This is a genomic window from Allobaileyella intestinalis (assembly GCF_009695865.1).
Lineage (GTDB): Bacteria > Bacillota > Clostridia > Peptostreptococcales > Anaerovoracaceae > Allobaileyella > Allobaileyella intestinalis.
In genome coordinates this window covers 1-115343 of record NZ_VUNB01000002.1, presented here as the reverse complement: position 1 = coordinate 115343, position 115343 = coordinate 1, and the positions used below count along the sequence as shown (strand labels likewise).

Genomic DNA, 115343 nt, shown 5'->3' with positions numbered 1-115343 from the left:
TTCCTGCGGATCTCCTCCACAGTCACGTGCCTGCCGGCATTTTCCTTGAGGTACTCCTGTACCCCCTCTCCCTGTCCGGTCTTGTAACTTGCCTTTCTGTGCTTATGTTCCATGGCCCGCTCCTTTGAATCTTAGGATAAATTGATAATCGTTCTCATATTATAAAGGACGGGAAGCGGAAAGTAAATATGAAAATCATTCTCAAAATGCGAATTCATCATCATCTTCGTCTGGATCGTTGAACCTGGCGCATTCCTCCAGCCACTGATCCATGGTCTCCTTTATTTCAAGACAGAGGTGGTCGTAGTCTCTCTTTTCAACAAAGCCATGTTTTTCCATGGACTTGTAAAACTTCTTGATGCTGGCGGCAGTGCTTTTTATTGTGGCCGGGGTGGACCACATGCACTTCCGTATGAAAAAGTCGCCCAGAAAGCCATCAATACTACTGGTACCCTGTTCCATGGTTAGAGGTTCATTCCTCAGAAGATATTCATTGATGTAAAACGACACATTGTCCACATGCCTGCTAATTGTCTTTGGAGATAGATTTCTATTATCCTCCTTAAAGATCTGGAGGTATTTCTCATTCTCCTCCCGAATCTCATCACATCTCTTTTCGAAGTTTTCCAAGTTCATACGGTACACCTCATAACTAACTGCAAGAACTTATCATCAAGAGCTCAGTTGTTGCAAGAACAGCAAGCGACTGTCTTAGGTCTTGCCACCCCAGGAAACCGTGACATCGAACCTCGCAAAATCAGGATGGCCTACTCCTTCCTCAAGCATATCACAAATCCTAAATAAACAGGTTGCTGCTGGCGTCTTCTGCGGCGCCCAGATAGGTCCCCACGCCTGCCAGCTCAACACCGTCGATCAGCTCTTCCTTTTTTATCCCCATGACGTCCATGCTCATGGTGCACGCCATCAGGGTAACTCCCTGTCTGACAGCCTCCTGAACGAGATGATCCAGAGAGTTTACGTTTTTCTCCGCCATGATCTTCTTCATCATTTTGCCGCCCATGCCGGCCATGTTCATCCTGGACAGTCCCAGCTCATCCACGCCCCTTGGAAGCATAGCGCCGAACATCTTCTCCATGCCGGATTTTTTCACAGTATTCTCAGGCTTCAGCAGAGCAGTCAGTCCCCAGAAGGTGAAAAACATTGTGACTTTCTTGCCCATGGCTGCGGCGCCGTTGGCGATGATGAAGGCTGCCATCACCTTGTCAAAGTCCCCTGAAAAAACTATTATGGTCTGGCCGTCTTTTGCGGCCGGCGCAGGGGCTGTTTCTGCAGCCGGCGCCGCGATGCCTGTGGACCTGAGGTTGGCGATGCCTTCGGCCTGAACGGCTGGAGCGCCGGGGGCGGGCGCTCCAGCACCAGCTCCTTCCAGTCCCTTCTGGATCACTGCATAGTATCCCTCATCGTTTTCTCCACTGGATATCACAGTGTTTCCAGTCTTTCTGGCCCAGGCCCTTATGTCCCTCACAAAACCGGGATCCGAGGCTGTCACAGCCAGCTTTTTGCCATTTTCCATGGTCTTCATCATGTCGTTGACCTTCATGAGGGGTCCCGGACACTGCATGCCGCAGCAGTTCAACTTAACTGCAGGAACGGGATCGCCGCTTCCACCGCCATCCTTTTTTCCCTGGAAAACCCCTGTCATCTCCGCCTCCGGAACGCAGCTGTCCCCAGATTCCCGGCTCCATCTGCTCTCAAGCGCCCTGTAGAGATTGGTGCCTCCCGGGAACACTTCCACATTGGAAAAGCCATTTTCCATGAGGATCCTGGCGGCGGTATATGAACGGACTCCCACTGAACACACGGCGACGTAATGCTGTTTCTCGTCCAGCTCTCCAATTCTGTTTCTGAGCTGGGTTAGAGGGATGTGACAGGCTCCCGGGATTGAATAAGCCAGCAGCTCCGGGTCCTCACGGACATCAAGTACCACTGCGCCCTCAGGTATCTCATAGCCGCTGAATTTCACCAGCCCCGTAAGGAAGTTTTCGGCCACGAAGCCTGCCATGTTCACCGGATCCTTGGCAGAGGAGTATGGCGGAGCATAGGCCAGCTCCAGGTTTTTCAGGTCCTCTACCGTGCCGCCGAACCGGATGACAGTAGAAATAACGTCGATACGTTTATCTGCTCCATGGGCTCCAACGATCTGGGCGCCCAGCACCTTTCCTGAAGGCAGGCGGAAAATCAGCTTGATCAGCATTGGCGACGCTCCCGGGTAAAATCCCACGTGGGAGTTCTGGGTCAGCACCACGGTCTCGTAGTCTTTGCCTTTTGCCTCTCCTCTTTTTTTCAGCTCCTTCTCGTTCAGACCGGTGGAAGCTGCCGCCATGTGAAAAACCTTGGCGATGGAAGTGCCGTTGAAGCCGGCGTAGCGCGAATCTCTTCCAGCGATCCTGTCGGCGATGATCCTGCCTTCCTTTGCCGCAGGGCTGGCAAGGGGTGCAGGCTGCCTGTCTCCGGTGATGATGCTGTATGTCTCAACTATGTCTCCAGCGGCGTAAATGTCCGGGTCCGAGGTCTCCATGTATTCGTTGACCTTCACGTAGCCTCTTTCGTTTAACTCAAGGCCGGCATCTCTGGCAAGCTGGCTGTTTGGCTTCACGCCGATGGAGAGAACCACCGTCTCTGCCCCCACGATCCTGCCGCTCTTGAGGACGATATCCAGATGATCCTCTTTTTCATCGAAATGATCCACGCCGTCTGACAGGACCAGCTCTGCTCCGCTGTTTCGTATTTCCTGATGGATCATCTCAGCCATTTCAGGATCAAGAGGGGCCATAACCTGGTCCGCAGTTTCGATGAGCGTGACTTTGAGACCAGCTTTTTTCAGGTTTTCCACTACCTCCAGGCCCACAAAGCCTCCGCCGATAACTGCTGCGGTCCGACTCTCCCTTAGGGTCTCATAGACCTGGTCTGCATCGGGAATGTTCCACAGGGTGTGGATTCTGGCGGAATCTATGCCCGGGATCGGCGGCTTCACAGGTGATGAGCCTGTGGACATGACCAGCTTGTCATAAGTCTCGGTATACGTGGAGCCGTCCTTCGTCTGCACCGTCACGGTCCTGGTGTTTTTGTCGATCTTCGTGGCAGTGCTGTTAATGCGTACGTCTATGTTGAATTTGCTCTTCATCATTTCCGGGCTCTGGACCAGAAGGGCCTCTCTGCTGGCCACGGTGCCGCTGAGGTAATAGGGCAGGCCGCAGTTTGCGAATGAAATATAAGGGCCTTTTTCCAGGAGAACGATCTCCGCCTTCTCGTCCAGGCGCCTCAGCCTTGCGGCACATGCCGCTCCGCCGGCAACTCCGCCTATGATAACGACTTTTTTACTAGTGCTGTTCATGGTGTACCTCCAATCTCTGTGGCACTATGATAATAAAAAAACGGGGCCTGGTTCTGTGACCAAGTCCCATAAGGAGTTGTTTTATATTTGATTTCCATGATATGGGCGTTTCTGCGTTTACCGCGGAAGTCTCCCCATGACCAGCTGCCTCACCGCACGCATTCAACAAAACTCACCTGGTCTGGTTTTCTGCCAGCTCCTGCAGCCCGTGAGGATCCAGTATCCTGATCCGGCCCCTGCCTGTGGAAACCAGCCCGTCCCTGGCAAACTGCCTTACAGACCTGGCAACAACTTCCCTTGCGGAATTGATTTCACCCGCAATCTCCTCCTGGGTCATGACAATCTCCGGCGAGCCTGACTCTTCGTATTGTTCCAGAAGGAACCCTGCCAGCCGCTGATCAAGCCCGGCAAAAATCATCTGCTGCATCACATGCATGACCGCGGAAAACCTCCGTGTCGCCGTCTCATAGGCGAACTCTCTGACGTAAACATTTTCCCGGAAAAGCTTGTCAAACACTGCTGTAGGCACGATGCGAAGGCGTGCGTCTTCAGCAGCCATGATCTGTGTCTCGAACCGTATCTCCGAAAGCACGCAGGCCACCGATAGAACGCAGCTCTCACCCTGGCCAAGCTTGAACAGAGTGATCTCCCTGCCTTCCGGCGAAACGATGTAGGTGCGGATGACACCAGACTCAACCACGATCATGCCCAGGCATTCATCACTGCTGTCATAGAGCTGCTGGCCCTTTCTGTATTCACGGAAACCTGCAGAACGGACAAGGTACTGCTGCTGGTCAACAGTGAGATGAGGCCAGAAGGGAAGATTTTCAAGCATAGCAGGCTCTCCTTTCAGGGAATGCAATTGTGGGGTGAGGTTACGTGGGAGATGACACATGAGATGCAATTTCAGCATATTCCCCGGCGCAATTCTCTATGTATTTTTACACCTTTTCATGCCTTTACCGCAAGATTTAAAAAACAGCTTCGTGTACTTGTAACAATTTACCATACCGCTTTCAACATACCAGAAAATCCAATCTTCCGAAGTGCTTTTGCGTCAGTAAGTTCGTTGCAAGTGCCCCAGCATCCGATCTGCTTTTTTCATCGCCTTTTCGATTACCTCATCCATGTCGTAGTACCTGTATTCTCCCAGCCTGCCCCCGAATATCACCTCCGACTCATTATCGGCCAGCTTCTTGTACTCATTGTAAAGGTCATTGTTCCTCTTGTCATTTACCGGGTAATACGGCTCAGATCCAGGCCTCCATTCGTATGAATACTCATGGCTTATCACAGTTTTCGGAATGTCATTCCCGCTATCATCTTTGCCGAACTGGAACCATTTATGTTCTATTATTCTAGTCCAAGGTGTCTCTCTGTCAGTGTAATTCACCACAGCATTGCCCTGAAAATTAGGAATGTCCAGCACTTCTGTCTCGAACCTGACTGATCGGTACTGGAGATGCCCTAATCTGTAATCAAAATACGCATCTATCGGCCCAGTGTATACTATCCTGTCCGCGATGATATCATATTCTTTTTTGTTCTCAAGATAATCCGTGTCGAGCTTAACTTCGATACCATCCAGCATATTGGCCACCATCTGTGTATATCCTCCCACAGGAATGCCCTGATACAGATCATCGAAGTAGTTGTTGTCGAAGGTAAACCTCACAGGCAGTCTCTTGATAATGAAAGCCGGCAGCTCGGCGCATGGCCTTCCCCACTGCTTTTCCGTGTATCCCTGTATCAGCTTTTCATAGATGTCCGTTCCTGCGAGGCTGATGGCCTGCTCTTCCAGATTCTTCGGCTCTTTTATCTCAGCGGCATGTTTCTGCTCTCGGATCTTAGCCTTCGCTTCCTGTGGCGTCACGACGCCCCACATTTTATTAAATGTGTACATATTGATAGGAAGTGAATATAGTTCCCCGTGATAGTTGGCTACAGGAGAATTTGTAAATCTGTTGAATGTGGCGAATCTGTTCACGAAGTCCCACACGGTTTTATTATTGGTATGGAAAATGTGTGCGCCGTATTTGTGCACGTTTATTCCGTCTATTTTCTCGGTATATACATTGCCCCCGATATTTGGTCTCTTGTCTACGACCAGGACTGTTTTTCCTGCCTCTTTCATCCTGCGGGCAAAGGTTGCTCCATATAGCCCTGCTCCTACGACCAGATAATCGTACCTCTTGCCGTTCATCGTCCATTCCTTCCTGCCCTGAGCTTTCTCAAAACAAAAGCGCTCCCCTTTTTCAGCCGGTTCTGATCCTCCATGAACACACAGGGAAGTTCCTTGTATTTTATGTCGTTGGTCTCTATCCACACGTCCAGTAATCTCTCTCCGACGAATCCAAAGACCCTGGCGTCGTTCTTGCTGTACTGACTGATATCCAGCCTTTTTTCCAGCTCGAAGAGTATATCGAACAGCCAAGTGCACCAGGCATCCGCCAGATCCCGCCTCATTATGAACATGTTGAAGCGATGGCCCTTAGTCCTCTTCATGGAGGCGTCATAGGCCTTCCGGTACTCCGGATACATCTCGGAAATGATCTCTCTCGTCGTGTCCAGATCCTCGGCATGATGGGCGTGAACGTACTGGCTGTAATTCGTTTCGATGAAGTAATTCCTCGGCTTCGGCAGCACCACATCAGCGTCCACAAGTATCGCCTCCAGCTGCTCCCCGGTGAGGACGCATCCCTTTTTATCGTTGTTGTTTTTCTTTATTGAAAAATGTCTGCGGTAGTGAGCGAGGCCCAGGTAATCCGCGTCCAGGTTTTTCCAGGCCCAGTAGAGTCCCGTGAGTTCGCAGAAATTGGGATTCTTCCCGCTGATGTTATCTCCTGTGTTGTCTCTCACGAAACCCTCCGGCATGTCCGGAGCCGGCCCTACGAACACCGGCAGATAGATTTTATCATCCGGCATCCAGTAATTCTTGTGAGACACGACTATTATTTTTTTACCCATGAAAAAATCTGCCCCTTCTCTCTTGATCAGTAACATCCCCAATGATGTGATGTCATGCTACTTCAAGGTATCACAAGTTCCGACCATTATCCATATTCCGTCTGAGGTTGACACAAAAAGCAGCAAAGATTTAAAAACAACTCGTATTTCCCGTTTGACAGCCCTCTTCCCCGGTGCTATATTTTCCTTAAAATTCAGCACTTTATTGTGGTATATCGAATGCCTGACCGTCCGGCATCCCGATGTCCTATTTTCTTATTTCTGGAGGTGTGCAATGACAGAAACAAGATTTCTTCCCTCACAGTTCGTTTACGACCGGCTTGAGGAGCAGTTCAAGCCGGACAGAGTAACTGACATTTTTCCAAAAAAGGGGCTGCAGTTCGACTTCAACACGGAGATCCGCAAGGTCTACACTGCGACGTTCGCTAACCCTAGCGTTATCAGGGAGATCCTGCGCCGCGGTGAGACGGACATCATGCTTTTCACCCATCATCCGAGGCCACCGATGCCGAGCCTTCAGGCGAATTACGCGGAGATACCCGAGGATCTGATCGAGCAGATGAAGGAAAGACGCATAAGTCTCTTTTCTTATCATATCCCGATGGATGCAGGATGCTTCTATTCACCGGCCTACACGCTGGGAGAGGCTCTCGGCGGCAACATCTACGATTTCTGGTACCCGCAGAACAACGGCCTGATCGGTGTCCTCTGTTCCAGCGGATTTGATACGATAACAGAGCTCCGCAACAAATTCATCAAAGTATTGGGTCACAAAGTATCCTGCACTCAATATGGCGGCGAGAAGCTGATCGACGGAAAATTCGCCGTGATGCCGGGTTGCTCTAAGAGTCTTGAGGCGTACAAGTATCTCAAGGAAAACGGCGTGAACGTTTTGGTGACCGGCGTTACCTCCCCGGTCGTGGATTGGTCAAAAGAGGTCCATGAAGCGGCAAAAGCAAACGGCATCACTCTCCTTGCAGGCACACATTGCTCGACCGAGCAGTTCGCACCTCGCAAGATGTGCGGATACTTCCAGAACCTGGGGCTCGAATCCGAGTTCATACCAGAGGCACCGAATTTCGACGAGCTCGATGCCGAAAACATCTATGAGGACGGTGCGAAGTAATGGGCATTCCTTCAGATGGATGGATGAAACTCTCCTCGAGATACAAACGTGGCGCCCGGGATCTCATAACTGACGTCCCGGGCATACTGGTCGGGCACCGCACGGTAGACGACCCGTCCCGGGATATACACACAGGAGTGACCGCGATCGTACCTGCAGATGGTGATGTTTTTCAGGAAAAGATACCGGCTGGCGTGGCGGTCATCAACGGCTTCGGGAAAAGCGCCGGGCTTTTGCAGGTCGAAGAGCTCGGTACGATAGAGACGCCTATCATGCTGACAAACACATTCGGAGTCGGTACGGGGATCAACGCCTTGACAAAATATATGCTCGAACGGCATCCCGAGATCGGCGTTTCTGTGGGTACAGTGAACTGCGTTGTCACAGAGTGCAACGACGGCAAACTCAACGACATCCGCGGAATGCATCTGACCGAGGACGACTTTATTCAGGCTCTGGATTCGGCAGATGTCACGTTCGATGAAGGGGCCGTCGGTGGCGGCCGTGGAATGGTCTGCATGGGATTGAAAGGCGGCATCGGTTCGGCTTCGCGCATCGTCGATGTCGGCCAGCAGGGATTCACGGTCGGGACTCTCGTGATGACAAACTTCGGATCGGCAGGGAGGCTGCGCATCAACGGAGAAAAAACAAGTGACGGAAAGCCTTTTTACGAAATAATGAAGGGCCTGAGATCCAGCTCGCCGTACGAAAAGGATTCAGGCTCCTGCATACTGATAATCGGAACCGATCTTCCACTGGACAGCCGGCAGCTCACAAGGATCGCAAAACGCGCGGCCGCAGCCCTCGGCAAGACCGGATCGTTCATAGGGACCGGGAGCGGAGACATTGCTATCGCTTTTTCCAACGGGAACAGGATCCCTTACGATGAAAAAGGACTGTTCTCCATGCGGACTGCCGGCGAAAGTGCCATGGACGAGATTTTCGAAGCCACAGTCGAGTGCCTCGAAGAGGCAATAATCAGTTCGCTATATCACGGCGAAAGCATGACCGGCATCCGTGGAAACAGAGTCAGAAGCCTTGCGGAGCTGGCCGCAGAGGGGAGATAAAATGCTTGGCATAGTCGGTGGAATGGGTCCGCTTGCATCTGCGCTTTTCTACGAGATGCTCATCAGGAAGACACCGGCCGGGAAGGATCAGGATCACATAGATCTGATCCTCCTCAGCCACTCTTCTATGCCCGACAGGACCGCAACGATACTTCACGGGAGCGAGGAGGACAAACAGCTCGTACGATCCCTGCTGGAAAAAGATGTGGAACGATTAGTCGCAGCTGGCTGCGATGAGGTCGTGATCACCTGTAATACAGCACACTATTTTGTTGCCAGAATGCCGGAGAAACTCAGAAAAAAAGTGATCAATCTGATCGACGTGACGGCGGAGAAGATCGCCTGTTCCGGAAAAAAGAGGATCGCGATCCTTGCCACTGACGGGACGATCAGGACGGGTCTTTACCAGAAAGCACTTGAACAAGCGGGCATCGATTCGGAGATCCCTGATCCGGATATTCAGAATATTGTGATGCGAATCATATATGATCACGTGAAGAGCGGGAAAAAAGTGCCTGGCCAGCTGTGGCACGAAACGATGTCCAGGGTCCGGGCGAGCGGCTGCGACGGAGCGATCCTGGGATGCACAGAACTATCGGTAGCATTCGACGAATTCAAAGGGGATGAGACCTTCGACGGAGACGGGCTCAGCTTCTTCGACCCGCTGGAGATCACGGCAGAAAAGTGCATAGCGTTGGAGAAAATGTAAGGCAAGCGTGTACGCCTTGTTTTGTTCAAAAAACCTCGGGAGTATGGGCCTTTTAATGATTTTTCCATGTCAAGACATGCCCTTGTCAATGAGGGCATGTCTTGTACATATGATCTTGTGATCTCTGCTATTCAGGCAAGCGCTCAGGGTACATGATTGCCAATTCGCTTCGCACTTTTCCCCAGTTGCGAATTGGCATTGGTTGTATAGAAGGCTGTTCTGACATCCCTGGAAAACTTTAAAATCGGTGATATGGCATCCCAATTGTCGCTCCAGCGTTTCATAGCATATGGATACTGCGGACTCCATTTATCTTTAACGTGATCAAGTCCTGCCAATCTTCAATCTGCGGCAGGATTTTATCTGTTACGTCTGAAATGAAACTTTCTGAAGTCTCAAAGCCATATATATCTTCGATTGTTTCAGATATCTGCTTTGTGGTCATTCCCTTTGCGTACTTTGCGTACATCGATATGATCTTCCGGTCTATATCCGAAATATCCTTCTGACGCTTTTTTACGATCTTAGGTTCAGATTCTTGAGAGCATCATGTATATCTTGAGCGCTCTCTATATCGTACTCTTCAAGCAGCACGCGGATGATCTCGCGTTTTCCTGCAGTAATTTCAACATGGTGCACTGGTTTTCTTGGTTTTCTGATCATAGTAAAAGGCCCTCCATGAATTAATGATTGCTGTCACGAAAGGCCTTGTCAAATTCTTTTACAGACTTTTTCTATTTTCCCTAAACACACACATTAGTTACCATGCCGCGTTAATGACAATAGTTCTTCCCCCATAAGTTGTATCAATCATTCCCATTCTGCCAGATTTTCAAACTGTACCAGCCTTCTTTCCATTTCTTTCTATTTCTCCAAAAACTATCGTAAACAATGGAGACTAGTAGAGACAGGATGAATGTTAAAACCACTATCACAATTATTTGAAGGAGTTCGTGCTTTGTTCCGAACATCGGCCATGCTCTTCTCACCAATACTGTATAGATAACAGAATGGAACATGTAAATATAAAAGGTTTTATTGGACAGCCATGATAAGTCTCTATTGACCTTAATATTCTTTACACCGGCGAAAACACATATACTTGCCACTACAATGAAAGGTGAAAAGAAAGCTGTATATGCATTGTCCATATAGTACGTTGAACCGCGGTACCTTGCAATGAACGTAAGTGCGAACATCAATACGGCAATGCAGAAATACCAGGCTGTACCATGCTTCAAATCCACAAAGTTCAAAATAACATCCCCAATGAGATAGTAACTTAAAAATGAAATGATTACACCAATCTCATAGGCAGCAAGCTGTCCTGACAGCGATTGCGAAATAACTGCCCACACCAGCATGCCGACAGAAAACCTAATATATACCTTCTCAGACACTGTGTTCCTCAATTTTATGATAAACGGTGTAAAAAGGTATAATCCTACAAGCATATACATGAACCAGAGATTATAATAGTTTCCCACTCTTATCCCATTCCAGGAAGTTTTTGCTGCCGCAAGCATCCAGGTTCCGTTAAGTTTTGCTTTCAAAACATCGAATGCGAACAGCAGCAGAACCACTCCGATAAACGGAATGACCACCTTCCAGGAAGTTTTCTTATAAAAGTTTGCAAACTCCTCGTTCCTTTTGTTTTTTAGATTAAAGGCTCCAGAAATCATAACAAACGCAGGAACAGAAAATCTTGCAATAATATTTATTGAACTTTCGACAATGTAATTCACACTCATGGATGGCGTTGCCGCTTTTGTCCAGAAGAACTGCCAGTTTACATGTATGAAAATCACTGCTACTGTCGAAATAATTCTCAGTGCATCATAGTTATTTAATCTGTTTGAATTTGAAGAAGTTAATTTTTGATTCAATGGAACTGCCCCTCAAAACTATATCTTAATGATTCATTTAAATATTCAATTTACAGCCTGTCTTGTAACTCTCTTGTATATGCTTTCAAGTCTTTAAACAAACTCATAACTATTATAATCATAACGATTCCCAATGGAAATGCGGAAATGATCGATACTCCCTGGATGTTGCTCATCGTGCTCTCGCTGAATAACAGCGCTATTGGCAGGATTATCAGCAGAACACACCACATTAGTTCTATTCTCTTATCAGGTTGTTCTCCATCTTCAAGCCGGTGATAACTATAGCAACTGCCGATCAGGGCGATGCTGTCAAAGCTTGTTGCGTAGAAAGCCACCATAGTGCAAATAAGCCAGATCAGGATTACAGGAACTGCAGGCATGGTTTTCATTATGCTGATTATCAGATCATATGTGTTTGTTCCGCTTTTATACATTGAAATAAAATCGGTCATTCCTTTTACCTGCCTGGACATGCTGTAATTCCCCAGCACGATAAAGCTGATACATGTACTGCCTACTCCGAAAATATATCCTCCAAGAACAGTCTGCTTAATGGTCCTTCCTTTACTAATTTGTCCGATGAAAAACGGCGCTGCGATAGACCATACCATCCAGTATGCCCAGTAATATATAGTCCATGATTGTGGAAATCCTGACGTCCTTTCCGGATCAGTAAAAGTGCTCAAATCAACAAAATGATTGACCATTCGTCCAAAGGACTGTAAACCGTTTTCAAAAATAAATTTAGATTGTCCTCCTGCCACAAGCACAAAAGCAAGGAATCCGAAGAAAAGATACATGCAGGCATTGGCCAGGTGACTTATCCCCTTTATTCCATGAAGAAGGCTGTATGTGTATATTACGCACGTTATCATTAAAATGATGATTGTAACAACAGTTCTGTTTACGTGTATTCCCGTCAGGGCTTCAATTGCTGCTGCCATAAGTGGTGTTGCCACACTAAATGTAGTTGCTGTCCCCGCAAGAAGTGCGAACACTGCCAGCAAGTCAATTATCCTTCCGATCCATCCGTCAGTGTGTTTTCCCAGAATTGGCCTGCAGGCTTCAGAAAATTTCTGCCTGTTTCTTTTCCGCACATGAAGCATAAAACCGAAAGCGACTGCCAGGACAAGGTAAAACGCCCATGGGATAAAGCTCCAGTGAAAGAGAGGAAAAACGCCGGCCCATTCTTTCCATCCGCCTTCCAGCTCCTTCATATGCGGATCAGCAGCATACATGATCCATTCAGAGAAACTGTAGAACAGAATATCTGCAGCAAGTCCGCAGGTAAACATCATAGAGCCCCAGACCCAGAACGAATATTTTGGCTTCTCATTCTGTCCACCCAGCACCACATTTCTGTATTTTCCAAGGGCCAGATACAGAGAAACGATAAAGAACCCCAGGCCGAGGATCAGATAATATACCCCGAAAGTATCGCCAAAGAATCCTCTCACCTGACCGATAACTTCATTTGATCTGATGGGGAATCTGAAAAACAATCCTGCAAGACTCAGAATTATCACCAATGGCACTAACGTTATAACCCAGTCAATATCAGATTTCTTCATTCTTTCTTTCATTTCACCTATTACCTCCAACAAGCGCCATCAAAACGATCAGTTTGCAGCTGTTTCTCCCACTTTCTCAAGGTTTCCATTTTTGTAAAAGAATCTGTACATTTCTGTCCCACAGCGAAATGAAAAACCAATTGCTTCTGCATCGCCGCCTTTTATGCAACGAAAGTTATTCATTTTCTCTTCGCTGCAGTCCAACTCAATGGCCAGTTTTTTTAGTATTTCAGAATGTGTGTCTTTTATGTAGCTTTTATCAAACAGCCTAAGTTCATCAAGTGTGTCGAATTCAAAAATAGAGTGGTCAGGATATTTCTGGATTTTCATGCGCAATTGATCCAAATGCTCAAGAAAAATCGTTTCCCATAACTTATCTGCAGTTTCCGGTTTGTCATATTCGTTATTGAGAATGCTTATGAACGCCCGGCTGAATTCCCTGTCCCAGAAGGTGTGTCCCAGCATATACCAGGCATTTTCACCGCCAACAGTCACCCCTGTAATGTATCCATTTTCATCTGTATCTATACACCATTCATCGGTAGGCCCGTGAGAATATACAGCAGAATAGAAGGCTGTTCCAGGTTTTTCAAGGAATGGGTTTTGTGAAAAATAATTATCGGCTGAGCAAACGTATGTGTCCCCTATAACCGCTTCTGCAGCCATAATGCTTGAATTGTTGTTTCTCTCTCTATATTCTCTGTTCTCTATCAGCTTTACTCCGAATTTATCTCCAAGATATTCGAATGCACCAGCTTTGTAACCGGTCACTACAAATATGTCACTAATTCCTGCTTCTATCAGCTGTTTGATTTGTCTTTCAATAAGCACTTCTCCCCGAACTGTGATGAGTCCCTTTGGCCTTTCATATGATAGTGGTGCAAACCTTGAACTGGCACCAGCCGCCATTATCACAGCGTTTATTCCACCCATTATTTCATCCTTTCCTTTGCATACTTATAGAAATCTTTAGCATACCTGTATTGGCGGAGTGAATATTCTCCAAATTCCACACCAAGCTGGCTCTTGTATTCACACCAGTTTGACCAGATCATGCCGCACACAGCAATGTAGCAATATATTTTCGTCCTTACAGATTCAGGGCAGTCATTTTCGAAATATATATCTATCAGATGATCGCACTGTTCTTTGTTGTAGAGGCTGTATATGCAGAACATCGCAATATCCACATGAGGATCCTGCATTCCTGCATATTCCCAATCAGTGAGCTGCAGCTTCTCATCTCCACACTCGTCTGTATAGAAAAGGAAGTTATCTGGAACCGCATCAATGTGGGTAAGACAGCAATCTTTTTTCTGAGAGTCGATATATTCTTTCAAAGAAAAAATGTTTTTCATCGTTCTGCTGTGATCCGAATAAAGGGACTCCTGCTCTGGCCACAGAGATTTATAGAATTTCACCTTTTCGAAAAGATCAAATCTGTGATTAACCTGCAGATTCATTTCATGAAAACGTTTTAACATGTACATGCAGCATTTTAGATCATTTTCATTTTGCGGATCACAGCTGCGTACCCCTTCAAGATACTTTGTGATTTTGTATCCATTTGCCGGATTTATATATACAGGGTCATCACATAATCCACGTCCATGTATCTGATGATAAACTTCTGCTTCTTCTTTCCTGTTAATAAGCTGATCTGTTCCTTCACCAGGAATCCTCATGATATATTTTCCACCTGAAATATGATCATCCCTCTCATCTTTGTCTACAGAAAAGAGGAAGCTCCTGTTTGTCATTCCCTTTTTAAGAACCTGAATGTTTCTGATACTTCCTTCCGGTACACCGAAAACTTCTGCAATTGTAGAAATCGCCCCGGATCTTAAATCTTCATTTTCACCGTCCATATCCCTGAGCTGCTCATATGTATTTATCTCCACAACCTTATCTGCCTGAACAACTCTGGCCTCGACCTTCATTTTCGCAGGTTTATTCTTATTATCGTATAGCGCCTCTTCCCAGAACTTTTCATTATATGAAGGGTCTCTGCTGATTGCCTTAATTCTCTCAGATACTTCTTTAGCCACATCGCCACAAAGATAGCTTATACCAATCATTCTGTTTCCAGCACAACTTCTGCCTACTCTGACAAGTTCATTTTTCCTGTTTACCCGCACATCCGACTCTTCATCTATCTCACTGCTGACCATGTACCAAGAGTACAGTTCTCTGGCGTTGAACGGATTCTTCTCGCACCATACATCAGATGGAATAATATATGTGTTATTTATATATTTTGATGCTTTCAAAAGAGAAGAAATATTGTTTTTCTCTGCATACTCAGGATTTACAATCAAATCAACATTATATTTGTCCATGAGGAACTCAAACTTTTCCTTCATGAATCCAACAACAACATGTATGTCATAAATTCCGGCTTCATTCAGCTGCTTTATCATCCTCTCAATGAGCGTTTCTCCATCTATTGATAACAGCGCCTTTGGTTTCTCTAAATTAATTGGCACCATTCGCATACCAAATCCTGCAGCCAGAATAATAGCATTTGCAGGCTTATTGAATTCAATCAGGGCGTTTCCTTTCTCTGTGACTTTAAAACACTCTGAATCTACAAATCCCTGCTCCTGAAGGTTTTTCAAAGTTTTGTTTATTACCCCCAGCGCATGGTCTGTGTAATTAGCCAACTCTCTCTGATTCGTAAATGGCCTCGATGCTAAGGCCAGCAAAACATCTGCTTCCTGTTTATTCATAGCCGCCTCCCGTATGTTCGTGAACATTATATACTTATGTTTTCACGAACACAATAGTCAAAATATTACCTCTCCATACGAGTTCGTTCATGGAGAGGTAATCAATTAATGCAAAACTAAATGTTGTACCAGTAATCGTTATCCACGTTGCCCTGAATGCCATTTACATGGGCAGAGCTTGTGTTCTGCCAGCACGTATAACTTCCGCCATAAGTTACCCGATGATAATACTGTGCGACCCAGACTTTATATTGTGCAAGCTGACTCATAATCAGTTGGTTATTGAGCCAGGAAGTACTTCCATAAATCATCGGTGTATATCCACTATTGGCGATCGTCTGACAAAATGCCTTAATAACATTTGTTCGCTGCTGGGCAGTCAGGTTATTATGACGACCGTTTGCAAGATACTCTGTATCGATCACTAAAGGCATAGAAACGTTATACGGCCTTACATGAGAGATCAGATAATTTGCTTCCTCGACTGCTTCCTGTTCGTTTACCGCCTGAGTAAAGAAATATGCTCCAGCAGAAATCCCATTCGATGTCGCACCTCTCATGTTCTCATCAAATCGTGAATCATCATATATGGTTCCGGAAACACCAAAACGTCCTCCTGCACGAATGAATGCAAATTTTACGTTATCTTGTGCAACAGCTGCCCAGTCTATCCAGCCCTGGAAGACGGATACATCTATACCTCGAACAATATTGCTAATTGCACCTGATTCCGATGCCAGATAATGTCTTCCATTCCATGTAAAATCGCCGCTGAGCATCTTTCCTGAAGAATCAAAACAGTAGTACGCACCATTTATATAGGCCAAAGCATCCTGATAAATATCACCAGCTGGCTTAGCGTAATACCATTTGCCTTCATCAAGTATCCATCTGTTCTGGAATATATCTCCTCCTGAATTTGCATAATACTTGTAACCATTCACTTCGAATATACAGTTCTGATATATCGAGCAATCTTCCTTCGCATAGTACCAGAGACCATAAACAAAGATCCATCCGTTACGCACCAGGTCCCCATCAGAATTTGCATAATACCATTTGCTATCTTCAAGTATCCACCTGTTCTGGAATATATCTCCTCCTGAATTTGCGTAGTACTTGTAACCATTCACTTCGAATATACAGTTCTGATATATCGAGCAATCTTCCTTCGCATAGTACCAGAGGCCATAAACAAAGATCCATCCGTTACGCACCAGGTCTCCACCAGAATTTGCATAATACCATTTACCATCATTCAAAATCCATCCGTTCTGGCGTATATCACCACCTGACATGGCGTAGTACTTGCATCCGTTCACTTCAAACAGGCAATTTTGGTATATATATCCATCATCTTTTGCATAATACCAGTGCCCTGCGTAATATATCCACTGATCTGTCAGGATCTGTCCTTCCGAACCTGAATATTTCCAGCCTTTTTCATCCAAAGCCCATCGATTCGATATCAATGCCCCCGAGTCGTCAGCCAGATATTCTTTTCCTCCTACGTAAAATACACCTGTCTGCATTATTCCGGCATCATTAAATCCGTAAGTCTTACCATTGATAACTAAAACCGTATTTCTATACAGTTTTCCATCGGTCCCTGCGTACATCCACTTTCCATCTAAAAGTATCCAACGATTATTCTGCAGAACGTCATTTTTGTAGTAATATTTTTCTCCATTCTCAACGATGATCCCATCTTTTGTCTCTTCAAGTGAGTCCGCCTGTGGTGAATCATCTCTACTAACACTATCGTTTTGTATTGTTTCCTGATCTTGGCTTAAACTATCCTGTCCATCCTGAAGAGCCTGACTATCTTCCTGTCGTGCTTCACTGTAAGCTATTTCCTGTGTATTTGATTCATCCAAATAACCGTCTGAAATTTGTTGATTGGAAATATCTCCCCCAGTAGATGAATCATCTCCATATGTTAATGCATTTCCTGCTATAAAACACCAGCACAAAGTAAAAGCAATAATGAAAAATGCTGATATCAATTTATTCCTGTTGTTTCCTGCCATATGCACATCTCCTCAGATTACATAATGCGTCCATACCCTATAGTATACACATTTCCAACCTGCCTCACTCTGCGAAGGACTTCTCCGAAGTATGATGATCCAGTATTTCCTTCAATAGTATATACAAAGCCATCTTTTACTTTTTCAACGATTCCCACATGGAACCCTTGTCTCTTCCCATCATATGGCTTCCAATCATACACTACAACGTCTCCAGGATTTGGAGCTGAATCCCATCTGCCTGTACGATCGAAATAATTTAGCCAATAGGGAACAGAAGCCATATTTCCTACATGTATCGCCCTGATGATACCTGCCTGCTGCAAACACCAAGCGATAAAGCATCCACACCATGGAGTAACTTGCCCGTTTACAAATGGAGTTCCTTCATAAAATCGCCAATACTTTTCACCTGTGTTAATTCCTAGCTGGGATTTTGCTATATCTACGATAGATCCCGTCCACTTTATTGTTGGATTATATTTCCCATCCTCATCAAAATACAAATACGTTCCATTCTCGCAAGCAAACATATCTATTCCCATTGAACCTCTTTGAGTGAAATAATATTTGGTATTTCCTATTGTAACAAAGCAGTTCTGGCAGATATCTCCCCCTGAATTTGCGTAGTATTTTTCCCCACTAACTTCAAAAAGGCAATTTTGATATATTGAGCAATCATCTTTCGCATAGTACCAGAGGCCATTCGAAAATATCCACTGATTTTTTGCGAAGTTCCCTCCAGAATTTGCATAGCACCATTTGTCATCATCAAGTATCCATCTGTTCTGGAATATATCTCCACCCGAACTTGCACAATACTTGTAGCCATCCACTTCGAATATACAGTTCTGATATATCGAGCAATCATCCTTAGCATAATACCAGAGGCCATAAACACAGATCCATCCGTTGCGTACCAGGTCCCCACCAGAATTTGCATAGTACCATTTGCCATCATCAAGAATCCACCTGTTCTGGAAGATAGCTCCATCTGAACTTGCATAATACTTGTAACCATTCACTTCGAATATACAGTTCTGATATATCGAGCAATCATCCTTAGCATAATACCAGAGGCCATAAACACAGATCCATCCGTTGCGTACCAGGTCTCCACCAGGATTTGCATAATACCAACTGCCATCATTCAGGATCCACCCGTTCTGGCGTATATCACCACCTGTCATGGCAAAATATTTATATCCGTTTACCTCAAACAGACAATCCTGATATATCGAACAATCGTCCTTCGCATAATACCAGTGGCCATTGACAAAAATCCATCCGTTATGCACCAGGTCTCCACCAGAATTTGCAAAATACCATCTGCCATCACTCAAGATCCATCCGTTCTGACGTATATCACCACCTGACATGGCGTAGTACTTGCATCCGTTCACTTCAAACAGGCAATTTTGGTATATATATCCATCATCTTTTGCATAATACCAGTGCCCTGAATAATATATCCAATGGTCTGTCAGGATCTGTCCTTCCGATCCCGAATATTTCCAGCCTTTTTCATCCAACGCCCATCGATTCGATATCAATGCCCCCGAGTCATCAGCCAGATATTCTTTTCCACCTATGGAAAATACACCTGCCTGCATTATCCCGGTGTCATTAAATCCGTATGTTTTACCATTGATCTCTACTAAAGTATTCTTGTATAGTTTGCCATCTGCACCTGCATACATCCACAGGCCCTCTGAGAGCACCCAACGATTTTTTTGCGGAACACCATTTTCTAAATAGTATATGTCTCCGTCACTGTTAACTACTCCATCTTTTCTGATTTCCGAAGTATCTGTTCCCTGCCAATCTGCGTTTTCCCTTCCAGTTCCATCAGCATATGCCTGATCTATGGCCGAATTTTCAGCACAACCAGTAAACCCATCCTCGTTTTCCTGTGTTCCAGTTTGAACCTCATTCTCATCAGCGGCACTTACGACTTCATTGTTTTCAGTTGAATCTGAAGCAGATGTAAAATCAGCTCCAAATACAATCGATGAAGATAATAACAACAGAAAACATACTCCAATCAGTATTGTGCAAAAATAACCAAATTCTTTTCTAAACGACTCTTCCATTGATGTTGCCCACGAACTCTCTTCTGAAAAAAACATACCAACAATGATAAGGTAACGCAAAAATCAAATGATGTCAAAGTTTGTTAAGCATTTTTATTCTGTAGTCGCACAAGTCCTAATCATTAACTGATTAGAATATTCATATCAAAACATCGACAATAATATTTTCAATCGGTCTCTATAAAGAAGGATAATATCCGCAAGAATAATGATAGAAGCCACTACAAAAGAAATAAATGCATTTTTAATCCATAAAGCAACGCAAATACCATCCCATGAAATGATGTGTGTTGAGATACAGTAAATTAGGAAGACCATTATTGCTGAGTTCAGCATTCCGAAAAGCCATTTTCTAAATGATCTATTTAGAATATTATTCTTGTTGTATATAGCTAGACAAACTATTCGATATAATACAGATGCAGTTGTGCCAATTGCAACTCCAATCACTCCCCACTTCCATACGAGGATGATTGAAATTACTATATTTATTATTACCTCAACATAAGAGTATTTTGCTGTTTCCTTAAATTTATTCGCAATGTATGATAACTGTAAATTGGGCTCCTGATAGCATTCAAGCGCATACGCAAACGATAATATCACACCAAATAAAGGCTGGTAATAATCAGCGTCATCAATTCCTGTTGTGTATATTTGTACAAATGGAACTAACAGGACGATTACACATCCGTATAATAACGATGTAATAGAAAACATGATCAATTCATACGCATCAAACGCTTCATTTGTGCGGTCGTCATCGCCGCTTGCGTATATATGTCCTACAGTTGGAAAAATCGCCTGTGAAATTGTAGTAATTACAGTTTTTATTGAGTTTATCACCATGACATAAACGGTATACACAGATACCAATTGAAGACTAGACAAAAAAGTCAGTATTACAACATCAGTATTATTATGAATAAACAGAGCAAAATTCTGTCCGAACCCATCCCATCGTTGTTTTAATGCTGTAGGATCCGCGGCCACCGATTTATCTATCGAATAGTATTTTTTTACAAAGTGACTGTATAAGAGAGGCTGAATTGCAAATGCTGCGGCACTTAGTAATTTTAGCAGATGAACTTCCGGGTATATTTTTATCACGGCGACAGATATCAGCAGGTTTATAACGCAGAATACGCTCTGAGAAAAATATACGACATACCCCATCTTATCTGCGATGAGCAATGTCCTGTATGTAATTGAAAACATATATTGAATAAATAAGGTAATTCCAAGAATAACACTTAGACTTGCCACATAAGCCCAACTAAATTTAGTGTGAACAAATATGGGATATATCATTGAAAGCATACCTGCATATACAACATATGCACGTCCAATTTTCTTAAAAAAAGAATCGGCTGCAACAATAATAGCGCTGATTCTTTCACTGTCATTTTCGCTCAAAGGTTTGTATAGCGCCGTCATGATCACTATGCTAACGCCTCCATCGAAAAGGCCAATATAATTTAAGAATTGCTGTAGCGAGGAAATGAGTCCGTTGATTTCAGAGCCAAAAGACGAAAGAATCAGCCTAGGCAGAATAAACCCCGCCACTATTGACAGTCCTTGCTGAATAACTCCCGCACTTACATTTAAGATAGCCGTGTTTCTTTTCTCCATTAACTACACCTTTTTAAAAAAAACGAGATACATCAACAGCCCCGGTATTTTCGCAAGGCAGTACCCTACCTTCGTAGGTGAAAGTTTATAACCATTATGATCAGCACACATATGGTCTGCACAGCAATATTTCACCATTTCAAGATACTTATTCATTTTTCCATTCAAATGACTGAAACAAAGTCCTTTTAGATATCTGTATCCCTGTGGATTTTTCTTCAGTAACGAATATACATTCTTTGAATACCCATCATTAAGATATTTACATATTACCGTGATTGTATTCATCAAAAGCATTTCATATGACTGATCGATCTGCAAGTACTGAACCGATTCGCCGATGAATTTTTCTCCAGGGAAAAGTTTATACGGATATCTACGGATTATTTCCGTACGGTAAACAATATTCGTATCTCCTGAAAAGTGATATTTCTCATAAAGTTCCATGAAATGACAATGAGACACATCCGCAGGCAAAGACTTTCCCATTATAGGGTCGTTTTCATTTTTCCCACGAAGGGATATCATTCCCGCTATTTTTTCACTACTATTTTCTTCCCAGAAGCGCAACATTGACTCAACCGCATCAGGCAATAGATAATCATCTGAATCAACACAATCGAATAATTCTGTTATGCATTTTTCAGCACCCAGATTCATTGCAACTTGTTTTCCTGAATTTTTCTGATAGTAGTATCTAATTTTTATTTTGCCCTCTTCAATCCAATCCGATACTAGTTTCTCCGTATTATCTGTTGAGCCGTCATCTACTATCAACCATTCAAAGTCCTTTGACGTCTGAACCAATAGACTATTGTAAAGTTTCTCGAGCGTATATGCTCGGTTAAATGCAGGAGTAAAAATCGTAAGTAATTTTTTTCCCTCAGTCATCAAAATCACCCTTCTTTGGAAGCCAGCTCAAATTTGACGTTTCACTTACAGGTGAATATAGTTCGTCAAGGTGAGAAATAACCATCTCATCATTAAATTTACTGAAGTCGATTTTTATAAGTTCATTCCGAATTTCTTCTGAAAATCTATATTTTATCAATTTTGCAGGAACACCTCCTACTATTGCATACGGTGGTACGTCTTTTGTTACAACGGCTCCAGATGCAACGACTGCCCCCTGTCCAATTTTGACCCCAGACATAATGAGTGCAGACTCACCGATCCAGACATCATCTTCAATTATGATATCTCCTTTAGAAAGTGCTTCACCTTGGTCACTTTTAGCGACTTGCACCTTAAAAGGATAAGTCGAAATGTTATCTAGAGGATGTTCTCCTTGAACCATAAACCTTACACCTGCAGCAATAGAACAATAATTTCCTATTATCAATCTGGACTCATTGCCTGTGGTTATAGCAAAAATTCCCCCATAGGTTCCCTTTCCAACAGATACCATAGATTGATTGAACAAATTGTCCATATGTGTATCATTTTGTGGATTTTTTTTCCGCCATTGATGGTTTCTCACCGTCAGCGCAAGAATATCTATTAATGTAGCCATTTTTCTCCTTATTCATCCAATGCTCTTCTAAGTTGATAGATAAATTCCTTCCCGTATTTCGTATCCGGCTCCATATATGAACCTTCACCCCATTCATTCCAAGAATTCAGGAAGATGATTCTGTGTTCTTTATTCTTTTTTTCGACGAGTTCTATCGCCTTCTTAGCACCTTTATAGAAGTTTTCTGGAGTAGCGTTGTAATAGATGATTGCTTTTCTTCCTGCCCGTGGTGAACGGTCATTTCCAACGAGTATTTCTGGAAAAATATTTTCCTGCTGCGCACAACCTATTTGATAATTGTTAACTATCTTTCCATAATCATACTTCTCCAAAAATAATCCGTTTAATTTGCCCCTGCTCGCCGCTCCACATACCTTATATAACAGTCCTTTAGTTTTTAATTCAGCATACTGCAAATTAAGAGTTTCGACAGCATCTGCGCCCTTTTCAAATGCCAATTTCACAGCATTTTCCGCCAACATATCCGGATGTAGTAACTCTTTTCTATTTTTACGATTAATGATTGGGATAGTGCTCGTATGTGAAACAAAATAGAATCCCGGCAATCCATTTTCTTCTGCCAGGTTATTCCATACATTTTTGAAATTAATGAAATCATTGAATCCATTTAAATCAAAAATTAGAAACAATGGTTTTCCATCAACAGTAATGTATCTGTTATCTTTGAATGCTGGTAACAGTCTATAAAAATGATCCATATAATCCTTTTCGCCAGGATATTCCTGTTTAAAGATATAACTGTCCTCAGCATTAGATTTGATCTTAGTCCACGTTCTTGTAGTCCAAGAATGATTTGCCCAACCAAGACAAAACGGAAAATCTGGGTCACCTGATCGAACGACCTCATCAAAAGGCCTTTCTAATACTTCCTTTCCATTGCCAAACCAGTAATGCCAATAGCAAAATCCTTCTATACCTGCTTCTTTAGCAAGTGCTGCCTGCTGTTCTCTAATTTCAGGCATCCTTAGATCGTAATACCCCAAATCGGCAGGTATCCTTGGTTCATTATGCCCTCTAAATAGGGGTCTTGCCTTGGCAACATTCCTCCACTCTGTAAAGCCTTTTCCCCAGTATTTATCATTAACTTCTACGGGATGAAATTGTGGAAGATAAAATGCAATAACACGTGCTTTCATATTTTCCTTTCAAAATTATTAGTCAGCTATATCATTATATGGCCCAAAGTCTAATTCATCAGGCACATGATTATGTCTCTTTTCTTCAGGAGGTAATGTCATATAATCTCCATATGTTTCTGTCAAATATTTTTCAATTTTATTTGGAGCATTTACCGCTATTCCCTCAAAGTCCACCCTTGTTGGCGGAAAAATATCTTCTTTATTAAATAGTTCCATATAAAGAGTTGTATCAAAAAAATAAGCTGTTCTTTTCGTTTTGCTGTTATTATATACATTCCTGTAATAATTTGCTTTTTGGTAACAATAATCAGATGATGGCCCAATCACCTTTATTAAATCATGAGCCACAAGCAAAATTACTTTAAATATTGATGCCTTAATACCTGTCACCATAATAACTGGATCTTTGACTTCAGAGAGTGTCATCATCTTCCCCCAGAACCAGGCACGTCTCCACTGTCTCTTCATAGCATCATCATCGTCAGGTACATTATCAAAACAAAAAATATCCAGAAAGATTCCACTATCTTTGATCTTTTTCTGATCATGTGTTTTGAAAACTGTATCTCTAAGGCAAAGATGTGTATTCATTACCGGGACATTACGATCCGTTTCCCTATTAAGAATATAATATCTATGGTTCAACTCTTTCTCTGCAATCAGAAGGAATTTGTCGTAATCTGGCTTTTCCATCATAACATCAATATCGTCGTCCCATGGAATAAAGCCTCCGTGTCTTACTGCTCCCAGCGCAGTTCCACCAATTACAACATAGTTTATCTCATGAGCATTACAAAACTCGTCAAACTCTTTTAATATCATCAGCTCAATTTTTTGCAGCTGTTTTAATGTTTTTTCTTCATAGTATTTCAATTTCAAGTCTAGCCTTTCGAAGATTTCTCAATGTAATAATTCTGAAGTTTCTGGGCGACTTCTTTTATATCATACCCAGCATTTATTGCGTACTGCGAAGTATCTTTCCTGGTTTTTTTTAGCATTGTCTCCGCTACCGATACCCAATATGACACATCTGCTGATAACGATATTCTTTTAATCAACCCCGCTCCAATATCTGCCTCATCGACGATTGCATCTGAAGTAAGGCATGGTAGTCCAGACGTCTGTGCCTCAACTACAGATATCCCCAAGCCCTCGTATATTGATGGAAATATAAAAATGTCCATAGCTTGCAAATAATAGTTTATCCTGTTTGATAAACCCATAAACTTAACAGAATCAGCAATCGCAAGGCTCTTAGCAAATTCCCTCATTTTTTCTTTCTCAGGACCCTCTCCAAACAACAGCAGCACAGAATTGCAATTGATCTTTTTGTAGTTCGCAAAGATTTTTAAGATTTCTGAGTGGTTCTTCGATGGCACGAACCTACCCACATGACCCCAAACGATTGTTTCCTTACCAATTCCAAGCTCATCTCTACAAATAAACCTAACGCTAGGAGAATACTTAAATTTGTCCACATCAATTCCATTTTTTAATACACTAAATCTACTTGAGTGGGCGACTCTCATTCCATATCTATCTATTCCTGCCTTGACAGAACATCCGATAAAATAATCTGCAATATTCCTAGTAGGGTAGCTCATTATCCTAAACAGCAATTCATTAAGGCTAATATTTCCTTTTGTTGCGTGACTATGAGCAATTGTAATTCTCCCCGCATTATTTGCTATTTTCAAGTATATTGGAGCAACACTTCCTATGTGGCCATGAACAATTACATATTCCATATGTTGTTTGAAAAAATTTTTCCACCATGTCTTATATTCGTTAATGTTTAATCCTGTAAACGAAGGGGCACAAAAAACTATCCCCCCCATATTATTAATCTCATCGCTATAATACATCTTTTTATCTGTATGAACGACAAAATCGAATTGCAGCTTTGATCTATCAATATTTCTATATAGATTCATTATCAAAGTTTCTGCACCACCAAGATTCATTGATCCAATAACGTGCAGCACACGCAAGCAATCATTCTCATTTACCATTTTGCTTGTTCTGCCTCCTCGTTTTTAACGCATCATAATTTGGAAAAACATTTAACAAAAATGCTCAGAGATAATTATTGTCCCGTAATCATTTCCTATATTCTATTTTCATCACATGATAACATTTCGAATGCATCCGAAGTCTGTCTCCATGTAAACTTGTTGCACAATCTTGTATAACATGCCTCTGCTGCTTCTCTGCACTCTTCAGGGCGATCAATAGTCCAAATCAATGTTTCCGAAACATTTTCCAAACTGTTATCCGGGATAATCATTCGTATTCTGGTGAGGTCACAAGCTCTTTGGATCCACCTCTGTAAGTTGTAACAATATAAGACTTGCAGGCTTCCGCCTCCAAAATTTCTGTGGAGAGGCCTCCTGAAAAGACGGTAAACAGAATAAATCGGACTCATTGAACAATGTCACAATGTGTCCCGAATCGATTCATCACCTGGTAAATGAATCGATTGTTATCTGCACTCCCCCGCTCTTCATACCTCAGCAAGCTTCCATCTCTCGTCAAAAAAGATTATATTCTCTTATTTTGCTTTATAATAATCTGAGATACCTTCAGCAACTTCATGACTATTGTAGGACTGCTTATGCCTATGCAACACAAAGGCAATAAACGGTATAAATAAACATGTATGACATGAACGCAATTGGTATGATGGCAGTTTCTGACTTATCCCGATTAAGTCTGTTTCCTGGTGTACCCATGAAATAAAATGCAGGGAGTATAAACGGTAGCAGATATCTCTGTTGTACCCCTGCGACATCCTTTGAACCTACAGAAGTGAACGAAACGTAAAGTGCTGCAACAATCAAGATAATTGTTATTATCAATCCAAGGAACCCCATTATCCGCAATCCCCAATTACACGACGACACCTCTTCTCTGTCCATCATACCGACAGCAAATAGTACCATTATTACCCATACCCAGCCTTTTCCAGTTCCCAGATAGGCCATATACGTAAAAGCATTCATTGCCGAACTATTTGTATCTAAAAAGAAATAATCTCGAATAAAGTTCCAGAAGATATTAAGTGTCTCCAGTGGATGAGATAGGATAAACTGTACCTGCATCGTAGAATTTACGGCAGCACCTCCTCTCGTATCTCCAACTCCAAATCCACCGGCATGAACTATTGGTAGCACAAACGATGCCACCAAAGCAAGACATACTGCTATAAGTGCCGTTCTAATAGCAAATGCTTGCTTTGAATTTTTGAATCTACTACTAGGAATAAAAAGTGCCGGGAGTATCATAGGGAAATATACTGCCTTTGGCATGCAACCTACTGCAAAGAAAAGCAGCATCAAAAGGTATTCTCTCATCTCTATTTTTTTCTCGGGTGTTTGAAGAAGTGAAACGAGATATGCTAATCCAAGGCCAGTCCATGCAGTTACCCATGGATCGTAACTATAAGAACAAGCCATAAACAAATTTGTAGGGATTAGACCAATTAGTGCAATAAATAATTTTCCATATCTGACCTTTCTAATTGCAAGTGTAAATATAAAAACATAAACAAAAAGATTAAATATTTTTCCCATGTTGAAAACATGAGCCCAACTCAACCCTAGACTTCTTCCGAAGAGTATCCCAATTGAAGCCGGTATGTATGATATGGTGCTAATACCAATTCCACTTGTATCTTTTTGAGCCAATTCTCTACTCTGGTATTTTGACTCAAGCATTTCAACGTAGCTTTCCCACTTTTCCTTATGTAATCCCTTTTTCGCGTGTCCGATCTCATATGCTGAGTTAACCATGGTTTCATCAGCACTTGACTTAAATCCATCAATTTTTTGCGTAAGTGAAAGCGTATTCCAATAATGGATCTGATCATCCCATGACACTCCAGTAAGAGGAGTAACGACATAAGTAAAATACATTCCGCAGATAAGTGCTATCACCGCAAACGACACAGCTATATGCTTCCATATTACTTTGCGTCCAATAAAAAGAGTCATCGCGACATACATTACAGAAAGAACCGTTGCAAGGCCACCACTTCCGGCTTCAAAGTGAAATACTGGAATCAGTACTCTATGTAAAACTACCCCAGCAATGGTCGCTAAAATGTAATCTGCAATCAATTTTGCAATATTTCTTTTGTTCGTTTTTAATGAACTAACATAGACATGAACTGCGTTAAAGCATGTTTTCCTGACTTTTCTAGAAACAGAATAAATGACCGGAATAACTCCAACTAATATGATTTCAATCGCAACAATGCGGAGCTTATGCATGTTTGTTGTCCATGGGCCAATTATTGTTGAACGATAGAACAAAAAGCCTACTATTATTCCAATGAACAGGAAAACTAAATAAGCCTTACCTATCGACTTTTTATACTTTACGTCATTCATCTACTCACTCCCATATTTCTAACATAGAAAACATAAGCTTAATTCCTTTAAGTTTATGTTTTTGCCGCAATAATCACTTCTTCCAATTTGTCCCCACATTTCTTCCACACAAATTGGTTTATGACTCTTCTGTATACGTTCTCACCTGTTGACTTAATGTATTTTGAATTAGTAACAGTCATTTTGAGAGCATTTTCAACACACTCAGTTGAATTTCCATCAATAATTAAGCCTAATTCTCTACTTGAAATCAACTCGGCTGATCCGCCATTTTTTGTTGTTACGATACAGCACTTCGCAAGTGCAGCTTCCAAAACTGATGTAGAAAAACCCTCTGATCGCGAAGGCAAACAAAAGATATCCGACATTCTTAAAACGTTAACCACATCAATGCTGTTCTGCTGCCCCAGAAAAATGATATCCGGGTAATCTGACTCAGTAATCTTTTTTTCTAACGGTCCAGTTCCCATTATTATCAAACAGACGTTATATTTCTCTCTGACAATATTATAGGCTTGTAGTAGAGAATTTACGCCCTTTTCCTCAATTAATCTTCCAGCAAAAGCTATTTTTACAGCACCTTCAAACGGTTTTATTTTTTCTGCAATTGATGGCGGAACAGGTCGCTCTGGATAATCATCTGGATCTATAGAATTGTAAAGTACCCCTTTTCCTTCTATCCCGAATTCTCTAAGCCACTTTAATGAAAACTCGGAAACAGCATAATAATCATCACAATATCTCTTACCAACTGCGGTAATCGTCTTTTCGTAGACCCTTTCAGCAACATCTAAAATTACGTTATTAAAAGTTAAATAGCTTGAACCATGTTCAATTGTAATCAATGGAATATTGTTTTTTCTTGCATAGCGCATTCCAAATACCGATAGCAGGTAAAACCGTGTGTTGACTATGCAAAACTCTATTCTATGTTTCTGAAATTCATTTGTTATTATTTGAGATAATTCCCGGGAACACTTCATGACAGGCATTCGTTCATTCATCATTTGATACGATGAAACACGCACTACTGATATCCCCTTCTCAAAGTTCTCCGTATAGGTTTTCCCCCTATCTCCAGATGTGACGATTACAACATCATATCCCTTGCGAACCATCTCTACTGAAAGTTTATATGTATATCGCTCTACCCCTCCCATGTGAGGGTAAAACTGCGCACTAAAAATTGCGATGCCTTTTGTCTCTGCCATAATTAGTTCTCATTCTTTTCTTGTGACATGTCCTGTTTTTTCTTCATTTCTAGATAATCTTCATAATCACGAATGCTTAGTTTCTGGACTAAATCCTTGTTTTTTTCCTTCAGGGCAGATATCTTAACATTCTGAGCAAACAGCATGAGATAAAGGAAAAAAATAAACATCGTAAGAACAAAGTTACTCGCACTCATAAAACCCAGTCTGGAAGAAATATATGTAGGAATTCTAGGAAAAACGCTAAAAACCAACAATAAAAGAGCCCATAATATCCATGAGATTGAGTCTTCAATATTCAAGTTGTTCTTCCTGATCCTTCTAAGGACAAACCAGAATGTGCCAATACTAGCAACAACAAACACCATTTGAAGTCTCATACTATTATCTTACCTTTCTAAACGGTTGTATCAGCAGGATAGAAATAATCATCCTGCTCATATATTTAATAATATTCGGCAAATTAAGATATGACTCACCGAACTCACGTTCATTCATTTGAACCTGTATTTCTTTTATTTTCTTGCCATTTTTCAGCATGCAAACAAGTGTGTCTGGCTCAGGTGGATTATTCATATCTTTTGCATAAGCTGCTATGCAATCCTTTCCATAGGCCCTGAACCCGCTTGTTGGATCTTTGATCGTTTTGCCTGTGACAAGTTTAATTGCAAATGACAATAATCTGCTTCCTATCATTCTAGAAGTCCATGGTTTCTTTTCATCAACAAATCTTGAACCGATAACTATATCGTTACCATCTTCTATAGCAGATACCATATCGTTAATATATTTTGCGGAGTGTTGTCCATCCCCATCAAATTGAATTGCAACATCGTAGTTATTAAGCAACGCCCACTTAAAACCAGTCTGAACTGCCCCGAAAAGGCCCTGGTTCTGAAATCCATTTATATAATTGTAATTGAACTGATTAAGTACCTCGAACGTGTTATCAGTGGATCCATCATTTACTACAATATAGTCAACATCTGGCGAATTCCTTTTTATATCCTCCACAGTTTTTCTAATATTAAGGGATTCGTTATATGCAGGTATTATTATCAGAGTTTTCAGCATTACCAGAACATCCTCTCAATTAGATACTTAAAATTCAAATTGCTCTTTATAGTTTGATCCACCTATCATCTATCAGTGGTGATTTAAACTCGTTGTTATACCACCTTCTCGGCGATATGACGATTTTATCATCGTATTCTCCCAGATACTGGGCCCACCAGCTGAAGGTGCTGTTTGAAATAATGAAATGTCTGCAGGCTTTCATTATCTCCAGCTTATTATGAGCAAGCTCATCTGATTTCTCATATATCACTTCAGATCCGCTGAAATCGATATTGTTTTTCACCCAGTTCTGGTCATTTGAACTTACATAGAATACCGGATCTGCCACTTTTTCTTTTATTATTTTAATCGCCTGTGCATAGTATTCAGGCGTGCAGACATTAAAGATGTTCTCTCTTGCGGCATCGCTCAGCTGGAAGTGCCGTATGCTGACGCAGACCGAATTGCAGCGTTTCAGCTTTTTCCTGACCTCTTCCTGCTGAATGCTTAAAGGTTCCTTGATGGTAAGCTCCCTAAGCAGAACATCTCTTATGTCGTCGAAATATCCCGGTGCTTCGAATCCGCCATTCAGGAGATAGTTGCCTTTGTAATCGGCAGTAAATGGATAAAATCCCTGCCTCAGCCAGTGAACTCCTGCCTTGTCCAGCCTCGGTGCCCATTTCGTCTGCTTTTCGTACAGACCGGCGAAATCGTATGGATTCTTCATCAGAAAAGGCTTATAGTCTGCATAAAATGCCAGCGTCAATGCGATCTGCCGCGGAGAACTGTGGTAGAACAGGAGATTCTTTTTGCTGTAGGTTCTGTATTGCGCGATGTTGAAATATTTCAGTGCGTCTTCCCAGCCAGATCCCCCCTCCTGATCCGCTTCGTTTATTACCTCCCGGAAACTGAACAACAGCTCCTGTCCGGTCTTCAGCTGAAGAGATCTTGCAGCCGCATACTGGAACAGCTGGTTTCCCAGCCTTCCATGAGTCTCTACCTTGATCATTATTGTAAACAACGCCTTTCCTTAGTCTGAGATGAGAACCTTCTTGATAGACTCCATCATTTCCTGCCAGTCCATCTTTGCAAGAGAATCAGGATCCGGAACATAGCGTCCCCTGCCGGCTGCCTCAAGCAGTGCTCTCGACCATTCCTCATCGCTCATATCAAGAGCCATCACTTTCACTCTGCCTGGTATAATCACTGCTTCCGCGGGGAATTTATCTGAAATGACTACAGGCAGCCCGTTTGCTTGCGCTTCCGCAGCTACCAGCCCGAACCCTTCGTAAAGGCTTGGCATCAGCATCACGTCCATTGCTGAGATATACGCCTCTGGTCTGTCTGTATAGTCGATAAAGGTAACAGCATCCGATAATCCCCTGTCCTGGACTTTATTGAAGATTCGCTCCTTGTCCTGCCCGCTTCCTATCAGCAGCAGGTGACTGTTTTCATTTGCCTGATGGAACTCACTGAACACTGATACCACCTTATCGTGGTTCTTCTGTTCTATGAACCTGCCTATGTGGCCCACCAGCACTTTACCTTCCACCCCCAGCTCAAGCCTTTTTTCTGATCTTGCTGCAGGGTCGAAAGCCATGCGCTTTGTATCAATACCGTTTGGTATCACCAGTATATTTCTACCACTGTACGCCCACTCTGCAGCCATGGCCGAGCAGCCGATTTTCAGATCCAGGGTCCGGTTGAAGAATGGTTTAAAGGCTTTATGAAAAAATGGATGTTTTGTACTGGTGTTGTGGCAATGGGCGATAACCCTGCCTGCTCCGCCTCTGCTGGACGGTCTGGCCTCTACATACATCATGGCACTGTTACCGTGTATGTACACCGTATCATAACTGTTATTTCTGACTAGTGTCTCAATGCTTCTCATGTACTTCAGTACATGAGCCTTTGGCTCCAGCTCGTGAAGCCTGACTCCAAGGGACTGTAGTTCTCTGCCGTATTTATTGTCAAAGCTGAAGCCCAAGGCAAATTCCAGATCCAAGTCATTGTGGAACTGCCGGCATATGTCCATCTCGATCTTTGTGATCCCGTCATTGGACAGGGGGCAGGTGCCCAGTATCAGCACTTTCTTCTTCATATATTTTCCCTTTATCAGGATAATGTCATCAACAGCCTGTAGCAATACATTCTGAAGATATTTTTAATGCTTCTTCAATGACCTTATCCATGTCGTAATACTTATATTCTCCCAATCGTCCGCCGAAAATCACTTTATTTTCCTGGTCGGCCAGTTTTCTGTATTCCTGGTAAAGATCACTGTTCTTCTTGTCATTTACCGGGTAATATGGTTCATCGCCAGGTTTCCATTCAGAAGAATACTCACGGCTTATAACCGTTTTCTGGATATCTTTTCCGTTTTCATCTTTTCCAAATTCGAACCACTTGTGTTCGATAATCCTGGTCCAAGGTGTTTCGCTGTCGGTGTAATTAACCGCTGCGTTGCCCTGGAAATTAGGAATGTCCAGCACCTCTGTTTCGAACCTTACGGAACGGTACTGAAGGTATCCCAGCTTGTAGCCGAAATATGCGTCTACAGGACCGGTATACACCACATGATCTGCCATAGAATCATACTCAGCTTTGTTCTTCAAATAGTCTGCATTTACCTTGACTTCAATGCCTTCCAGCATGTTGCGGACCATTTTTGTGTATCCGCCAACAGGAATCCCCTGATACAGAGCGTTGAAGTAATTATTATCGAAGGTAAATCTTACCGGCAGCCTTTTGATAATAAATGACGGCAGTTCGGTACATGGCCGTCCCCACTGCTTTTCCGTATAGCCTTTTATCAGCTTCTCATAGATATCTGTTCCGACCAGGCTGATTGCCTGTTCTTCCAGGTTCTCCGGTTCTTTTATTCCTGCCGCCTTCCGCTGCTCTTCTATCTTAGCTGCAGCCTCCCGGGGCGTAACCACACCCCACATCTTATTGAAAGTGTACATATTAAATGGCAGCGAATACAGTTCCCCATGAAAGTTTGCCACTGGAGAATTTGTGAATCGGTTGAAGGTGGCGAACCTGTTCACGAAATCCCACACTTTCTTATTGTTGGTGTGGAAAATATGTGCGCCATATTTATGCACATTGATTCCTTCTACATTTTCGGTATATACATTACCTCCAATAGTCGGTCTCTTATCTATGACAAGAACTTTTTTCCCAGACTCCTTCATCTGACGGGCAAAGGTGGCTCCATAAAGGCCGGCTCCAACTATCAGATAATCATACTTCTCGCCGTTCATTTCTAAATCCTTCCTGTTAAGGGTAACCTCTTAATGATAACACGTTTGGCGGTTTAATGCTAAACTAACGCTGCTGCAATACGTATTCCCAGTGACCGCTGCCAGCAGAATGTGTAGGGCATTACCTCATTTTTGTTCATGATAAAGACAGCCACCACTGTTTCCAGGACAAATAACAAGATAAGTCCCCATTTAAGGAGATTCCTCTTCTTCTCATTTTCTTCTGCATTAATGAGAAGAGGCAGCAGCATAAACAGGGGTGCTGAGAAATAATAATTAATACGCTTCATGAACGGCACCTGTCCCGAAAAGGCCAGCGCCATCATCCCAAGAACATTCATGTAATACCAGATCTTGAAATATGGCATATTTTTACATTTCTCGAAATAATATGATCCAACAATCAGAGTGAACAGTCCTATTGCAAAATAAACAGTCTCAAATTCCGGCTGATCACTGAAGTACCTGGCGTATTTAGGAGCTGCTGTCTTGACAACAGCCTCTATCAGCCTGAAAAGCACCGGAGATCCGGCCATACAGGCGGCAACAAGTCCGAAACACCACAATGGCCTTATGTTTATTTTTTTCAGGAAATATACGGGCAGAAAAACGAATGCCGAAGTGTGGAATCCTATGGCAACAGCAACCAGCAGGAAAAACTTAGCCGGCTTTCTCTTCTCTGCATACTCGCATGCAAACAGGCACAACCCTATGGCAATATACTGCGCAATGATATTAAGAGATAGAAAATAATTGCTTGTTGTAACAAAAAAGAATATTGCCAGAGGCACATTAACGCTCTGGCGGTAAATAGATGCAAAAATCAACCCGAGTATTATGGCTGAGGTGATTATATACAACCACTGCACGTCCATATTAAAACGGACAAGGGGATATTCCAGCAGACGGAAAAGGAACGATGTGTGACTGCTTTCACTTACATAATATTGCAAAATATTGTGAAAGCCGTGAATGTTGTCAGGTCTCTCTATCAAATGGTTCCAGCTGTCGTTTATCCAGGATTTCTGCGCACTGGAAAGATGACCTGTATTACTCCATATCATCCCATAGTACTGAGGAGTGTACGTGTGGTATGTGTCAGTTCCCGTGTTCCATCTTAACGCAGATAGCAGAAACAGAGGCAGAAATGAAAGTATTCCTGTCTCTGTTTTTTTTATTTCTCTATTTTTACCACTGCCTGGTATTGTATCAACAGCTCTGGTGTATAGATGTCCAAAATATACAGCCAATGCAGTTGCGATGGTATAAATAAAAATAGAATTTAACATTTTCATCTATCTTTCTTCTGCAGATTGCGTGAGCGGTTCATCCTTTATCAGATTGAAGAATGAGAAATACAGATTCTGACTATTTTCCGCCTCTGATTTTCCTTTTCAGAAAGTCTCCGCCTTTCTTCAGCCAGTTCTGGTCTTCCATGAACACACAAGGAAGCTCTTTATACTCAATGTGATTGGTATTTATCCACACATCCATCAGTCTTTCACTGACGAACCCGAACACTCTGGCGTCGTTCTTGCTGTACTGACTGATGTCCAGCCGGTTCTCCAGTTCAAATAGAATATCGAACAGCCACTGACAGTAAGCATCCGACAGTTCTCTTTTCATGATGAACATGTTGAAACGATGACCTGTGGTCTTCTTCATGGATTCATCAAAGGCAGCAAGATATTCAGGACACTTTTCCTGTATTATTTCCCTTGTCGTATCCAGATCTATTGCGTGATGGGCATGGGCATACTGGCTGTAATTAGTCTCAATAAAGTAGTTTCTCGGCTTTGGAAGAATTACATCTGTTTCCTCAAGGACTTTCCCCAGCTGCTGCCCTGTGAGCACACAATTCCGCTTGTTGCTGTTGTCTTTTTTTATGGAAAAGTGTCTCCTGTAGTGGGCAATTCCCAGATAATCTGCATCCAGGTTTTTCCATGCCCAGTACAGGCCTGTCAGTTCGCAGAAATTAGGATTCTTTTCGCTAATATTGTCGCCGGTATTATCTCTCACAAATCCTTCTGGCATGTGGGGATTGGGCCCTACGAAAACAGGCTGATAAATACCATCCTCCGGCATCCAGTAATCCTTGTGTGATACTACAATTATTTTTGAACTCATGAGAATTCTACTTTGCTCCTTCTCTCTTCAGCACTGATCCCACTGTTTTAAACAAAATCTTTATATCCAGTCCTGCTCCGCAGTGGTCAACATAATACATCTCCATCTGCTGTCTCTCTCCGCTTTCGTAGGTAGCGTTGTTTCTGGCATAGGCCTGCCAGTAACCGGTCAATCCCGGCTTTACGCTCAGCAGTTTTCCAATCTGATCCCCGTATATCAGCGTCTCCTTCTCAACTATTGGACGAGGGCCAACGAAAGAAAGTGAACCTCCCAGAATATTGAAAAGCTGCGGCAATTCATCAAGACTGGTTTTTCGGAGAACATTACCCACTTTTGTTATTCTCGGATCATCGTCGATCTTGAACTCTTTTCTGTACTGCTCCAGTTGCTCCGGCGTCAGAAGTTTCTTCAGGTCACCTGCATCCTGGCGCATGCTTCTGAATTTATAGACCCTTATTCTTTCTCCATTCTTTCCTATTCTCTTGTGGGCGTAGAATGGATTTCCTCCGTCTTCAAGAAATACTAACAGCATCAATACAAGAAGGACCGGAGAAATCAGCACTATTACTATCAGGGAAAACAGAATATCTGCCAGTCTCTTTACAAAGAGATATGCCATGTTCGGGGACTTGCTGTAAAGGGAATGATCGTATTCAAGGGGTTTCCTCTGTTCGAAATATTCAGCAAGAACCCGGGATTCCTCGGAAAATTCTTCTTCAGTGAATATCCTTTTGGAATGAAAGGTAATGAACTGCAGGATCATTTTTCCGGTAATGACCAGATCCTTAAGGAAACTCCAGTTCTCTATGTAATCTCTTTCCAGTTTTATGATCTTGTCTTCGTCATCTTCACAGGCCCACCTGCCTATAATTCCAGGCTTGATACTGAGATTCTGTTTTCTCGCTGGAATGTCATTGATAAAGTCCGGAAGGGAAGGCGCCTTAGGCCCTACGAAGGACATATCCCCGCCTATTACATTGAGTATCAGCGGGAAGCCGTCAAGATGAGTCTTGTGAAGGAATGATCCCCATACAGTATATGGACTCAAGCCCTCTTTCTTCCGCTGCTCTCCATCATCCCTGAGTATGCGGAACCTGTGAAAATAGAATCTTCTTCCATTCCGTCCTACCCTTACTCTGTTTATCAGAACCGGTCCCCGGCACTGAACCTTCGTAAAGGCTGTTGTCAAAATAAGCAGCACCAGGTAAAGCGGAAGTAATAATAGTGAAAGCACTATATCTACAGTGCGCTTGATTATCATATTCCTCTTAGGAATACGAAGCACAGGGTAATAACTGACTACTGGATAATCCCCTATTTCATCCATAAAGCGGTTATATGATCTGAGGTTGCTGTAATCCTGAATTCCTATGTGTACAGTCTTGCCCAGATCTCCAAAGGCTTTAACAAGATTCTCTATCCTGCTGTCTCTGTCTGTATCGATAAGCATCAGAGAATCTGCAGATGCATTCTGCACATCTTCCAGCATGTTCTCAGAATCTGATATTACCTCCACATCATCTATATATTCACCCTTAAGTTCTCTGTCCGTTACAACCAGTCCGATTACCTGAAACCTCCAGTCCCGGCTTTTCTTCAGGCCTTCCATTTTTGATCTGATGTTTTCATATGGGCCCACCAGTATAAGCCGCTCTGCTCCCTTTCCTTCTTTGAACATTGGAAGGAGTTTCTTCCTGGTAACGACCCTGAAGATAAAGCTGAGGGCACCGAACATACATGAATATACTATTACGAACCCTCTGGAATAGAGGATGTTGGACTTTGTAATGAAAACATAAAGAGCGAACAGGATCATCACTCCAGCTACTGTTCTGGCCACATTTGACACTTCCTCAGTAGTCGTCCTGGTAATGAAATCGTTCTTGTGAAGAAACATAAAGGCGATTATCAGATAAAATATCACATTCAGCAGTATAAACCGCTGATATACAATGTGATAGAACTCATCTAAGTAGAACCCTGTAAAATGGACCTTCCACCACATGGTAACAAAGAACGACAGAACCATTGCCATCAGATCCAGCGCCGATTGCAGGTAAAAATTGTATCTGTTTAAGTTATACATACCCCATCCAATTCGAAATAATCAGTTAACTCTATATTCGTTGTATCTGAATTTACATCATCAATTTCTCTTCAGCCTTGATCTTATAATGCCTGCACATTCCAAAGCCATGGATTCCCGGGTTAACATCAGCACAATGCTGTAAACCCCGAAGAACAGAACTGCAGAAATTGCAAGAATCACAAAGCTGTTCATTGCCACTGTGCTGCTTACCTGAAGCTTCAATGTCCATAAAGATGATATTGCGGCAGCAAAGAGAGCTGCAGCAGCCTTCCAGTAAGGAAGTTTCCTGATCACTGGTTTTATCATCTCTCTCAGGAAGAATATCTGAATCAGCATCACTATTCCCTCAGCTACTGCTGTTCCAATAGCTGCTCCCGTTGAAGCAATCCTCGGAATCAGAAGGAAATTAATAATCAGATCCGATACCGCACCACCGATAAATGAGTATAAAGTATATTTTTCTTTTCCCAGAGGGATCAGCATCTCTACGCCCGTAATATGGGTTATTCCAATGAAAAGCAGTGTAGGCATAATACACTTCATGGGCATTATGGCCCCTCTGAAAGAAGGGCCTGACAGAAGCAGAATGCTCGGCCCTGCAAAAAGGGTGAAATAGAGAGCAAGAGGAAGGGCAAATACGAAAACAAAGCTGATGCCTTTAGCGCAGATCCGCTGGAACTCCTCGTTCATCCCCTGTTTAATGTAATACGACGCCCTTGGCAGCAGCACCGCTCCCAGAGAGGTTACGACACTGACAAGAGCCACCTTCACCTTCACCGATGCGTTGTAATATCCCACATCCACGTCGGTCTTCATTATGCCCAGCATTACTGTATCCAGATTTGTATATATAGTTGAAATACAGTTCATGGCAAACAGGATTCCTATGGGCCTGAAGTGGCGCCTGAAATTATAGTTGCCAAGATTCCTGAACTCTATAAAATGTCTTGAATAAAAAAGATTTACTATGTTTGATGCTGATCCTGCAATTACGGTTATGCCGCCGTAAATAACATAATCTGATCTGCTGTGTATCAGCAGGAACATGGCAGCCAGGCCTATAACCTTGAAGATCAGAGATCTTATGGTAATAAAGCTGTACATTTCCAGCCCCTGGAAAAGCCAGTTCATTCCGATGGTGTTCAGCAATATAGTAGTGCCAACTATGAGATAGAGAGGCTTTTCTGAAGCCATCTTGGGAACTGTCCCTACCATCACAAAGAAGGCAGCATAAACTACCGCACACATTACCAGATTTATGATCATCAGCTCATGCACTACCTTGCTCAGTTCTTCCTTGTTATCCCTTACTCCTGCTGTTGCCCTGACACCATATATAGGGATTCCCAGCTGAGCGACCATGGCGAAATATGCCACCACAGATGTTGCAAAGCTGACCTTTCCCATTCCAGTAGGGAGCAGTATCCTTGAAACATAAGGGAATGTTATCAGAGGAAAGATTATGGACGACATGGAAAGCAGTGCGTTCATTATGAAGTTTTTCTTCAGAGATATGTTTTTATTTTCCAAAAATCCTCCGTGCAATCAGGTCTTTTATTTGTCCTTCACCTTGTTTAAACAGATGGTTTTCCCGATGAACCTCAGCCATCCTCCAAGGCGGCGGTCTGTTCTGTCTATCAGAGAAGAACCTTCCTCTCTCTCGTTCATGCCGATAAAGTATCCAAGGAGATACATAAATGTAATATTATATACCTTTGTTGAATAAATAAGTATATTTTCGAACATGGCAATGGTGCCCACTGCGCATATTGCCATGAATAATGCACTTCTCATCCTGCTTCTTTCATCTCTTCCAGGTTTTTTCAAATCAGAAACAGCTGAATGAATAAACATAAGCACCAGGAGAATCAAGGGGATAAAACCTATGAGCCCGCTATTGTATATCACCTGAGTAAACAGGTTGTGCATATTTCCTGATATTTTATCGTCTTTTCTTGTAAATTCGTATTTCTTGTCTGAAATCAGATTCTCGTGGTCTGTGACAAAGGCCTTCCACGCCGGCCTGCCATCACCTGATGAAACACCGTAGGCAAGCTGATGGTTATATCTTAGCAGCTTAAATCCAATTTCATTTATTATTCCCCGTCCGTTACTTATATCTCCTGACTGGAACTGCTTAACAACCCGGTTTCCGGAATTGGCCTGCTCTACAGCCTGGGAAGGTTTCTGGGCAGTTTCTTCTTTCTGATCCCCGGATCTCTGATCATCCATCTTCTGCTCATGACTTGCGTACCACCTGGCAGTTGTCCTCCCATTAATCCTGGCAGACACATTTGTAGAACCATAGGCCAGTCCGCCGATAATGATAACTACAGCAAGGATCTCCACAATTATCCTGATAATTCCCTTGCCGTCCCTGCGAGAGATGATTCTGTACCAAAAGTAACAGATAAATCCAGCAGTCACTGCAAGCAATGAGCCTCTGGAAAATGACAATCCAATGGAGACTGCGCTGGCGGCAATAGCTACTGCACTGATGACCTTAGTCAGGGTTTTCTTAGGCTTACCGGTGCTGAGCCACAGAATTCCCCATACGATAGCACATACACTGGTCCAGCCCAGCGCATTAGGGACTCCCTGGAGACCTGTGAACCTGTCCTGGAATCCATAACTTACTCCTATGTATGATGGATATCCGCCCTGGGGTTCAAAGAACTGAATGGAAACTCCGAATACATATGTTATCAGGCTTATTACGCTGTTTAATCCCAGGAAAAGAAAAGCAGCACCGCTGATAAACCATAAGTCTTCTGTATTGCCATCTGCTCCGTCAGAACTGCCTCCACCAAATACCAGAAAACCGGTCATTGTAATTATTATCAGGTCGATAATATTTCCCCTTACAGACGGGAAGCCGTTGGCGGCAAAGGAGATAATAAAGGCAATCACAAAGAGCCCCCATATTCCCGCTCCCCGGAATGACAGAAATTCCGGATCCCTCAATGCCCTGTATGCCATTACAACTATGGCAAAAAACAGCGGAATCTGATGCATGTGAGGCACATTACAGTAGACCAGCACCTGATCCTGGGCAAAGCCTGCAAGAAGCAGCAGGGTCAATACATATTTATCTTTCAGAAAAAATCCATCTAGTTTTTTTATCATCACCGCTCCTGTTTCGGATGCTCTTTCCTGTATTTTTTATAGTCGGAAACGCCCCGCCTCATGGCACTTATTTTTTTCTTCTTATTCTCCCCGTAGAACAGTATCAGGAAGAATTCCACCAGAATATGATAGCGCTCTTTCAGCATGCTGTATTCCTGCGGATAATTGTAGGCCACATACAGCCTGTTTCTGGCGATATAATACTGTCTGAATGCAGAGTGATTATGGAAAATATGCTCCCGTATCAGTCTTACATTCCGGCCATGGCCGATTTCATGGATCATTCCCACGAAATTAACTCTGTATATCTTGAAGCCCTTCGACCTGAGCCGGGCACAGTATTCAAAATCCACCCAGTCAATGAACATCCATTGGTCAAAAGGCCCCACAGCCTTATATGCCTTTACCGAGCAGAAGGATGCAGATGTTATACATCTCTTTATCTCCCGGCAATCCTCTTCCTGCTCCTCGCCTATCTCGTCTCCCGTAGTGTTTCTGTCGAGAATGCGGCATGTGATTATTCCAGCGTCATCGATATTGGAAAACTTCTTATATTCATCTACCAGTCCCGGATTACATACAGAGTCCTGGTCAAGGGTGACCACCCATTGAAATCCATTATCTGCTCCGTAGTCCATCATTTTATTCAGGGCGGTGGCAATTCCAAGATTTTCTCCGTTCTCGATATAGCTTACCTGGTCTCTGAATTCTGTTTTCACCTGATCCAGGTTATCTGAACCGTTGTCCACCAGGACTACTTCATCCACCTGATTTCTGATGGCGTTGATATTGTCCCTCAGTCTGCTGATGTCCGGATTGAACAAAACTATTCCGGCCAGTACCTTCATCTATCTCTGTCCTTTCATATAGCTGAATAATCTTTCTGTCATTTCCTTCATCTGGTACTCTGATCTCCAGCCCAGTTCCTCAAGTTTTCTGGTATCCAGTTCAATTTTCATCACAGGATTGTAGCCCATAGTGCTGGTAACGTCATCCTTGATGATAACATTGGTACCTTCTCCTGCCATGGAACTGAAAAGATCAGCCATCTCCTTAATGGAAAATGTGGTGTTTCTGCTGGCACAGTTATAGGCCTGGCCCCCGGCCCCCTTCTCCAGGACCGTGAGGACTGCTGTGGCTGCATCTACTGTATAACAATAGTTTCTTACAGTCTCGCCTTTCGTGTGCAAAATAATATCTCTTCCTTCTGCCCCGCATCTTGCGAATTCCGCAAAGACCCGTCCGTCGTCGTAACTGACTCCCGGGCCGAAGGTTTGAGTCAGCCTTAAAATTTTTACTGGAACGCCGTACTCAGATGCATATGCAGCGCACAGGGTCTCGGCCATTCTCTTCCCTTCTGAATAGCTGCTCCTCACGTCCATGGTGTCTATATATCCAGAATCTTTTTCGCTAACCAGAGCAACTGAAGAGCCATCTCCTGCAGGCTTTCCGTAGACTTCCAGCGACGAGAGGAAAACCACACCTGATGTTTTCTTTCTCCTGGCCAGATCCAGAACATTTCTTGTTCCTGTGATAATTCCATCTATGGTTTCTGCCGGATGTTCAACAAAATACCTGGAACCTGTTGGGCTGGCGCCGTGAATTATATAGTCCACCGGTTCTTCTACATCCACCGGGTCTGTAATATCCTGACAGATGATTTTCAGGTTCTCATTCTCCAGGCACCCTGCAAAAACGGCCCTGGCCTTCTCTTCTCTGCGGGCCATTGCAATCACCCGGATGTTTGTTTCATTATTTTCCCCGTACCTGAGCAGGCTCTTAACCAGAAGAGATCCGATTAGTCCGCTGGCCCCTGTTATCAGTACAGTCTTATTGCAAAAAGGCCTGAACAAGCTGTCTTTATCTGCCAATCTGTTTATGTCTTCCTGAAGCAAATCAGTCATTGGTTCTGTCCTTCTTCTTCGATTCATATAGGGCTCTGAAAGTGTAGAAATCGTTAGGTGTGGTTATTTTAATGTTCTCAGAGCTGCACTCAGTTGTAAAAAGCTGATGTCCATACCAGCTCATCAGTGTTGCTGAATCTATAAAGTCTGTTCTGCCATCCCTGAGGGCAGCATTATGAGCCTTCCAGATTTCATTCAGCCTGAAACACTGTGGTGCTTTAGCATACCTGCACTTGGACCGGTCAATGGACTCTTCCATTATTCCCTGCTCATTTACCTTGATTATTGTCTCGATGGCTGGAGCTGCAGCTATGCTGTTTCCGTTTTTTCTGACGCATTCTATGCTTCTGTCAATAAGGTCAGAATCGATTACAGGTCTTACGCCATCGTGGATAAGCACCATGTCTTCGTCTGAAACAGACTTCTCGTCTTCGAAATACTTGAGGCCATTGTATATTGACTCTTGTCCGCTGCGGCCCCCTGCTATTACATTCTCGACCTTTTCCAGCTTCCAGCGTGATATCAGATCCCTGCAAAAGTCGATATAATCTCCTATGCAGACTACCACAATGGCGTCAATATTGCTGTCATAGTTGAACTTTTCAATTGTATGTATGATTATTTCTTTGCCATCTACTTTAAGGAACTGCTTGGGAGTATCGCTTCCCATTCTTGCTCCTCTTCCCCCGGCAAATATCACAACATAATTCATTTTTTCCTCTTCTTCTGTGCCGGCAATCTAAAACAATCCGAAAAGCACTTTTCCTGCAAATCCGGAAAATGTCTCACTTGTCCATCCAGATATTTCCCCGTAGCGCCTGATCAGCTTTATTCTGTTGACCATGCTCTTCTGATCTGCACAAAGCATGAGCAGCTGGTCATTCTGAGCCTGTTCTGGATAGAGCTTCACAAGTTCACTGGCAAGACGGCTGCGTCCATTTCGCTGTTCGCTGTTTACTGCCTTACTCAGCTTGGTCTTCAGATCTGATTTAAAGGTATCTTCCTTCACCCCGACCACATTATCCTGGTGCTGCCTGTACTCCATGTGGGACTCCTGGTCGTAGAAAATTCCTCCGTTCATGGATGCAGCAGCGGCTACACATACGTCGTGGATTCTAACTTTCAGGAGCTCTGGTGAGAAAGGTTTTGATTTCAGCTTTTCTGCCAGTTCACTTGTAAAAATAAAAGTGCATCCCGCGATAGTGTTGCGAAACACGATCTCCATAGTGGTGAGATGAATATGATCGTTCCCGGTGTATCTCAAGCCCCGGGATCTTCCATCTGAGTCTACACATTCCTGGTTTGAACTGTACAAAGCTTTTCCGGTTCTTTTTAATGCGCTGATACCTGCAATACACTTATCCTGAAGCCAGATGTCGTCCTGATCGGCAAAGCCGTAATACTGGTATTCTCCTGGTACTGAGTACAGACAGTTCATGAAGCTGTTTCCCACTCCTGCATTGGCGGCCAGTTCCACGTGTACCTGTGGATATCTTTTACTGTATTGATTCAGAATTTCTGCTGTTCCGTCAACGGAACCATCGTCCCGTACATACAGGTCCAGATTCACATCTTTCTGGTTCAAAATACTGTCAAGCTGTTCTCTCAGGTATTTTTCACCGTTGTATGTGCTCATAATCACCGCTATTGAAGGTTTTGTAGTATTTGTATTCATTCTTCCTTTTATTGCATTATCTGTCCGTCCTTCTTCTAGTCAAGAAGATATGCTTTATAAGTGTGATGGGTTACTCTCTTGTCTTCTGGAGGAAGTTCCATGTAGTTTCCGTATATAGCAGTCAGAAATTCATCGTAATGTTCCGGTGCCATAAACTGCTCTCCCTGGAATTGAAGCTGGCAGTAATCGCTGTATATGCGCTTTTCCATTATTTCTTTTGTCCGGTATGCACCGGCTATGCAGGCACTGTATTCCTGGCTGTCAAAGGATTTCCTGCGGCTGAATGCCTCGATTTTTTTCATAAGGCTTGAAGGGCTGCATACCCTGCTGAGAAGAAACATTGCCAGTCTTATTGGTTCATAGGCCAGACCGTGAGTCTTGCTTCTTGAGAATCTCTTCCAGTTCCTCGCATCCAGAATATCCCTCTTGAGCTCCGTCTTCATGAAAGTCCGCCGGGCCTCATCCAAGGTCATTCCCAGGCCGTCTATGGGGAAAATATCTATTGAAACTCCTGCATCGTGATCCTGTCCATCGATGACCGAATCTATTATCTTCGTCCGGGGATCGCTTACTTTCGAAAAAAGATTCCAGTAATTTTCTGTATTCCTGTTGGACAGGAGCCTGAACTCCGTCTGGTTTGTCATGCAATACTGGATAAATGCTTCGTAGTCAGGTCTGGGCATGGATATATCAATGTCGTCATCCCATGGAATAAAGCCCTGATGTCTCACCGCTCCGATCAGGGTGCCGCCAACCATAAAGTACCTGAATCCCTGATCCCGGCAGATCCGGTCCACTTCTTTAAGCAGATTCAGTTCAATTTTCTGTATCTCTTGTAAGTTCAGTTCCTTCATGGGCATCTTTCTTGTCACTTCAAGTAATATCTTTTTATGCTGTTAAATGCATAGCATGTAAAATAATATGCTCTCCTGAAAAAAGGGATCTTCAACTGATCCCTGTATAAATTCCACAGTCTTACTGCAGACCTCTTCTTATTTCTTGAAAATGAATTAGTCACTATTCTGTAGTGAGCCAGCACCTTGTCATATCCATATGCTGTTACGCCTTCTCTTGCTATCTGCAGCCACATCATTGAATCATTCAAATGAACTTCCGGAATCTCTGCCACATCCACAAGAGACCGGTCGATAACAACAGTAAGTGCACCGATGGCCGTATTCTTCAGCATGTCTTTGTAGCTCTGGCTTTCCGGAACATCTATTATCTTTCCTGCAGATCCGGAGTTTTCATCGATCCAGTCATACATTGTATATGTAAAACCGTAATTGTTTTCCTCCATGAAGGCCAGCTGCTCTTCAAGCTTATTCTCTTCCCACAGGTCATCTGCATCAAGAAAAGCCAGATATCTGCCTTTTGCTGCAGCTATGGCGATGTTCCACGCCCGGGCCTGACCGCCGTTTTCCAGGCACTTAATAACCCTGATCCTGGAATCTTTCCCGGACCAGCTTTCAGCCAGGCTGTATGTGGAATCTGTGGATCCATCATCAACAATTATCATTTCCCACTGATCATAGGTCTGGCTTAGGACAGATTGAATTGTCTCCTGCAGAAACCTTTCTGCATTGTAGGCTGGTGTAATGACGGAAACAAGCTGGTCATCCAGCCAGGGGCTGCTGATATTATTTTTCATCATCTGTCTTTACATGCTTCTTTACGGTTATCTCACCTTCAACAGGCTTCTTGTTCTTATTGTTGTATCCGTCTCTCATTACGGTTTTGATATTTGCTTTTGCCGTGGACAGGCTGGATTCGTCGTGGGCCATAACGTAGAGCTCTGTATCCCCCCCTGAGTAAGTAGTCTGAAATGAGTCAACACCAGTAACATCGTACTTTTCAATGGTCCACTCCGGCATGCCGTCATCAATCTGCTTCCGTACAATAGATGTTATTTCATCTGATGACATATCAGTTGTCATGTAATCACCTACTGAGGACAGAATTTTATTGTATTTAGTAAGCAGGGTCGGACTTCCTGTCAGTTTCTTAAGTACTGCCTGGAATACAGCCTGCTGGTTCTTGATTCTCTGGTTGTCTCCGCCTTCGAATGCATATCTCTCTCTTGCGAAAGCCAGAGCAGTCTGGCCGTCCAGCTTGTTTTCACCCTTTACAAAGTGATGTCTTCCTACTACGCTGTCATCGTTATCTTCCGTAGCCCATACTTCAGCAGTGAAATCTACATCTGAGTTCACTGTTACGCCGCCAATGGCATCAATGAACTTCTGAATTGTTGTAAAGTTGACCTTAAAATAGTAATTCATCTGAATGTCCAGAAGGTCAGTGAGAGCTGCTTCACCTTCTTCAACACCGTAAATTCCTGTGTGTGTAAGCTTATCTGTGGCATAGCCGTGATCAGTGAGCCTTATCTCATAATCTCTAGGGAAGGAAGTAATGAGAACTCTGTGGGTCTTCGGATTTACAGTTACGATCATATTTACATCAGAACGTCCCTTTACACTGTCGATTGGCCCTCTGTAGTCCATTCCGGAAATATAGACGTTAAATGGTTTTTCTGTAACAGAGACTGCATACTTACTGTGGCTGTCTGAAATATTGTTCAGGAAGCCTACAGTTCCCATGGCATATGCTGATCCCAGTCCATATACAAAAATAAGTGCTACTCCAAGAATGGTGGCAATAATGCGTGGCGTCTTCTTGATGGAGTCGAAAAACAGAAAGGAAAAAACGATTACACTAATTACTCCCAGTATGACAAAGGTCAGAAGCATGATTCTGGCCGGAAGCACATTAAGAGCGATCAGAGCGATCTCAAAGAACACCAGTGCAACCAGATATATGATTGCAAGAATCTTCGTTATGGTTTTAAACCTGCGGTTTTTTCTATTCGCTTTTATCTTCGCGGATTTTTTCATTTGATCTCCCTGATACTGCTTATCTGGCAACTGCAATAACGGTTTTGAACAGAAGTCCGAATTCCCTTCTCAAGCTGAAATATCGCACTCCATCAAGATTGAAAGCCATTTTTTCCGGCAAAACTTCTTCTATATAAGCCTTGTCTACATCTTCTGCTTCAGCAAGAATCTTGTCCTCATCCTTGAAGGCTATGCTTGCTTCTGATGTAACTCCTGCTGGCAGCAGAAGTGTGGCCATCATTTCATCTGTGTATTCATCCACATATTTTCTTACTTCTGGTCTTGTTCCCACAAGGGACATTTCCCCCTTGAACACGTTAAATAACTGGGGGAATTCATCCAGGCGGTATTTTCTCAGCTTGCTTCCAACTCTCGTGATCCTGGAATCATTGCTGGTTGTGACAAGGGCTCCCTTCTCATCAGCGTTCACAATCATGGTTCTGAACTTGAAAATCCTGAAGTCCTTATTGTATCTGGTTACCCTCACCTGTCTGTAGAATACAGGTCCCGGGCTGTCGATTTTTATCAGAACGGCGATCACCAGCAGCACCGGAGACAGCACAACAATCAAAACCGAAGAAAGCAGAATATCTGCTATTCTTTTTACAATCAATCCGGCTCTGTGTCTCCTCAATGCTTCATAATATGGTAATACAGCGTCCGTTTTCATGTTTTCCGGCAGCTTATCCCAACTTTTCCACATATTCTATATCAGCTCCCTGCCCTTCAGAACATCTATGAAATTCTGGATGACATATTTGTTCTGTTCGTCGGTCATAATTGAATATGTAGGAATTGAAACAAGGTTGGCATATTGATTATATGCATTAGGAAAATCTTTAATATCAAATCCCATGTTTTTATATGCAGTCATCATAGGCAGAGGTTTGTAATGCACATTGCATGCGATTTCCCTGGCAGCCATGTCCGATATAACTCCATTGCGATCTTCCACAGAAGCACCCGGAATTCTTACCAGGAAAAGATGGCCCGTGGATTTCATTCCATTGGAATAATGATCAAGCATCTTAAGGCCATATGGGGAAAATGCTTTTCTGTAGTTTTCGTTCAGTTCTTTTCTCCTGCTAAGCATGCTGTCATATCTTTCCAGCTGAGCCATTCCTATTGCTGCATTTATATTAGTCATGTTGCACTTGTAGCCCGGCCACAGAATGTCGTACTCCCAGGAGCCGGCTTTATTCTTGGACAATGCATCTTTTGACTGTCCATGAAGGGAATAGAGCTGCATGAATCTGTAAACATCTTCATCTTCTATGCCATCAATATTCCTCCATGTTACCGCACCACCTTCTGCGGTGGTCAGGTTCTTTACTGCATGAAATGAAAATGCCGAGAAATCTGCAATCTGTCCTGCTTTCCGTCCATTCAGGGATGATCCGAAAGAATGGGCGCAGTCTGCAACTATGGCTATTCTTCCAATGGTTTCCTGTACTGGATTTCCAGGAACAAATTTATTCCTGGCCTCTTCTGCAATCTGGAACAGCCTGTCATAATCTGCAATCATGCCTCCCAGATCCACCGGGATAATTGCCTTTGTATGCTCATTGATCAGCCCCGGCAATCTGTCATAGTCCATTTCAAATTGTTCACAGGCGCTGTCTGCCATGACCACCTTGGCTCCAACATGGACAACCACACTTGCAGTAGCCGTATATGTGTATGCCGGTACAATTACTTCATCTCCTGGACCCACTCCAAGGTACCGGAGTATTCCTTCCATAGATGCGGAGGCAGACCCCAGAGCAACAGCTCCGCTGGCACCTACAAATTCTTTTATTTTCTTCTCAAAGTCCTTTACTACCGGGCCGGTGGTTATCCATCCGGATTTAAGAACGTCTGTAACATAGTCTATTTCCAGCTGACTGATGTCAGGAGGTGAAAATGGAACTTTCATTTGCACTGCCTTTCTCTTTTATCAATACTTCGGAGTATATGTAGGCACAATGTGCTTAACATATCTCTTTATATCATCAGGTTCGTTCTGGACATATTCACTTAATTCTTCCAGTTCTTCCATGAACCTGTCTTCATCCAGTTCAATAGGATGTCCTACGTGAATCATTTTATTTGCAGTATCTTTCAGACCTTCCTCTGCCATTAACGGCTCTTCGTATAATTTTTCTCCAGGTCTCAGACCTACATATTTAATTTGAATGTCCACATCCGGCTTCAACCCGGAAAGGAGTATAAGGTTCCTTGCCAAGTCTGCAATTTTAACAGGTTCTCCCATCTCCAGCACGAAGATTTCTCCGCCCTTTGCATAGGCACCTGCCTGCAGCACAAGGGAAACGGCTTCTGAAATAGTCATGAAGTATCTCGTGATTTCCGGATGTGTTACTGTTACAGGTCCACCTTCTTCTATCTGTTTCTTGAACAGTGGAATCACGCTTCCATGGCTGCCCAGTACATTGCCGAATCTGACTGCAACAAATTCTGTTTCTGACCTGCCGTTGTATGTCTGGACGATCATTTCGCAGATCCTCTTTGACGCACCCATTATGTTCGTAGGGTTTACCGCCTTATCTGTAGAGATGAGAACGAATTTTTCCACCTTCCACTTGTCTGAAGCCTTAACCACCTTCCAGGTTCCAAGAACGTTGTTCTTGATGGCTTCGTTAGGATTAAGTTCCATAAGAGGAACGTGTTTGTGGGCTGCTGCGTGGTAGACAATGTCCGGTCTGTACTGCTCGAAAATCTGATCGATTCTCTTTGTATTGCGCACTGATGCAATGAGCACCACCAGGTTCAATTCTGGAAAATCATGCTTCAGCTCGTTCTGGACTTCATATGTTGTATTCTCGTAAATATCCAGCATTATAAGCTGTTTAGGATGATGGCCGGCCACCTGCCTGCAAAGCTCACTTCCTATGGATCCTCCTGCACCGGTGACCATTACCACCTTATTTCTCACATATCCCATGATGGAATCGATATCAACTTCTACTGGTTCTCTTCCCAGGAGGTCGTTAACATCAACCTTTCTGAGCTGGGATATATTCACATCTCCATGGATTATCTGGTAAATGCCAGGGAGCATCATAAGCTCGCAGCCAGTTTCCTTGCAGATGTTCAGTATTCGCTTTCTTTCCTTGGCAGGAGCTGAAGGAAGGGCTATATAAATATGATCAATTCCGTATTTTTTTACTATCTCAGGGATGTTTTCAGTATTGCCGGCAACGTGGACGCCGAACATGTACTTACCTATCTTTCCCTTGTCGTCATCTGCCAGACATACGATTTTACACCCCAGGCTTGGGTTTCTGTTGATCTCACGAATCAACTCCGCTCCAGCTTCTCCAGCGCCGACAATGAGAACCCGCTTCTTGATGTCGTGGTTTCCGGTGCGGAACTCAATAATGGCTCTGTAAAGGAATCTGGCCATAAACAGCATGACGAACAGGAATCCGCCGGACAATATATAAAAGCTCCTTGGCATTCCCACCACTTCCGGCTCCATTATCACAAATACCGTTGTGACAAAGAGAACATATATCAGTGATGCCAGAACGATGTTCATCATTTCCCTGATGCTGGCATACTTCCAGATGCTGGAATAGAGGTGACAGGTGGCAAAAATTATCAGGGCTCCTGCCAGGACCATCAGCTGGTGACTTCTGAACACGCCAAAATAGTAAACCATCTCATCGCCCATTCTGAAATCAAATCTGATGAACAGGGCAACAAAAGATGTGAGTTCAACGGCAATCATGTCGTAGAGAACAAGTATGGCGGTTCTTATAATCGTCCGTAAATCATATATTTCTTTTCCCGGCTTTTTATCTTTGTTCATTCACGCCTCTGATGCTAAATACTATGGTTAATCTTTAATTCACTGGTTATCGCCGGAAATATCCGGCTCTTTCAAAAGGCTGTCTATCAGCCTGTATACCTTTGCGCTCAATGCTTCGGCTTCTTCTTCAGGGGATTGTTCGTCTCCGTAGAGTCCCACGTAAATCTTTATTTTCGGCTCTGTTCCTGATGGTCTGACGGCCATCCAGCCGCCGCCTTCCAGGTTGTAGTAGAGCATGTCTGTTTCAGGCTGATAGTCTTTAAGCTCAACAATTTCTGTCTGTGGCCCCAGATCTATGTCTCTGCCCATGGAGCGGAGACGGTCCATGGCTCTGTTCATTTTCTCCCTGTAGCCGCTGCCTTCCACCTTGATGGAAAAGTTTTTTTCCGCAGGATATTTATACAGGGAATAGATTCCTCTCAGCTGATCGTAGAGCCTCTGACCTACGGATTTGGACATGGCTGCCATCTGGGCGAAAACTATTGCCGCTGCCACTCCGTCCTTGTCCAGGATACCGGTGCTGAACATGTACCCGTTGCCTTCCTCAAAGCCGAAGACAAAGTCCTGGCCAGCCTCACTGCCTTCTCTGATGGCCTGAGCGGTGAACCGGGAACCGGTGAGGGTTTCCTTCAGCTCCAGCCCGTAACGCCTGCAAATGTACCTTGGCATTTTCGTGGAAACAATGGAAGCGATGCAGAAGCTGTTTTCTTTCATCACCCCTCTCATGGTTCTGGAACCCAGGATGTATTCCATCAGCAAGGTACCGATCTGGTTTCCTGTAAGCACGCAGTATTCTCCGTCCTGGTCAGGCACAGCCACCCCCAGCCGGTCTGAATCCGGATCTGTGGCGATAATAAGATCTGCCATGGTGACCTTTGCCAGCTCGATGGCCTTGTCAAAAGTGTCCTCGTACTCGGGATTCGGAACTCTGAGACTTGGAAAATCTCCGTCAGGCAGCTCCTGTTCCGGCACCACCGCAACTGTTTCGAATCCCAGTTTTCCAAGAAGCCTCCGCACATGGTGGTTTCCCGCACCGTTAAGGGGCGTATAAACAATGCGCAGGTTCTTCTTCGCCTCTTCCGGCACCTGATCCGATCTGAGTTTTTCCAGAATCAGATTGTCGTACCTGTAGTCAAGATTGGCCCCTGCGTATTCTATCATTCCGTTGTGGCGCAGCTGTCTGAAGGTAAGGGAATCGTTTATTACTGAAAAAATATCCCCCACCTGCTCTATGGCTGTGCTAACTTCTGCGGCAGCCTCGGGCATGAGCTGAGCGCCGTCATCTCCGTAGGCTTTAAAACCGTTGTATTCTGCAGGATTGTGAGATGCTGTGATCATCACTCCTCCTGCTGCATCATAAAGATTTATTGCATATGACAGCATGGGAACAGGTCTCAAGGTGTCTGACAAGTACACCTGAACCCCTTCGTCTGCAGCCATTCTGGCGGTCATTTCGGCAAAGGCTTCTGACTGGTTCCTCGAATCATAGGAAATCACAATTCCTTTGTCAGCGCCGCCCCGCGCCTTGATCCACCGGGCAAAACCTCTTGCTGCGGCAGCTACAGTATAGAGATTCATTCTGTTGGTGCCTGCTCCCAGGGGAGCCCTGAGGCCGGCCGTGCCAAAAGACAGCCTGGAGCTGAACCGTTCGTAGATCATATCCATGTTCGTGATCATGGACTGAATCTCTCTCCTGGTATCAGGGTCCATGCTCTTGACCCGCATCCATCTGCAATATTCATTAAATGCTTCGCTTTTCAGATCCGCACCTGAATACATTTGTCCTTCTCTTTCCTGTAACTGTACTTGTCTGTACTTGTGATTTCTTGCTCTTGACCCGGTCTTTCACTTGTGCCGTAAAATGACGGGGAGCGACATGTTTTTTTACAAAATACGGTCCGACGCCTATTCTACTGTAACGCTCTTGGCCAGGTTTCTCGGCTTGTCGATGTCGTATCCTTTGTCTTTAGCTACGTAGTATGCGTAGAGCTGAAGAGGTACTACGCTGAGGAGCGGTGTAAGCTCATCAAGGCATTCAGGCAGGTAGATCACCTTGTTGGAGTGCTTCTCGATGGCTGTGTTGCCTTCCTTGGCAATGGAAATTACCTGAGCGTTTCTGGCCTTCACTTCCTGGATGTTTGAGACCATCTTGTCGAAAAGCCTGTCCTGGGTAGCCAGGGCGAAAACTATGGTTCTCGGCTCCATCAGGGCTATGGTTCCGTGCTTCAGTTCTCCTGCTGCTATGGCGAAGGAGTTAATGTAGGAAATTTCCTTGAGTTTAAGGGATCCCTCGTATGCAACGCTGGAGTCCACTCCTCTTCCGATGAAGAACACCTGGTCTCTGTCGTAATAGTCAGCTGCCAGAGCTTCCATGTCCTTCTCTGACTCCAGAACCTTTTCCTGTTTCTCAGGAATTGCTCTCAGCTCCTCTATGAATTTGTCGTAATATTCTTTGTCTACTGTGCCTCTCAGGTCTGCAAAATACAGGGCCAGAATGTACAGGCAGAGGAGCTGTGTGGTGTATGCCTTTGTGGAGGCAACGGCGATCTCCGGGCCAGCCCAGGTGTAGAACACGTCGTCAGATTCTCTTGCTACTGAAGATCCTACAACGTTGACGATTGACAGGATTCTTGCGCCATTTCTTCCTGCCAGCCTCAGGGCCTCCAGTGTGTCGGCAGTTTCCCCTGACTGGCTTATGGCGATGAACAATGTCTTGTCGTCTACAAAAGGATCTCTGTATCTGAACTCAGAGGCGATGTCTACTTCTACTGGAATCTGTGCCAGTTTCTCAATTACGTATCTTCCTACCAGACCAGCGTGATAAGCTGTGCCGCAGGCAACGATGTAGATCTTGTTGAATTTTGCCAGATCTTCAGCCGTAAAATCTATGCCGTAAAGGCTGATTCTGCCTTTCTCGTCTATGTTCCTGTTCAGAGTCTCTCTGATTCCCTGCGGCTGCTCGTGGATCTCCTTCATCATGAAGAACTCGTAGTCGCCCTTCTCGGCTGCGTCCACGTTCCACTTGATGTGAAGAGTTTCCCTCTCCACCTGCTGGTCTTTCTCGTCGTATATCTTTACATCATCTGCTGTCAGAACTACAGTGTCGCCGTTTTCCAGCAGGTATACGTCCTTGGTGTACTCCAGCAGAGGTGCAAAATCCGATGCGATCATGTTGAAGCCTTTACCGATGCCAACTACCAGGGGGGCGTTTTTTCTGTATGCAACCAGCATATCCGGCTGATCTTCTGCAACCAGGCCCAGGGCAAAAGCTCCTTCCATCTGGCTAACTGCCTTGTCCAGAGCTTCCTTCAGATCGTGGCACTCTTCGTAGTACTTGCCGATAAGCTGAGCAGCTACCTCTGTGTCTGTTTCGCTTTTGAAGTGAACTCCTTCTTCAAGGAGTTTACCCTTCAATTCCAGGTAGTTCTCGATCAGTCCGTTGTGGACCAGGGCTATGCGGCCTGCCTCGTCCTGATGAGGATGGGCATTCAGGGTAGATGGTGCACCGTGGGTTGCCCATCTGGTGTGGCCGATGCCCACGTGTCCTCCCAGCTTCTCGCTGCCGATCAGAGCTTCCAGGTTTTTTATTTCTCCTACATGCTTTCTTACAGCAATGCCATCCTGGTTTACTACTGCGATGCCGGCAGAATCATATCCCCTGTACTCCAGTTTTTTCAATCCTTCGATAATAATGTTCTGTGGTTCTGTACTTCCTACGAAGCCTACGATACCGCACATAATGATTCCTCCTGTTTACCAGAGACCTTATTTATGGTCTCCATATTTTGATAGGATAAGCTGGGCTATTTCGTTAGCAAAAGATGCTATTTCAGCCTCGTCTTCTCCTTCGATCATCACTCTCATGAGAGGTTCTGTTCCGGAAGGACGGATAAGCACTCTTCCTGTGTCTCCCAGTTTTTCCTCTACTTCTGCTATCTTGTTCTGAACTTCCTGATCCTTCAGTGCAGATGCCTTGCCCGCTGGTGTTACCCTTGCGTTGACCAGGGCCTGAGGATAGATTGTAACTCCGTCTCTCAGTTCACTGACCTTCTTACCTGAAGCCTTCCATGCCTTAACAAACTGGAGAGAAGACAAAACTCCATCTCCTGTTGTAGTGTAGTTCAGGAAAATCATGTGGCCTGACTGCTCTCCGCCCAGGACAGATCCTGTCTTGAGCATGGACTCCAGAACGTAGCGGTCTCCCACCTTTGTTACCTCAGCCTTCATGCCATTGTCTTCCAGATATCTGTGGAAGCCGATGTTGCTCATTACTGTAGCTGTAACCAGATCACCGTAAAGTGTTCCTTCATCTTTCAGCATCTTGCCGCAAATGCACATAACCCGGTCTCCGTCCAGGAGCCGGCCCTTCTCATCTGCGATCACCAGCCGGTCAGCGTCTCCGTCATAGGCCATGCCTATGTCTGCTCCCTGTTTTACTACTTCCTTAAGCAGGTTCTCCGGATGGGTGGAGCCGCAGTTGTCGTTGATGTTAATGCCGTCAGGGTCATTGGCGATAGTGTGAACCTCTGCACCCAGGGCTTCGTAGACCATTCTGGCTGTCTTGTATGAGGCGCCGTTGGCTGTATCGATGACTACCTTTACTCCATCCAGAGAAATGTCGATTGTGCTCAGCAGGAATTTTGTATAGATGCTGAGGGCATCTTCTTCCGCTTCTACACACTTGCCCAGCTTGTCTCCTACAAATTCAGGATGGACGAATTCTCTTGCCAGAATTATGTCTTCGATTTCTTCTTCAATAGAGTCGTCCAGCTTGAACCCATCTCCGTTGAAAAGCTTAATGCCGTTGTATTCAAAGGAATTGTGCGATGCGGAAATAACAACTCCTGCATCTGCGTCGTAATGTCTTACCAGATAGGCTACTGCTGGTGTTGGAATGACACCCAGTTTCATTACATTGCCGCCTACAGAAAGGATTCCTGCTGTAAGTGCGTTTTCCAGCATATCACCGGATACCCTCGTATCCCTTCCTACTACGAAAAGGGGACGTCCCGTCCCTTTTCCCAGTACAAATGCTGCGGCTCTTCCTATGTCGAAGGCCAGAGATGCAGTAAGCTCCTTGTTAGCTACGCCTCTTACTCCGTCTGTTCCAAATAGTCTTCCCATTAATATCCTTCTCCTGACTAATTTGTATTGTTGTTATCGGTGTTGTTATTGGTATTGCTGTTATCGCTTTCGCTGCTTCCTCCAGAAATCACCAGTGTGACGCTGGTGGCTGAAGCTGACAGCCCCTCAGGTCCGTTCACCTTTATGGATGGTGTCAGGGTGTAGCTGCCGCTGTTCAGTCCCGCTGCACTGACGGAAAGAACGAAACTGGAGGTGGACAGGTTGTTCAGCAGGTCATTGGCGCCTGTTACTGTTACCGTAGCGCCGTTCTGCACAGTTCCTGTCAGGCCGCTGGCCAGTCCTGATACTGTTATGCTTGAGGGTGCAATGCTGAATGTCCTGGAGCCCATTCCCGTTACTTTTATGGTAATCTTCTGGCCGGCTGAAGCGTTGGCAATGGCTATTCCATCAGGCAGATCGTACTTGATGTTCATAGTCTTGTTGCTGGTTATCTGGCTCAGGTCTATTACTTCCGTGTCCACTGAGTTTATCTTGCTTATGGCCGATGACTTTCCCTTTATTGTTACCTGATCAGGTGCTTCCACCTTTCTCTGGTACTGATCATCGTCGGCATTTTCAGTCTTCACGTTCAGCTTTACCGTCTTAAGTTTTCCTCTTATTGCTGTGACCTTTACTTTTCCAGGAGAAGTTTTGATGTACGGCACTTTATCGCCGCTGCTGTTAACTCCGTAGGTTTTTACCCTGAAGGTCTTCTCCTGGTCTGTGACTCTGTCGTTGTCCAGAACCACCTCTGCATTTGTAACCGACTTAATCAGGCTTTCTGCTCCGGAGATCTCGATCTCTTCTTTGCCCCCTGAAGTGATTACCGGTTCCTCGTCCTTGGCTGCTCCCTTGCCGTATACGGCTATAAGCTTCACGGTCTTGGTATCTCTTCTCTCTACTGTTACCTCTGTCTGTGAAACAGACTGGCTGGTCAGCTTCACACTGTCAGGCACTACGACGTTGACCGTTACAGTATTTGTTCCCGGCTTGAGCTGCGACACGTCCACCGAGGCCTCAATATCTTTTGCAGAAATATCGTCCAGAACTGAACGTCTCGCCCTCAGCTTTACGTCTACCTTTCCATCTGCCACTGAGCTCACTGCATCTCCGTTATTGGTCAGCTCGCTCTGACCTGCCACATTAACATTGATGCCCTTGTATGTTCTGGTCATAGTAGGATTTACGTTATATACAACATAGACCCAGGCTGCGAAGGCGATGACTATGGAAAGGATCAGGTTCATCTTGTTTATTTCTTTACCTTTCATCTGATCTGCCTCCTCTCCTTGCAATGGAACGGACTTTGCTCTGGAATGAAACTTCCGGCGGCAGGTAGATGTTAAGCAGCATCTTCTCAATGGACTTCAGATCCATAAACCGTCTGAGTTTTCCGTTTTCTGCCACGGAAATAACTCCTGATTCTTCTGAAACTATGATGACCAGTGCATCTGAAACCTCGCTGAGTCCTACACCGGCTCTGTGTCTGGTTCCCAGGTTCCGTCCAAGGTTCTTGTTCTCTGTGAGAGGAAGAACGCAGCTGGCTGCATGAATTCTGTCTCCTCTGATGATTACCGCACCGTCGTGTAACGGGGACCCTTCGTAAAAAAGATTTTCTATAAGTCTCACGGACATCTTTGCATCAACTACTGCACCGGTTTCGATGATGTCGTTGAGCATGGTGTCTCTTTCGATTGCAATAAGTGCGCCTGTTCTTGTGGCCGAAAAATCATCTATGGCTGTAACCATGGCACTTACGAATTCCATGGCATGTTCCTTGTCCACACTTTTGAACTGCTGGCTCACCAGGCCCCGGCGGCCCATTTGCTCAAGGCCTCTTCTGATCTCAGGCTGGAACAGAACAACCAGGGCAAAAAGGCCCATGGTTGCAAAACCTTTAAGGAGCCAGTTCAGCAGGTACAGGTCAAAAAGATCTGAAAGGAAGAATACCAGCAGAAGGATGGCTATTCCTCTTACCAGCTGCTGAGCCCTTGTTTCCTTTATGAAATTTAATATTTTGTATACGACAAAGGATACGATAGCTATGTCTACCGCATCTGCCAATCGGAAGTTCCTCAATATCCCCAGGATCACTTCATACATCTTGACTGAAATCCTTTCTACGGCTGTTGTCGAAACAAAGTCTGTAAATACTTGTTCATAAATGTTGGTTCAAGAGTACTGGTTCAAGACGGACAAAATGCCCACACTGTTCTGAACACAACACGGCAATATATCTTACAGATTATACAGTTTGCAAGCGATTTTTTCAATTTTTTGGAGAATTGTTCACATAATAAGCATAAAAGCAGGAGGTTTTTTCACACAAACGGTACATTTCCTCGCGGAATCTTACGGTTGTGTATCTGGGAGCCGGGGCAGTTGGCGGCCGGGGGGGATGGGATTTGAGGATAGACTTGCGGCGGCAGTTGGCGGACGGGGCAGTAGGCCGCCGGGGCAGTTGGCGGACGAGGGTAGTACGCGGGCGAAGGTAGTAGGCGGACGGGCGGCAGTTGGCAGGCGGGGGCAACTGGCGGCCGGGCGGCAGTAGTAGCTCTGTTTATCGCGGTTACTACTGCTTCTACGAGGCTGATGGAGCAGTAGTAATTCTGTTTATTGATGTTACTACTGCTCTCTGGTGCAGGAAAAAGCAGTTCTACTTGCAGAATCGGCTCTCAGTACTGCTCTCGAGAAGCTGGAAGAGCAGTAGTAATCCTGTTTATCGCGGTTACTACTGCTTTTACGAGGATGGGAAAGCAGTACTACTTGCAGAAATCGTACTTAGTACTGCTCTCGGGAAGCTGTAGGAGCAGTAGTAATCCTGTTTATCGCGGTTACTACTGCTTTTGCGAGGCTGATGGAGCAGTATTACCTGCAGAAATCGCACTTAGTACTGCTCTCAAGTAGCTGGAAGAGCAGTACTAATCCTGTTTATCGCGGTTACTACTGCTTTTACGAGGATGGGAAAGCAGTACTACTTGCAGGAATTGTACTTAGTACTGCTCTCGAGAAGCTGGAAGAGCAGTACTAATCCTGTTTATCGCGGTTACTACTGCTTTTACGAGGCTGATGGAGCAGTAGTACCTGTAGAAATCGTACTTAGTACTGCTCCCGGATTAAGGGACTGGCAGGCTGCCACATCCGTCCACATTTCAAATGTCCACATTTTAAACATAGTACTTAGCCCAAAAAGACGAACTGTGGCATTTCTTTTCAAAATGCCACAGTTCGGTTATCCAGATTCTATTAATATTTACCTCAAGTCTTTTCTTATTTAAGGCCTTTTATTTTACGCCTGTCATTTCTTTCAGGTCTACCCAGCGTTCATATTCTTCATCTGTGCAGATGTTCAGCTGAACTGCTGCTTCTTTCAGAGTGGTGCCGTTTTTGTGGGCCCACTTGGCTGCCTTTGCTCCTGCTTCATATCCTACGTGAGTATTCAGGGCGGCAGCTACCATCAGGGATTTACGAGCGTTTTCTTCCATCTTTTCTTCTATAGGCTCTATTCCTCTTACGCAGTTAAGTTCCAGGCTGGTCAGGGACTGAGCCAGCAGTTCTGCTGACTGGATGAATGCATCAGCTATTACAGGCATGAATACATTAAGCTGGAAATTTCCCTGGGATGCAGCCATTCCCACAACAGTATCATTTCCCATGACTCTCACTGCAACCATTGTTGCCGATTCTGTCTGGGTTGGATTAACTTTTCCAGGCATAATCGAGCTTCCAGGCTCATTGGACGGGATGGTAATTTCTCCCAGGCCGCAGCGGGGACCGCTGGAAAGCCAGCGAATGTCGTTGGCCATCTTCATCAGGTCTGCTGCCATAGCTTTGAGAGCACCGTGGGCGTATACGAAAGCGTCCTTAGAAGAAAGGGCGTGGAACTTGTTTGGCGCTGTTACGAAGTCGTGGCCTGTAAGTCTGGAGATAATTTCAGCCGAAGCCTTGTCAAACCCTTCCGGCGCGTTGAGTCCTGTTCCCACAGCTGTTCCTCCAAGAGCTATTTCTCTAAGCGGTTTCAGAGAGGCCTTGATATTGTCTGTGCTGTGCTCAATCATGGATCTCCACCCGCTGATCTCCTGTCCGAAGGTCATTGGAACGGCGTCCTGAAGATGGGTCCGTCCGGTCTTGACCACATGCATGTATTTGTCTTCAAGGGTTCTCAGGGTTTCGGTCATCTGTTCTGCAGCTGGCAAAAGCTTTTCTTCTACAGTTACGACTGCGGCTATGCTCATGGCTGTGGGGAAGGTGTCGTTGGAGCTCTGGGAACGGTTCACATCATCATTTGGATGGAGCAACTTCTCTCCAGCCAGCTCATTTCCCCTGTTGGCGATTACCTCATTTACATTCATGTTTGACTGAGTTCCGCTTCCTGTCTGGTAAACAACCAGAGGGAAATTGCCATCCAGAGAACCATCCAGAATCTCGTCGCATACCTTTGAGATCATCTCTGCCTTCGGGCTTTCAAGGTTTCCCAGTCTTTCGTTGGCCAGTGCAGCCCCTTTCTTCAGATACGCAAAAGCTCGGATTATCTGGTCAGGCATTTTGTTTCCCACTCTGAAATTCTGATGACTTCTCTGGGTCTGAGCGCCCCAGTACTTGTCAGCAGGAACCTTCACTTCACCCATGGTATCTCTTTCGATTCTGAAATCTTCCATCTATGCGCCCCTTCCCTGAGTTCATGTATGAGTTTATATGTGTCAATTTGTATCTATCGGTTTATGTTTATGCATAAAAAATATGATGCATCTGCTCGACCTGGTCTTTGACCCCACACTTGCCTTTGCCCGGATTTTCCGGAGGACTTACATCTAAACTGTGCCATGATCACCGCGGCTCCCTGCTCACGGCTTACGTGGATCCCTTTGCCCACAGCTGGCCTGGACTTTCAACCACGAACACAGAAGCATCATACAGGTTATGATTTTACTACATCTGCGCCCCCTGCGAAAGTACAGAATATAACTCTTGCTGCTCCCTTTTCAAAAAGCACGGAGGCAATGGCATCTGCTGTTGACCCTGTGGTATATATGTCGTCCACCACCATAACCGTGAGGCCGGTCACATTTCCATCCACACGGAAAGCGCCTCTAATATTCTTCCGTCTCTCATCAGGTGTCAGGCTCCTCATGGCTGTTGTGTGCCTGGTTCTTACCAGGATGTCCCTGTTATAATCTGCCCCCATAAGCCGGGCCAGGCCCTCTCCAATAAGATCCGCCTGATTAAATCCCCGTTCCAAAAGTCTCTCCCTGCTCAGGGGAACGGGAACAACCACGTCCACTCCTCCCCGGAAAATCTGGTACTGCTCTCCGGGCTCCAGGCTCTGGAGCCGGTCCCACATGATTTCCGAAAGAATGGGGGCGATGTAAGTCCTTCCTTTGTATTTGAGATTGAAAATCAGATCTCTCTCCAGGGCGCCGTACTGGGCGCAGGTTACGGCCCGTGAGAAAACATGGGGATGTTCTCTGCAGCTGAAGCAGATGGTCCGGGAATCGTTTCCTGCCAATGGTTTGCCGCATTTGATGCAGGTCCGGTCACCAGCCTCTATCCATCTGATTCCGTTCATGCAGTTGTTGCAGAGGCTGTATGGACGGCTCTTGTCAATGACAGCTCCGCAGCAGATGCATTTAATTCCCGGCGGATAAATCAGATCTAGAATCTCCTCTGTTTCCCTTCTCGCAAAAGCTGCTATTGCGCGAAAGATTTTTTCCATAAGACAGACAGTCTCTCCCTTCTTCTGAACCCTCCGGGCCATTGCCAGCCCTTGCAGTCTCATGATACTACTGTGAAAATTCCCCTGCAGTACCGTCACACAGAACTCACCGATTTTGATGTATGTTTATCCAACTTGTGTTATAATTCAGTTATCAAAATGCAAGGAGGTCGGAACTATGAAGGTATCCATAACCGCTAAGAATTACAAGCCTAGTGAGAGGCTTCAGGAAAACATTGAGAAGAAGTTCGCACGGCTTGGCAAATACTTTCAGGACGATGTAACTGCAAATGTTCTTGTTTCTAAGTTCAAGGACAAGACTAAGATTGAGGCTACAATCAATGCCAAACAGACGATTTTCCGGGCAGAGGAGGCTGCTGAGAACGTATACGAAGCCCTGGATCTGATTATCGACAGGCTGTCCAGCCAGATGTCCAAGTACAAGGGAAAGCTGGAGGCCAGATACAAGGAGAACAAGGCTCTCAAGTTCGAGTTCATTCCTGATGTTGAGGAAGAAGAGGATGAGGGCGAAATAAAGATTGCACGTACGAAGAAGTTCGAGCTTCAGCCTATGACTGCTGAGGAGGCAGTTCTCCAGATGGAGCTGCTGGGACATAATTTCTTTGTTTTCCTCGATATGGACACAAACGGTGCCAGCATCGTATACAAGAGGAAGAACGGAGATTACGGTCTTATTGAGACTGACAGGTAATTTCCTGTGTATTCTGAATTCAGAAGCCTGTGAAGAGGCTTGTTAAAGTAAATACTGGTAAGTAAAAAGGCTCCGGGTTCTGCCCGAAGCTTTTTTTACTGAATGAACGGCTGTTGGAAAGGGTTTTCTTCTTTCCCCATCATACCTATTTCCTTCAGTCTGTATTCCAGTCCTGAGTTTCTGAAATGAACCCGGTCGTTGTCCACCATTCTGCGGACGCCCCACTCCATTCCCGCAAGGACTACAAGTTTTTTTCCACGGGTCACTGCAGTATAGAGGAGATCCCTGGTCATGAGCATAGGCGCGAACTTCGCAACGGGCATGACCACTGCGGGAAACTCACTGCCCTGGGCTTTGTGTACGGTTATGGCGTAGGCCAGGTCCAGCTCCTCCACATCGACGGAATCATATACTACAAACTTGTCGTCAAACTGGACTGTAACTGCGTCTTCCTCTTTGTTGATGGAGATGATTTTTCCCATATCTCCGTTGAAAACACCTTTTCCTGTCTGGAAGTCCACATTGCTCCGCCACTCCAGGCTGTAGTTGTTCTTTGTCTGCATTACCTTGTCCCCTTCACGGAGGATGATCCTGCCAATCTGGCGCTGGGCTTTTTCATCTGAGGGCGGGTTTAAAACGGCCTGGAGCTGGTTGTTCAGGGATTCTGTTCCCAGAAGTCTCTGTTTTGTAGGGCTGATGACCTGAATGTCCTCCCAGGAGCCGATGAAATCGTAATATGATTCCAGCCTTCCCGTTACCAGCTCAAGGATGGTGCTCAGAGTTTCTTCTTCGGTCTGGCGGCGCATCATGAAAAAATCTTTTCCCTTCTCGTTGGAATGGGGGTATTCTCCGTTGTTTATGCGGTGGGCGTTTACGACGATCAGACTTTCGTGGGCCTGGCGGAAAATTTCCTTCAGCCTTACGGTTGGAATGTACTCACTTTGAATCATGTCCCGGAGGACATTTCCTGCGCCTACCGGCGGAAGCTGGTCCACGTCTCCTACTATTACAAGGCGGGAGCCGCTGCTTATTGCATTGAGCAGGCCGTCCATCAGAAGGAGGTCAATCATGGATGCCTCGTCAATGATTATGGCTTTTTCCTCCAGAGGGTTGTCCCGGTCTCTGCCGAATTCCATTTCATCTTCGTCTTCGGAGTACATGTATTCCAGAAGGCGGTGGATGGTCTTGGCGGGAGCTCCTGATGTTTCAGTTATCCGCTTGGCTGCCCTGCCTGTAGGAGCTGCAATGGCAGTTTTTATTCCCAGTTCGTCAAAAATCTTGATTATGGTGTTTATTATTGTGGTCTTTCCTGTGCCCGGGCCTCCTGTGATAATGGAAATGTTGTTCTCAAGAGCCAGGCGCACGCCGCTGCGCTGCTCAGAAGAAAGCTTGATTTTTTCTCCTGTTTCTGCCCAGTTAATGAGATTGTCCAGGTCAGCCGGTATCGGCGGCACATCAGCCTCCATAAGGCGTTTCAGATTGTGGGCTGTCTCCTGCTCTGCCAGGTAGTAATTATACAGATAGACCGCAGGAACTCCTTCTATGAGATCTGTCTGGAGAATTCCTTCGAAGGCCATGGCCGTCAGGCATTCGTCAATCTGGTCTCCCGTAACTTCCAGAAGGTCCATTGTAGCCAGCTTCAGATCTTCTTTTGGAACAAAGGTGCTGCCGCTGCCTGCCCATTTTCCCAGCTGGTATTTAATGCCGCTCCGGATCCGGAAAGGGCTGTCCGGCTGAATTCCCAGGCGGACACCGATCCGGTCTGCCCTGGCAAAGGTTATGCCGTAAATGTCGTCTGCCAGCTGATATGGGTTTTCCTTGATAATGTTTATGGCATCGGGGCCGTAAAGTTTGTAGATTTTTACTGCCGACGGAAGGTCTATGTCCAGGTCTGAAAGTTCCTTGTAGACCTTGGCAAATTCCCGGTTTTCGTTGTACGACTCTATTATTGAAGCCAGGGTTTTCTTGCCGATGCCCTTGATCTGCAGCAGTTTCTCCGGTTCCTCGCCTATGACTCTAAGTGAGTCTTCTCCGAAAGCGTCCACAATGAGACCGGCTGTTTTCCTGCCGATTCCCCGGATGCTCTCGGAAGCCAGGAAGGCTCTGATGCCCTCTTCCCCCTTGGGAACCATTTCCTCGTAAGAAGTGACGACGAACTGTTCGCCATATTTCTTGTGGATTTTGAACTCCCCGGTGATCTTGTATCTGGCGCTGGTGTTTACAGCATGAAAACTGCCTGTGAGGGTGAACATCTCACTGGCAGTTTCGAACTGGGCTACGGTATAACCGTTGGCCGGATTATTATATACAACTCTGGTGATTTTTCCTTCTTTGGTTTCCGCCATCCCCCTGATACTCCTAAGCCTCCCTGTTTCCTTCCACAGAGTTTTTCATCAGTTGTCAGAAAGTTCTCTTGTATATTCTCCTGTTGTCCAGGGTCCATACCTTAGGGCCGAACTCGCCCGGCTCAACGCCTCTGAGAGAGTCTTCCATGTCGTACATTTTGGCATCGATCATATCCAGGTAGTGGAGCATTTCAGCTTCTGGAAAAAGAGGTTTCTTCGGGCTGCCAAATTCCGGCTCATAGTGGTGGGACAGTATCATGTGCTCCAGCATTATGGTTTTCTCTGCACCGATGCCCAGCTCTGCACATCTGTCATGAATGAGGCTGACTCCCTGAACTATGTGGCCCAGCATGTTACCTTCCATGGAGTATCCCGGTGAAACTCCGTTCTCATCGGAGATGATTTCTGTCAGCTTCTCGATGTCGTGGATGGCAACGCCGGCCAGCAAAAGGTCCTTTGACAGGTTGGTATAAACCTGGCAGGCTCTTTCGCCCATCATCATCATTCTCTTAACGTGGTACAGGAGGCCGCCGTATTCTGCATGATGGTTGCTGGCTGCAGCTGGATAGTACATGAGTTTTTCCTTATTTTCCTCGTACAAGCCAAGGCAGAGCTTCTTCAGCTCTTCATCCTGGAAATTTCTGATGGTCCCTGTGATGTAATCATACATTTCTTCTGAAGGTTCAGGGGCAGCTTTAACCAGGTCCCGCAGGTCAAAAACATCTCCTACGTTTGTCTCCCTGATCTTCATTATTCTCAGCTGGTTGGAACCCTTCCACTCCTTTACATCTGCCTTCACTGCAACGGTTATGCCGCCGTGAATGGCTTCCAGCTTAGGGAGTTCTCCGTCGTCGATGTCCCACTTCTTGCCGCTGATCTCCGCAGATGCATCGGCCAGAGTTATGTCCAGGTACTTCTTTCCGTTGCCTCCCACGCGAATGTCCGATGATTTTACAAGAAAATAATCGGCGAATTCGTCGCCGGGTTTCAGGTCTGCAACATAGTGTTTCTTCATTTGCTGTATTGGTCCTTTCAAAAAATCTGTTGTTTCCTGCTTTCTTTTATCAGGCTAAAAAACTGGCAGGAAGGCTGAGACGAGAACTCCGATGGCGATTCCTGCTATCAGCTCCGGCAAAGTGTGTCCGGTCTTCTCGTTCAGCGTTATTGTCTTTTCTACATGTGAATGCTTGCCTTCACCAGTTGTTTTCCCTGTCTCCTGGCTTTCGAACAGTTCAGGATGGTTCTTCATAAGTCCGTTTAGAATTTCCGACTGCCTTCCTGTTTCAGCTCTTACTCCCACTGCATCGTACATGACGATCATGGCCAGGAAAAATGTAACGGCGAAAATCTCTGAATCTCCTCCATACAGTCTGAAGGACATGGCTACCAGAGCCGACACCGTTGCAGAATGGGAACTGGGAAAGCCTCCTGAGCTGGTCAGCAGCTGGCGGCTGAATCCACCGTTCCTGATGGAAGCTGTCACCACCTTCATCACCTGGGCAATTAGCCAGGATATGGCTGCAGCCATGAAGAGACTGTTGTATATTATTCTGGTAATGCTAAAAATCATATAGTATATAGTTTCCTTATCTGTATATCTGTTGTATATCTGTAATTACCTGTTCTCTGGTTCCTGCTTGTATACGAAGCTGTCCATGTAGCGAAGCTTGAACTGATTGATCTTGTGAAGCCTGTCAATCCTGGCTTTGACTTCATCGTCATGGATTTCTCCGGTGCGGATATATCTGTCCAGAACGTCGTAAGTGAAGCCCAGTTTCTCCTCGTCGCTGAGGCCGCTGAGACCGTCTGTAGGAACTTTTTTTACAAGAACTTCAGGCAGGCCCAGGTAAGCGCCCATGGCTCTTATCTCCGCAGTGGTGAAAGAACTGCAAGGGCTGAAGTCTCCTGCAGAGTCTCCGTATCTGGTAGAATATCCCACCCAGTCTTCTGAAAGGTTGCAGGTGTTGGCAACTCTTCCGTTATTGGACTGGGCAACTGCGTAAAGAGTGGACATTCTGATTCTCGCCGGGAGATTAATAAGGGTATCTTTTCCCACTTCTGGCAAAACTCTCTTCAGCTCTTCCGTAAGGCCATCGAAGCCTTCTTTGATGTTTATTGTGTAATTTCTGATTCCGAGATGATCTACCAGGAGCCGGGCCATGTCTATGTCGCTCTGAGCGCCGTTTGGCATGAGAACTCCGATCACCCTTTCTTTTCCAAGAGCCTCTTTCAGCAGTGCTGCTACTACGGAGCTGTCCTTTCCTCCGCTGATTCCTATTACTGCATTGCATCCTGCACCGTTTTCACTGAACCAGTTTCTGATCCATTCAACAGTTGCTTTTACTGCTTTTGACGGGTCAAACTCTTCGTATTCGATTGGACTTTTCATTTCGTCTGACATCTCCATCTCCTTTATATTATCTCTTGTATTATCTCGCTTGTATTATCTTGCTATATCTCTATTAAATCATAAAATCTAAATCCGGATTCCAAAAGGTGCCACGGCTCTCTTCAAAATGCCTGTGCAGAATGCGATGGTCAGTCCGTAGTTTGTAACGGGAACTCCTTCCTTCTCAGCCAGTTCTATTCTGTACTGGACTTCAGGGCGGTTCAGCATGCAGGCACCGCAGTGGATCACCAGTTTGTATTCTCTGATGTCATCGGGAAAAGATGCTCCTGAATGCCAGTGTATGTCAACTTCCGGCTCCAGTTTTCTCAGCATCTTAGGGATCTTGACCGTTCCGATATCGTCTTTCTGGCGGTGGTGGGTGCAGGCTTCTGCTATGAGAACCTTATCTCCCGGCTTCAGGTCTCCCAGCACTGCTGCCGCTTCTGTCATCTTCTTCAAATCACCTTTTTGCCGGGCATATAGAATGGAAAATGACGTAAGGTCTATTTCCGGCGGCACTATGGAATCTACCAAGCGGAAGGCCTGGGAGTCTGTAATTACTACTTTCGGCGGGCGGCCCAGGGCATTCAGGGCCTGATCCAGTTCTCCTTCTCTTGTGACAATGGTGTATGCACCTTTATCGAGAATGTCCCGGAGGACCTGCTGCTGAGGGAGGATCATTCTTCCCTTTGGAGCTGCGGTGTCTATGGGTGTTACCAAAACGGCCAGGTCACCGGCTTCTATCAGGCCGTCAGTGAGGCCTGCTTCTTTTTCTGTTTCGCCGGAATTCCTGATGATGGCCTTCTTCAGCTGGTCTATCCCCAGTTTCAGCGCCGCATCTGTAAAGACTTGTGTGTCTGTTCCATAATTCTTGTTCAGGAAGTCTGTGTCTTCTCCTGACTGGTTTACGGCGATTACGTAGGGAATCTTTCTGGTTTCCAGCTGGTGAATGAATTCTGACTCTTCTTTTTCCAGGAAGTTTCTTGCGTCCCAATTGCCGGCAGAGGGCTGACTGTCCGGATTTCCGGGGGTCTTTTTCTCTCCTGGGTCTGATATGTCAACGGGCTGCGGCTGGTGTGTTTGTTGTGGCTGCAGTGACTGCGGCTGCTGGTATGCGAGCTGCGGTTGCTGCTGTGCGAGCTGCGGGCGCTGCGGGCGAGCCCCGACTTCTGGATCTGCCACATAGATAACCAGATGGCACTTTCTGAGAGCCTCCATTGATTTCTCTACTCTCTGGCTGCCCAGCTCTCCCTGGTCGTCCAATCCTGCAGTGTCTATAAGCATTACCGGTCCCACAGGAAGCAGCTCCATGGCCTTGTAAACAGGGTCAGTAGTTGTGCCAGGCACTCTTGATGCCAGGGCTATGCTCTGACCTGTGAGACTGTTGATAAGCGATGATTTTCCTGCATTTCTCTTGCCGAAAATTCCAATGGTGAAACGGCTTCCTCCCGGTGTATCGTTAAGTCCCATAATTACCCCCTTGGCCTCAGCAGGCCGATAAAAACTGTTGAAATTTTACCACATTAAGAAGAACTGCTCAACGGCAGCACCGGTCCCGGGGTGGAGCTGCCGCTCATCAGGGGTAGTACGGCATGTGTAAATGAGAAAATAAAAATGTACAAAAAGTGAGTGCAGAGAAAAACCTGGACTACCTTAGGACTCTGAAAGGAGGAGGTGGCAGTGTGATTGGGAAGTAGCAAGAGCAGATGGCAGTGTGAGCGGGGAGTAGCAGAGATTTGATGATTACTACTGCTCTTGCGGGCTTCGGCGAGCAGTACTAATCCGGGTTTGATCCATTACTACTGCTCTTGCGGAGTTCGGCCAGCAGTACTAAGCCGGGTTTGGTCCATTACTACTGCTCTTGCGGGTCTCGGAGAGCAGTACTAATCCGGGTTTGGTCGTTCACTACTGCTCCTACGGGTCTCGGGGAGCAGTACTAATCCAGGTTTTGTCGTTTACTACTGCTCCTGTGGGTCTCGGGGAGCAGTACTGATCCGGGTTTGGTCGTTTACTACTGCTCCTGTGGGTCTCGGAGAGCAGTACTAATCCGGGTTTGGTCGTTCACTACTGCTCCTGTGGGTCTCGGGGAGCAGTACTAATCCGGGTTTGGTCGTTCACTACTGCTCTTGCGGGTCTCGGGGAGCAGTACTAATCCGGGTTTTGCCCATTACTACTGCTCCTGTGGGTTTCGGCCAGCAGTACTAATCCGGGTTTGGTCGTTTACTACTGCTCTTGCGGGTTTCGGCCAGCAGTACTAATCCGGGTTTGGTCGTTTACTACTGCTCCTGCGGGTCTCGGGGAGCAGTACTAATCCGGGTTTGGTCCATTACTACTGCTCCTGCAGGATTCGGCCAGCAGGAACAGCACATTCATCTTTAGAATCTGTGCTCACTGGGCGCACCATATATCCATATAAAGAAGACTGCTGCATTTCATGGAATGCGGCAGTCTTTCATCATCTTCTTATTATTCCAGATATTCCGTACAGTCCAAGGGGCTGCCGGTCTTATTTATTAGCTGTAGTTCTTGGAGGCCTCTTTATCTGATACTGGCGTTGTGGTCTCCGGTGTGGATGGTGTTGTGTTTGAAGCTGCCGGCTGGCTCGGGGTAGGTGCCTGTGCAGCGGCTTCCTCCTGTTTTGGAGCTGCCGGTGCTCCTGTGGCGCTGGTTACGCCGTAAGGGCTTCCGCCGTACTTAACGATTACAGGTGTTCCTATTTTCAGCATGCTGTAGAGCTGTGCTGCTGATCCTGTAGGCATGTTGATGCATCCGTGGGATCCGTTGTTCTTGTAAATAGTGCCACCGAAGCTGCTTCTCCAGGAAGCGTCGTGGAATCCTACCTGACCGCCGATAAAGGACATCCAGTAGCTTACATAGCTTTCATAATCATCGCCCTTCAGCTTCTGATTTCTGGTCTTGTTGTTTACGGCAAAGACTCCTGTTGGTGTTCCATGGCCTGCAGAAAGGTTTCCGCTTACGATAGGTGACTGGAACACTACCTTGCCGTCTTCAAAGTAGAAAAGTCTCTGGGCTGTCAGGTCAACATATACATAGGTGCCAGCAGCTCCGTATTCAGCCTTCTGGACGTGGACAACAGCCTTGGCCTTTGCCTTGTTTCCGGACTTGTCCACAGCAGTGGCCTTTACTTCATAGTCTCCAGGAGTGCTGAGATTCACTGCCTTTGAGTCTATCTTGATTTCCGGCTGGTCAATATTATCCTTAGCCTCAAACATGGACTTGTAGTCCACATCCTTCTCTCCCACGAACACTGATTTATCCTCAGTCTTGGTGAATTCCGGCGGAACCTTGTCCAGAACCTTTACCTTCAAAGTCTTGAACTTCTTGTCCTCGAAGTAGATAGTCAGATTATATTCTCCAACCTTATCGTAATCGGTTCCCTCTACCTTGTCTCCGTCGTACTTGATTTTTGTGTTCTTGAGAATGTACTTCTTGTCTTTATCGCTGGCCCTGCTGAAATCCACGTAAGTCTTCACGTCGGTGGAGACCGGTGTTCCGTAGTCAACCTTTACGATTCCCTTTTCGTACTTGCTCTTCAGAGTCAAATCCGGATTTCCAAAGCTGAATCCCACGGCTGTTGCCACCAGGATCAGCGCCAGCACCCCGATTTTTGCTGCCCTTCCAAACTTTTTCTTCTTCATTCCGTCAATCCCCTCTGCCTGCGGCAGTAATTTAATGGTAAGTATTTAATATTAAATGCAGTAAATTTATTTTAATTATTAACCTTGTACACTATGCCGGGAAGCCAGATTGCCTAAGATTGCCTAAGTATAAATCGCTCCCGTGGCCTTTAATTATATGCTTTTTTCAGCCAAATGTTACAGTAATATAGCAAAAAATCTGACTATATACAAGACTTCATTAGTAATGCATGAAGAAAAAAGTGACAAATAAAAATAATCCGGCCTCAGGATGAAACTTCCTGAGGATTCCGGATTAAAATACTGCATTGGCCGCCTGCATTAGCCGCCCCACCAGCAGCCCCTCTGTTAAATTAAATAAAGATTTTCCAGGGACTCTTCTCTCATTCCGTTTTTTTCAAGAACCCAGTGGGTGCTGAAACCTGCTTCCCGGGCCAGCCGGACGGCTTCTGCAAAGCCATAACGCAAAGTGTCCTTCTCGTGAGAGTCGCTGGAGAAAACAATTTTTCCACCTCTCCTGGCGATTTCTTTCAGGATGTCCATTGATGGATATGGAGATGTTCTGTATCCTCTGGAAATTGCCCCCGTATTGATTTCGAAGGGCACACCGTATGGAATGAGCTGGTCCAGGGCTGACTGCCAGGCTGCAATGTAGCGAGGGTGGCTTTCGTCAAAAAGTTTTTTCCTCTCCTGGAATTTGGTGAGAAGGTCGAAGTGGCCGATGAAGGCGCATCCGGTTTTTCTCACCACATCTCCTTCCTGCCTGAAATAATCCTCCACCAGTCCGTAAGGGTCACCGCCATAGGCCCTTTCGATAGCCTTCTCTGTTATCTCCGGAGCCTCATCTACCGGGCAGTATTCTCCATTTTTGCAAAAAACATAGTGTACAGATCCTATGGTGTAGTCGAATTGTGAGGTGTCCTGCTCTGAGAAATAGTCCATTTCAAGGCCACAGAGTATGTTGATTCTGTGGCTGTATTCAGACTGAAGCCGGCGTATTTCCTGCCTGTACTTTTCTGCAGTCTCCCTGGTCATGGCATAGCTCAGGTCACAGGGCGTATATGCATGACCGGAAAATCCCAGGTCGGTCATGCCCCCTTCAATGGCCTGAAGGACAATGGTCTCAGGCCGGTCCTTTCCATCACAGAAATCAGTATGGGTGTGGAAATTGGAAGTGATCACTTTCATTTTGTCATCTTCTCCTGCTTCACCTTGTGGTCGATTACGTGGCGGGAAGCCAGTTCCTTTCTGATGTCTTCCAGAGAAATGCCCATCTGGATCATCAGAACCATCACATGGTACACCAGATCGGAAATCTCATAGATGGTTTCCGCCTTGTCATCGGTGGCTGCGGCGATTATGACCTCAGTTGATTCCTCTCCCACCTTCTTCAATATCTTCTCTCTTCCCTTCTGGAAAAGATATGTAGTGTATGAGCCTTCTTTCGGCTCCGTCCTGCGGCCGTCGATAAGTGTCATCAGGTCTTCCAGGGTGAAATCCTCTCCCTCCGGGGCCTTCCACAGAAGATTGTGGAAACAGGAATACTCCCCGGTGTGGCACGCAGGTCCGTCAGCAACAATCGTAAGCTGGAGAGAATCCAGATCACAGTCAGCAGTAATAGACACTACGTGCTGGTAATTCCCGCTGGTCTCCCCTTTGCACCACAGCTCCTGGCGGGAGCGGCTCCAGTAAGTGGCCAGCCCCGTCTCCATGGTTTTCTCCAGGCTCTCCCTGTTCATGAAGGCCTGCATCAGCAGCTTGTGAGTTCCTGCCTCTATGGTCACAGCAGGAATCAGCCCCTGCTCATTGAATTTCAGCTTGTCTATATCGAAAAAAGTTTCCATCTTCCAGTCCCTCCCGGCTGTCGTCACAATAAATTTTCAGTATTACTCAGTAACAGGATCTGTGATTCTCACGTTGATTCCCTGTTTTTTCAGTTCCTTCTTGAGTTCCGGTATCTCCACATCGCCGAAGTGGAAGATAGAGGCCGCAAGACCTGCATCCACCGCCGGAATTTTTTCAAAAAGTTCCACAAAATCTTCTATGGACCCGGCTCCGCCGCTGGCGATTACCGGCACATTAACGGCCTGGCAGACTTTTTCCAGAAGGGGCAGATCGAAGCCATTTCTCACACCATCTGTGTCTATGGAATTGACCACCACTTCTCCGGCACCCAGCTCAACGCCTTTGCGGATCCACTCAATGGCCTCCAGGCCCGTATCGTCTCTTCCTCCACGGCCGAAAACTCTGTACTCTCCGTTTACAAGAGAAACATCAACGGAAAGGACTACACACTGGTCACCGTATTTCTCTGCTGCCTCTTTAATGAGCTGAGGATTCCTGATGGCACCGGAATTTACGCTGACCTTGTCAGCACCGCATTTCAGCACCCGGTCGAAATCCTCAATGCTGTTTATTCCTCCTCCTACTGTAAGAGGGATGAATATCTGTGATGCCACCTGAGTAAGAATCTCAGTAAAAAGCTTTCTTCCCTCTGCGGAGGCAGTGATGTCGTAAAAAACCAGTTCATCTGCTCCCATTTTGCTGTAATAGCGGCCCAGCTCCACAGGAGATGAAACGTCGGAAAGGCCCTTGAACTTTACGCCCTTCACAACCCGGCCGTCTTTTACATCCAGACACGGAATAATCCTTTTTGTAATCATTTTTCCTCCAAAACCCCGATCTGCTATTACATAATTCTGCAAATCCCGATTATTTTACAATATCAGTCATTCTCTTTGTGAGCTGCGGCAATGGCTTCTTTCAGATCCACTGCTCCTGTATAGTAAGCTTTTCCGATGATCGCACCGTACATTCCCATGTCTTTCAGGGCATTCACATCCTCCAGGCTGGACACGCCGCCGCTGGCAATGAAGTTGATTGAGGAAAATTTTTCCGAAAGCTCCCTGTACATTTCCCGGTTGGTGCCTTTCATAGCTCCATCCCTTGAAATATCAGTGCAGATAATAGTGGAGACACCATCCTCTTCCATCATCCCGCAAAACTCCTGAAGAGTGTAATCTGATTTTTCCAGCCACCCCTTGATGGCAACGAAGCCGTCCCTTACATCGGCCCCCACAGCAACAGCAGGCCCGTACCTTCGGACCGCTTCTCTCACCAGCCCCCGGTCGGTGACCGCCGCCGTCCCGAGAATCACCCGGCTGAAGCCCCCATCAATATACCTCTCAATAACATCAAGAGAACGGATCCCCCCGCCAATCTCGGCCTTCAGCCCCGTCTCCCTCATAATCCCGGCGGCCATCTCCATATTCGGAGTTCCTCCGTCCCGTGCCCCCTGAAGATCCACCATGTGAATCCACCGGGCACCGGACTCCCGGAACTTTCTAGCGGTGTTCACCGGATTATCATCATAAACAGTCATCTGACTGTAGTCTCCTTTATACAGCCTGACAGCCTTGCCGTCAAAAAAATCTATTGCTGGCAGAATTATCATTGTTTTCTCCTACATCTCTGCAAAATTTCTGAGGATTTTCATGCCTACCTGGCCGCTTTTCTCTGGATGGAACTGGCAGCCCGTTACATTTCCTCTGGCAACAGCTGCAGTAAGCTCAGCACCGTATTCTGTGGCGGCTATGATGTTCTCCTCTGGTGTGACGGCCGAATAGGAATGAACGAAGTAGACAAAATCTCCGTCCTTGAGGCCTTTCATCAGGGGATGGTTATTATCCTTAAGGATCAGCTCATTCCAGCCGATGTGGGGAACTTTCAGGTTTTCTGGTATCCGCTCTCTGATGTCTCTCACCTCTCCGGGAATGAGGCCCAGTCCCTCATATTCTCCATATTCGAATCCCTTCTGGAAGAGGAGCTGCATTCCCAGGCAGATTCCCATGAGAGGTTTTCCCTCAGCGGCCTGGCTCTTCACAAGTTCTCCTATACCGTCCTTTTTCAGGAGGCGCACTGCATCTCTGTATGCTCCAACTCCCGGAAGGATCAGCCGGTCTGCAGCTTTAATCTCACCGGGATCTCTGGTCACCATAACATCACAGCCAATCTCCTTTAATGAAGACTGGAGGGAAAAGAGATTTCCAAGTCCGTAATCTATTATTGCAATCATATTGTTCTCCCATATTCTCCCGGCAGGGGGTTTACGATTTAATCATGTCAGATCATTCCCTTTGTGGAAGGAATTTCGTCTTCCCTGCCCTTTTCTATCTTTACAGCCTTTGCCATGGATCTTCCAAGGCTCTTGAACATGCCCTCCAGAATGTGGTGGGTGTTCTCACCTGCCAGCTGTCTCACGTGAAGGGTGAATCCGCCATTTCTAACCATTGCCACAACGAACTCCCGGGCCAGCTCCGTATCGAAATCACCGACTTTTTCCTTCAGGCCTTCCAGCCTGTAGTCCAGGAATGCCCGGCCGCTGATATCCACAGAAGTCAGAATAAGAGCCTCATCCATTGGCAGTATCTTAGTTCCGTACCGGGTGATTCCTCTCTTGTCTCCCAGGGCTTCGTCAAAGGCCTGGCCCATGCAGATTCCCAGGTCCTCTGTCAGGTGGTGATAATCTACGTAAGTGTCTCCCGAAGCGTTGATCATAAGGTCAAATCTGCCGTGAGCTGCAAAAAGGGTGAGCATGTGGTCCATAAAGCCGCATCCCGTTGCAATGTCCGTCTTTCCCGTGCCGTCCAGGTCCAGCCAGAGGCTTATCTTTGTCTCAGCCGTTTCCCTGTTGATTTCTGCATTTCTCATTTCAGCATCTCCTTCATGGCCTCTGCCAGCTTTTCCATCTGCTGGTCAGTTCCGATGGTTATTCTCACCCAGTTCTCGATACGAGGCTGGTTCCAGTGGCGAATTAAGATTCCCCTCTTCTTCAGTCCAGAGTAAAGGTCCTGACCACTCATGGCCGGAACACTGGCAAAAACGAAATTTGCTTTTGACGGAAGAACCTTAGCTCCCAGAGATTCCAGAGCAGAAGCGGTCCACTGGCGGGTCTTCTGGATTTTCATGGAGTTTTCTTTGTAGTAATCATCTGCGTCCAGGGAGGCCTCAGCCAGGATCATGGACAGCCTGTTTACGTTGTATGGATTGGTGGAGTACTGGATCAGCTCCAGGTCTTTTATCAGGCTTTCATTTCCCATGGCGAAGCCCAGGCGTCCCCCTGCAAAGCTTCTGGATTTGGAAAAGGTCTGGGAAACCAGGATGTTGTCATACTCTTTAGTAAGAGGAACCGCCGATGTGCCTCCGAAATCAACATATGCCTCGTCTACCAGCACCAGCCTGTCTCTTCCTGCTTCTGCTATCCTCCTGATTGAATCCAGGCCCAGCTCTATGCCAGTAGGAGCATTAGGATTTGGAATCACCACATTTGACCTGGTGTCGCTGCAGAACCCATCTACATCTATGGTGAAATCTTCTTTCAACGGCACTTCCCTGTAGCTGACGTCGTGGAGGCCTGCGATGACTTTGTAGAAGCTGTATGTGATGTCTGGGAAAATCAGATTGTCATCTGCGTCATTGAAGGCCATAAACGAAAAATTCAGGATGTCGTCAGATCCGTTGCTTAGAAAAACATTTTCCGGTTTCACATCGTAAAGAGCGGCGATCTTCTCCTTCAGCTTTCTGCCTGTTGGATCGGGATAGAGGCGGAGTTTCTCCAGGTCTGTTTCATTCAGGGCCCTTATTACTTCCGGTGCCGGAGGATAAGGTGATTCATTGGTATTCAGTTTTATGTACTCCTGATCCTGGGGCTGTTCTCCCGGTGTATAAGACTGAAAAGACTTGTATCTATCTTTCAGAAATCTGCTCATTGTCCCGCTCCTTCTTTTCGTATGTATCCGTATGTTTTCGTATATTGTTTATTGTATTTTTCCGTAAAAACAACCTGTTTCCCGCCGAAGCAATGGGCTGCCTCGTGGCAGCTACCTGTTTTCCGACCGGATAACCGCACTTCTGCCGTGGGCCTGAAGCCCTTCTTTTTCAGCAAAAGTACGGATTTTGTAAGCCGCCTTGTCAAGTTCTTCCGGCGTATAGTAGGAAAACTGCATTCTTTTTACAAAATCATCTACTCCCAGAGGACTTGCAAATTTTGCGGTACCGCTGGTAGGAAGGGTGTGGTTAGGGCCTGCGAAGTAGTCTCCCAGAGCCTCAGGACAGTCTCTTCCCAGGAACACAGATCCTGCGTTTGTTATCTTCTCCAGCCATTCAAAAGGATCTGCCACACAGAGCTCCAGGTGCTCCGGAGCGATTTCGTTAGAAACCTCTACTGCCTTTTCCAGGCTGTCTGTAACTATTATCTTGCCGTTATTCTCTATAGAAGCTCTGGCGATCTCTTCTCTTGGCAGGTCCGGCAGCTGTTTTTCTATTTCAAGGGCCACTTTCTCTGCCAGCTTCTCTGAATCCGTAATCAGAACTGCGCTGGCGAACTTATCGTGTTCCGCCTGAGAAAGCATGTCTGCCGCCAGGAAGTCAGGTCTCATCTCACCGTCTGAAATAATCAGGATCTCAGATGGTCCGGCAATCATGTCGATGGCCACCTGACCGAAAACCTGCTTCTTGGCCTCTGCAACGAAGGCATTTCCCGGACCGGTAATCTTGTAGACCCGGGGAACTGTTTCTGTTCCATAGGCGAGAGCGGCGATGGCCTGGGCTCCTCCTACCTTGAAAATCTTAGTTGCTCCTGCAATGTGGGCAGCTGCAAGAATGTTAGGGTTAACCTTTCCTCCTGTGGCAGGGGTTGTTATTACTATCTCTTTGCATCCCGCAAGGCTGGCAGGTATGACGTTCATCAAAACAGTAGAAGGATATACAGCCGTTCCCCCCGGCACATAGATTCCCACTTTTTCCACAGGGAGAACCTTCTGTCCCAGGACGATACCCCCTTCCTTCCGGATGCTGAAGCCCTCTCTCACCTGATTCTTGTGGAAGTCTCTGATGTTCTCTGCAGCTTCCTCCATGACCTTCAGGAATTCAGGATCCACGGACTCCATGGCCTCCCGGATTTCATCAGGGCTGACTTGAAAGTCCTCTTCCCCGTAGCCGTCAAATTTCTCGTTGTATTTTCTTATGCTGGCATCTCCGCCTTCCCTGATGTCTCTGATGATTGAAGCTACAATCTCCTGTACATTTGAAGGCATTTCCGTTCTGGCGAAAATGGAGCTGTTCATGTCTTTTCCGTATTTCAGTATTTTTATCATCCCGCACCCCTTTTTTTATTGAAAAAAACTATGTGGTTCTTGTCAGGTTCCGGCCTGCCCCTCAGTCTTCCGGCTTCTGCTTTCTCAGAGCTTCTTCGATGATGCCGATTTCCTCTGATTTGAAGTTGTATATTGCCTTGTTGGCTATGAACCTGGCGCTGATATCCACAATCTTCTCCTTTGGCTCAAGATCGTTGGCCTTAAGCGTGTTTCCTGTCTCTACAATGTCCACGATCACGTCGCTTAGTCCCAGGACAGGGGCTATCTCTATTGAACCGTTCAGCTTGATTATATCAATATCCCGGCCCTTTCCGTTATAGTATCTGGATGCTATTCTAGGAAATTTTGTGGCCACCTTCAGAGTTTTATCTGTATCGTCTTCAAAGTCCTTTGGACCGGCCACCATCATCCGGCACTTTCCTATGTTCAGGTCCAGCAGCTCGAAAACATCGCTGCCTTCTTCCAGGAGGATGTCCTTACCTACTACTCCAATGTCGGCGGCCCCTCTTTCCACATAGACCGAAACGTCTGAAGGCTTTACCCAGAAGAAGCTCACTCCCTTTTCTTCATTTGTAAAGATCAGCTTTCTTCCCGGGTTCAGGAGCTCCGGTGCCTCGTAGCCTGCTGCGGCAAACATGCTGTAGACTTTTTCTCCCAGGCGTCCCTTAGGAAGAGCTACGTTGATCATCCTTCTGCCGGTTTTCTCACCGGTTTCTGCCGGTGCCGGGGATTTCTGATCAAGAGCGGAAATGTCCACGGAAAAGCCGATGGCTCCGCCCTTCCGTCCCATTTTTTCCATAAGCTTATCGTAGCGGCCTCCTGAAAGGACTGCGTAGGGCACTCCAGTTACGAATCCCTGGAAAATCACTCCGTTATAGTAACCCATGTCGTTGACTACCGAGAAATCGAAGCGCAGGCGGGCTGATGTTTCTACTCCCTTGTCAGTGAGGAACTGGCGGATCTGGTCCAGCTCCCTGACGGCCTCGTCCATCTCCCGGTTCATGGCCATTCCCTTCACTGCTTCCAGAACCTGGTCTATGGATCCGCTGGTGCTCATCAGCTCCTGGAGTTTCGAGATCATGAAGGTGCTTACTCCCTGTTCTCTGCAGATGGCTGCGGCCTTGTGGAAGTTCTTGTTGCCCATGGCTTTCAGCACTGCTTCTTCTGCCTCGGCCGGGAGGCCCAGAATGGAGGTGAAGCCTCTTACGATGCCCATGTGAGATACAGTAAGAATGTAGTCTTCCGCAATGGTGCCCAGGCTTTTCACTGCCAGGTCTATAACCTCCAGCACGTGGTCTTCGCTGATGTCTCCGATGCACTCAATTCCTGTTTGGTTTATTTCCCGGAACTCACCGCTTCCCCTTGCCATGCGGTATACCTGATCGTCGTAGCAGTATCTCTCAACCTGTCCGGGAACGCACTCGCTGTTTCTTGCTACTGACAGGGTCACATCTGGCTTCAGAGCCATGAGCCGTCCCCTGTTATCTGTAAATGTAAGGATTCCGTCCTTTCCAAGGAAGTCCCTGTTCTGGCTGTACAGCTGGTACTCCTCGAATTTTCCTGTGCGGAAAAGCTTGTATCCGCTGGTCCTGTACAGGTCTCTCAGATCGTATATGGCTTTCTCGCTTCTGCTCAGCAGTTCTCCGTAATCTTTCAACTTGATATCTCCCTGTTTCTCTATTTGCTGGTCTTCTTTGTCTTCTTGTTCTTCTCATCTTCCTGCTGCTCTCCGGCAGTGCGAACCCCTGACTGTTCAAGACGTTCAAGGACCATGGCATATCCTCCCGGTCCGTAGTTCAGGGCCTTGTTGACCCGGCTTATGGTTGTGGAGCTCATGCCCGTTTCCTTGCTGATGTCGTTGAACACCACCCCTTCGGATAACATTTTTGCCACCTCAAGCCTGCGGATAAGATCACTGAGTTCTTTTATAGTGCATACATCCTGGAAAAAGGCATCACATTCTTCCATTGTCTCCAGTGCCAGTATGGCCTTGTAGAAATTGTCCCTGTATACCTTCTCCTTCTTCTCTCTCTCCTGTCTTTCCTCTCTGAGATTAGAAGTGCCCTTATGTTCCATGTTATCTCCGTCCTTCCAATATTCTCCACGGGGATTTATAATATCCCCGTTAACCATTTATTCGGGTAACTGGTGGAATGTTATCACTCTACCGTGCTAAAGTCAATGAAATTTTTATGAAAGAAAGTCAGCATATGGTGACTCAATTGCATTTTGCCTGCCATTGAGTCATTTTTTTGCGTCATTTTTGTGCACTTATTTCCATGCAAGTGATATAATTGTCATGTACATTTAAACAGGTAATTCAATTCTGAATCATAATATGGACAATCATCATGGGAAAGAAAAAGAATGACGTTTACTGCAGTGATGAATTATCCCCAGAACTGCACAAGAAGAATGCACAGAAGGTCAAACTGGTAAGACTGCTGGAAATACTGAAGCAGGAAACAGACGAGGATCATCCCCGCACCACCTTCCAGTTCTGCGAAGATCTTCTGGAGCTGGGGATAACCTGTGACAGGAGGACCCTGAAGAAGGACATGGACACCTTGTCCGACAACGGCTACGATATTTGCCACACCTTCGTGGGCCATGAGAAGGCTTACTACTACAAGGACAGAAGCCTGTCCAATCCGGAGATCAAGATACTGATGGATGCTGTCAGGGCGGCCACCTTTATTACAGAGAAGGAATCCTCGGAACTTATTCAGAGGCTGGCGGAAATGGCAGGAAGCCACAAGGCCATTATTCTTCAGGAGAGCATGACCTGCTCCAACACCAAGAAGCACTCTAACGAGGAGGTTCTCTACAGCATCGACTGCCTCCAGGAAGCCATCTCCCGCAGGAAGAGAGTAACTTTTTACTACTTCAGCCTGGATCTGGATGGGAATCGCCAGTTCCACCACGATCACGCCCTTTATATAGTAGATCCCCTGGCCCTCATTCTTGATCATGAGAATTACTACCTCATGGGGTATTCACTGAACAAGAACGAACTGAGGAATTACAGGATCGACCGGATGGTGGATGTACGGCTTATGAGAGATGAAGAGGGCCGGAGAGTTTCCATCTGCCCTGACGCAGAGGCAGCTCTCTCCTACATTTCTACTTACAGGGAGCAGGTTTTCAGCATGTTCATGGGCAAGGCCGAAAGGGTTACCCTTGAATTTCAGAATTCCCTGAAGATGCTGGGCGTAGTGTACGACCGCTTCGGCGAGAACATACGGATAGAGAAGACGGTTAGGGACACTCTCACTGTTACTGTTGACGTTCAGATCAGTCCCGCCTTCTTCGGATGGCTGTTCCAATTCAGCGACCAGATGAAGGTTCTCTCTCCTGCCAAGGTTGTGGAGGAGTACGAGTACCGTGCCGCTCTGGTCTGCGGTATAGAGCCTCGGGTTCTCAGGCGCCTTAAGGCTGAGAAGTAACAGGGACTACAATATTTGTATAAAATTCCCGGCCTTTGTGGGAGAATTCTGCGTGGCCTCCGTAGTACTCTGCGGTGGAGCGAATGGAATCCAGCCCCAGGCCGGTTCCTTTTCTTCTTACAGAACGGTATTTTCCGCCAGACATTATGACCTTGCCGTCAAAACTGTTTGTTTCTACTATGTACAGCCACCGGTTGTTCCTGTTCGTTATGGTCAGCTGAATGAAGGCCTCTCCTTCCGGAACGTTTCCGCAGGCCCGGACTGCATTTTCCAGCACATTGCCAAGCATACCGCAAAGATCTACATCGTCAATCCTGCCCGTATCTTCCAGGCTGATGTTCCAGTTGATCTCGATTCCCGATTTCTCTGCAACTCCTGCATAATAGTTTAGGAGAGCATTGACGGCGCTGTTACTGCAATATAGTTCTATTTTATTTACAGGAATGTGTTCCATGTAAGAATCCATGTATTTTTTCAGGGCTTCCAGGTCCCCTGCATCAGCCATGTTCCTGATGGTTCTCATGATCTGCCGAAGGTCATGTCTGGATCTGGAAGATTCAGCAATGTATCTTGTCAGGGCGTCGTACTGGCTGGCCTGGATTTCCAGGATCTTCCTTTTCTCCTCTGTCTCGGCAGCGTCAAGAATATCCGTTACAATCATGTAGAAAATAACGGCCATGACTATCCACATAACCATCATTACTGACAGAGAGATTATTGCCACTGACCCCACCCTGTTGTAGTGAAGGGTTTCGTATTTTACTGGCTGGACCATTATGCAGAAAAACAGGATGCACAGGGCGAAGGGAATGGTCATGTACCAGACTCTCGGAAGGTCCAGTTTGTCCACAAGCATGCTCAGGTATCTGGAAAAAGGCCTTGCTGAAATGAGAACGGCCGCAAGAGTGCCGGCCAGCTGAAAAGCCGTGTAACTGTCAGTTGCCTCGCCGATTCCCAGGTCAGGATGTTTAAAGGCGTCGTATACGGCTGCCCCGTCTGAAATAATTGCAAGGACTGCGCAAACGTGGATGAATATGGCGGCAGCTTTGCTGAAATGAGCTTTTACAGAGTGTACGTAGAAAATAAAACAGCCTGCGGTTGCTGTCATGAAAATAAGATTGGATCGTGACAGGAAGAGAGATGTAAGCCAGGCTGCTGGGATGGCCAGGCACAAGAATGCAGCGCCGGCCTGTAATGCCAAAGTCTTCCAGGGCTTAACCAGCTGGTTTTTCATAGGCAGATAGCAGAGAATGGCTGCAGGAAAGAAAACCACATAGGAATACAGCTGATCAATTGGAAATTTAGAAATCATTGCCGCCTTCCTTTCTCCATCGCTTCTCTTCTCAGTCCACTGATAATATAATTCTGCCAGATTTCCTCCAGCTGCTTCCTCTTCCGCTTGGTGAATGGAAAACTCATTCCGTTGTCCAACATGCAAACCTGGTTTTCAAAACCCTGGACATATTCCATGTTCACCAGAACCCCTCTGGTTATCATGAGGAACCTTCCGTCTTTTTCCAGCTTTTCCCTGGCCGATGAAAAAGCCATGAGGGTCCTGTAGGTGTTGCCTTCCCTGTCGCTTATATCCACGTAGTGAATGGCGGCAGCAACGGCCACTATTTCCGAATAGGGGATCTCCATTTTTTTCCTGTCACAGGTAAAAGAAAAAGTGGGAATCACGTCAGTAGTCCTGCGGCATACATCGTCCATGATCATGTATACTTTTTCTTCCGTCGCAGGTTTCTCCAGGTAATCGAAGGCATGGAAACGGAAGGCATCTGCCATGTGATCGCTGCTGCTGGTGCTGAACACAATGAATGTGTCAGGATCATTTCTCCTTATGGAATCCGCCACCTGGATTCCGGTCATTCCACTCATGTAAATATCCAGGAAGACTACTGTGTACTTGTATGGGTGATAATCCTCCAGCAGTTCTTCACCCCTGGAAAAAGACTGAACGTTCACCTCCAGGTTTCTGTCTTCTCCGAATTTCCTTATGAGTCCGGAAAGGTTTTCCAGCTCCCCGGTGTTATCATCAACAACTGCAATATTCATTTTCATTATCGTCACTTCCCTGACTGGCCAGAAAATCTCCCCTGGTCATTCATTTCCCTGATAAAAGCAGCAAACTCCTTTACTATCACAGGAGCGTTTCTTGGAATCATTATTCCAAGTATTCTGATTTCACGGGGACGAACGGTCATTACCCTTGTATTCTCAGGAAGATTTTTTATGCAAAGGGCCGGCTCCATGGTCACACCCATGCCGTGGGATACGATAGACGCTATTGATGCATCATCATCGCTGGCCACAGACATTACTTTCTTCGGTTTTACTTCCAGATGATTGTGGATAGTGTCGAAAGGGGCCACAATAAAAGTCTCTTCCATAAGGCGCTCTTGAGATACTTCATCTGTGTTTTCAGGGAAAAGGCCTTTTGGAACTACTGCAAAGTATTCATCCTCCATCATGGGATACCAGGCGTATTTCTTAGGATCAAGACCGGAAACCAGATCGCTGTCGCACATGATCAGGTCAGCCTGATTCTCCACCAGGTCTTTCAGCAGGTTGTGGGTTCCCACCTTTACCATGAACTCAACCTGGGGATTCTTCTCCTTAAAGCCCATTACTGCAGCCGGTATCCAGGATGTGGCGATGCTGTTGTATGCACCTATTCTGATAGGCAGGGAGTTTCCACCGGCGATCTCTCTTGCTTCAATGGCAATTCTGGCCAGGGCTCTGTCAGCATCCTTAATATATGGAAGGATTCTCTCCCCTGCAGGGGTCAGCTTGATGCCATTGTGAGTTCTGTTCAGCACCCTGAAGCCCAGTTCATCTTCAAAGTGATTCATGGACTGGGTCACTGCAGACTGGGTCATATGAAGCTCTTCTGCCGCCTTGTTAAAACTTCCAAGCCTTATTGTGGCCAGGAAAACCTGAATCTTTCTGTTATCCATTGTCCAAACCCTTTCACTTATTACCTCTTGAGTTATTAGTTTATCTTAATTCAGGTTATCATTCAAGCTTATAAGCATCTGTATTTCCTTGTATTTTCCGGCATTTCCTGGTTTTCCCTTATCTGATTCCTTCTGCGAATTTCTCTGCCGCCTTCTGGATATCCGGAATTTCCAAAATGCTTCCCGGGTCGTTGGCTGTTTCTATCATGGCAAAGGAAGGTGGCAGGATGAAACCTTTGTTGAAGCACATTGCCCCCAGCACCTGTTCTGCCAGAATATCTCCTCCGCTGTAACCGGAAACGATCAATGCATAGATTCTTTTTTCTCCTAAGCTCCTGGTGTTGACCACTGCTGTAAGCCTGTTGATGAAGGCCGTCAGGTTGGCTCCAAGAGCGTCGTTGTAGTTAGGACAGATCATGATCAGCACGTCGCATTCAACAATGGCAGGGTAGACCTGATCCACCATTATGCCTCCGTAGAAGCAGCTGCCTTTTTCTCCGAAATGCTTGCAGGTCTCGTACTTGCAGCCCCGGCAGTCTGTCATCTGGCCGTTTCTCAGGGAAATCTCCTTAACCCGGGCCCGGGAACCCAGTTCTTTTTTTACCATATCCCACAGCAAAAGGGTGTTGGAGGATTTTCTGGTGCTGGCGTGAACAGCCAGTACTTTCAAAGGCTCTGGTTCACCAGCTGCAGTTTCCCGGAAATCCCGGGTTTCTTCTTCATTCTTAACGGGCCATTTTTCTACAGGAAATTCCAGTATTCTCTGGACCAGCTTTCTGCTCTGGCTGCTATAAACTTCCTCTGGCTCCTTTCCAGTAACCCGGCTGAGGACCCTGTAATTTTCCAGAGATCCTGTTGCTTCCACCAGAGACCTTCCGGGAAATAGACAGCCTGCCCTGTTTGCGCTGAAGGCCATTCTTCTGGCAATGCCCTTGGTGAACATTTCACCGCCTCCATCTACCAGAATGCCGCCTACGCTGCCTTCAAGGCAGTTTTCATTGGCCCGCAGGTACTCCAAAAGCCGGTAAAACTCCAGATTAACTCCTGCACTGCTCAGGTTTATGGCGAAGATAACTCTCCTGTTCTTAAGATCCCCTTCTTCTATTTCCTCTACCTGATTGATCTGCTTGTAGTCCACATTTTCCAGGGCCTGCTCCAGAATGTTCATCATCCGCCGGCTCCGCCTCTCGCCGCCTATGCCCCTGGCTTCAGCGCTTACAGGACTGAGGACGAGAAGTTCTCTCTGGTCCGGCTCTTCATTTTCTCTGTTTTCCCTGTTGTTCATTTACTTGCCTGACTTTCTGTTTTATCGGATATCTCTTCAATCTCTCAATGCTGCCAGATCCATGTAGGATTCCAGTATTCTGCTGTACAGCTGGGGATCAAGATCCAGGTCCTCCAGCTCCGTTCCATCTGGGGTAAGCCGGTTTCTCATTCCAAGATATGCCTTTCCCATGAAAACAGAGCTGTAGTGCCACCTTCCCTGAAGAAGGCTTATGACAGACAGGGCTGCAGAGGAAAGGGCCGGAGCAATAAAAGGCTTAAAGCCCAGGTCTCTTACCTTAAGGTTGGCTGCTGTTGTCAGCTCTGTAAGTTCCCGGGAAATCTGGTCATCGTAATCTGATATGGAGTTGGCTGCAACCAGGCCGCTGCCGTGGGGTCCGAAAACCCGGCCGTCTTTAAGATAAGGGGAAAATCTCTCCTCCCGTTCTGCCAAGTAAGCGGCTCTCATGTTCATTACTCCCAGTCCGAAGCCTCTGATCTGGTAAGGTTCCAGACCTGAAGCGTCCAGGAAGGCACCGCACAGTGGATCTACAGGATCTGACACTACGCAGAAAAGGCCTTTGAATTCCTGTGCTCTGGCCAGTTCTCCATAATGGCTGATTATCTTTCTGTTGGCCTCCAGCTGTACCATGCGCACGTCTGTAACCGGTGTGCCCGGTTCTACTGGGGGCACTCCTCTGCTGGCGCAGAAGATAACCAGATCCGAATGGAAAATCTCATCTTCATCAATGGTCTTCACTGGGGGCATAGGCCGCTGCTCTCGGTCTGGCCATCCGATCTGGTTTATTTCCATCTCCAGCCTGTCCATGTTGGCCCGGCTGATGTCGAAAATTCCAATCTCCTCAATAACCGGCTCTCCCAGCAGGCGGAGTCCAATGACCATGGTTGTTCCCACATCGCCGAGAGCAACTACGGACACCTTCTGTTTCCTTCCCATATCCAGAGGACAGGGAGCCCTGAAGGGCTCCCCGGTGCATCCGCTGTCTTTGACTATGTCAGTTATCTTCTTCATTCTGAACCTCCTGCTTTCATTACAACTGCCGGATTCCGGTATTTTTATTAATTCACCTTGGTCATGTGCATTCTTCTGGCTTCTACAATGTTGTTCTCCACAAAAACTGAAGGGGCAGTGTTGAGATCGCAGATCACTCCTCTTCCCGTTTCCGGACATCCCGGGGAAACTATAGTCTCTCCCAGCCGGTCCAGGGTCAGCTTCTTGCCGTATTTTTCCTGGTAGTCAGCCTCAAGGGCCCTCAATATCTCCACAGCGTTTTCAAGACAAGTCATGGAATACTTATAGGTAGCTTCCCTGTTGGTCCTTCCCACAAAACTATAGGAGGTAAAAGGCATAATGAAGTTTATGGTCTCCTTCCACTTCTGCTTCTCTCCTTCACTTCCTTCTGCAGGGTCCACGCTGTCTCCTCCGATAAACGGATAACAGTCTTTTTCATTTGACCAGATGCTGATTCCCGGAATGAAATATGCCGCCTCTACGGACCTGCCCTGAAGTTCCATCTGATCCCTGGCGTTGCCTGTAAGGACTCCAACTACAATCTTCCTGATGTTCACATCCTGCCTTTCAAAAATAGGCCAGAGACTTTTCATTCTGTATCCTTTGTGAAGCAGGTCATCGATGAGGATCACATCCCGGCCGAAGGACTTGATGGTCTTCACCTGATTCTCAATGCGGCTGTAGTTCCGGGCTTCTCTGACCTGGAACTTGTTTAGTCCGGTGTTAAAATATTTCTCTGTATGAAGAGCCTTCGTCACTGTGTTAGGCACAATCACGTCTGACAGGGCTTTTCCAAAAGGCACCGACATATATGGTCCTCTGTCCCTGACTGTTCCTGGTATTACGGACACACCGTTCTCCCGGGCCACCAGTTCGGTGATCCTGCTGTAAACAGCGCTTGTGTTGAAGCTCATTATCAGCTTTCCAGGAAAAAGCTCGTTGTAAGTATGGAGCAGCCTGAGATGGGCCTGATCCAGAGCTTTCTGTACCCGCGGGCTCTTGTTGAACGGGCTCTTGATAACCGTCTCCACATCCCTGAAAAGCACAATAGGCGATTTCATGTCCACTGCCAGAAGAGGCCGTTCATGATCCTCGGAAATATTCACAAAGCCCTGTCTTCTGAAGGTCTCCATCACAGCCGGGTTCATGCCCGCCTTGTCCACTGGTGCGTAAATACAATACGTATAATCTTTTTCCAGCAGCCGGGCCAGAATCTCTGTCAAAAGTATCTGGGACAGGTTATTGACCCCTCTCTTGTTGCCAGAATAGAAAAGGCCGATGGCAGCAATCCTGCCCAGTCCCTCTTTCCTGATCCTGGCTGCAGTCTCAGGATCTCCTGTTACCTGAAGGAGCTGACTGGTAGCCACCCGGTGAGCCGCTGCCACTCCCAGGGCACCGCCGTTTTTCCCCGAATCTTCCACGAAAACCGACCTGGTTCTCTCGTTTTCCAGGTAAGCCTCATCTCTGGCAGGATCATAACCCTTCCTTGCCATCTCGCCTTTAACCAGCCGCTCCACATCAGTATACAAGCCCGGCTTGTAATCACTGATCTTAATGGACTTTGCCTGGAGCACATGCTTAAATGTAGGCTCTCTTGAGTAAAGGCTGTTCTCGTAGATGAAGCTCTGGGCCATAGGGTCCACCAGGGAGGAAACGTCTCTGTCCAGGTCGATGTTCTCCCGGATTCTGGTTGAGCTTATGTCCTCGTAGTACTTGGTGAGAGACAGGTTTATAACCTCTCCCTGAATCGGATAGGTCTGGAGGCTTTTCTGGCCTGCCATGTTTGCCCTCTCCGTAGGCCGCTGAACCTCCCTGGCAAAAATTATGTGGTTCAGGCTGTGGATTGTGTTCTCTCCCGGCACCATTCTGTAGCTGGAAGCGTTCTTCACAACGTCGGAGCCTACTGCTATGTACAGGTCGCTTTCGGAAAAAAGTTCCTTTAGCTTTGCGATGTCTGCCGGGTTTGCGATGTTAACCGGTATGTCCTCAGGGAACAGATATATGTTCTCCTGATCTGCTGTGGACATGCGGACTATCTGCCTTCTAAGCATGTGAGGCTGGGTGTTCTTTGACCAGCTGAACTCGTCCAGTGCCAGATATACGTCAAAGCCCATATCTCTGATTGTCTTGGCAATGGCCTTGTGGCCAAGGCTGAATGGATCGAAGGTGCCAGGGAAAAAGGCCGACTTCCTTCTTCCACCTACCCGGAAACCTCCTCCCTCAGACTGGAACTGGTTGATGAATCTGTAAATCTGGTTCAGTGCGGCAGCGTCGTTGTAGAAATCCAGCTCTGATTCTTCTCTTTCGTCAATGAGGAGCATGAGTTTTTTGGCGCTATGGCGGAAAAGCCTGTTTTTCTGTGTCAGTGTAAGCTGGTGGCTGCCGTATATATCTCCCAGGGTGTTGAAGGCCTCTCTGGACATTACGTCTCTGTATCCACCGAAGCCCCTGATTATCTGGTACAGGATTCTGAGCCTTCTGTTTTTTATATCCGGATCTTCTTCCTTCCCTTCTGGAATGTATTTGTCCATGTTCTGGAGCATTACGCCAAAGGTCCTCTGAATGGCTATGGAAGTGCTTTCTCCTCTTACGAGCATCCGCTCCTCCATTTCGTCCAGTGTTTCGTCCAGCTCCTCTGGCATGAGATAAAACAGAATTTCCCCCAGAAATTCCGGAATGTATTTAGTAAACTGATAATCTCCCAGATCCAGGGCGTTGATCAGCTCCACGGCTATTTCGTTTCTGGCACCGTACGGCAGGTTCTCCATCATTCCGACCAGGGCCTGGCCTGCCCTTCTGCGGACTGCCACAGTCTCGCTTACCTTCATGAGGTTGGCCAGGTGGGTGGCTATCTGGATGCAGTGATCCTGGCTCAGCTGATCCAGGCAGAGAATCATGAAATCGATATTGGCTTTTTTGACTGCCCACGGAGTGTTGGTCTTCAGATTGTCCAGGAACATAGATGAAAGGCGGGGACTGAGATCCTCCGGCCTTCCCGAAACCTCCAGAAGACGGAGAAATTCTTTTTTCCTGTCTTTAATATCAAGGCCCCGGCCCAGTCCCTCTATCTTCTCCATAAGTTCCAGAGTCACAAGGTCTACGCTCTTGGAGAGATTTCCGTAGGTATCTGTTATGGCTTTGTCCAGGGATTCCTTCAGCTCATCTGTAAAGCTTTCCTGATCTACGGATTCCATGGCGCTGAGAAGAGCCATAACCAGAGATTCTTTTCTGGAGACCTTCTCTTCGGCTGCCACTTTGTCCAGAGCCTCTGTGAGGACCTTAATAAATCTGGGGCGCCGCTGATCACCGCAGATTGCAAGAGTATTTTTGATGTAAGGGCCTGCTGCGCCCATTATCCACTTTCTGTGCTGTTCAGTGTATTTATAACCAGGGTCAAGTATGCCTGCCAGGGTTTCTTTGAACACTTTCACGTTTGTTTCTGCAATTGCCGGCCTCAGGGCATCTGCTGGAAGCTCCTTGTTGTACTCGGTGCTGTATCTTCCTGTAATGCTGCCCATTATGGATGCTGCCTGGTACCTTATGTCGCTTTCTCTGTTTGAAAGTGTTTCGTAAAGAAATTGAAGTGTCATGGACTTCTGGTCTTCTGTCATATAGGTACAGTATTCTCCCAGTATTGACAGGTATGTCCTCAGCTCGTTCCAGGATCTGGCACTTCTGGCATTTTCCAGGAGGCTGGCAAACTGCTCCCTGCTGTTGAAACGGCTCATGAGCTTAATGTTGTGTTCAACGGCATCGTACTTCAGCTGATCTATTACCCGGAAACCTCCCAGAAGAGCCATTTCTCTTTTTTTCCTGGTAATCTTCTGGAAGGTGGCTATATGAAGGTCTTCCGGCAGCTCCGGACTGGCGCCCAGCTCCATCATATAGTCTTCGAAGTCCTTCAGTTTTGCATAGACCTTTCTGTATCTGTTTTCTTTTGCCTGGTCCACGTTGTCCAGCTTGTTCAGGATTACCTGGAAAGCGTCTTTAAGGGAATAGAAGTGGATTATTTCTCTTCCTTCCTGGTCCCGGCTGCTCTTGGTTCTGAAATCGGCGTAAATCAGGAGAAGAGATTCTGCTGAGAGGTTTTCCAGCTCCAGGTCCCAGGTGGAATGGTTGGCTGCTATGTGCTCGATTTTGTTGAGGCCGAAGGATCTCAGGCATTCACTGGAGTAATAGTAATGAAGATAAGGGACTCTCTTGGCTTCCCAGCTTCTGCATCCGTATTTTCCGATGTCGTGGCTGGCGGCGGCCCCTGACATGAGGGCCAGGTCCACCGGGGCTCCCGCTTCATAAAGCTGCCTTGCCATGTGCATGGCAACGTAGTGGACGCCGCTTATGTGTCCAAGGGTGTTGAAAGGTGTGATGTCGATGCCGATGCGCATGAATTCGTTGATGTAACGGCTGCGAATCAGTTTGTGCATGTGTATGTATTCGCCGGTGAAGCCTCCGGCAGTTACCTGCTGGTCTGTAAGGAGCTCCATCTCCCTGGTGGGGTCAAAAGGCAGGGTTTTTCTTTCCCAGCTGAAGGCGGCCCTCATTATCTGAAGGATGATGAAGCGGCCTGTGGATTTTTCTTCCCAGTCTTCGGGCTGTTCCATGTGAGGAAAAAGCTGGTGGAGTATTCCCTTGTAACAGTGGAGAAGCCACCCTTCAGCCGGTTCCTGGCGAAGAAGAGGAATGTATTTTTCCCCTAAATCAACAATGTCCCGGGTATGAAAACGCTTCATGGTTCTCACTGGATCCTCATCATTACCAGCCCCCATTACCGGAGCTGGAAAATCTTTCAGCGAAGCGCACATTTCCCGGGACAGAGGGCCCAGGCTCTGGTCAATTAGAGACAGCATCTCCTTTCTTTCCACCTTTGCCGCCCGGAGAAAACTCCTGTCCAGCAGATGGGTTCTGAGTTCCTGATACATAAGATCTCTTTTGTCCATAGTCTGACCCCCGATCATAATATTCTGTTGTTATTTTAAGCAGTTAACCCTGTTTCTTTCAAGTAAAACTGCTTCTTTTCTGTCATCCTGTCTACACCAGTTCTCCCTGGTCTGCCTTTGCCTGCTCTTCCGGTGTCATGTATGCAACAGTTACGCCGAAGAAGGCCATAACCAAGGTGACGATAGGCATTATATAGTTGAATACTGCCCATGGGCCGTAAACGCTGGCCGATACTCCCAGGGTTGCGGCTATAAACATTCCGCAGGTGTTCCATGGAACCAGAGCTGAAGTAACGGTTCCTGCAGATTCCAGGGCGTTGGACAGAGTCTTCGGGTGAAGGCCTTTCTTCCTGTAAGCTGATGCGTACATCCTTCCTGGCACCAGGATGGAAATGTACTGTTCAGGCATTACTACGTTGGAAAGAATGCAGGTAAGCTCTGTAGCAGCAATCATTCCCGTTGCAGACTTTACGAACTTGGTTATTGCGTTGATTATTACTTCCAGCTGGCCGGATCCTTCCATTACACCTCCGAACATCATGGCTATGATTGTCATGAGAATAGAGGAGCTCATGTTCATAAGGCCTCCTGTTGACAGCAGGGAATTAAGAGCTTTTACATCGGTATTGCAAAAGAAGCCGTTTCTTGCTGCTGTAAGAATATCTCCAAAGGTAACGCCTGTGTGAAGGAGAGTGAGGTCCTCTCCGTATACTGGCATTCCACTCTGGAAAATAGGGGCAAGTACTGCTGCTGAAACGAGGCCCAGGGTTATTCCCGGTATGGCCGGCATCTTCAGGGCTATTGCCAGTATTACCACCAGAGGTGGAATGAGTAACAGCGGACTGATGTGGAAGGTGTCTTTAAGTCCGTCCATCAGCTCTGTAACCTGGCTGGTATCCACATTTCCGGCTGATGAGTGGCGGATGCCATAGGTGCCGAAGAAGACCAGCGTGATTACGTATGCCACAATTGTGGATTTCAGCATGAATTTAACATGGGTAAAAACATCTGTTCCTGCCATGGCCGGCGCCAGATTGGTTGTATCTGACAGCGGAGACATCTTGTCGCCGAAATAGGCTCCTGCCAGTATTGCACCTGCAGTTGGTCCTACAGGCATTCCCAGGCCGTGTCCGATTCCCATCAGCGCCAGTCCCATTGTTCCCATTGTTCCCCAGGAGGTTCCTGTGGCCAGAGACGTGATAGAACAGATCAGTACTGTTGCCGGCAGGAATACAGCCGGCGAAAGAAGCTTCAGGCCGAAATAGATCATTGTAGGGATTGTGCCGGACAAAAGCCACACGCCGATCATCATTCCTACGATGGCCAGTATCAATATTGACTGCATGGCTTTTGTTATTCCGGAGATCATCATCTGCTCTATGGAATTCCAGCTGTTGCCCAGCCACAACGCCATACAGCAGGCGAAAATCACCCCGATGAACATTGGAATGTGGGGATCAACTTTGAATACTGCGATTCCCACGCTCATTACAACTATCAATGCAGCAAAGGAAAAAAGTGCCTGCCACAGTGCGGGCTTCCTGGGCTGCGTGTTTCCGGATTTAGTCATGATTTTTCCTTTCCAGTATTATCAGAATATTGTTGAATATTCTATCACAGAAATGTGTTTATTCTAGGGCTTTCATTGAATTTTTCTTGTATTTTTATTCATAATTTAGTTTATTTATTGAGATTGGGTAAGGTTTTGGCCCGGGTTCACCGGGGGTCTTTGGGAATATTGCCGGCATTCTTAATGGCACCGGCGCTATATGGCCGGTGCCTCCCGTGAGACTTCCCACGGCCTTCTTATTTTTTTCTGCTGGAAGAGCCCCTGTCCTGACTATAGACCCCATCTTCTTTTTCCCAGCTCTTGAGGACGAACTCAAGGAAGGCCTTTCCTGCTGGTGACAGATCACCCAGGCAGGCTATTCCCGCTTCGATTATCTGAGGCGGGTCCAGGGGCAAAAGTGTCACTCCTTCTACTGTTTCGCTGGAGTCAGTCTTGTTGCACATTCCTATTCCCAGGCCGGCAGATACCATGGCCATATTGGCTCTGATGTCGTAGGTGGTGTAGGTGGTGTTAGGTGTTATTCCGTAGTGCTCGAAAACTCTGTTGTTGTCGATGTCGGCTCCCGGATAGATCTCTATGAAGGGCTGGGTTTCGTACATGGTGACTGGTATTCTCTTCATGGAGGCAAGGCTGCTGCCTGACTGGACCAGGGCGCTTACCTCATCTTTGAAGAGGGGGATCCACCGGTGGGAGCCTTCTCTCTTGCTGATGAGACAGAAGTCCAGTTTATGGTCGTTCAGTTCTCTCAGGAGAGCTGAGCTGTAATTGCCTTTCATCCTTATGGTTACGCCGGGGTGAAGTTTGCCGAAGCGGGCTACGTATTCCGAAAGGCGCCAGTAGCTGGAGGGAAAAGATGTGCCTATGGTAATCTGGCCTACCACGGCGCCGCTGATGCTGGCGGACATCTGGAGTATCTGGTCTTCATCGTGAAGTAGCTGGCGCAGGGCCGGCAGAAGGATCTGGCAGGAATCGGAGGGAATCACTCCGTTGTGGTGTCTCACCAGCAGGGGATAGCCGGTCTGACTTTCCAGCTGGCTTATCATCCTGCTGATGCCTGAAGGGGAATATCCCAGTTTTGAGGCTGCAGCTGACAGGCTTCCTGTATCTGCTGCAGCTACCAGTGCTCTGATTTTTTCTGTTTCCATGGTCTTCCTTCTTTATCCTGACTGTCTCTTGTCCTTGTTCTTCTGGTGTTAACTTCTGCTGTGAATCAGCTCCTGGGAAATAATCCCGGGGAGCGTGTCTGAATCAAGATGCTTTGAGTGATTGTCAAAGCATCTTTGTTATTCTTTCACTTTACACAAAGCAATTATAGTTGTATTCTCTCCTCAGATAAAGATGATTATTGATTTTCTCAGAAGGATCTGAGGGAGGTGCAGAATGAAAAAGTTCAGTGAGTTCTGTCATTTTATCCAGGCAGCATTCGGCGGAGCCGTTTTCGACTATTACCTGAATAAGTAGATATATCCGGGATGACTTCCCGCATAATAAGTTTACATAATCAAAACCAACATACCAAAATCAAAACCGCTCGGATTGTCCGGGCGGTTTTGATTTACCGATGATTTATTTATTGTTTGCTTATGGTTCGCTTATATCATGGAACTTCCGCCTGGTCTGCCAGGCTCCACCTGATCTCCAGAGCTTGTCTATATCTAGTCTGCCTGTATATTGTCCAGTTTTCCGAAGTACTTGTCGTAGTATGTCTGGAATCTTTCCAGGTATTTCTCGTCGTTGCTGTGGTGAAGGTCGTGGAGATACTTGTGTTCATTGCCTACGATATCAGGGTTATGGCGTCCCAGCAGGTATACTGCCAAGTCGGAGCACTGGTCTGAAATTCTCTCCAGGTTCAGCATTATATTCTGGAACTGGATGCCGTTGAATACATCGCAGATTCCCTTGGTCATTCTGTCCATGTGGCGGCCCTGAATGCTCTCAATCAGCTCGTCGATTGCTTCCTCCAGAGGCTCTACGTCCCAGGCCAGTTCCGGATCGTTGTCTCTGGACGCCTTTGCGCCCATGTCCAGAATGGTGTGGACTGCCTCCATGGCTACCTCCAGCTCCTTTTCTGCATAAGGGGTGAATTTTTTGCCTGCCTCGTTAAGGTTGGCAATGTAATCGGTAATATTCACAGAAAGATCTCCGATGCGCTCGAAGCACACCAGTGCTCTCAGCTGATAATTCTGGGCTCTCTTGTCTGTTTCCAGGGTAACATGAGGAGATACTGCAACAATATACTGGTTGGCGGCGTCAGCCATGGTGTCCAGCATGTTTTCCCTTTCGGCGATTCTCTCCTGGCGCTTCATGTCAAAATTGTTCATCTGCTGGATGCAGGCCTGGTAATTGTGAAGTGCCACCTGGGCCATGTTATCGATAAGCTTGTTGCACTCGCCAAGGGCCATTGTCGGGTTGTTCACCAGACGCATGTCCAGTTTTCTAAGGTTTGCCTTTATCTCCATGTCTTCAGGATCTTCAGGCTTGTCCTTGACGATTTTTTCTGCTGCCTTTCCAAAGAGGTTTGCTGAAGGAAGAAGGATCAAAGCAGGAATGAGTTTGAAGAGACCGTGGACGTTGGCAACTCCTCCTGCGTGTAAGGTCATGTACCAGATGTGGTCATCCAGAACGCCGGTGGCTCTCAGTATTCCCACTGTAACGAAAAGCATGGTGGATGCCACAACGTTATACAGGATGTGGACAAGAGCAGTCCTGATCTGCTCAGGCTTTGCTCCAATACGGCACACCAGATAGGTGGTGATGCAGTCTCCGATATCAACACCGATGATAACCGGAAAAACAGCACAGAATTTTATTCCCACTGTGCTGGCAATGGACTGAAGAATACCTACTACTGCTGAAGAGCTCTGAATAATTCCTGTAACCAGAACACCTGCGCCGAATCCCAGAGCCGGGTTTCCCTCAAATGACACCAGCATATGGCTGAGGCCGTCTCCCATCTTCGCCACAGATGCACTCATGTTCATCAGACCTACAAACAAGATACCAAAGCCCATCAGGATGGTGCCTGCCGTCTTCGCAGATCTCTTGTTCACGAACATTATCATTATGATGCCGGCGATCAGTGCCATTGGCGCCAGGTTGTCCGATTTAAAGAAAAAAAGAATGCTGCCGGAAGCCGCTTTTACGTCCATGAGCCTTATGATCTGGGCTGTAATAGTTGTTCCTACGTTAGCTCCCAGAACAATTCCTATGGACTGTCTGAATGTGAGAAAACCAGCTCCCACAAGTCCTACTGTCAGAACAATAGCCGCCGTTGAACTCTGAATCATACAGGTCACTATCAGTCCCAGTATGAACCCCTTGAAAGGCCTGTCTGTAACCTTTGCCAGGGCTGCCTTCATAGCCGTTCCTGAGCCGGATTTAAGACCGTCTCCCATAACCCGCATTCCATAAAGGAACAGGGCCAGTCCTCCAAGCAGGCTTACGATTCTGTAAAATAGATCCATTACTCGTCACTCTTTCTATAGGTTTTACGTATTTATTACTTAAATTTTACAATTTGGACAGAATTAAGGGACTCTAAACACCGGCAATATCTCTGATAACCTGGCCGGCTATAATCAGCCCCGCAACTGAAGGGACGAAGGCGATGCTCCCCGGCGTAGTTCTCTTTCCTGGTGCCAGCTCCTCCTCCGACTTTCCCGGAGTAAGAGGCTTTTCCGGTGAATAGACTACCTTCAGGCTTTTGACGCCTCTCTTACGCAGTTCTTTCCGCAGCACCTTGGCCAGAGGATCCATGGATGTCTTGTAGATATCCGAAACTCTGAACTCAGTGGGGTCAAGCTTGTTCCCTGCTCCCATGCTGCTTATTACAGGCACTCCCGTTTTCGTGGCTCTGACGATGATCTCAATTTTTGCCTTAACTGTGTCCACCGCATCTATGATGTAGTCGTAGCTGGAAAAATCAAACTGATCTGCTGTGTCAGGCAGGTAGAAACATTTGCGGCCGGTTACCCGGATTGACGGATCGATAGACCGGACTCTTTCTGCGGCCACATCTACCTTATCTCTGCCGATGGTGTCTCTGGTGGCTATGATCTGCCTGTTCAGGTTGGAAAGGCTTACTGTGTCTTTGTCGATCAGTTCCAGGGCGCCGATTCCCGATCTGGCAAGAGCTTCCACGGCGAAACCGCCTACTCCGCCTACTCCGAAAACTGCCACCCTGGCGTTCCTTAATTTTTCCAGGCCCTCCTGACCGATGAGCATTTCTGTTCGCTGGAGCTGCTCCCTCTCAGTGTCTGTCATGTTGTTTTCTGTCATCTCCTTTGTATGGTGACCTTTCGTAAAATTAGTTTTATATTTATCCGGTGCTTTCGGCCTCCGTTTTGTATGTACTGGCACTGATCAGCGGGCGTCTTCCCTGATATATTTGCCTCTCAGGGTTCCCGGGCTGTATTTCACCTTGTCTCCGTAAGGATCAAGGATGTCCTGAACATCGTATTTGTCGTAGGGCATCAGGGCATACAAACAGTCCAGCTCTTCTTCAACTGCGCTGTTCTTCCGGATTCTTACCTGCTGAGCTTTTCCACGTATATATAATACATGGGCTTCCTCGTCGAAAATCATTTCTTCAATGTTTTCATCGGCGATGAAATAGGAGTTCAGGTGCATTCCTATCTGGTAAATATAATGGAATCCGTCGTCAGACATCTGCACTCTCACGTTGTGGATGCTCTTAAAAGGAGGCTTGCAGATGTTGTATATAAAACGTGTTACAAGGTAGATGATGGCTGCAGATACCCAGATTGACAGGTGAAGGGGGAACTGCCCTTTCCAGCCAGGTTCCGTGCCCGTGTGCTGCAGCCCCTGCCATATAAGGATTGCAGAAACGCCGAATGAAAGAAATATCATAATTCTCATCTTCTTCCATGCGGGGTGGGACTCTGTCCAGTTAACAGAATATTCTTTCATATAAGGCAGGTTGCAGTAATATACATCCTGGTCTTCAGGAGGCTCCATGGCCAGTTCCATAAGTTCTTCTTTAGTTTTCTTCATAGTATTCTCTTGTTTTTATCAAAAAGCCCTTCATAACAGCATAAATTCTACCATATAAACCTGCAATTATTAAGAATTATTCTCTTCATTTGTACAGAAACATCATAAATCTGATACTCAAAACACACAAGAAAAGCCCATCCCTGTCTGAAGGATGAGCTTTTCTGGAATCAATAGTTATTCTCAACTATTTTTCGGATGTCCTCTTCCTAAGAACCATAACTGCTGCCAGTCCTGCAGCTGCTGCGGCCATAAGGATTACCAGTGGAACTGCGTTGAATTCATCACCTGTCTGAACTGCAGATGAAACAGTGATCACCTTGTCAGGTTCAGTCTTTGTGAGCTCTCTGCTCTTTTTGATGGTCTTCTTGTTCACAACCCACTTTGTTGCAGTAAGCTTAGCGTCGTAAATATTCAGTTCAGCTACATCTGCATCTCCGGTCTGTGTTTTTCCTGTAGTTACCTTTCCTCCTGAGGTGGCTTTGGATTCAACCTTGATGTTGCCATAATCGTCAATGGTGAAGATCACATCGTCAATTTTGCTGTAGCCTTCAGGAGCGGCTGTTTCCCTGAGGCGGTACTGTGTATTTACGTTCAGTGTTTTGTGAATTTCTTCATTACCGTCTTTTCCGGTAGTCCAGGTTCCTATTACATCTCCGGTCTTTACATCACAGATATCAAACTGGGCGCCCTCTAGAGGACTGCCATCAGCAGCCATCTTATTGACCTTAAGGTCGGTAGTACGGTCAGCTACTCCCTGAGCAGTCACATTATAGCCGTCAGTTTCTGCTGCGTTCATATTCTTGACGCCCACTATGCCGAAGGTGGAGAAGGTGCTGCTGGTGAAGCTTGTCTCTACCAGTCTGCCGTTCTGGCTTGATACAGTACCGCTGATAAAATCAGCCTTGTTTCCATTGATGTGAACCAGTTTCACTGAATCTGCCTCAAGCTTTGAACCAGATGTGCCCTCTTTGTACTGAATTGTCACATCTACAGTTCCTGCTTCTGGCTCGATCTTCTTTCCGTCTTTGTTATAGAAAGATACGTCGAAGAGTACAGGTTCACCTGTCTCTGTTCCGTTTTTGCTGATGGCCTTCTCTGCGTCAGCGTATTCCTTGCTGCCCTTGTCCAGAGGCGTTACTTTCATTTCAGCATCCTCAGGAAGAGCTCCCTGAACAGAGGTGTTTGCAACTGCAACCAGGTCTCCGCCATCCCATGAATACTGGTAATCATCTGTATCAATGGTGGATCTGTCGTCTCTTACAAGCACTGTACCTTCGTCTTTGCTGACATCGTAAGCCTTTGCATCTTCGCCCGTAGGATTGCCGTTCTTGTCACATGGAATTATTGCCACTGATTTCTCCGGATGTTCCGGATCAATGTTTCCATTCCACTCCACCTTGAAGTATTTGGAATCCAGAGGATCTACTGTGTGGCCTCCTGGTGCTGCCACCTCTTTGAAGTAGTAAATGTATCCCGGCTGGATGTTGCCGAAGTACATATATCCGTTCTTGTCTGAGTTCTGAATACCTGCTACTACATCAGCTCCATTTTTATCTATCCTGTGGAGTGCATAGGTTGCATTATACAGGCCCTCAACTCCATTGCTGGTGTCCTTTGAAGTCTTGCGGACTTTCAGGGTAACAGGATGATATACGTTGGTTATCTCAGGGTAATCCAGCTGCTTTCCTGATGCATCAATGTGAATGACCTTGTTGCTGGTGTCGTAGCTGGTCTGTTCATCCTTGCCCTGTCTCTCCTTAAGGACGTATCCCTCGCTGTTAAACGGAACCTCAGTGAAAACAATATTTCCGTTTTCGCCGTTCTTTGCAGTAGCTACCGGCTTCCCTGAAGGATTTCCGTTTTCGTCTGCCCTGTACAGGTCAAAGGCAAACTCATCGGCCTTGAGGGTACCGTTTCTTAATACCTTTACTGCCTTGATGTTCACCGGACCAGGCTTATAGGTGTTGGTAACGGTGAATGATTTGCCTGCAGCAGTGCTCTGATCTTCTGTTACGGAACTCTTGTAAAGGGACTGCTGACTGCTGTTTCCTTTTTCTTCCTTAACGGAATATACAATGTTTCCGTGGCTGTCGTTAACCGGCAGGTTTGTGAACTGTCCCTGCCATCCGTTCTCGCTGCTCAGAACTACTGCGGCTTCCTTCTTTCCGTCAGCCATCAGGTCTACAGTTACTGAATCTGGTCTTACGCCGGCTGCATTGTTGTTATCGTCCCAGACCTTCTTCACACTTACGCTGGTCATCTGCTGGTTGGTGAAGTTCAGGCTGTCTCCGCCGCTTACAGTGGCGCTGTACTTGCTCTTGTCTTTCGTAACAACAATGGTGACCATTCTGTCTTCACTGTCGTATTTAACTCCGCCAACGTTCAGGCCCTTGTTTTCCTCAGAAACAGTGTATTTGTATGTTCCTTCCTTGTCGAAATACAGGTTGCCGAAATAGAACTTGCCCTGGCTGTTATTCTTTGCTGTATCTATGACCCTTCCGTTGCTGTCCTTAAGGAAGAATCTGAACTTACCTGTTGCTCCGCCAAGATCACCGTTCTTAAGGGCCTTGGTTCCGCTGAGACGAACTGCAACAGCCTTCATGTTGTTGAATACAGGTTTGTCTGCAGGATCAGTGCATCTCTCATCCTTGAAGTATTCAGGAGCAGATGCCTTGAGTGCTGTGAGTTTTACCTTCTTATCATCGTCCTTTGTGACGGTCTTTGTTACTACAACTTTTGCGTAGTATTTAGACTGATCGGCTACGTACTTGTTTCCGTTCTCGTCTGTGCTTCCCTTTGTCTCGCTGATCTGGTAGATGTGAGTCTGGGTATTTCCACCCTCTTTATCAGGGGTGAATTTACTGTTCTTGTACTCCAGGGCCGGGAACTTGATCTCCCAGTCCTTATTCTCGCTGGTGCTTACATCCTTCCACTGATCTCCAGATTTTTCCTTAAGAGCAAACTGGAATCCGCTTTCTGATGAAGCCTTGCCATCAATGGTCTTCTCGGCTTTCAGCACTGCAGAAGCATCCTCTTCTTGATTTGTGTACTCCACAGTCTTGTTGTTGAACACAACCTTGTCTTCGTCCAACTTCTTTGTGCAGTCTTTATCACTGAAATATTCAGGCTTTCCTGCAGTGAATGCTGTTGTCTTCTTGTGATGCTCCTCATCCTTTATGGATGTCTTCTTTACAACTACCTTTGCATAGTAATTGCCGGAATCAGCCTTGTACTTGTTTCCGTCAAAATCTCTTTCGCCCTGAGCCTCGGAAATCTTGTATATGTGAGTCTGAACGTCTCCGCCCTCTTTGTCTGCCTTGAAATTCTTGTCATTGTAGACGATTTCAGGGAATGTTACGCTGGAACCTTTGTTCTCTGCAGTGCTCACATCATTCCAGCTGCTGCCGGATTTTTCTTTAAGTGAAAAAGTAAATCCGTCCTGTGTAGAAGGTTTGCCGTCAATAGTTTTGCCCGCCTTCAGAGTAACAGATGCTGGAGTGATTTCTTCTGTTTCCTCTTCACTTGGCTTTGATGGAATATCAGGTTTTTTTACCTCCTGGTATACGTTGTGCCACTCTCCGCTGTTTATTACCACCTTCTGTGATACGATCCATCCGGAACCTGTGGCATTTGTAGATACTGTGCCAACTGGTGCCAGTATCAGGCCTGTTACAGAACCGTTCAATGCGACTGATGACGCATTTCTGAAGTTCCAGACAATAGTGCAAGGCACTTTCTGATCATCTTCAGACAGGTTTCTGACGTTCAGGTAGGAGTCTGAGCCCTTGCCATTTACGGAGTACTTCTGAATTCCCAGATCTCCCTCTGCATTAACGTTGAACACCAGAGTCTGGTCTGCGTCCTTGTAAATATGAAGCTTGTCAGGCTCGCCTGCAATCCTCTGATAAGTTTCCTTGTCCAGATTCACATAATACGTACCTGCCCCTCTGCCTTTCAGATCGACTTTGTACTTCTGGGTGTATGGGCCATCCTCTTCTATGGATGCATTGGACTGTTTACCGGCAAGCAAAGCAGACTGCCTGTTTGTATAGTCCAGCATGGCCTGGACTGTCTGGTTCAGCTGATCTCTTGTGAGACTGGTGTCAATATCAACCTTCTCACTGCCTGTTGCCTGGATCTTGTCTTTGTCTTCTTCAGTTGTCCAGACCTTTGTTCCATCTCCCTGGCCTTTGATCTTGAATACATCGTTTACCTGCCCGATAATGAAGGTCTGCTGCACCTTGTTGGTCAGGTCGTTTCCTGTCTGAGTAGCGCACTTTGCTGTTTTTGCAGCCACATTGGTTTCTGCATCGCCCCAGGACTGGTCAAAATCTCCTGTTACGATACCAAAGTCAACTGCATCCCCCAGAATTGAGGAGAAGGTTTCTGAACCGGCAGGTCCATTTGTTTCTCCTGTGCTGCCATTACCTGTTTCTGCCTTCAGGCCGCCTCCCAGGGCCGCAACGGACCCTGTAACTACCATCGCAACAGAAACGAAGAGGGCAAACCATTTTTTCATAACAACTTTGTTCTTAAAGCCCTTCATCAGTCCTTCTCACTTCCCTTCCTGTTACGCCTTCTCATCATCATAAATACGAATGCTCCAATTGCCGCAATTACCAGTACTGCAGCTCCGGCAATTGCCGCTGTGGACATGCCGCTGTTTTTCTTCAGATCAATATTTCCCTTTGGGGTCTTGATTTCATCAGCCTTTACTCCGTCCATGGCCTGATCGTTCTTTCCGGCCCCTGAACTGCTGCCCCGGTCTGTTACCCCCAGGCTCCGTCCCGTGCTGTCTGTTGCTCCCAGATTTCTGGATGTGCCTGTGCTTCTGCTGACAGCCACGTATCTGACCGTTCCCGGAATCATGGTTACTTTGTCAGGGCCCTGAACAACGGTTATTTCATTTCTTTCCTGAGTGATGACTTCCACTGCAAGATTCGTGTCCTCAACATCCCTGTAGTAAACCGTATAGTTGGTTACCGGGCTGTAATAGCTGTGATCAATGGTGGATGACTGCCCGCCGGCCAGTTCATAGTCGCGGCCGTTTTTAGACAGCTTGTCAGGCAGGCTTATTGAAAGCTTCTGATCCGGCTTGCATGTCATGGATCTGGTTTCGATGACGCTGTCGTCTTTCAGATTTCTGTACGTTACAGTAATGGTTGTCGGGTGCTTCTCAGGATTCCATCCTTCCGGCTCATAGTAAACATAGGTTACTCTGTCTCTTTCACCATATACGTGCTTCAGTTCTTTATCAGAGGCGCTGCTGAGGTTGAACTTCTTGCCATCGATCGTAAGATTTTCCTCTGGCTTGAAGGTTGCTGTCTCTCCCGGCTTTACGCCTACTTCCTTCTAACCGATGGTGGTGTTGGTGGAGCCGTCGTAAAGCAGTATGTACCAGGTGTATCCAGACTTGTTGTCAAAAGCTTTGTACTTCAGATTGTATTCTCTTACATCAGAACCTGCCTTGTGGTGTATGATGTTGGACTGGTCAGAATCGCCGGCAAACTCATAGTAAGTCTTGTTGCCATTCTCATCTGTCTGGCTGAAAATACTTGGGGCTGCAAAATAATAGTCCGTTCTGTCCACGTTGAAACCTGTAGACTGAACTACCTTGGAGCCAGCAACATAGTTAACCCGTACAAAATAACTGTTATCTGAAGAGGCCTCCACATAAGGAATGTTGTATTCTGTCTTCTCAAGGTTCTTATAGTCGACGCTTATCTTTCTCTGGCCGGCCGCCTTGTAGATTTTACCGTTTTCTTTAATCGTTTCAGGAGCTGTGTACTCCCCTTTCTTCTCTGGAGAAACCTTCTTCGATTCTGATTTGAGAACCTTCATGTTGTCTTTTGTGACGCAGTTGAATGTGATTTCAACGGCCTTCTGAGCATGCTTCGTATAGTGATATGTAAAAACATTTTTATCTTTATCCGAAGATATGCGGGTTTCCAGAGGGCTGTTTTCTGCACTGGTGTCCAGATCATAGTCGGTGCCAGAAGATTTATCGTAATATGTATCTCTTACCTGAATCTCCTGATCAGGCCCGATCTTATCTCCTGGCTTAGCCGATCCCTCTTTCGTTGCAATGGTCCTTCCTGTCTGGCTGTCTATGAAAACCAGCTTATAGCCCACAGAATCACCGGCAAAGGAATAGCCGCTGTTTCCCTGGCCCCAGAATGGCAAAACCATGGTCAGAATCAGAGCTGCTACCATGGTCCTCAATATTCCGTTAAACTTCCATCTTGTCTCAGATTTCATATCTCTCGTACCTCGGCAAAATCACGAATTGGTCAGAACACCTTCTACTGTATTCTGCTATATTATCTCGGTTATCTGCTTCATCAGTTGTAACATATGTCACATTTAACATCAGATACCGGAAAAAATTTATTTATGCAGAGTAATAATATACCCATTTCATCCTGTATTAGCCTTAAAATTTTTCTACCGGGGAAATTCTTGTACTAATATTTAACCAAGGCTGAAATACTGTCCAACAGTCATTCTTTTGTTACTCTTTTATCACTCTTTTATCGTTCTTTCAATTTTCCTTTTCCAGTACAATTTCCACTAAAAAAGGAGGTCCGGTCAGGCCAGAGTCTCCTTTTCATTTTCTGTAATTCAGTTTATTCCAGTGATTTCACAAGCTGATTTTTAGCCTGGTGGCCAGGTCATTTTTCTCTTGCCGAGAATGTGAATATGCAGATGTTTTACGGTCTGCTGTCCGTCTTCACCGCAGTTTATCACCGCCCTGTAGCCGTTCTCCAGGCCTTCACCGGCTGCAATGTCCTTGATCTTGATCATCATATAACCCAGCAGATCACTGTCTTCCTCCGTAAGGTCATCCAGTGACGGAATATGCCTCTTTGGAACCATGAGAACATGGACCGGAGCCTGAGGGTCAGCGTCCCTGAAGCAGGCAATCCGATCGTCTTCATAGACCATATCTGTAGGAATTTCTCCATTGGCCAGTTTGCAGAAAATGCAGTCTTCCATGTTACCTCCCTTCTTCGGTAGCCTCTCCCAGGCATCCCTCATTATATATTTCCACAAGTCTGACTGAACGGAACTCACCTTGCTTCGTCTGTTCATCAGCCTTGAAACGGACTTTGATGTAATTAGCTGAATATCCCTGGGCTATTCCATCCTCAATTGATTCAACCAGAACTCTTGCCACAGTACCCAGGTTCTTCTCATGGAATCTGCGGGCAGCCTCTTCACCTGCTTTCCCCAGCTCCCGGGCTCTCCGGTTCTTAACCTCTCCCGTAACTGTGTCTCCCATGGAAAAAGCTTTTGTCCCCTTCCTCGGAGAGTAGCGGAAGGGGTGAACTTTGCCGAATTCAGCCCTCCTGACCATATCCAGCGTGTCTTCAAAATCTTCCTCTGTCTCTCCAGGAAATCCGGCAATTATATCTGTGGTAATTCCGAACAGCGGATCCTTAGCCCTCAGAGCTCTCACAATGTCCAGGAATTCCTCTCTCGTATAGTCTCTATGCATCAAATCCAGAACGTGATCACTTCCACTCTGAAGTGCCAGATGAAGGTGGTGGCAGAGCTTATTGTATTTCAGCAGTCTTTCCACATGTTCAACATCTACCACGTTTGGCTCAAGAGAGCTGAGTCTTATTCTGAAATCTCCCGGCAGCTCATTTACTCTCTTGATAGCCACCTCTATTCCCCTGAGGCCAGCTTCATCATCTCTGGCCTCAAATTCGAAATCATCTTCCATTCCGTAGAGAGCCGTGTTGATTCCCGTGAGAATAAGTTCCCTGTACCCTCTGCTGATCAACTGGGAGGCTTCCTCTACGATGGCATCAACAGAACGGCTTCTGATCTGCCCTCTGGCATATGGAATCAGGCAGTATGAACAGAACTTGTTGCAGCCCTCCTGTATCTTTATGTAAGCCCTGGACATCTCCGATTCTCCTGAAGTCACCAGGCCCATATCCTCATATGTATCCAGGTTACTGTAGTCTAATATTTCTTCAATTTTGCTGTTTTCATTATGTACAAAACCATTATTTGAAACAATACCAGCCGCAGATTCTTTATTATCTTCTGGATTTACACCAGTCAGTCTTCTGTCCAGTTCATCAAATACCATCTGGCAGATAGATGATTTCAGGTTGTTGCCTACAATCATGTCCACATCGGACATCTTCTCAAGTTCCTCTGCCCCCACCTGAGCGTAGCATCCTGTAACAACCATGAGGCTGTCCGGATTAAGCTTCTTCATTCTTCTGATATACTGTCTGGACTTTCTGTCAGCAATATTCGTTACGGTGCATGTGTTGATTACATACACGTCAGCCCAGTCTTCTTCTCCGACTATCTCTGTTCCTCGGGCTGCAAAATTCTCCTTTATAGCTTCTGTTTCATACTGGTTTACCTTACATCCCAGAGTGTGGAACGCTGCCTTCATTAATACCTCTTATCTTTCTTTAATCTTTCTGTAATCTTTTTCGTGATTATCTGGCGGATTCTGGACGGATCCTGGAGGTATCCGGCTGTTAACATGGCCTGCTCACCGCCCTTATGCAAATACTCCTCCACCAATAAACTCTCTGAGAATAGATGTATTTGCAATAAGCTGATCATCCTCCAGAGATTCCACGAACTCAAAAAGTTTCAACAATCTTTCTGCTTCCGGATATTCCGTATCATCTTCAGGGATCTCCTTAAGCAGGGGAACTGCGTATTTTTTCAGGACCGCCAGCTCATATACATGAACACTGTTGAAAAGCATATCCGCCTCTCCGGAATGAGGAAAGATATTCTTGTTCTCTCCTGCATGGACCTTCTTCCATATCTTCAGTGTCTCTGCGGCATTTGCGCCTCTGGTCCTGCTGTCCCGTATTATTCTCCTTACAATTCTGGTGTCAGTTGTAGGAATACGGTTATGTGCGTTCAGATTGATGTGAGTGAGGGGACTTATATATATTCTGAATTTCTCAGATTCATCAATTTCCTGGGTCAGCACACTGTCGAAGGAATGAATTCCTTCAATGATGATAGGCTGATCACCGCTTATCCGGGTTATTCGCTTACCGTATTCTTTGTGGCCTGTAATGAAGTCAAAAACAGGCATATCTACCTCTTCTCCTGCCAGAAGCCCCTTCATCTGGCGGTTGAACAGATCCAGATCAAGAGCATCGATTCCTTCAAAGTCGTACTCTCCATTTTCATCCCGGGGACAGTTCTCCCTCTCTTTGAAATAATCATCTGTTCCCACGTAAAGGGGATCAAGTCCTCTTACCTTAAGATGTACAATCAGTCTCCGGGCAAAGGTGGTCTTTCCCGATGAAGATGGCCCCAGAACCAGCACCACTCTCTTCTTCTGAGCCGTTATTGCATCTGCAATCTCCACAATCTTCTTGTCGTGGAGGGCCTCGCTCATCTGAATCAAGTCAAAGGACTTTCCCGCCCTTATTTTCTCATTCAGATCTGCCACATATTTAACGCCCAGAAGGTGGTTCCACTGGCTTTGTTCCTTAAAGGCTCTGTACATAATATACTCGTCGGCATAAAGAGGAATCCTGTCCGGGTTTTCAGGCTGGGCAAATCTAAGGAGAATGCCGTCCCTGTATTTCATCAGCTCGAAATATTTCAGGTAGCCTGTAGATGGCACAAGATCAGTAAAAAAGAAATCACTGTAGCCGTTCAGCTTATATATTCTGACCTCATCGGATTCCCGGAGCTTGTCAAATACCCTGGAACTTTCATCAAGGCCTTCTTCCAGCATTAGTTTTCTTCCTGTCCTCTTGGTAAAATGACCGGTTTCAAAAGGCAGATCCATGTCGATCAGCTGGTTCATCCTCATTCCGATCTTCGCAACCTGGTCTTCGTTCACATCACAGGAAGTCACTTCTATGTACAGGCCCTGGTTCAGGGTCATTCTTACTTCTACGTGCTGATCTCCGATAATGTCCTTGGCGGCTGCCAGCAAAAGCATTACCAAGCTGTTCTGATACATGAGAAAAGCCTGTTTTGACCTGATATCCAGGAATCTCAGACTGACACCATCAGTAAGTCTGGTGTTGAGAGCCATTACCTTATTGTCAATAAGCGCTGCGTACACTGAATACTTAATTCTGTCCTTTACGGAGTTCAGAACATCCTCTGCAGTAACGTTACCGCCTGTTTCAAACTCTTCGTATGGTATGTCCTGTCCGGGGCTGAGATGTATCTTCATCATGCTGTCCTTTCAAACACCGGACCGCACGGCAGGATCAGCTGCCGTGCGGTAATAGGCTGATATCAATCATCAGTTCCTTTTCTGTTTATGGACATTATACCTTTTATGCATTACTGCCGCAATCAGCGTAAGGACTCCTGCAGTTCCCATAAGAATGTACAGCCGCATCATCTCCTGACTATCTCCTGTAGCCGGTCCTGCCGTTCTGTTTCCAACTCTGAATATCACAAGATCCCGGAGCTTCCCATCTCTCGTTATCTTAAATGTTCTGGTCTGGTCATCCAGTGAATATCCATTAGGTGCTTTTACTTCCTTCAGGGTGTACTCTCCATCTGGAAGTTCTCTTACTACGGCATATCCCGTTCCGTCTGTGGTCACATCGAAGCTATTTCCTTTGCTGTCAGTTATCCGGAAAACTGCTTCTGCCAGAGGCCTTGCCGTTAAAGAATCGTATTTATAAATTCTGAGCACCCGTTCCTGAATGTCGTTATAAATGTCCACATTTTCTGTTATCTCATCTTCTCCATCAGGAACCTCTGCGTCTATTATCCTTGCATAAGATGACTTTACATAGCCTTTAGGAGTTTCAACTTCCACGATTTTGTACTTTCCTTCAGGAAGCTTAGGCGATACAGCTCTTCCATGGGTATCCGTAGTTACTTCAGCTGCCACATCTCCCTTTTTCAAAGGTCCATCTTCCCGGCCCTGACCAATACCATCTTCCTGGGCAATTATCTGAAATTTCCCTCCTTCCAGTCCTTTATCTGCCAGGTGGAGTTTGCCTCCTGAAATCCATGAGACCTTTCCTTTCTTGTTAAGCCTGAAAGTTACATATTGAGCGCTGTTGTGGAAAACCGCCACTTCTTCAGCCTTGTCTCCCCTTATCTTCAAGTCGGCAACTCTTTTATTAAGCATGTATCCATCAGGAGGATCTGTCTCTGTAACCCTGTAATTTTTTCCCGGAATCATCACATCCTTGATTACAACCTTGCCATCTGGTCCCGATGTATATTTCACTGAGTTCGCCGGGACCTTCCGGCCATCTGACAGATTGTGGACTGTGAACCTGGCTCCCTCAAGCATCACATCGGTGTCCATATCTCTTTTCTCGATGACCAGGTCGATAAGTCCTACCCACTGCACTTCCAGGCGGCTGGTCTCCGGCTCTACAGAAACAGGTCTCAGGTTTGAAAGGTTCTGAAGGGTCTGATTGCCAGTTACAAACACCACCGGCTGATACCTTACGTTCTTCCCCCGGACTGTCATTTTGTCTTCTTTTCTTCCTGGCGGGGCCTTAAGGTAAAAAGAGTCCCCGGGCTTCAGTGTAACTTCTCCGGCAGCATCGGTTCCGGTCAGGTTATTGTGAAGAGTCACTCCTTCAGGAAGAGTAAAGGAGATACTTCCTTTATTTCCTCCAACTACTTTCACGTCAGGAGTTCTCTCCATATCCATCTCTCTGGAATAGTATGCTTTAACATTATCCGGCGAAAACCTCAGGTCTGTATTTACATCAGGCATGCTATTCAGAAAACTCTTGAACTCTCTCATTCCGCTGACTGAATCATAATGTCCCGGCTGGTATCTGCTTCCCGGGTTGATTTCCGTCAGATAGAGGGACATTATCCCCACTCCGTGTTTCTCGTCTCTAAATCCACTCCACTGCTCCGGTCCCCCATATCCGTAGTACAGCGCTTTCCTGAATCCGGGATCGTCGTAGATCCTGTCTGTCACCTGAGTTCCAGTTGGCACTGTATCCTTCTCGTGCTGTACGCAGAAGGCCAGCTTTCCATCTACCAGAAAGTGTCCAACCCTTACGGTTCCCTCTCCTGGCGCTGAAGACTGGTAGTAATAGGGTCCAAGATACTGAACTGAAGATGCGCCGTACACTGATCCGCATACTGTGATCATGAACATCAGGAGGAAAAACAGTGTTCTCGTTTCTTTAAAATGCCACATTGTTTCCCCTTTCTTATTATCCATAAGTCTTATGAAAACCGGATTTCATCTGCTGACGGTTCCGGCTCTTCAACAGCGTCTTCTTTTATTTCAGTTGTTTCAGCGCTTTTCTCCATTTCCTCCCGGTCGTTATCAAGTTCGGCCTCCTCCTGCAAGCCCCAGCATTCGGTATTCTTTTTTTCCTGGTCAGAAACATCGGTTTCTGTGATCCGATCCTTCTTCACTGCCCGTTCTCTATTTCCCTCACGGTAGTTTCCTTTTCTCTTCTGGGCTGCAAAATAGCCTTCCATTACACCCATCAGCTGTTTCAGCTCATCTTCGTATAGTGTTACGCCCCGGCTCATCTGGCTGTGTTCTGGGTTCCAGTCCCTGATATCGAACTTCGGATCCTTTCCGTTCCAGGCCACCATATTGATTTCCTTCGTCCACCCTGAATTGTATCTGGCAAGGACGCCAATACTGTTAACCACTTCATATTCAAAATCCCTGCTGCGGCCTCTTCTGCTTCTCTCCTCAGTCATTTTCCTGCTCCTTTACTTTGATCTGAATCTACATGCATTACCTAAGAACCGTTGGAAATAATAAATATTTTTTTGATCAAGTGCCTATAGATTACTGGCTTTCGGATTTCCGGGCAAACCAGTTTATATCCTTTGAGTACTGAAAAATACCTTTTTTCCTGAGGAGTTAATTTTGTGGAGGATTTTAAACTTCAAGCAAAAAAACACACCCGGAAGATGATCCGGGTGTGCCTGTCGTTTTATGTATTGAATATATGTACTGGAGATGTTTTATTCTCTAAATTTCTTTGCTTCCTCTACATACTCCTCTGCATGGGCGGGAAGACCTGCAATCTCCTCTTCTGTCAAAGGTCTTATGACTTTTGCCGGTCTGCCGAAGGCCATGTGTCCGTCAGGGATAACCGTCCCCTGTGTCAGGAGAGAGCCGGCCCCGATTATGCAATCATTTCCTATTTTTACACCGTTCATCAGCAGAGATCCCATGCCAATCAAAGTCCGGTTGCCGATGGTGCATCCGTGAATGAGGCACATGTGTCCGATTGTCACATCATCTCCAATATAGGTGCCGCCGCTGGTGGAGGTGTGAATCACAGAACCATCCTGTACATTGGACCTTTCACCTATTAAAACTTCCTGGCCGCTGGACCGGATAACAGAGTTAAACCATATGCTTGAGTTTTTTCCGATTTGTATTTCATCTCCTCCTGCAATCTGCACACCAGGGGCGATGAACACGCTCTCATCAATGTTTGGAATGTTATCTTTCATTTTAATTCTCCTGATTGTTCTTTATAGCTGCCCCTGGTCTTTTGTCTCTGGCCATGGAACAACCTATTCCTGCGAAGCAGACTATGGCGAAGACGAAGAAGGACAGATGAATCATTTTCATCAAAACCGCTGCTGACGCCCCTTCATAAGTTCCTTTTCCAAGAACTGCTCCTGTTACTATATTCAGCACTGCCATTCCTGAGGACTGTCCGTATGTTCTCATGGTGGCGATTATGGAGTTGGCGACGCCGTAATCCGATGGATGGACGCAGCTCATTATCGCGTTGTTGTTAGGCGAGGAAAACATTGCAAAGCCCAGGCCTGCCAGGCACAAAACCGCAATGATGTAGGCTGTTGGTGATTTTTCCGGAAGGAGTGCAAGCATCACAAGGGCCACTGCGCAAAGGCCCATACCTCCACTGGCCAGCAGAGATGGACGGATCCGGTCGGACAGGGCTCCCATCTTTGGAGACAGGAGGGCTTGAACTGCCGGCATGAAAATCAGAATCATGCCAGCCTTGTCGGAACTGAATCCTTTTACCATCTGAAGATAAATGCTTACTTCGTAGGTTATGGCAAAGGTGGCGCCGTAATTCAGGAGGGCTGCCAGGTTGGAAAAAGTAAATGTTCTGCTTGTTGTGAACATGGACACTTTCATCAAGGGGTTTTCTGCCTTTGTCTCCCGGTGGAAAAATCCTGCTATGAGGATCACCCCTGCAGCCAAAATGAAACGTGCTCTTACTGATACCGTAAAATCCGTAAGGCCGTACAAGCTGGTTACCACTGCTGTAACATACAGCAGCGCCCCTGCCTTATCTATTTTTCCTGTTTTTATTTCCTTTACTGTCTTCTCATCAGCCGGCACACCTTTCTTACTTACAAAGTATGCCACAGCGGCTGTTCCTGCAGAAAGAATGAAAATCGCCTTCCATCCCAGGGTTCTGTTTAAAACTCCTCCGAGAGCAGGGCCCAGGGTAAGGCCTGCGTACGTTGCCGCAACTGACAGGCCCAGTACTCTCCCCTGCATTTCCCGGGGATGGGCCTTTATTAGTATGGAGTTATTGGTGGCAAACATCATTGCTCCGCAAGCTCCCTGTAAGGTCCGGCAGGCCAGGAGAAATCCTATGTTTGCAGAAAAAGGGCTGACAAGGGACAGTATGCCGAATCCGGCAATTCCTGTGAGAAAAACTTTTTTCATGCCTGCAACATCTGCCAGTTTCCCGAAAGGCAGGCTCATTGCTGCTACTGCCATGGTATATGTACTGACTACCCAGCTTACGGTTGCAGCGCTCACGTGGAAATAGCTTTCAAGGGCTGGTATCGACAGATTCAGAGCGCTGCTCATGAAAGTGGTTACGAAAGCTGTTACCATTGCTGCAGCCATAACCGACCTGTTTAATTGGTTTTCTGTTTTCTTTGATTCTGCTTTCTGATTCATTTTGGGTTCCATTTATGAATGTTGTGCGCGCTATTAAGGGTTGCCGGGAGGTTTGGGGCCTTGCTGCCTCCGGCCTCCGCTAGTTTCCTCCACTGTCCTCTTATACTGAAAATGAGCTGCCGCACTTAATGCGACAGCTCATTCTACATCTATAGACCCTTTCGAGTCTATTCATTTCATTCTATCAGACGTAATTACTCGAGAATCTCTGTAACAACGCCGGAACCTACTGTTCTACCACCCTCTCTGATGGCGAATCTCAGTCCTTCCTCGATAGCAATTGGTGTGATCAGGTCGATCTCCATTACTACGTTGTCTCCAGGCATGCACATCTCTGTGCCTTCTGGAAGCTTCAGATCTCCTGTTACGTCAGTTGTTCTGAAGTAGAACTGTGGTCTGTATCCGTTGAAGAATGGAGTGTGACGACCACCCTCTTCCTTCTTCAGTACGTATACCTGGCCCTTGAACTTTGTGTGAGGATGAATTGTACCTGGCTTTGCAAGTACCTGTCCTCTCTCAATCTCGTTCCTCTGTACACCTCTCAGCAGAGCTCCGATGTTGTCTCCTGTCTCTGCCTGATCCAGTGTCTTCTTGAACATCTCTACGCCAGTTACTACAACCTTACGCTTCTCGTCTGTCAGTCCTACGATCTCTACCTCGTCGCCGACCTTCAGCATTCCACGCTCTACTCTTCCTGTAGCTACTGTTCCACGTCCTGTAATGGAGAATACGTCCTCTACAGGCATGATGAACGGCTGGTCGTTTGCTCTCTGTGGCTCAGGAATGTAGCTGTCTACAGCCTCCATCAGCTCTACTACCTTGTCTCCCCAAGGACCTGCTGGATCCTCAAGTGCCTTCAGAGCAGATCCTCTGATGATTGGTGTGTCATCGCCAGGGAAATCATACTCGTCAAGAAGCTCTCTTACTTCCATCTCTACCAGGTCCAGAAGCTCCTCGTCGTCTACCATATCGCACTTGTTCAGGAATACGATGATGTAAGGAACGCCTACCTGACGGGACAGAAGAATGTGCTCTCTTGTCTGTGGCATTGGTCCGTCTGTTGCTGCTACTACCAGGATAGCTCCATCCATCTGAGCTGCTCCTGTAATCATGTTCTTTACATAGTCAGCGTGGCCTGGGCAGTCTACGTGAGCATAGTGTCTGTTAGGTGTCTCATACTCTACGTGTGCGGAAGAAATTGTGATTCCTCTTGCCTTCTCTTCCGGTGCCTTGTCGATCTGATCGAATGCAACGTCTGCACCCAGTCCGTATCTCTCGTGCAGTACCTTTGTGATAGCTGCTGTCAGAGTTGTCTTACCATGGTCAACGTGGCCGATAGTACCAATGTTGATATGTGGTTTGGTTCTCTCGTACTTCTGCTTTGCCATACCTTCCTCCTGTATAAAAAATATTTCCGCTTTATAAAAAAGTTCTGGAGCTGTTGAGCAGACTTGAACTGCCGAACCTCTTCCTTACCAAGGAAGCGCTCTACCACCTGAGCTACAACAGCGCATGCAACATGATGATATTACAGCAATCCGTGCTGTCTGTCAAGCCTTACCGAGCAGCTTCAAATTTTAAACATCACCATTATAGTCAACTACCCCGACCTAAGCTATCGCTTTGAGGTCTGAGCTTGTAACTGCCCTGTGGTATAGCGGATAAATCCTCCCACATTTAGTCGTTTAACATTACTGCTAAAAGTGGCGTTACATCGTAGGCACGTTGACACGTACCTGTACTACAGAGATTTACTCCG

91 protein-coding genes, 1 tRNA gene and 1 pseudogene (1 of these 93 running past the window's edge) are annotated in these 115343 nt (G+C 46.1%); 5 read left to right on the top strand and 88 right to left on the bottom strand.

Going from position 1 to position 115343, the window contains the following annotated elements; all coding sequences use genetic code 11:
- The 6 genes from FYJ66_RS02435 to FYJ66_RS02410 all read right to left on the bottom strand — a co-directional run.
- On the bottom strand, nucleotides 1-113 hold the 5' portion of the coding sequence (locus FYJ66_RS02435; RefSeq protein WP_154571926.1) for a Fur family transcriptional regulator. 319 nt of this gene lie to the left of the window's left edge; 113 of the gene's 432 nt are visible here — the first part of the coding sequence; it begins with the start codon at nucleotides 111-113; its stop codon lies off the left edge, out of view.
- Between the two features lie 88 nt (nucleotides 114-201).
- Nucleotides 202-636 carry a recombinase gene (locus FYJ66_RS02430; RefSeq protein ID WP_154571925.1) on the bottom strand — a complete coding sequence of 145 codons (435 nt, stop codon included), beginning with the start codon at nucleotides 634-636 and terminating at the stop codon, nucleotides 202-204.
- A 160-nt stretch (nucleotides 637-796) separates the two neighbouring features.
- Nucleotides 797-3355, bottom strand: coding sequence for an FAD-dependent oxidoreductase (locus FYJ66_RS02425; protein WP_154571924.1), 2559 nt, complete (start codon nucleotides 3353-3355; stop codon nucleotides 797-799).
- A gap of 172 nt (nucleotides 3356-3527) precedes the next feature.
- The gene (locus FYJ66_RS02420; RefSeq protein WP_154571923.1) at nucleotides 3528-4190 is read right to left on the bottom strand and encodes a Crp/Fnr family transcriptional regulator; all 663 of its coding nucleotides are present in this window, start codon (nucleotides 4188-4190) and stop codon (nucleotides 3528-3530) included.
- A gap of 222 nt (nucleotides 4191-4412) precedes the next feature.
- On the bottom strand, nucleotides 4413-5558 hold the full coding sequence (gene glf, locus FYJ66_RS02415) for a UDP-galactopyranose mutase (RefSeq protein ID WP_154571922.1): 1146 nt from the start codon (nucleotides 5556-5558) through the stop codon (nucleotides 4413-4415).
- Nucleotides 5555-6322, bottom strand: a complete 768-nt coding sequence (locus FYJ66_RS02410; RefSeq protein ID WP_154571921.1) for a DUF4422 domain-containing protein — start codon at nucleotides 6320-6322, stop codon at nucleotides 5555-5557. The genes glf (FYJ66_RS02415) and FYJ66_RS02410 overlap by 4 nt, the downstream gene beginning before the upstream one ends.
- 274 nt (nucleotides 6323-6596) lie before the next feature.
- Here FYJ66_RS02410 and FYJ66_RS02405 point away from each other — a divergent pair, with 274 nt between their 5' ends.
- Genes FYJ66_RS02405 through FYJ66_RS02395 form a run of 3 tightly spaced genes read left to right on the top strand, consistent with a single transcriptional unit; the run spans nucleotide 6597 to nucleotide 9224 of the window.
- A complete protein-coding gene (locus FYJ66_RS02405; protein WP_154571920.1) occupies nucleotides 6597-7448 on the top strand; it encodes a Nif3-like dinuclear metal center hexameric protein in 852 nt (283 codons plus the stop codon).
- On the top strand, nucleotides 7448-8515 hold the full coding sequence (locus FYJ66_RS02400; RefSeq protein WP_154571919.1) for a DmpA family aminopeptidase: 1068 nt from the start codon (nucleotides 7448-7450) through the stop codon (nucleotides 8513-8515). The genes FYJ66_RS02405 and FYJ66_RS02400 overlap by 1 nt, the downstream gene beginning before the upstream one ends.
- Before the next feature lies 1 nt (nucleotide 8516).
- Nucleotides 8517-9224 (top strand): aspartate/glutamate racemase family protein, encoded by a 708-nt coding sequence (locus tag FYJ66_RS02395; RefSeq protein WP_154571918.1) that lies wholly within the window; start codon nucleotides 8517-8519, stop codon nucleotides 9222-9224.
- Nucleotides 9225-9367: 143 nt separating this feature from the next.
- Here the strand turns inward: FYJ66_RS02395 and FYJ66_RS09465 are convergent, their stop codons facing one another.
- The 43 genes and pseudogenes from FYJ66_RS09465 to FYJ66_RS02185 form a co-directional block, all read right to left on the bottom strand.
- On the bottom strand, nucleotides 9368-9508 hold the full coding sequence (locus FYJ66_RS09465) for a hypothetical protein (protein WP_417281398.1): 141 nt from the start codon (nucleotides 9506-9508) through the stop codon (nucleotides 9368-9370).
- Between the two features lie 44 nt (nucleotides 9509-9552).
- Nucleotides 9553-9887, bottom strand: a pseudogene (locus tag FYJ66_RS09460) (transposase); the annotation flags it as partial.
- Nucleotides 9888-10030: 143 nt separating this feature from the next.
- On the bottom strand, nucleotides 10031-11110 hold the full coding sequence (locus FYJ66_RS02385) for an acyltransferase (protein WP_154571917.1): 1080 nt from the start codon (nucleotides 11108-11110) through the stop codon (nucleotides 10031-10033).
- A 50-nt stretch (nucleotides 11111-11160) separates the two neighbouring features.
- Nucleotides 11161-12696, bottom strand: a complete 1536-nt coding sequence (locus FYJ66_RS02380; protein WP_154571916.1) for a BCCT family transporter — start codon at nucleotides 12694-12696, stop codon at nucleotides 11161-11163.
- A gap of 36 nt (nucleotides 12697-12732) precedes the next feature.
- The gene (locus FYJ66_RS02375; protein WP_154571915.1) at nucleotides 12733-13617 is read right to left on the bottom strand and encodes an NTP transferase domain-containing protein; all 885 of its coding nucleotides are present in this window, start codon (nucleotides 13615-13617) and stop codon (nucleotides 12733-12735) included.
- Entirely contained in the window at nucleotides 13617-15413 is a 1797-nt protein-coding gene (locus FYJ66_RS02370; protein WP_154571914.1) for an NTP transferase domain-containing protein, read from the bottom strand. Before FYJ66_RS02370 ends, FYJ66_RS02375 begins: the two co-directional genes overlap by 1 nt.
- A 116-nt stretch (nucleotides 15414-15529) precedes the next feature.
- On the bottom strand, nucleotides 15530-17443 hold the full coding sequence (locus FYJ66_RS02365) for a GH25 family lysozyme (RefSeq protein WP_154571913.1): 1914 nt from the start codon (nucleotides 17441-17443) through the stop codon (nucleotides 15530-15532).
- Between the two features lie 17 nt (nucleotides 17444-17460).
- Nucleotides 17461-19536, bottom strand: coding sequence for a CHAP domain-containing protein (locus tag FYJ66_RS02360; RefSeq protein ID WP_206156966.1), 2076 nt, complete (start codon nucleotides 19534-19536; stop codon nucleotides 17461-17463).
- A 144-nt stretch (nucleotides 19537-19680) separates the two neighbouring features.
- A complete protein-coding gene (locus tag FYJ66_RS02355; protein WP_154571911.1) occupies nucleotides 19681-21168 on the bottom strand; it encodes a lipopolysaccharide biosynthesis protein in 1488 nt (495 codons plus the stop codon).
- 3 nt (nucleotides 21169-21171) lie between these two features.
- Nucleotides 21172-22059 (bottom strand): glycosyltransferase family 2 protein, encoded by an 888-nt coding sequence (locus tag FYJ66_RS02350; protein WP_154571910.1) that lies wholly within the window; start codon nucleotides 22057-22059, stop codon nucleotides 21172-21174.
- The gene (locus FYJ66_RS02345) at nucleotides 22052-22681 is read right to left on the bottom strand and encodes a CatB-related O-acetyltransferase (RefSeq protein ID WP_206156965.1); all 630 of its coding nucleotides are present in this window, start codon (nucleotides 22679-22681) and stop codon (nucleotides 22052-22054) included. The genes FYJ66_RS02350 and FYJ66_RS02345 overlap by 8 nt, the downstream gene beginning before the upstream one ends.
- Before the next feature lie 8 nt (nucleotides 22682-22689).
- Nucleotides 22690-23838 carry a glycosyltransferase WbsX family protein gene (locus FYJ66_RS02340; protein ID WP_154571909.1) on the bottom strand — a complete coding sequence of 383 codons (1149 nt, stop codon included), beginning with the start codon at nucleotides 23836-23838 and terminating at the stop codon, nucleotides 22690-22692.
- 18 nt (nucleotides 23839-23856) lie between these two features.
- Entirely contained in the window at nucleotides 23857-24714 is an 858-nt protein-coding gene (locus FYJ66_RS02335) for a LicD family protein (protein ID WP_154571908.1), read from the bottom strand.
- A gap of 8 nt (nucleotides 24715-24722) precedes the next feature.
- The gene (locus FYJ66_RS02330) at nucleotides 24723-25853 is read right to left on the bottom strand and encodes a glycosyltransferase (protein WP_154571907.1); all 1131 of its coding nucleotides are present in this window, start codon (nucleotides 25851-25853) and stop codon (nucleotides 24723-24725) included.
- A 606-nt stretch (nucleotides 25854-26459) separates the two neighbouring features.
- Nucleotides 26460-28232 (bottom strand): DUF2142 domain-containing protein, encoded by a 1773-nt coding sequence (locus FYJ66_RS02325; RefSeq protein WP_154571906.1) that lies wholly within the window; start codon nucleotides 28230-28232, stop codon nucleotides 26460-26462.
- 53 nt (nucleotides 28233-28285) lie between these two features.
- Complete coding sequence (locus FYJ66_RS02320) at nucleotides 28286-29443, bottom strand: glycosyltransferase family 4 protein (protein WP_154571905.1); 1158 nt, start codon at nucleotides 29441-29443, stop codon at nucleotides 28286-28288.
- A gap of 2 nt (nucleotides 29444-29445) precedes the next feature.
- A complete protein-coding gene (locus FYJ66_RS02315; protein WP_206156964.1) occupies nucleotides 29446-29811 on the bottom strand; it encodes a DUF2304 domain-containing protein in 366 nt (121 codons plus the stop codon).
- Between the two features lie 16 nt (nucleotides 29812-29827).
- Nucleotides 29828-30517: a glycosyltransferase family 2 protein gene (locus FYJ66_RS02310; protein ID WP_154571903.1), complete on the bottom strand. Its 690-nt coding sequence runs from the start codon at nucleotides 30515-30517 to the stop codon at nucleotides 29828-29830.
- Between the two features lie 46 nt (nucleotides 30518-30563).
- On the bottom strand, nucleotides 30564-31508 hold the full coding sequence (locus FYJ66_RS02305; protein WP_206156963.1) for an alpha-1,2-fucosyltransferase: 945 nt from the start codon (nucleotides 31506-31508) through the stop codon (nucleotides 30564-30566).
- 21 nt (nucleotides 31509-31529) lie between these two features.
- Nucleotides 31530-32600, bottom strand: a complete 1071-nt coding sequence (locus FYJ66_RS02300) for a glycosyltransferase (RefSeq protein WP_154571901.1) — start codon at nucleotides 32598-32600, stop codon at nucleotides 31530-31532.
- A gap of 28 nt (nucleotides 32601-32628) precedes the next feature.
- Complete coding sequence (gene glf, locus FYJ66_RS02295) at nucleotides 32629-33765, bottom strand: UDP-galactopyranose mutase (protein ID WP_154571900.1); 1137 nt, start codon at nucleotides 33763-33765, stop codon at nucleotides 32629-32631.
- A 59-nt stretch (nucleotides 33766-33824) separates the two neighbouring features.
- Nucleotides 33825-35060 carry an EpsG family protein gene (locus FYJ66_RS02290; protein WP_154571899.1) on the bottom strand — a complete coding sequence of 412 codons (1236 nt, stop codon included), beginning with the start codon at nucleotides 35058-35060 and terminating at the stop codon, nucleotides 33825-33827.
- Between the two features lie 73 nt (nucleotides 35061-35133).
- Entirely contained in the window at nucleotides 35134-35892 is a 759-nt protein-coding gene (locus FYJ66_RS02285; RefSeq protein WP_154571898.1) for a DUF4422 domain-containing protein, read from the bottom strand.
- 7 nt (nucleotides 35893-35899) lie between these two features.
- Nucleotides 35900-37978, bottom strand: coding sequence for a sugar transferase (locus tag FYJ66_RS02280; RefSeq protein ID WP_154571897.1), 2079 nt, complete (start codon nucleotides 37976-37978; stop codon nucleotides 35900-35902).
- A gap of 60 nt (nucleotides 37979-38038) precedes the next feature.
- On the bottom strand, nucleotides 38039-39511 hold the full coding sequence (locus FYJ66_RS02275) for a flippase (protein ID WP_235897327.1): 1473 nt from the start codon (nucleotides 39509-39511) through the stop codon (nucleotides 38039-38041).
- A 24-nt stretch (nucleotides 39512-39535) separates the two neighbouring features.
- Nucleotides 39536-41107 carry an O-antigen ligase family protein gene (locus tag FYJ66_RS02270; RefSeq protein ID WP_154571896.1) on the bottom strand — a complete coding sequence of 524 codons (1572 nt, stop codon included), beginning with the start codon at nucleotides 41105-41107 and terminating at the stop codon, nucleotides 39536-39538.
- The gene (locus tag FYJ66_RS02265; protein WP_154571895.1) at nucleotides 41107-41955 is read right to left on the bottom strand and encodes a glycosyltransferase family 2 protein; all 849 of its coding nucleotides are present in this window, start codon (nucleotides 41953-41955) and stop codon (nucleotides 41107-41109) included. Before FYJ66_RS02265 ends, FYJ66_RS02270 begins: the two co-directional genes overlap by 1 nt.
- A complete protein-coding gene (locus tag FYJ66_RS02260; protein ID WP_235897326.1) occupies nucleotides 41956-43011 on the bottom strand; it encodes an NAD-dependent epimerase/dehydratase family protein in 1056 nt (351 codons plus the stop codon).
- Nucleotides 43004-43723, bottom strand: a complete 720-nt coding sequence (locus FYJ66_RS02255; protein WP_154571893.1) for an IspD/TarI family cytidylyltransferase — start codon at nucleotides 43721-43723, stop codon at nucleotides 43004-43006. Before FYJ66_RS02255 ends, FYJ66_RS02260 begins: the two co-directional genes overlap by 8 nt.
- A gap of 27 nt (nucleotides 43724-43750) precedes the next feature.
- Complete coding sequence (locus FYJ66_RS02250) at nucleotides 43751-44686, bottom strand: glycosyltransferase (RefSeq protein ID WP_154571892.1); 936 nt, start codon at nucleotides 44684-44686, stop codon at nucleotides 43751-43753.
- Between the two features lie 35 nt (nucleotides 44687-44721).
- Complete coding sequence (locus tag FYJ66_RS02245) at nucleotides 44722-45540, bottom strand: LicD family protein (protein WP_206156962.1); 819 nt, start codon at nucleotides 45538-45540, stop codon at nucleotides 44722-44724.
- Between the two features lie 14 nt (nucleotides 45541-45554).
- Entirely contained in the window at nucleotides 45555-46340 is a 786-nt protein-coding gene (locus tag FYJ66_RS02240; RefSeq protein ID WP_206156961.1) for a glycosyltransferase family 2 protein, read from the bottom strand.
- Nucleotides 46327-47577 carry an LCP family glycopolymer transferase gene (locus FYJ66_RS02235; protein WP_154571890.1) on the bottom strand — a complete coding sequence of 417 codons (1251 nt, stop codon included), beginning with the start codon at nucleotides 47575-47577 and terminating at the stop codon, nucleotides 46327-46329. The genes FYJ66_RS02240 and FYJ66_RS02235 overlap by 14 nt, the downstream gene beginning before the upstream one ends.
- Nucleotides 47578-47596: 19 nt before the next feature.
- Entirely contained in the window at nucleotides 47597-48190 is a 594-nt protein-coding gene (locus tag FYJ66_RS02230; RefSeq protein ID WP_465250554.1) for a sugar transferase, read from the bottom strand.
- Nucleotides 48191-48283: 93 nt separating this feature from the next.
- Nucleotides 48284-49492, bottom strand: coding sequence for a DegT/DnrJ/EryC1/StrS family aminotransferase (locus FYJ66_RS02225; protein WP_154571888.1), 1209 nt, complete (start codon nucleotides 49490-49492; stop codon nucleotides 48284-48286).
- Nucleotides 49493-49513: 21 nt separating this feature from the next.
- Complete coding sequence (locus FYJ66_RS02220; protein WP_154571887.1) at nucleotides 49514-51388, bottom strand: polysaccharide biosynthesis protein; 1875 nt, start codon at nucleotides 51386-51388, stop codon at nucleotides 49514-49516.
- Nucleotides 51389-51427: 39 nt separating this feature from the next.
- The gene (locus FYJ66_RS02215; RefSeq protein WP_154571886.1) at nucleotides 51428-53167 is read right to left on the bottom strand and encodes a phospho-sugar mutase; all 1740 of its coding nucleotides are present in this window, start codon (nucleotides 53165-53167) and stop codon (nucleotides 51428-51430) included.
- 126 nt (nucleotides 53168-53293) lie between these two features.
- Entirely contained in the window at nucleotides 53294-55126 is a 1833-nt protein-coding gene (glmS, locus tag FYJ66_RS02210) for a glutamine--fructose-6-phosphate transaminase (isomerizing) (RefSeq protein WP_154571885.1), read from the bottom strand.
- A 27-nt stretch (nucleotides 55127-55153) separates the two neighbouring features.
- Nucleotides 55154-56512 carry a phosphoglucosamine mutase gene (glmM, locus tag FYJ66_RS02205; protein ID WP_154571884.1) on the bottom strand — a complete coding sequence of 453 codons (1359 nt, stop codon included), beginning with the start codon at nucleotides 56510-56512 and terminating at the stop codon, nucleotides 55154-55156.
- A gap of 17 nt (nucleotides 56513-56529) precedes the next feature.
- Nucleotides 56530-57783 (bottom strand): CdaR family protein, encoded by a 1254-nt coding sequence (locus FYJ66_RS02200; protein WP_154571883.1) that lies wholly within the window; start codon nucleotides 57781-57783, stop codon nucleotides 56530-56532.
- Nucleotides 57773-58615: a diadenylate cyclase CdaA gene (cdaA, locus tag FYJ66_RS02195; protein WP_154571882.1), complete on the bottom strand. Its 843-nt coding sequence runs from the start codon at nucleotides 58613-58615 to the stop codon at nucleotides 57773-57775. Before cdaA ends, FYJ66_RS02200 begins: the two co-directional genes overlap by 11 nt.
- 1181 nt (nucleotides 58616-59796) lie before the next feature.
- Nucleotides 59797-61170, bottom strand: coding sequence for a class II fumarate hydratase (fumC, locus tag FYJ66_RS02190; protein WP_154571881.1), 1374 nt, complete (start codon nucleotides 61168-61170; stop codon nucleotides 59797-59799).
- Nucleotides 61171-61430: 260 nt separating this feature from the next.
- The gene (locus tag FYJ66_RS02185; RefSeq protein WP_154571880.1) at nucleotides 61431-62225 is read right to left on the bottom strand and encodes a ComF family protein; all 795 of its coding nucleotides are present in this window, start codon (nucleotides 62223-62225) and stop codon (nucleotides 61431-61433) included.
- Between the two features lie 178 nt (nucleotides 62226-62403).
- On the opposite strand from FYJ66_RS02185, the gene hpf reads away from it, so the two are divergent.
- Nucleotides 62404-62937, top strand: a complete 534-nt coding sequence (gene hpf / locus FYJ66_RS02180) for a ribosome hibernation-promoting factor, HPF/YfiA family (protein ID WP_206156960.1) — start codon at nucleotides 62404-62406, stop codon at nucleotides 62935-62937.
- A gap of 95 nt (nucleotides 62938-63032) precedes the next feature.
- Here hpf and recD2 read toward each other — a convergent pair whose 3' ends face one another.
- The 16 genes from recD2 to FYJ66_RS02100 form a co-directional block, all read right to left on the bottom strand.
- Nucleotides 63033-65282 (bottom strand): SF1B family DNA helicase RecD2, encoded by a 2250-nt coding sequence (recD2, locus tag FYJ66_RS02175; RefSeq protein WP_154571878.1) that lies wholly within the window; start codon nucleotides 65280-65282, stop codon nucleotides 63033-63035.
- A 55-nt stretch (nucleotides 65283-65337) separates the two neighbouring features.
- Nucleotides 65338-66297 carry a 3'-5' exoribonuclease YhaM family protein gene (locus FYJ66_RS02170; RefSeq protein WP_154571877.1) on the bottom strand — a complete coding sequence of 320 codons (960 nt, stop codon included), beginning with the start codon at nucleotides 66295-66297 and terminating at the stop codon, nucleotides 65338-65340.
- A 54-nt stretch (nucleotides 66298-66351) separates the two neighbouring features.
- The gene (locus FYJ66_RS02165) at nucleotides 66352-66852 is read right to left on the bottom strand and encodes a divergent PAP2 family protein (RefSeq protein ID WP_154571876.1); all 501 of its coding nucleotides are present in this window, start codon (nucleotides 66850-66852) and stop codon (nucleotides 66352-66354) included.
- Between the two features lie 45 nt (nucleotides 66853-66897).
- Nucleotides 66898-67683 carry an NAD(+) synthase gene (gene nadE / locus FYJ66_RS02160; protein ID WP_338071086.1) on the bottom strand — a complete coding sequence of 262 codons (786 nt, stop codon included), beginning with the start codon at nucleotides 67681-67683 and terminating at the stop codon, nucleotides 66898-66900.
- Between the two features lie 75 nt (nucleotides 67684-67758).
- Complete coding sequence (gene hydF, locus FYJ66_RS02155) at nucleotides 67759-69141, bottom strand: [FeFe] hydrogenase H-cluster maturation GTPase HydF (RefSeq protein ID WP_154571875.1); 1383 nt, start codon at nucleotides 69139-69141, stop codon at nucleotides 67759-67761.
- A gap of 1043 nt (nucleotides 69142-70184) precedes the next feature.
- Nucleotides 70185-71330 (bottom strand): L,D-transpeptidase family protein, encoded by a 1146-nt coding sequence (locus FYJ66_RS02150; protein ID WP_154571874.1) that lies wholly within the window; start codon nucleotides 71328-71330, stop codon nucleotides 70185-70187.
- A 348-nt stretch (nucleotides 71331-71678) separates the two neighbouring features.
- Nucleotides 71679-72518, bottom strand: a complete 840-nt coding sequence (locus tag FYJ66_RS02145; protein WP_154571873.1) for a histidinol-phosphatase — start codon at nucleotides 72516-72518, stop codon at nucleotides 71679-71681.
- The gene (hisIE, locus tag FYJ66_RS02140) at nucleotides 72515-73174 is read right to left on the bottom strand and encodes a bifunctional phosphoribosyl-AMP cyclohydrolase/phosphoribosyl-ATP diphosphatase HisIE (RefSeq protein ID WP_154571872.1); all 660 of its coding nucleotides are present in this window, start codon (nucleotides 73172-73174) and stop codon (nucleotides 72515-72517) included. Before hisIE ends, FYJ66_RS02145 begins: the two co-directional genes overlap by 4 nt.
- A gap of 42 nt (nucleotides 73175-73216) precedes the next feature.
- Nucleotides 73217-73993, bottom strand: a complete 777-nt coding sequence (gene hisF / locus FYJ66_RS02135) for an imidazole glycerol phosphate synthase subunit HisF (RefSeq protein ID WP_154571871.1) — start codon at nucleotides 73991-73993, stop codon at nucleotides 73217-73219.
- Between the two features lie 62 nt (nucleotides 73994-74055).
- Entirely contained in the window at nucleotides 74056-74784 is a 729-nt protein-coding gene (hisA, locus tag FYJ66_RS02130) for a 1-(5-phosphoribosyl)-5-[(5-phosphoribosylamino)methylideneamino]imidazole-4-carboxamide isomerase (protein WP_154571870.1), read from the bottom strand.
- 9 nt (nucleotides 74785-74793) lie between these two features.
- The gene (gene hisH, locus FYJ66_RS02125) at nucleotides 74794-75405 is read right to left on the bottom strand and encodes an imidazole glycerol phosphate synthase subunit HisH (protein WP_154571869.1); all 612 of its coding nucleotides are present in this window, start codon (nucleotides 75403-75405) and stop codon (nucleotides 74794-74796) included.
- A 47-nt stretch (nucleotides 75406-75452) separates the two neighbouring features.
- Nucleotides 75453-76040 carry an imidazoleglycerol-phosphate dehydratase HisB gene (gene hisB / locus FYJ66_RS02120; RefSeq protein WP_154571868.1) on the bottom strand — a complete coding sequence of 196 codons (588 nt, stop codon included), beginning with the start codon at nucleotides 76038-76040 and terminating at the stop codon, nucleotides 75453-75455.
- Nucleotides 76037-77098, bottom strand: a complete 1062-nt coding sequence (hisC, locus tag FYJ66_RS02115; protein ID WP_154571867.1) for a histidinol-phosphate transaminase — start codon at nucleotides 77096-77098, stop codon at nucleotides 76037-76039. Before hisC ends, hisB begins: the two co-directional genes overlap by 4 nt.
- Before the next feature lie 111 nt (nucleotides 77099-77209).
- Nucleotides 77210-78484, bottom strand: coding sequence for a histidinol dehydrogenase (gene hisD, locus FYJ66_RS02110; protein ID WP_154571866.1), 1275 nt, complete (start codon nucleotides 78482-78484; stop codon nucleotides 77210-77212).
- A 61-nt stretch (nucleotides 78485-78545) separates the two neighbouring features.
- Nucleotides 78546-80141: an ATP phosphoribosyltransferase gene (hisG, locus tag FYJ66_RS02105; RefSeq protein WP_154571865.1), complete on the bottom strand. Its 1596-nt coding sequence runs from the start codon at nucleotides 80139-80141 to the stop codon at nucleotides 78546-78548.
- Nucleotides 80142-80161: 20 nt separating this feature from the next.
- Nucleotides 80162-80560, bottom strand: a complete 399-nt coding sequence (locus FYJ66_RS02100) for a YerC/YecD family TrpR-related protein (RefSeq protein ID WP_154571864.1) — start codon at nucleotides 80558-80560, stop codon at nucleotides 80162-80164.
- Between the two features lie 275 nt (nucleotides 80561-80835).
- Here FYJ66_RS02100 and FYJ66_RS02095 point away from each other — a divergent pair, with 275 nt between their 5' ends.
- The gene (locus tag FYJ66_RS02095; protein ID WP_154571863.1) at nucleotides 80836-81930 is read left to right on the top strand and encodes a helix-turn-helix transcriptional regulator; all 1095 of its coding nucleotides are present in this window, start codon (nucleotides 80836-80838) and stop codon (nucleotides 81928-81930) included.
- Here FYJ66_RS02095 and FYJ66_RS02090 read toward each other — a convergent pair.
- The 23 genes from FYJ66_RS02090 to FYJ66_RS01980 form a co-directional block, all read right to left on the bottom strand.
- Nucleotides 81914-83242: a sensor histidine kinase gene (locus FYJ66_RS02090; RefSeq protein WP_154571862.1), complete on the bottom strand. Its 1329-nt coding sequence runs from the start codon at nucleotides 83240-83242 to the stop codon at nucleotides 81914-81916. The two genes, FYJ66_RS02095 and FYJ66_RS02090, sit on opposite strands and share 17 nt — an antisense overlap.
- Nucleotides 83239-83991 (bottom strand): LytR/AlgR family response regulator transcription factor, encoded by a 753-nt coding sequence (locus FYJ66_RS02085; protein WP_154571861.1) that lies wholly within the window; start codon nucleotides 83989-83991, stop codon nucleotides 83239-83241. Before FYJ66_RS02085 ends, FYJ66_RS02090 begins: the two co-directional genes overlap by 4 nt.
- Before the next feature lie 5 nt (nucleotides 83992-83996).
- A complete protein-coding gene (locus tag FYJ66_RS02080; protein WP_154571860.1) occupies nucleotides 83997-84887 on the bottom strand; it encodes a LysR family transcriptional regulator in 891 nt (296 codons plus the stop codon).
- Between the two features lie 118 nt (nucleotides 84888-85005).
- A complete protein-coding gene (locus FYJ66_RS02075) occupies nucleotides 85006-86172 on the bottom strand; it encodes a flavodoxin family protein (protein ID WP_154571859.1) in 1167 nt (388 codons plus the stop codon).
- A 36-nt stretch (nucleotides 86173-86208) separates the two neighbouring features.
- Nucleotides 86209-87183, bottom strand: coding sequence for a lactate/malate family dehydrogenase (locus FYJ66_RS02070; protein WP_206156959.1), 975 nt, complete (start codon nucleotides 87181-87183; stop codon nucleotides 86209-86211).
- Nucleotides 87184-87230: 47 nt separating this feature from the next.
- Nucleotides 87231-92120: a hypothetical protein gene (locus FYJ66_RS02065; protein ID WP_206156958.1), complete on the bottom strand. Its 4890-nt coding sequence runs from the start codon at nucleotides 92118-92120 to the stop codon at nucleotides 87231-87233.
- A gap of 91 nt (nucleotides 92121-92211) precedes the next feature.
- Nucleotides 92212-93690 (bottom strand): Na+/H+ antiporter NhaC, encoded by a 1479-nt coding sequence (gene nhaC, locus FYJ66_RS02060; RefSeq protein WP_154571856.1) that lies wholly within the window; start codon nucleotides 93688-93690, stop codon nucleotides 92212-92214.
- 236 nt (nucleotides 93691-93926) lie between these two features.
- The gene (locus FYJ66_RS02055) at nucleotides 93927-94835 is read right to left on the bottom strand and encodes a LysR family transcriptional regulator (RefSeq protein ID WP_154571855.1); all 909 of its coding nucleotides are present in this window, start codon (nucleotides 94833-94835) and stop codon (nucleotides 93927-93929) included.
- Between the two features lie 510 nt (nucleotides 94836-95345).
- Nucleotides 95346-97154 (bottom strand): Na/Pi cotransporter family protein, encoded by a 1809-nt coding sequence (locus FYJ66_RS02050; RefSeq protein ID WP_154571854.1) that lies wholly within the window; start codon nucleotides 97152-97154, stop codon nucleotides 95346-95348.
- Nucleotides 97155-97227: 73 nt separating this feature from the next.
- Entirely contained in the window at nucleotides 97228-97953 is a 726-nt protein-coding gene (locus FYJ66_RS02045) for a tRNA threonylcarbamoyladenosine dehydratase (protein ID WP_154571853.1), read from the bottom strand.
- Nucleotides 97954-98052: 99 nt separating this feature from the next.
- Nucleotides 98053-98703 carry a hypothetical protein gene (locus tag FYJ66_RS02040; protein WP_154571852.1) on the bottom strand — a complete coding sequence of 217 codons (651 nt, stop codon included), beginning with the start codon at nucleotides 98701-98703 and terminating at the stop codon, nucleotides 98053-98055.
- A 187-nt stretch (nucleotides 98704-98890) separates the two neighbouring features.
- On the bottom strand, nucleotides 98891-103252 hold the full coding sequence (locus tag FYJ66_RS02035) for a SpaA isopeptide-forming pilin-related protein (RefSeq protein ID WP_154571851.1): 4362 nt from the start codon (nucleotides 103250-103252) through the stop codon (nucleotides 98891-98893).
- Nucleotides 103252-103812: an EGFR-like transmembrane domain-containing protein gene (locus FYJ66_RS02030; protein WP_154571850.1), complete on the bottom strand. Its 561-nt coding sequence runs from the start codon at nucleotides 103810-103812 to the stop codon at nucleotides 103252-103254. Before FYJ66_RS02030 ends, FYJ66_RS02035 begins: the two co-directional genes overlap by 1 nt.
- A gap of 246 nt (nucleotides 103813-104058) precedes the next feature.
- Nucleotides 104059-104964, bottom strand: a complete 906-nt coding sequence (locus tag FYJ66_RS02025; protein WP_154571849.1) for a hypothetical protein — start codon at nucleotides 104962-104964, stop codon at nucleotides 104059-104061.
- A 396-nt stretch (nucleotides 104965-105360) separates the two neighbouring features.
- The gene (locus FYJ66_RS02020; RefSeq protein ID WP_154571848.1) at nucleotides 105361-105702 is read right to left on the bottom strand and encodes a histidine triad nucleotide-binding protein; all 342 of its coding nucleotides are present in this window, start codon (nucleotides 105700-105702) and stop codon (nucleotides 105361-105363) included.
- A 1-nt stretch (nucleotide 105703) separates the two neighbouring features.
- The gene (mtaB, locus tag FYJ66_RS02015; RefSeq protein ID WP_154571847.1) at nucleotides 105704-107128 is read right to left on the bottom strand and encodes a tRNA (N(6)-L-threonylcarbamoyladenosine(37)-C(2))-methylthiotransferase MtaB; all 1425 of its coding nucleotides are present in this window, start codon (nucleotides 107126-107128) and stop codon (nucleotides 105704-105706) included.
- A 111-nt stretch (nucleotides 107129-107239) separates the two neighbouring features.
- On the bottom strand, nucleotides 107240-108901 hold the full coding sequence (locus tag FYJ66_RS02010) for a nucleoside kinase (RefSeq protein ID WP_154571846.1): 1662 nt from the start codon (nucleotides 108899-108901) through the stop codon (nucleotides 107240-107242).
- Between the two features lie 69 nt (nucleotides 108902-108970).
- On the bottom strand, nucleotides 108971-110857 hold the full coding sequence (locus tag FYJ66_RS02005; RefSeq protein WP_154571845.1) for a SpaA isopeptide-forming pilin-related protein: 1887 nt from the start codon (nucleotides 110855-110857) through the stop codon (nucleotides 108971-108973).
- A 29-nt stretch (nucleotides 110858-110886) separates the two neighbouring features.
- Nucleotides 110887-111378, bottom strand: a complete 492-nt coding sequence (locus FYJ66_RS02000) for a YdbC family protein (protein ID WP_154571844.1) — start codon at nucleotides 111376-111378, stop codon at nucleotides 110887-110889.
- 270 nt (nucleotides 111379-111648) lie between these two features.
- The gene (locus tag FYJ66_RS01995; RefSeq protein ID WP_154571843.1) at nucleotides 111649-112146 is read right to left on the bottom strand and encodes a gamma carbonic anhydrase family protein; all 498 of its coding nucleotides are present in this window, start codon (nucleotides 112144-112146) and stop codon (nucleotides 111649-111651) included.
- A gap of 1 nt (nucleotide 112147) precedes the next feature.
- Nucleotides 112148-113584 carry an MFS transporter gene (locus FYJ66_RS01990; protein ID WP_206156957.1) on the bottom strand — a complete coding sequence of 479 codons (1437 nt, stop codon included), beginning with the start codon at nucleotides 113582-113584 and terminating at the stop codon, nucleotides 112148-112150.
- Between the two features lie 194 nt (nucleotides 113585-113778).
- Nucleotides 113779-114972 carry an elongation factor Tu gene (gene tuf / locus FYJ66_RS01985; RefSeq protein WP_154571841.1) on the bottom strand — a complete coding sequence of 398 codons (1194 nt, stop codon included), beginning with the start codon at nucleotides 114970-114972 and terminating at the stop codon, nucleotides 113779-113781.
- A 45-nt stretch (nucleotides 114973-115017) separates the two neighbouring features.
- A tRNA-Thr gene (locus FYJ66_RS01980) sits at nucleotides 115018-115094 on the bottom strand.
- Nucleotides 115095-115343 lie beyond the last annotated feature (249 nt).

Coding starts and splice junctions, on each gene's coding strand:
- FYJ66_RS02090 (WP_154571862.1), bottom strand. CDS start 83,242: ATGATTTCTAAATTTCCAATTGATCAGCTGTATTCCTATGTGGTTTTC.
- hisIE (WP_154571872.1), bottom strand. CDS start 73,174: ATGGAAACTTTTTTCGATATAGACAAGCTGAAATTCAATGAGCAGGGG.
- FYJ66_RS02030 (WP_154571850.1), bottom strand. CDS start 103,812: ATGACATGCAAGCCGGATCAGAAGCTTTCAATAAGCCTGCCTGACAAG.
- FYJ66_RS02145 (WP_154571873.1), bottom strand. CDS start 72,518: ATGAAAGTGATCACTTCCAATTTCCACACCCATACTGATTTCTGTGAT.
- FYJ66_RS02050 (WP_154571854.1), bottom strand. CDS start 97,154: ATGGATCTATTTTACAGAATCGTAAGCCTGCTTGGAGGACTGGCCCTG.
- FYJ66_RS02100 (WP_154571864.1), bottom strand. CDS start 80,560: ATGGAACATAAGGGCACTTCTAATCTCAGAGAGGAAAGACAGGAGAGA.
- FYJ66_RS02285 (WP_154571898.1), bottom strand. CDS start 35,892: ATGAGTTCAAAAATAATTGTAGTATCACACAAGGATTACTGGATGCCG.
- FYJ66_RS02420 (WP_154571923.1), bottom strand. CDS start 4,190: ATGCTTGAAAATCTTCCCTTCTGGCCTCATCTCACTGTTGACCAGCAG.
- FYJ66_RS02425 (WP_154571924.1), bottom strand. CDS start 3,355: ATGAACAGCACTAGTAAAAAAGTCGTTATCATAGGCGGAGTTGCCGGC.
- mtaB (WP_154571847.1), bottom strand. CDS start 107,128: ATGAAGGCAGCGTTCCACACTCTGGGATGTAAGGTAAACCAGTATGAA.
- hpf (WP_206156960.1), top strand. CDS start 62,404: ATGAAGGTATCCATAACCGCTAAGAATTACAAGCCTAGTGAGAGGCTT.
- FYJ66_RS09465 (WP_417281398.1), bottom strand. CDS start 9,508: ATGAAACGCTGGAGCGACAATTGGGATGCCATATCACCGATTTTAAAG.
- hydF (WP_154571875.1), bottom strand. CDS start 69,141: ATGGGACTTAACGATACACCGGGAGGAAGCCGTTTCACCATTGGAATT.
- FYJ66_RS02350 (WP_154571910.1), bottom strand. CDS start 22,059: ATGACTGAGGGAAAAAAATTACTTACGATTTTTACTCCTGCATTTAAC.
- FYJ66_RS02260 (WP_235897326.1), bottom strand. CDS start 43,011: ATGACTGATTTGCTTCAGGAAGACATAAACAGATTGGCAGATAAAGAC.
- FYJ66_RS02080 (WP_154571860.1), bottom strand. CDS start 84,887: ATGGATAACAGAAAGATTCAGGTTTTCCTGGCCACAATAAGGCTTGGA.
- FYJ66_RS02185 (WP_154571880.1), bottom strand. CDS start 62,225: ATGGAAAAAATCTTTCGCGCAATAGCAGCTTTTGCGAGAAGGGAAACA.
- FYJ66_RS02330 (WP_154571907.1), bottom strand. CDS start 25,853: ATGGTAAATGAGAATGATTGCTTGCGTGTGCTGCACGTTATTGGATCA.
- FYJ66_RS02215 (WP_154571886.1), bottom strand. CDS start 53,167: ATGTATTCAGGTGCGGATCTGAAAAGCGAAGCATTTAATGAATATTGC.
- glmS (WP_154571885.1), bottom strand. CDS start 55,126: ATGTGCGGTATCGTAGGCTTCGTAGGAAGTACAGAACCACAGAACATT.
- FYJ66_RS02150 (WP_154571874.1), bottom strand. CDS start 71,330: ATGAAGAAGAAAAAGTTTGGAAGGGCAGCAAAAATCGGGGTGCTGGCG.
- FYJ66_RS02095 (WP_154571863.1), top strand. CDS start 80,836: ATGGGAAAGAAAAAGAATGACGTTTACTGCAGTGATGAATTATCCCCA.
- FYJ66_RS02010 (WP_154571846.1), bottom strand. CDS start 108,901: ATGATGAAGATACATCTCAGCCCCGGACAGGACATACCATACGAAGAG.
- FYJ66_RS02280 (WP_154571897.1), bottom strand. CDS start 37,978: ATGTATAACTTAAACAGATACAATTTTTACCTGCAATCGGCGCTGGAT.
- FYJ66_RS02005 (WP_154571845.1), bottom strand. CDS start 110,857: ATGTGGCATTTTAAAGAAACGAGAACACTGTTTTTCCTCCTGATGTTC.
- hisF (WP_154571871.1), bottom strand. CDS start 73,993: ATGATTACAAAAAGGATTATTCCGTGTCTGGATGTAAAAGACGGCCGG.
- FYJ66_RS01995 (WP_154571843.1), bottom strand. CDS start 112,146: ATGAAAGATAACATTCCAAACATTGATGAGAGCGTGTTCATCGCCCCT.
- FYJ66_RS02265 (WP_154571895.1), bottom strand. CDS start 41,955: ATGAAGGTACTGGCCGGAATAGTTTTGTTCAATCCGGACATCAGCAGA.
- FYJ66_RS02365 (WP_154571913.1), bottom strand. CDS start 17,443: ATGGCAGGAAACAACAGGAATAAATTGATATCAGCATTTTTCATTATT.
- nhaC (WP_154571856.1), bottom strand. CDS start 93,690: ATGACTAAATCCGGAAACACGCAGCCCAGGAAGCCCGCACTGTGGCAG.
- hisC (WP_154571867.1), bottom strand. CDS start 77,098: ATGAGCAGATTTCTGAAAGATAGATACAAGTCTTTTCAGTCTTATACA.
- FYJ66_RS02340 (WP_154571909.1), bottom strand. CDS start 23,838: ATGAAAGCACGTGTTATTGCATTTTATCTTCCACAATTTCATCCCGTA.
- FYJ66_RS01990 (WP_206156957.1), bottom strand. CDS start 113,584: ATGAATCAGAAAGCAGAATCAAAGAAAACAGAAAACCAATTAAACAGG.
- FYJ66_RS02375 (WP_154571915.1), bottom strand. CDS start 13,617: ATGGGTGGAATAAACGCTGTGATAATGGCGGCTGGTGCCAGTTCAAGG.
- hisB (WP_154571868.1), bottom strand. CDS start 76,040: ATGAGAAATGCAGAAATCAACAGGGAAACGGCTGAGACAAAGATAAGC.
- FYJ66_RS02290 (WP_154571899.1), bottom strand. CDS start 35,060: ATGAAAATGTTAAATTCTATTTTTATTTATACCATCGCAACTGCATTG.
- nadE (WP_338071086.1), bottom strand. CDS start 67,683: ATGTCAGACGAAATGAAAAGTCCAATCGAATACGAAGAGTTTGACCCG.
- FYJ66_RS02035 (WP_154571851.1), bottom strand. CDS start 103,252: ATGAAGGGCTTTAAGAACAAAGTTGTTATGAAAAAATGGTTTGCCCTC.
- FYJ66_RS02235 (WP_154571890.1), bottom strand. CDS start 47,577: ATGAAAAAATCCGCGAAGATAAAAGCGAATAGAAAAAACCGCAGGTTT.
- FYJ66_RS02025 (WP_154571849.1), bottom strand. CDS start 104,964: ATGAAATCTGAGACAAGATGGAAGTTTAACGGAATATTGAGGACCATG.
- hisA (WP_154571870.1), bottom strand. CDS start 74,784: ATGATAATTCTGCCAGCAATAGATTTTTTTGACGGCAAGGCTGTCAGG.
- hisD (WP_154571866.1), bottom strand. CDS start 78,484: ATGATAAAAATACTGAAATACGGAAAAGACATGAACAGCTCCATTTTC.
- FYJ66_RS02040 (WP_154571852.1), bottom strand. CDS start 98,703: ATGAAGAAAACTAAAGAAGAACTTATGGAACTGGCCATGGAGCCTCCT.
- FYJ66_RS02395 (WP_154571918.1), top strand. CDS start 8,517: ATGCTTGGCATAGTCGGTGGAATGGGTCCGCTTGCATCTGCGCTTTTC.
- FYJ66_RS02325 (WP_154571906.1), bottom strand. CDS start 28,232: ATGAATGACGTAAAGTATAAAAAGTCGATAGGTAAGGCTTATTTAGTT.
- FYJ66_RS02400 (WP_154571919.1), top strand. CDS start 7,448: ATGGGCATTCCTTCAGATGGATGGATGAAACTCTCCTCGAGATACAAA.
- cdaA (WP_154571882.1), bottom strand. CDS start 58,615: ATGTATGAAGTGATCCTGGGGATATTGAGGAACTTCCGATTGGCAGAT.
- recD2 (WP_154571878.1), bottom strand. CDS start 65,282: ATGGCGGAAACCAAAGAAGGAAAAATCACCAGAGTTGTATATAATAAT.
- FYJ66_RS02070 (WP_206156959.1), bottom strand. CDS start 87,183: ATGAAGAAGATAACTGACATAGTCAAAGACAGCGGATGCACCGGGGAG.
- FYJ66_RS02430 (WP_154571925.1), bottom strand. CDS start 636: ATGAACTTGGAAAACTTCGAAAAGAGATGTGATGAGATTCGGGAGGAG.
- FYJ66_RS02300 (WP_154571901.1), bottom strand. CDS start 32,600: ATGAAGAAGAAAGTGCTGATACTGGGCACCTGCCCCCTGTCCAATGAC.
- hisH (WP_154571869.1), bottom strand. CDS start 75,405: ATGATTGCAATAATAGATTACGGACTTGGAAATCTCTTTTCCCTCCAG.
- FYJ66_RS02245 (WP_206156962.1), bottom strand. CDS start 45,540: ATGAAGGAACTGAACTTACAAGAGATACAGAAAATTGAACTGAATCTG.
- FYJ66_RS02405 (WP_154571920.1), top strand. CDS start 6,597: ATGACAGAAACAAGATTTCTTCCCTCACAGTTCGTTTACGACCGGCTT.
- FYJ66_RS02255 (WP_154571893.1), bottom strand. CDS start 43,723: ATGAATTATGTTGTGATATTTGCCGGGGGAAGAGGAGCAAGAATGGGA.
- glf (WP_154571922.1), bottom strand. CDS start 5,558: ATGAACGGCAAGAGGTACGATTATCTGGTCGTAGGAGCAGGGCTATAT.
- FYJ66_RS02045 (WP_154571853.1), bottom strand. CDS start 97,953: ATGACAGACACTGAGAGGGAGCAGCTCCAGCGAACAGAAATGCTCATC.
- FYJ66_RS02240 (WP_206156961.1), bottom strand. CDS start 46,340: ATGATGAAAAATAATATCAGCAGCCCCTGGCTGGATGACCAGCTTGTT.
- FYJ66_RS02355 (WP_154571911.1), bottom strand. CDS start 21,168: ATGGAGAAAAGAAACACGGCTATCTTAAATGTAAGTGCGGGAGTTATT.
- FYJ66_RS02250 (WP_154571892.1), bottom strand. CDS start 44,686: ATGAATACAAATACTACAAAACCTTCAATAGCGGTGATTATGAGCACA.
- fumC (WP_154571881.1), bottom strand. CDS start 61,170: ATGGAAGATTTCAGAATCGAAAGAGATACCATGGGTGAAGTGAAGGTT.
- FYJ66_RS02345 (WP_206156965.1), bottom strand. CDS start 22,681: ATGGCTACATTAATAGATATTCTTGCGCTGACGGTGAGAAACCATCAA.
- FYJ66_RS02410 (WP_154571921.1), bottom strand. CDS start 6,322: ATGGGTAAAAAAATAATAGTCGTGTCTCACAAGAATTACTGGATGCCG.
- FYJ66_RS02315 (WP_206156964.1), bottom strand. CDS start 29,811: ATGGTGTTTGTTGTTGCTAGTATTGGCACATTCTGGTTTGTCCTTAGA.
- FYJ66_RS02000 (WP_154571844.1), bottom strand. CDS start 111,378: ATGACTGAGGAGAGAAGCAGAAGAGGCCGCAGCAGGGATTTTGAATAT.
- glf (WP_154571900.1), bottom strand. CDS start 33,765: ATGAACGGCGAGAAGTATGATTATCTGATAGTTGGAGCCGGCCTTTAT.
- FYJ66_RS02065 (WP_206156958.1), bottom strand. CDS start 92,120: ATGGACAAAAGAGATCTTATGTATCAGGAACTCAGAACCCATCTGCTG.
- FYJ66_RS02200 (WP_154571883.1), bottom strand. CDS start 57,783: ATGAAAGGTAAAGAAATAAACAAGATGAACCTGATCCTTTCCATAGTC.
- FYJ66_RS02220 (WP_154571887.1), bottom strand. CDS start 51,388: ATGAACAAAGATAAAAAGCCGGGAAAAGAAATATATGATTTACGGACG.
- FYJ66_RS02360 (WP_206156966.1), bottom strand. CDS start 19,536: ATGGAAGAGTCGTTTAGAAAAGAATTTGGTTATTTTTGCACAATACTG.
- FYJ66_RS02310 (WP_154571903.1), bottom strand. CDS start 30,517: ATGCTGAAAACTCTGATAATAATACCTGCATATAACGAATCCCTTAAT.
- tuf (WP_154571841.1), bottom strand. CDS start 114,972: ATGGCAAAGCAGAAGTACGAGAGAACCAAACCACATATCAACATTGGT.
- FYJ66_RS02370 (WP_154571914.1), bottom strand. CDS start 15,413: ATGAATAAACAGGAAGCAGATGTTTTGCTGGCCTTAGCATCGAGGCCA.
- FYJ66_RS02170 (WP_154571877.1), bottom strand. CDS start 66,297: ATGAAGAAACACTATGTTGCAGACCTGAAACCCGGCGACGAATTCGCC.
- FYJ66_RS02075 (WP_154571859.1), bottom strand. CDS start 86,172: ATGAACAACAGGGAAAACAGAGAAAATGAAGAGCCGGACCAGAGAGAA.
- FYJ66_RS02225 (WP_154571888.1), bottom strand. CDS start 49,492: ATGAAAGTTCCATTTTCACCTCCTGACATCAGTCAGCTGGAAATAGAC.
- FYJ66_RS02165 (WP_154571876.1), bottom strand. CDS start 66,852: ATGATTTTTAGCATTACCAGAATAATATACAACAGTCTCTTCATGGCT.
- glmM (WP_154571884.1), bottom strand. CDS start 56,512: ATGGGAAGACTATTTGGAACAGACGGAGTAAGAGGCGTAGCTAACAAG.
- FYJ66_RS02270 (WP_154571896.1), bottom strand. CDS start 41,107: ATGATAAAAAAACTAGATGGATTTTTTCTGAAAGATAAATATGTATTG.
- FYJ66_RS02320 (WP_154571905.1), bottom strand. CDS start 29,443: ATGGCAGAGACAAAAGGCATCGCAATTTTTAGTGCGCAGTTTTACCCT.
- FYJ66_RS02380 (WP_154571916.1), bottom strand. CDS start 12,696: ATGAAAGAAAGAATGAAGAAATCTGATATTGACTGGGTTATAACGTTA.
- FYJ66_RS02305 (WP_206156963.1), bottom strand. CDS start 31,508: ATGATCAAGGTAGAGACTCATGGAAGGCTGGGAAACCAGCTGTTCCAG.
- FYJ66_RS02055 (WP_154571855.1), bottom strand. CDS start 94,835: ATGGAAACAGAAAAAATCAGAGCACTGGTAGCTGCAGCAGATACAGGA.
- FYJ66_RS02085 (WP_154571861.1), bottom strand. CDS start 83,991: ATGAAAATGAATATTGCAGTTGTTGATGATAACACCGGGGAGCTGGAA.
- FYJ66_RS02020 (WP_154571848.1), bottom strand. CDS start 105,702: ATGGAAGACTGCATTTTCTGCAAACTGGCCAATGGAGAAATTCCTACA.